We start from the raw sequence: 115343 nt of genomic DNA, 5'->3' as shown, positions 1-115343 counted from the left end.
GTGTTCTTTAACCAAATGCGGTCTTTTTCAAGCTCGGCTCTGGGGTGGGGCGCCACATACTGCTCCAACCCTTTTATGGTCATTAAGTTGGTATAGCCAACAGCAACAACCACTATTTCAGCATTGTACTCATGCTTATTGGTTGCAACACTAAAAACACCTTCATGTTTTGAAAGTTTCAAAACCTTTTCGTTTTCAATCTGTTCAACCTGCGGATATAAGGCTTTTAATTGTTGCTTTCCTTTTTTTAATATCGATGTGCCCGTAGTTCCGGGTTCCAACCCTAGCACATTGTTAAATAGTGCGGTCTGTAAATGCGATGTTTTTTGATGAACAACAATACCTATACGCTTGTTTGCGGCAAACGGCTTATTTCCCGCAGATCCTAAAACCAATGCGCATTGCAAACCCGCTGCTCCACCGCCTATTATTAACGCATCAAACATTAACGACGCTCTTTTACTTTCTGTTCAATTCGCTTTGATATGGTTAAAATCGCCAAAATAAGTACCGCACAAAGCGATGCTAAAATGGTTATCAATGCAACAGCGCTTTCGCCCTTAAAAGGTGCTTCAAAATTTATCTTTGTAAAGTTGAAAATGATGAGTGCCAAAGCGAGCAGGCTCATTATAATGGTTAAAATTTTCATGGATAATTTGGTTTATATAATTTCAAATAAGGCTTTTATATTATGTGCAAACAGCTTAACGGCAATGGCCAATAAAACCACACCAAATACTTTTCTAACTATGCTGATGCCATTTGGCCCCAAAAAACGTTCAATGGTTCGCGATGTTTTTAAAACAATAAAAATAACAATAACGTTTAATATAATGGCTACTATAATGTTTTCCGTTTTAAATTCGGCCCTTAATGAAAGTAAGGTTGTTAAACTTCCGGGGCCTGCAATGAGCGGAAATGCCAATGGGAACACCGAAGCTGTATTTGAGGTGTGTTCTTCATGCTTGTAAAGAGTAATTCCTAAAATCATCTCTAAGGCAATAAAAAACAAAATAAATGCCCCCGCCACCGCAAACGAGTTAACGTCAATACCAATAAGGGTTAAAATGCTTTTGCCCAAAAACAAAAAAGAAATCATGATAACCCCAGAAATAATGGCCGCTTTCCTGCTGTTTATGTTGCCTACTTTTTTCCTTAAATCTATTACAATGGGAATATTGCCAACAATGTCAACCACGGCAAACAATATCATAAAGGCCGTAAATATTTCTCTTAAATTAAGTTGCATAGGTTTGCGTTTTACACTTTCGCTACAAAAGTAGGCATTGTAGTTAATATGTATGGGGTTAAACGCTAAAGTTTCATTATTTTTGTCAACTCCTACACACTTAAAATATGTTTCAATTAGGCAAAACCATCGTTTCAGAAGACATAATAAAAAAGGATTTTCTATGCAACCTCTCCGCTTGCAAGGGCGCTTGTTGTATTGATGGCGATGCGGGTGCGCCTTTGGAAACCGAAGAAGTGGAAATTTTGAAAGCCATTTATCCAAAAGTTAAGCCGTTTTTGCGCAAAAAAGGCATCAAGGCCATAGAAGCACAAGGGGTTTTTGTAACTTCTGAAGAAGGCGAATTGCAAACGCCGCTAATTGATGGTGCCGATTGCGCTTATGTTATTTTCGATAAAAACAACGTGGCGCTTTGTGCCATTGAGGAAGCCTACAACCAAGGTGAGATTTCTTGGAAAAAACCCGTTTCTTGCCATTTGTATCCCATTCGCGTGCAAGATTATAGCGAGTTTTCAGCAGTCAATTACCATAAATGGGAAATTTGCGATGATGCTTGCGCATTGGGCAAAGAACTGCAAGTTCCTATTTATAAGTTTGTAAAGGAAGCCTTAATTAGAAAGTTTGGCGAAGCTTGGTACACCGAATTGGAACAGGTGGCAAACAACTTGTTAATTGAAAAAAAAAGCTCTAAACCTCGTATAAAATAAGGGTTTTATAGTTAAAAACTGTATTTTTTCTGTAAACTTTTTTCTTTTCTTAAAACGTTATATTTCTGTTTTTCAATTATTTAACCTAAACATTTTGTAAACTTCTCATACTGAGTGTTTTTAATAATTGTTAAAAACTTCTCGACAATGTTTATAACTAAACCTTTCATTTCTAACATCATTTTTGAATCTTTGTTGCTTCACTAAGTGATACTTTTTTGTTTAACCTTCATTTTAAAAAACACCTCAATGTCTCAGCAAGTCGAACCCATTTTACAAGAAAACAAAGATCGTTTTGTTATTTTCCCCATCCAACATCATGATATTTGGGAATGGTACAAAAAATCGGAGGCCAGTTTTTGGACTGCTGAAGAAATCGATTTACACCAAGACCTAGCAGACTGGAAAAACAAATTGAATGACGACGAGCGTTATTTCATCAAACATATTTTGGCCTTTTTTGCAGCCAGTGATGGCATCGTGAACGAAAATTTAGCCGAAAATTTTGTAAATGAAGTGCAATATAGCGAAGCCAAGTTTTTTTACGGCTTTCAAATCATGATGGAGAATATCCACAGTGAAACCTATTCCCTTTTAATCGATACTTACGTTAATGACGAAAAGGAAAAAGATTTACTGTTCAACGCCATCGACAATTTTCCTGCTATCAAGAAAAAAGCCGATTGGGCTTTAAAATGGATAAAATCGCCCAGTTTTGCAGAACGCTTAATTGCCTTTGCCGCGGTTGAGGGCATTTTCTTTTCAGGTGCATTTTGTTCGATTTTTTGGTTGAAAAAACGGGGGTTGATGCCCGGATTAACGTTTTCCAACGAGTTAATTTCACGCGATGAAGGCGTACATGCCGATTTTGCAGTGCATTTGCACAACAACCATTTGGTAAACAAAGTACCTAAAGCCAGAATTAGGGAAATTTTGGTCGAGGCCTTAAACATTGAACGTGAGTTTATTACAGAATCGTTACCGGCAAGTTTAATTGGCATGAACGCTAAACTTATGGCGCAGTATTTAGAGTTTGTAACCGATAGATTGCTAACTGAATTAAATTGCGAGAAAGCGTACAATACCACCAATCCGTTCGATTTTATGGACATGATCTCTCTTCAAGGAAAAACCAATTTCTTTGAAAAACGGGTGTCCGAATATCAAAAAGCAGGCGTTCTAAACAAAGAAGAAGAAAAGGACAAATTTACCTTTGATGCCGATTTTTAACAGGGAATTCAACCAGTAAAAAAGAAGTTTTTCGTGAAAAGCACTCAAAAAATGTCCATGGCAGCAAAAAAACCATCAAAATATCAAACTAAGTATCTGTTTAAAAATAAATAAACTACTTAAAATAATTCATTAACCCATTTTCTGAAGGCGTATCAGGAAATAAAAACGCTCAAAAGTATGTATGTAGTAAAAAGAGACGGCAGAAAAGAACAGGTAATGTTCGACAAAATTACCGCAAGGGTACGAAAATTATGTTATGGATTAAACGAATTGGTCGATCCATTACGAGTAACCATGCGCGTTATTGAAGGTTTGTACGATGGCGTAACAACCAGCGAACTTGACAATTTAGCTGCTGAAATTGCTGCAACCATGACCACTACACACCCCGACTATGCCCGTTTGGCCGCACGCATCTCGGTATCTAACCTTCATAAAAATACCAAAAAATCGTTTAGCGAGGTCATGCACGATTTACACACCTATATCAACCCAAGAACAGGCAAAAATGCTCCGCTCCTAGCCGATGATGTGTATGAGGTTATTATGAAAAATAAAGATGTACTAGACTCTACCATTATTTACAACCGCGACTTTAGTTACGATTATTTTGGGTTTAAAACCCTCGAGCGCTCCTACCTTTTAAAACTAAATGGCGCCATTGCCGAACGGCCGCAACACATGCTGATGCGTGTAGCTGTTGGCATCCATTTAAACGATTTGGAATCGGTTATCGAAACCTATGAGCTCATGTCCAAAAAGTACTTCACGCACGCAACGCCTACACTTTTTAATGCGGGCACGCCAAAACCGCAAATGTCATCCTGTTTTTTATTAACCATGAAAGAAGACAGTATTGACGGTATTTACGACACCTTAAAACAAACAGCAAAAATATCGCAATCTGCCGGTGGTATTGGTTTGGCAATACATAATATACGGGCAACGGGCAGCTACATTGGCGGCACCAATGGCACCAGCAACGGTATTGTGCCTATGCTACAAGTGTTTAATGATACCGCTCGCTATGTGGATCAAGGTGGCGGAAAACGTAAAGGTAGCTTCGCCATTTATATTGAAACATGGCACGCCGATATTTTTGAGTTTTTAGATTTGAAGAAAAACCACGGAAAGGAAGAAATGCGTGCACGCGATTTATTTTATGCCATGTGGATTTCCGATTTATTTATGAAACGCGTTGAAACCGATGGCACCTGGACGTTGATGTGCCCTAACGAATGCCCCGGATTGGACGAAGTGCACAGCGAAACCTTTGAAGCCCTATACACTAAATATGAAACCGAAGGCAAGGGCCGAAAAACCATAAAGGCACGCGAACTTTGGGAGAAAATTGTTGAATCGCAAATTGAAACCGGTACGCCTTATATGTTGTACAAAGATGCAGCAAACCGCAAATCGAACCAACAAAATTTAGGCACCATCCGATCGTCAAATTTATGCACCGAAATTTTAGAATACACCTCGCCCGATGAAGTGGCTGTTTGCAATCTGGCTTCCATCGCATTGCCCATGTTCGTGAAAAATGGCGAGTTCGACCATAAAGAGCTTTTCCGCATTACAAAACGCGTGACCAAAAACTTAAACCGTGTTATTGATAGAAATTATTATCCTGTAAAAGAAGCCGAAAACTCCAACCTACGCCATCGCCCCATAGGTTTAGGCGTTCAAGGTTTGGCTGATACGTTTATTCAATTGCGCCTGCCATTTACAAGCGATGAAGCCAAAAAGTTAAATCAAGATATATTTGAAACGCTTTATTTTGCGGCGGTTACTGCCAGTATGGAAGAAGCAAAGGCCGATGGACCCTACCAAAGTTATAAAGGCTCGCCTATAAGCAAAGGCGAATTTCAATACAACCTTTGGGGCTTAAACGATGACGACCTAAGTGGCATGTGGGAATGGGACAAACTGCGCAAACAAGTTTTAATGCACGGGGTTCGCAACTCGCTTTTGGTAGCCCCTATGCCAACCGCTTCAACCTCTCAAATTTTAGGTAACAACGAATGTTTTGAACCTTACACCTCCAATATTTATACGCGCAGGGTTTTATCAGGCGAGTTTATTATCGTGAACAAGCACTTGCTGGAAGATTTGGTTGAACTAGGTTTATGGAACGATGGTTTAAAACAGGAAATTATGCGCGCCAATGGATCTGTACAGGGTATCGATGCCATTCCGCAACATATCAAAGAACTTTATAAAACCGTTTGGGAACTAAGCATGAAAGATATTATTGATATGTCGCGCCAACGTGGTTATTTTATAGACCAGTCGCAATCTTTAAATCTGTTCTTGGAAGGTGCCACCATGGCAAAACTAACCTCTATGCATTTTTATGCATGGAAAAGTGGCCTGAAAACGGGCATGTACTACCTGCGAACCAAAAGTGCGGTTGATGCCATTAAGTTTACCCTACAAACCACCAAAAAGGAAGAACCAGTGGCCGAAGCCTTAGAAACGACCAATCAAAATGTGGTTCGGGAACAAAAAAAACAGATTGCGGAAGCAAACGCCGCTAAATTTGCAAACAAACAACCTACACAAGAAATAGAGCCCATGACTGCCGATGAAATGAAAGCGTTAATAGCCCAGGCAAAAGCTACTGAAGGCGACGATTGCATCATGTGCGGTTCATAATACATTTGAAAAATAAAAAAAACGCTCTCCTTCTTTTAAAAAATGGAGAGCGTTTTTGCTATAACATTCCGTTATTGGCCTACTATTTTCCGTTAAAGGCATTCATGGTCATGCTGATGCCTGCCAGACCAAACGATTTAATAAGTTCCACAGATTTATCTAAACGTTCTTTAAGTTTTTCGTTTTCTTCGGCAGTCCATTTACCCAACACGTAATCAACCTGTTGCCCTTTACTAAACACATCGCTTATACCAAACCGGAAACGGTTATATAAGGTGGTGTTTAATTTTTCCTGTATGTCTTTTAGTCCATTGTGCCCGCCATCGCTTCCTTTGGTCTTTACGCGGATATTCCCAAATGGCAGATTCAAATCGTCGGTAATTACGAGCATATTTTCTAAAGGGATGTTTTCTTTTGTTAACCAATAAACAACGGCCTTTCCGCTTAAATTCATGTAGGTACTTGGTTTTAAGAATACAAAGGTTCTTCCTTTAAGTTTAAACGTAGCCACATCACCCAATTTTTGGGTTTCAAATGTAAGATGTTCTTGTGCCGCAAAATAGTCCAATATTTTAAACCCTATATTGTGGCGCGTTTGTGCATATTGTTCGCCAATATTGCCCAACCCAACTATTAAGTACTTTTTCATGGTGGTATTTGGTACGGCAGTTTTCCTTTTAAACAAAAATTCTAAAAACCTTACCATTTGTATGTCTTTTTTTGGTAAAAATAAAAAAGCATCCTGAATTAATCAGAATGCTTCCTATATTTAATTTAAAAGCGTTTTATTCTTGAGCGGCTGCTTCCTCGGCTGCTGCTGCTTCTGCTGCTGCCTCTTCTTCTTCTTCATCAAATGCATCCACCGAAGCTCTTGAACGTCTTACGAGACACACAACCGTGTTGTCTGGGTGCATGAATCTGTAGGCATCGTTCTGCAATGCCGTGATATAAAGTTTGCTACCAATTTTAAGTGGCGTGATATCGGCTTCAATAAAATCGGGCAGGTTTGCAGGTAATGCCTTAACACGCAAACTACGACGGTTTTTACGCAATACACCACCGTTTTTAACACCACGGGAGTTTCCAATAAAACTGATTGGGATTTCCATGGTAATTTCTTTATCATCGAACAGTTGGTAAAAATCTACGTGTAAAATTTTATCGGTTACCGGATGAAACTGGATGTCTTGCAAAATGGCACTGTACTTTTCACCCGTGTTTAACGCAATTACAACTGTGTGCGCATTTGGTGTATATACTAGGTTTGAGAAGCTAAGTTCTTCTGCATAAAAATGAACTGGCTTATCTCCTCCGTATAATACGCAAGGAACCTGACCAGCATTACGCAAGGCTTTTGTTGCTTTTTTGCCCACGCTTTCTCTTTGAGATCCGTTGATTGTAATTGATTTCATTTAAAATTTATTTATTGATTATTAATAATATTCCTTTTTTTTCTACCCTTTTGGCGATGCTGGAAGGGGGCTTTTACATCACAAATTGCGAACTGATTGATTTGTTATTATGAACCTTTTCCATAACCTCGGCAAATAAATTGGCGCAGGTTAACACCTTTATTTTATCGCTTAATGGTTTAACGGGTATGGAATCGGTTACGATAAGTTCTTCTAATTTCGATTTTTTTAAATTTTCATACGCATTGCCAGACAAAATGGGGTGGGTACAAATGGCCCTAACGCTTAGTGCTCCGCGCTCCATCATTAAGTCGGCTGCTTTTGTTAAAGTACCGGCAGTATCAACCATGTCGTCAACCAAAACCACATTTTTTCCGGTAACATCGCCAATCAATTCCATGTGCGAAATGATGTTGGCCTTTGCGCGTTGCTTATAGCATATTACCACATCACATTCCAAAGCTTTAGAATAAGCATAAGCCCTTTTTGAACCTCCCATATCCGGCGATGCAATGGTTAAGTTATCCAAGTTCAGGTTTTGCAAGTAAGGCAAGAAAATGGTAGATGCAAATAAATGATCTACTGGTTTTTCAAAAAACCCTTGAATTTGGTCTGCGTGCAAATCCATGGTAATAATGCGGGTTGCCCCTGCGGCTTCCAACATTTTTGCTACCAGTTTTGCGGCAATAGGTACGCGTGGTTTATCTTTTCTGTCTTGTCTTGCCCACCCAAAATAAGGTAAAACGGCGGTAATATGTCTTGCCGAGGCGCGTTTTGCAGCATCAATCATCAACAGCATTTCCATTAAGTTTTCTGGCCCAGGATTTGTGGAGCCGATAATAAAAATACGTGTTCCCCTAATCGATTCTTCATACGAAGGCTGAAATTCGCCATCGCTATAAGTAGAGGTAATAACGTTGCCCAATTCGGCACCAAAAGCTTTGGCTATTCTTTCACCAAGTGCCTTGCTTTGCGTGCATGCAAAAATTTTAGCTTCGGTAATAACAATTGGCATAGTTAACGTGTTGTTTTAGAGTACAAAAGGATACGCTTCGTTTTAACGAGGTGCAAATTTATACATTTATTTCAACCTAAAAAGTATATTACTGAGTATTTTTATTGAAAATATAGAAAAAATATATATTTTTGCTGTCCGAAACAAGCTCAAGTGGCGGAATTGGTAGACGCGCCGGATTCAAAATCCGGTTCTTCGGAGTGTGGGTTCGATTCCCACCTTGAGTACTTTTAGCCCTTAAACAATTAAAACCAATTGTTTAAGGGTTTTTTTATCGATAAAAAATAGTAAAGTTAGTTAAGCTACACTTGTAATATATTCTGAAAGAAGTTGTGAAAACAGCAGCTGTTTTGGCGGTCAAACGATGTGTTTTTTATAGTAGGCCGTTAAACTACTGGGGGAAGCGCCCAAACTTTTCTTGATATGGATGACCATGAAATGATATTGCAATTTCCAAACACCATTTATTTGGTAACGACGGGCCGAAGTGGTAAGCCATCTTTGAATGACCGTAAATTGCTTGATTTTATATAATTTGGCTATTAAGTCGTTATCTTCGTAAATAGTAAAACTCTCGTTGTAACCCCCTATTTTGTTGAACAATGCTTTGGTAATGAACAAACTTTGGTCGCCACCCCTGCACGCTTTCCAGTTTAATTTGGTTAAAAACCCAGCCAATGTTAACCACCAATGTTGGCTATCAAATTTCATGATAAAACAACCTGCTTCTCTGCCTTTTTCGACTACTTCCAAAATGTACTTATCAAAATTTTTAGGCGGAAAAGAATCGGCGTGCAAAAAATAAAGAATGGTTCCATGAGCATGTTGGGCACCAAAATTCATTTGTTTGGCCCTTCCCTTTTCAGAAAGGATGCACCTTATCTGAATCGCTTTTAGTGTATCCGAAGGTGTTTCGATACGCTGCAACTTGTTATACCGCGATGCAAAGGTTTTAACGCTTTTTATCGAACCATCAGTGCTTCCGCCGTCCACTACAATAATTTCCAGAATGTTGTCGTTTGAAGCAGTTTCCAAAATATGGTTGAGCAAAGTCCCTATTGTTTGCGCTTCATTAAGAATGGGTATGATAACGGAAATATTACTCATTCAAATCCCAATTATAGTCTTTATAACTTTTTTTGGCGTTTTTAAAAATCTTAACTTCAGTATATTGGTTTATAAAATCAATGATACCGCCGTTTTGTTTAAAATCTTTGGCAAACCATTGAAATATTTTTGATATCTGAATGGCGTTGGGCGTAATTATATTCCTTTCCTTCTCACTTAAAAAATCTTTAGTGGCTTTTGTAAGTTGGAACTCTAAGTTTTTGGCGGTATATGCCTCATTTAATAATTTAGGACAAGAAACCGAAGCGCAAACAATGGCAAAATGAATACGTGGTTCATCCATTTTACGAAGAATTTGGTGTTCGATTTCATTCAAATCATACCAAGTTTCGCCTAATTTCCATAAACGTTGGCCCCAAGGCTCTTTAATATCCTTAATACTTTTTAAGGGATAATTTCGTAAAATCAAGTCGATGGTCAAGGCATTGTAGGCGTTTATCCAAAAGGCCAATGTTTCTTCTCTTGAAATAGATTGAAACCCTTCGTTCGATTTAAACAAACTTAAAGCATACATGTAATCGCGCAATTTTTTGTGCTCCGTTTTAAACGACCTGTAATTAACAATCCCGTTGTTGGAAACATGGTTTTGCAGCAATTCGTTCCAAAGTTGGTGCGTTTCAACAACCCGTTTCGTTGTTTGATTAAACCCTTCGGTTGGAATGTTATCTTCCAAAATACTTATTTTAAAAGTGCTTTTTTCTCCAAAAGCTTCAACGTTATCAATAGTTATTGTAACGGTATCTTTTTCGGCTTTATCATCGCATTTTACAAAAGCAGTTGCAATAACACCTTCAGTGCACAAACACGCTGCAATTACTAAGAAGATAGCACTATGCTTGAAGTTTTTCATGCTTTTTTATTGAAGCCATGCTTGTTCCATGGATATAATTCTTGAGCTATAAAATCGCTTGGAAAGGTTTCATCGCCTTCAAATCCCAGTTCAATATCCCTTCCGTTGTACGGAACATGGTTTGTTTTAAAAATATAATCCCAGATACTCAAGGTCAATCCGTAGTTTATCCCAAACTTCTTGTTTTTGGGAAGTTCTTTTACATGATGCCAAATATGCATTTTTGGGTTATTGAACACGTATTTTAAAATGCCATAATCCCAACCTAGGTTGGCATGGTTTAAATGGCCCACGGTTAAGGCGAAAAAGTGCACCATGGCCACATCTTGCGCATCAAAACCGCCAATAACGGCTATGGGTATGTACAAAAGCGATTTATAGACTATGGGTTCCATCCAATGGTAGCGCAGGTGGGCCGCAAAACCCATTTCTTTTACAGAATGGTGTACCTTATGGAAATTCCATAAAAAAGGGATGCGGTGCAATAAGCGGTGGGTGTTCCATTGTATAAAATCTGTTACGATGAAGAAAACGAACAGCCCCAGCCATTTTGGTAAATCGTCCACATCAAATAATTGGAGGCTTGAAAAGGATATTCCAATAGTTTTTAAAGCATCTTTAAATAGTTCCGAAGCCGTATTGGATAGGGCGATCAACACAATTAAATTCAATATAAAGAAATTAAAAAACATATAGAACGTATCGAGCCAAAAATCTTTCCTGAAAATGGATTGTTGCTTACGCCACGGAAAAATAATTTCCAAAAACCAAACAATGAAGGATATAACGATTAGGCCATAAAAGAAATTATCCCAATGGTTGATTGAGATTAGCTCGTGCTTTAGGTAGTTCCAATAGCCAGAATAGGATTTTTTTATAACTTCAATGTATTTTTCCAAGTTTTACAACAGTTTTATTAATTCTTTAAAGAGCGTAATCATATCGGGTTCTGCTTTTTTTGCCATGGCAATAATTTCATTGATATCAACGGGCTTTAAATGGTTGGGGTCGCACTCATCAGTTAAAACAGACACAGCGGCCACACATAGTTTTAGGTGGTTTGCCACAATAATTTCCGGTACGGTACTCATGCCCACTGCATCGGCACCCATGGTTTTTAGCATGCGGTATTCTGCACGGGTTTCCAATTGTGGGCCTACTACGCTGGCATAAACGCCCTGGTGCAAGGTAATGTGGTGGTTTTTTGCAATGGCTTTGAATTTTGAATTTATTTCGGCATCATAAGGCGCACTCATATCGGTAAAACGTTCGCCCAAAAACTCAACGCCTTTAAATGCCAGAGGCGAACTTCCTTGCAAATTGATGTGATCGTCAATAAGCATGAGTTCCCCTTTTTTAAAGTTGAGGTTTATGGCACCGGCAGCATTGGATACCAGTAATGTTTTGATGCCCAATTTTTCCATGATTCGAACGGGGTAGGTAACGTCTTGCAACGAGTACCCTTCGTATAGGTGAAAGCGCCCTTGCATTACAACAACCTTTTTCCCTTCTAAAATGCCGTAGATCAATTTTCCCTTGTGGAACTCAACCGTGGCCGTTGGGAAATTTGGGATGTGGTTATAACTTACTTCGTGCTGTATGGTTATTTCTTCAACAAGTTGTTCGAGGCCTGTACCTAAAATGATGCCAATTTTGGGGTTTTCAAATCCTTTATGTTGCAGGTAGCTTACAGTTTCTTCAATTTCTTTAATCATGTTGAGTGTAGAATTTTTTAAGTTGGGGATAGTGTTTTATATCTTCAAAAGTATCAAGGTCGTTTAATACCTCAAGCAGGCTGAAAGATACGTTTTTTTGGCTTAATTCCTTCAATGTTACTTCCAATAAACGGGGTTCGCTCCAGGGCTTGTTTTGAAACAAACAGGCCGTTGGTTTTGATAGGCCCAAAAGGTAATAACCTCCATCTTTTGCGGGCCCGATAACCACATCGTACTCATTTAATTTATCGAAAGCCTGATTTAAGTGATTGGGTTCAAGATCCAGTAAATCGCTGCCTATGATAACGACTTTCTGGTATCCCAACTGAAAAAGATCGATGAAAGCATTTTCCATTCGAACGCCCAAATTGGCACCGGTTTGAAGTTTTTTTATAAACACCGCATCATCCCAAAGGTCGTTTTTTTTTATTTTTTCCGAATAAAACACATATTTATCGGCACTTAATGATGCCGTAACCGTGGCCGTGTGCTGAAGCAGGAATTTATAAATATGTAAGGCTGCCTCATTGCCTATGGTTTTAGCCAAACGGGTTTTGCAGGTGCCCAATTCGGGGTTTCGCACAAAAATAATTATGGCTTTTTTGGAAGTTGGAAAATGAAAATCGAAAACGGCCTCGTTATCATCATTGGTGTCCTTGGTATTAAAAAGTCCCATACATACCTCGTTTTGTTGTGTTAATTATAAACCTTTGTGCCCTTTAAAAGCCATTTGCTCCAGCTTTTAGAGTAAGCGTGGATGTTTTCCGTTTCCTTTTCGGAAGCATCATAGACCTTAAAGTTTTGGTTTTTCCATTCAAAAATTCCGCCGTATAGGTTTTGTATATTGGTATATCCGGCTGCTTTTAGTTTCATGCCAACAACTTCCGAGCGAACACCCAATGAACAATACACGATTATTTTTTGCTTTTTATTGGGAACTTGTTTTTTTACCAAAGCGATATCAAAATCATCATACCCTACGTGCAGCGCGTTTTTTAAATGGCTCACTTTATATTCCTTGGGTTCTCTGGCATCTAAAAGAACAACGTTGTTTTCGAGCCGTGATAAATCTTCAGCCGAAATATAGGGAACGGCCCCGGTGTTGTACTTTTTTAAAAGCTGCGATAACGACTGTTGTGAAAACCCAACGGTTGTTATTAAAAGTGCGATGTAAAGTGCTGTTTTTTTCATGGAACCATTCCTTTTAAGCAAGCGTGCCTTGGCAACTACTGCCTGCACCTGCGGTACACCCATAGCAATGTTGCGAGGTTACTATGGTGCGGCCTTCCAGTAAGTGTTCGTTATATTCAGAAATGTGCTTTACCTTGCTATTAACGGGCAGCTGCAACATTTGGTTGAAATCGCAATCGTACAGAAAACCGTCCCAACTTACCGAAAGGGTATTGGTGCACATCACGTTTTTTACTGCGGAAGGATTGTAGGCTTCTACCAAGGCACACATATAATCTTCATAGTTTTCGGAAGCAATCAAATAATCCAAAAACCTGCTAATGGGTAAATTTGTAATGGCGAATAAATGGTGGAAATGAATGTTAAAATCGTCAAATAATGCTTTTTTAAAGTCTTTTTCCAATGATTTTTGATTGCTGGGTAAAAACGCCCCCGAAGGATTGTAAACCAAATCCAAGCGCAATGGGCTATCTGGCATGCCGTATCCTATGGCGTTAAGTTCTTTTAATGCTTTTATGGATTTGTCGAAAACGCCATCACCACGCTGCTTATCGGTTTTTCCACGGGTCCAATGGGGCATCGAGCTTACCACATGGATATTGTGTTTTTTAAAAAACCCTGGTAAATCATGGTACTTTTTATTGGTCTGCAAAATGGTTAAATTGGAACGTACAATAAAATCTTTGATGCCTGCTTTATAAGCTTCATCTACAAACCAACGAAAATTTGGGTTCATTTCGGGGGCGCCACCCGTTAAATCGAGCGTATGTGCCCCCGTACTTTTTATAACCTCCAAACATTGCAGCATGGTTTCTGGGGTCATAATCTCTTTACGGTCGGGACCTGCATCTACATGGCAATGTTCGCAAACCTGATTGCACATGTAACCTAGATTTATTTGTAAAATCTCTAATTTTTTTGCCCTTAAAGGAAATTGGCCCGTTTCGGATATTTTCTGTTTAAAGGTGGGCAATTCGCCTTGTTTGAAGATGCCGTTTGATAAAATTTCTAATTGTCGTTTGCTATTTGCTAATTCGCTTTCGCGTTTATGTAGGGATGTAATCATGCTTTTATTTTAGATTTATGAGGTACGATTTACGAGGCACGAAGTACGACTTTAACCATCGCAATTCGTAATTCAAAAACCATAAATCAAATTCACATGTCCAATTTATTTACCTTGTTCATCATTTGCACACCATGAACCAACGATGCGCCACCACGAATAGCCGCGGCCACATGCAGTGCCTCCATCATTTCTTCTTTGGTAATGCCACGTTGCAAACCATCGCCGGTATAGGCATCAATGCAATACGGACATTGAATGGTGTGTGCCACCGCCAAAGCTATTAACGATTTTTCTCTTTCGGTAAGCGCGCCTGCTTCAAAAACCTTTCCGTAGTAATCGAAAAATTTAGCACCTAATGCTTCGTTCCAGTCGGATATTTTTCCAAATTTCTTTAAATCGGCGGGGTCGTAATACGTTTTTTGCATAAAATGTGTTTTTCAGTAAATATAAATCTATTTTGAATAAAGTCGGAAACTTTGCCGTTTCATAACAAAACCGAGGTGCTATTTACTTAGAAACACCACCTCAGTTTTATGTATTGGGAAGTTAAGGTACTTTTTTATGAATTTAGGGATACATTACCCTCTTATCAAATTCCTGGAAATCACAATTTTTTGAATTTCGGAAGTGCCTTCATAAATTTGTGTGATTTTGGCGTCGCGCATCAAGCGTTCTACATGGTAATCTTTTACAAAACCGTTGCCACCATGAATCTGAACCGCTTCAACGGTATGTTCCATCGCTACTTTTGATGCGTACAATTTTGCCATGGCACTAGAAACATCATAATTGTTTCCTTGGTCTTTATCCCAGGCAGCCTTCATAACCAAATGGCGCGCCGCTTCAATATTGGTGTACATATCGGCCAATTTAAAGGCGATGGCTTGGTGGTTGCAAATTTCGGTACCAAAAGCTTTGCGTTCTTTCGCGTATTTTAAAGCCAGTTCATACGCTCCAGAGGCGATACCCAAAGCTTGAGAAGCTATGCCTATACGCCCACCAGAAAGGGTTCTCATGGCAAACCGAAACCCCGAACCATCTTCACCTATACGGTTTTCCTTGGGCACTTTTACATCATTAAACTGCAAGGTGTGGGTATCGCTTCCGCGGATGCCCAATTTATTTTCTTTCGGCCCAATGTGGAATCCTTCCGTGCCTTTTTCAACAATAAAAGCGTTGATGCCATGTGAGCCTTTGTGCCTATCGGTTTGGGCAATTACTAAATATACATCGGCACGACCACCGTTGGTAATCCAGTTTTTGGTGCCATTAATTAAGTAATGGTCGCCTTTATCAATGGCCGAGGTTTTTTGGGAGGTTGCATCGCTACCGGCTTCGGGTTCGCTTAAACAAAAAGCGCCCAGAAACTCACCAGTTGCCAATTTGCTTAAATATTTTTGTTTTTGGGCTTCCGAACCAAATGCTTCCAGACCATAACAAACCAACGAGTTGTTTACAGAAACGATTACCGAAGCGGAAGCATCAATTTTTGATAATTCTTCCATAACCAGCACATACGAAATGGTATCCATACCACTGCCTCCGTATTCTGGGGCCACCATAAGCCCAAGAAAACCCAGGTCGCCCATCTTTTTAACTAAACTATCGGGAAAATGCTGTTTTTCATCACGTTCTATAACACCCGGTAGTAACTCGGTTTGGGCAAATTCGCGTGCGGCATCGCGTATCATCACATGCTCCTCGGTAAGATTAAAATCCATATTATTTAAATTAATTGTTGATTTGATAAGAATTATACAAAAATATAGCTTTTAAATGATATATTTTCAATAGCACGGTGTTTTTGTGTGCAATAAAATAAAGAAACCTATAACCATGTAATGTTTGTATATATAACAAAACAGTTAAAAAGATGGCGGTTTGTTAGCCTAAACAAATAACAGGTACCGACTTTGAATATAAAACCGAGTATTTTTTGGGCGTTCTAAATCTTAAAACGAAGGTATTTCCCTAAAAAAGCGTTTCCTTCAAATTAAGAACCATCGTTCTTGAAAATTCGACCGTCTTAAAAAATAACATAAAATCAACTTTGGCAGTTTTTAGTTTTTTATATTTGTTGCTTTATTAGTAAAAACCAATTCAAATCAATAAAAGCGAAACATCCTTAAAAATCGCATGAAACCTACCTAATTATAATTTATGGAAGCAGCAGTAATTTTAGTATTTGTAATGGGCTATTTGGCCATAACGCTCGAACACAATCTAAAAGTTGACAAACTTATACCCGCACTGATAATGATGGCCATTTGTTGGGCCTTAATTGCCTTGGGCATAGAAAGCTTCCCAAATTGGTTCGACTCCTCAAAACATGCCCTAATTGAAGGTTTTGGAGATTTCCAACCCGAGCAAAAACTACACTTAATGGAAGAAACCTTGCTGCACCATTTGGGTAAAACGGCCGAAATATTGGTGTTTCTTTTGGGAGCTATGACCATTGTAGAGATTATTGATTATTTTGATGGGTTTTCAACCATAAAAGACTTTGTAAAAACAAAAAACAAAGTAAAAATATTATGGATTTTCTCCATTTTGGCATTCTCTTTATCGGCCATTATAGACAACCTTACTGCCACCATCGTTTTGATTTCCATCCTTCAAAAAATTGTAAAAGACAGGGATGTTCGTTTATATTATGCAGGTTTGATCATTATTGCAGCCAACGCCGGTGGTGCATTTTCACCCATTGGCGATGTTACAACAACCATGTTGTGGATTGGAAATAAAGTAACCACAGGCCACTTAATGGGCTACTTGTTCTTGCCTTCGTTCTTGTGTATGGCAGTGCCTGCTTTCATCGCTTCCTTTTTGCCCATTTTTAAAGGAGATCTGGAAATTGAGGTTATAGAGGAAAAAAAGAAATCAAAATTTAGCGGCACCATGCTTTATCTCGGTCTTGGCGCTATCGTGTTTGTGCCTATTTTTAAAATGGTAACACACTTACCGCCGTATGTTGGCATGATGCTTTCGCTTGGCGTTGTTGCCATTTTTGCCGAAATGTACAGTTCCTCAAAATTTAGTATGACCGATTATAATGAATCTGAACAAAGCCATACAAGTTCACATCATAGCCCCGTGCACCATTCCCTATCAAAAATTGAATTGCCAAGTATCTTGTTCTTTTTAGGTATTTTAATGGCCGTAGCTGCTTTAGAATCGTTGGGGACCTTGTTCGGTTTTGCAGAATCGCTTCAAACCACTATGCCCATGTTAGGTACAGAAATACATGCGGGCGAAGGTGTATCCGATTTAGTGGTGCTGCTATTAGGCCTAGGTTCTGCAGTTATTGATAATGTGCCCTTGGTAGCCGCCAGTTTAGGAATGTTTCACGAAGCAACCGATAATGAACTTTGGCATTTTATAGCTTTTTCTGCAGGAACAGGTGGTAGTATGTTAATTATTGGTTCGGCAGCGGGCGTTGTGGCGATGGGTATGGAAAAAATCGATTTTTTCTGGTACCTAAAAAAGATTTCATGGTTGGCAACCATAGGTTTCTTGGTTGGGTCGGCAGCCTTTATGGTAACAAGAACCCTATTTTAATATACTTTAATAAAAAAAGAAACGTTATACAGTTCAAGAAATATATATTTTATGTTAAATATCTTATTATTACAAACAACACAAGAAGCCACAGAGGTGCTTACTGAGGCGCAACCCGTTGAAAAAACACTATCTATCATTGAATTAATTAGCAGTGGTGGCGTTGCAGGCCAAGTTATTATTGCCGTACTGTTTTTAATGCTGGTAGGCGCCATTTATATTTACTTTGAACGATTGTTTGCCATTAAGGCCGCTTCAAAAGTAGATTCAAATTTCATGAATCAAATTAAAGACCATGTATCGCATGGTAAAACCGATGCTGCCCAAATACTTTGTGCCCAGGTTAATACGCCTGTATCGCGGTTAATAGGCAAAGGAATTTCAAGAATTGGAAAACCGTTGGCAGATATTAATACCGCTATTGAAAACGCCGGCAGGTTGGAAGTGTATGGTCTGGAAAAAAATGTAAGCATTTTGGCAACCATCTCTGGAGCGGCTCCCATGATTGGGTTTCTTGGTACGGTTATCGGGATGATTTTGTCCATATTCGAAATAGCAAATTCTGGTGGGCAAATTGATATAAAACTTTTGGCCGATGGTTTATATACCGCCATGACCACTACCGTTGCAGGTTTAATAGTTGGTATTGTGGCCTATATGGCATACAACCACTTGGTGGTAAAAACCGATAAGGTCGTATATCAAATGGAAGCCAACTCGTTGGAGTTTTTAGATCATTTAAATGAACCTATCTAAAAATGAACTTAAAAGGAAGAAATAAAATAACGCCAGAATTCAGTATGGCTTCCATGACAGATATTGTGTTCCTGTTGCTCATTTTTTTCATGTTGGCATCAACCTTGGTCACCACAAACGCCATAGATATTTTGCTCCCAAAAGCCAGCGGCAAAACCGAGAACAAGAAATCGATTGCTGTTAGCATTAAAGCCGATTTAACATATTATATCGACCAAAAGCGCGTGGGCGAAAGTGTTCTGGAAAATGAATTATTAGCAGCTCTAGCCACCCAAGACAAACCAACCATTGTGTTAAGGGCCGAAAAATCGGTGCCTGTTGAAAACGTCGTAAAGGTAATGGATATTGCCAACCGAAATAAGTTTAAAGTCATTTTAGCAGTAAAGCCCAATTAGCTCGCTTTCGCGGAAACCAGCTCGATTTTATTCGGTTTTAAATAAAAACCCTCAACTTGCCATGAAGTATTTGGAAACCAAACATGAAAGAGATTCGGCCAAACTAACAGCCTTAATAACTGTTATTTTGGTTATGTTGCTTTTTGTTATGGGCAAGACCTATATGGATCCGCCAGAAGAATTTGGCGTGGCGGTAAATTTTGGCACCACTGAATTTGGCCAAGGCGATGTACAACCCTTAAAACCCATAAAATCGGAACCTGTAAACATCAACAAACCTGCTGAAGTACAACCCACAAAAGCAGAACCAGCCAAGGCAGCCGAAAGTAAAGAAGACGTATTAACGACCGAAAATGCAGAAGAAATAGCCATAAAAAAACAAAAAGCCGCCGAAACCAAAGCAAAAGCCATTGCCGATGCCAAAGCCAAGGCAGAAGCCGATAGGCTCGCCAAGGAACAGCGAGAACTGGCTGAGAAAAAGAAAAAACTGGATGCCTTAATTGGCGGCGTTAGCAAATCGGATGGTACGGCAAAAGGCGGTGAAGGCAACGATAACAAAGCGGGCGACAAAGGGCAACTGGATGGCGACCCGTATGCACCCAGTTATTTTGGTTCTGGTGGCTCTGGAAATGGTGGGGTTGGTTACGGACTTAACGGCAGAGGAAAAGCAACTTACAGCACTCTTAAACAAGACTGTAACGAATCTGGTTTGGTTATCGTACGCATTGTAGTAAACAGAAACGGGAACGTTATTGAGGCTGAGCCTGGAGCAAAAGGTACCACCAATACCGCAGCATGTTTATTAGAACCCGCAAAGAAAATTGCATTATCGCACAAATGGGCTCCAGACCCAAATGCACCTACAAAACAAATAGGATTTGTAAAAGTGAATTTCCAATTAGGGCAATAAAAATGACGTACCAAGATACCCTCAATTGGATGTTTTCACAACTGCCCATGTATCAACGCCAAGGGGCATCGGCGTTTCGGAAAGATTTATCAAATACTTTAAAATTAGCCGAACATCTAAACCATCCCGAAAAAAAATTCAAATCCATTCATGTCGCTGGCACGAATGGAAAGGGCTCCACAAGCCACATGATCGCCTCTATTTTACAGGAAGCTGGCTACAAAGTGGGCTTATATACGTCGCCGCATTTAAAAGATTTTAGAGAGCGGATAAAAATTAATGGCAAGGTGGTTGGCAAACCATTCGTAACAGGTTTTATAAAGCGAAATAAGCCTTTTTTTGAAAATAATTCCTTGTCTTTTTTTGAAATGACCGTTGGCATGGCATTCGATTATTTCTCGAAGCAACAAGTTGATATCGCTGTTATAGAGGTTGGCATGGGCGGACGGTTTGACTCAACCAATATTATAACGCCCGAAGTTTCTGTGATAACGAATATAGGATTGGACCATACACAGTTTTTGGGAGATACCTTAGAGCTAATTGCTTTTGAAAAAGGAGGCATTATAAAACCGAATATTCCCGTGGTTATTGGTGAAACCCAAAAAGAAACCACGGCTGTTTTTAAAGGTTTAGCAAAAAAAAACAAGTCTAAAATTGTGTTTGCAGACCAACAAAAAACAGAAAACCATATATCCGATTTAGTAGGAATATACCAATCAAAAAACATCGTTACGGTGCAGCAAGCTGTTAAGGAATTACAAAAAAAAGGTTTTAATATATCAAAGCACAACCTTAAAGAAGGTTTATTACATGTTGTAAAAAACACAGGCCTCATGGGGCGTTGGCAAACCTTGCAGCTAAACCCCAAAGTAGTTTGCGACACGGGCCATAATAAAGAAGGGTTAAACTATGTAATAAAGCAACTTTCAAGCGAAGTGTTCGAAGTGCTCCATATTGTTTTTGGGGTTGTAAATGATAAGGATTTAACGGCAATAATAGATATATTGCCCAAAAAAGCAACCTATTATTTTTGCAAACCTAATATCCCACGCGGCATGGATGCACAGGAACTGAAACAGGTTTTAAACGGTTATGGATTGAACGGAAAGGCCTATGCATCTGTTAATGAAGCTTATAAAAGTGCTTTAAAGAACGCTTCGGTTAACGATTTTGTTTTCATTGGTGGCAGCACCTTTGTAGTTGCCGAAATAATTTGATTTTTTATTGAAAAAGTTTTTGCAGATTAAAAATCTAACCTATATTTGCATCCCGATAGTGATCAGCACTATTAAAGGGCAATTAGCTCAGCTGGTTCAGAGCATCTCGTTTACACCGAGAGGGTCGGGGGTTCGAATCCCTCATTGCCCACCAAAAAAATCCTAAAGTGAACGCTTTAGGATTTTTTGTTTTATTCTTTCCGCACCTACATTCTAATTAAAATTTTCATAAATTTGTTTTATGATTACTCAACAACAAATAGACATCATTATCAACACCTTAAAGCCATTTAAACCAAGTAAAATTGGCGTTTTTGGCTCATTTTCTCGTGGTGATAATACAGATGAAAGTGATATTGATATTTTGTATTCTTTTGAGGAGGCTATTGGCTTGTTTAAATTAATTAAAATTAAGAATGATTTGGAGCAAAACTTAAAAATAAAAGTTGATTTAGTTTCGGAAAAATATGTGCACCCTAAACTTAAACCTCATATTTTTAATGATTTAAAAATAATTTATGGCCATTAACCAAGATTTGTTTAGATTAAACCATATTCAGGATTGCATAGATAAAATTATCAAATTAACCGTAATACTTCAAAGATTATCCAATTTTGAAAGTAAATGGATTGAGCAAGATGCCATGATTAGAAATTTTGAAATTATTGGTGAAGCTTCAAATCATATTTCAAATGCTTTAAAATCTAAATATCCTGATATACAATGGAATGAAATGAGGGGCATGCGTAATTTTATTTCGCACGAATACTTTGGGGTAGATCTAGGGAATGTATGGGATACTGCCATTAATGATATTCCAAGATTAAAAGTCCAAATAGCTCAAGTTATTTTAGATTTAGAAAAAATAGAATAAGCCCACATTAAAGCTCCTATCTATTTTAAAATACCGAAAGAAAATTTTATAGGATCCTATGGCTGTGTTTTGTCTTATAAGGCTAACTAAAGTGCAAAAAAATATTGTTTTCACACGCTTTTAATCCATAAAATCCGCTTAAGCCAAAATATAAGCCGTTTGGCTAAAATATTTTTCACAAGCTTTCAATCAACATATATTTGTTCCACCATAACATAAGTAGGTTAAGTTTATGGTAGATTTGGGGCAAAAAGGTGAACGAGAGTTCACCTTTTTCATTTAAAAAACTTTTCGGATTTGCCAAAAAAAAATCGCCCAGGGAAAACCGGACGATTTGTTATTAAAAAGCTAAACCGTATTATTTCGCTTCAGCATAGCGTTTTTCAACTTCGTTCCAGTTTATCACATTAAAAAATGCGCTGATATAATCCGGACGACGGTTTTGGTAGTGCAAGTAATATGCATGTTCCCATACATCAAGACCCAAAATGGGCGTGCCACCGCAACCAACTCCCGGCATTAACGGGTTATCTTGGTTTGGCGACGAGCAAACTTCTACCTTTCCGCCTTTGTGCACGCACAACCAAGCCCAACCAGAGCCAAAACGTGTGGCGGCTGCTTTACTAAACGCCTCTTTAAAAGCATCAACCGAGCCAAAAGCCGCTTCAATAGCATCTTTTAAATCGCCCGAAAGCCGTCCTTTCCCTTCAGGGTTCATTACGTTCCAAAATAAGGAATGGTTGTAAAATCCTCCACCATTATTTCTAACAGCGGCGTTGTTCATGTCCAGGTTTTTAAGAATCGCTTCAATGGATTTTCCGTCTAAATCGGTTCCTTCTATAGCTGTATTCAAATTATTGGTATAACCTTGGTGGTGTTTTGTATGATGTATTTCCATGGTGCGCGCGTCGATATGAGGCTCTAAGGCATCATAAGCATATCCTAATTTCGGTAATTCAAAAGCCATAATTCTTTGTTTTTTATATATTAGTATTTATTTGTTTTTCAAATTTACGCATAAATGCCCTCAATTAAAAATAATTAATAGTTATCAAGCCATCAATAGTTTTTATCTTGTATGCGAAATTTTTAATTATATGCTTAAATCGCCCTCTTTTACAATCTATAATGCTTCTGCTGGTAGCGGAAAAACCTTTACGCTGGTAAAGGCCTACCTTAAAATTCTGCTTCAATCCAACAATACGGAACAGTTTAAGCGCATTCTGGCCATAACCTTTACCAATAAGGCAGTGGCCGAAATGAAAGAGCGCATAATCAAGATGCTCAAAAGTTTTTCCGATAAGGCTATTTTGGTACAACAAGACCCGATGTTTGAAACCATTTGTGCCGAATTAAACATAACTCCTGAGGAAGCACATAAGAAATCGGGCATTTTATTGAACACCATTTTACATAATTATGCTGCCTTTGATATTTCTACCATTGATGGTTTTACACATAAAATAATACGAACCTTTGCCCACGATTTGCGCTTGCCTTTAAATTTTGAAGTGGAATTGGACCAAGACGCCTTATTAACCGAAGCCGTGGACAGCCTAATAGCCAAAGCAGGAACCGATGCTGCCTTAACAAAAGTATTGGTAGATTTTGCTATTGAAAAAGCCGACGACGATAAGAGTTGGGATGTTGCTTTCGATTTTAACAAAATCGCGAAACTGCTTACCAATGAAAACGATATTCCATACATTAACACCTTAAAGGATAAGACCTTAAACGATTTTAAAGCACTAAAAACCCAACTAAAAAAAGAGATGGCGGCGCTGGAAAACCATATTGTTGAAACCGCGCAAAACATATTGAACTTATTTAAAGAAGCCCAATTGGAGTTCAACGATTTTTCTTCAGGCTATTTACCAAAACACTTCAATAAATTAGCCGAGAAAAATTTTGAGGTCACTTTTGGCAACAAATGGCAAGAAGACCTAGAAAACAGCACATTGTACCCAAAACGCGTATCGCCTCAAATTGCTGCAACAATCGAACAGTTGCAACCACAAATAGCATCGGCTTTCAACTTAACCATGCAGGCCGTTTTCCATCTTAAACTTTTAAAAGCTATTTACAAAAATACCACGCCACTTTCGGTTTTAAACGCCATTAACAACGAATTGCAAAGCCTGAAAATGGAGCAAAACAAAATGCTTATTTCAGAATTCAACAGCATTATTAGCAACCAAATAAAAAATCAGCCCACGCCTTTTATATACGAACGCCTAGGCGAAAAATTCAAGCATTATTTTATTGATGAGTTTCAAGACACATCACAGATGCAATGGGAAAATTTAATACCCTTGTTGGATAATTCCCTTGCTTCTGAAAACGGGAGCAGCATGCTAGTAGGCGATGCAAAACAAGCTATTTACCGGTGGCGCGGTGGTAAGGCCGAACAGTTTATCGATTTGTTTAACAAAAAATCGAGCCCTTTCCCCGCTTTGGAAGCCACTGTTGAAAATTTAGAAGCTAACTTTAGAAGCTTTCAAGAAGTTGTAACTTTTAACAATGGCTTCTTTCACTTTATCGCCTCCCAAGTTTTTGGAAAAGATGCCTACAAAAACCTTTATGAAAATGCGCCTCAAACCATTAGCAAAACCGAAAAGGGCTACGTTGAAATATCCTTTTTGAATATAGAAAAAGAGGACGATAGGGATGCCGCGTTCTGCAAGTCGGTTCTCGATACCATTCATCAATGTAAAGAAAATGGTATTTCGCTTCAAGAAATATGCGTGTTGGTTCGCAAAAAAAAGGAAGGCGTTGCCATTGCCAATTACTTAAACCAGAACAACATTCCTATTATTTCTTCTGAAACCCTGCTTCTTTGCAACGCACCCGAAGTGGTGTTTGTAACCCAGGTTTTAGCGTTGTTAATTCAGCCAAAAAACAATGAAATTAAAATAGCGGTTTTAAGTTTTTTGGCCTCAAAATTTAATGTTGAAAACAAGCACGATTTTTTCAGCAGCCATATAAACCTAACAGCACCGCAACTATTTAAAAGTTTTGAAGCGTTTGGAATCCAGGTAAATATGCATCAATTATTACAATTGCCCTTATTTGATTTGTCCGAAACCATTGTAAGAAGTTTTTGTTTGGTTGAAAAATCGAATGCCTACGTGCAATTTTATTTAGATGTTGTTTTAGATTTTTCGCAAAAAAAAGGCTCGGACATTGCCGGTTTTTTAGATTATTTTGATAAGAAAAAAGACAGTTTAAGCATTGTATCGCCCATTGGGCAAGATGCCGTTCAAATAATGACCATCCACAAATCGAAAGGCTTGGAGTTTCCGGTGGTTATTTTCCCGTATGCCGATTTGGACATCTACAAAAAAATGGAGGCCAAGGAATGGTTTCCTATAAATAAAGAGGTATATAATGGGTTTTCGCATACTTTATTGGATTTTAATAAGGATTTTGAACATTTTGGCGCTGCGGGCCTTGAAATTTTCAACACGCACAAATCGGAACAAGAACTGGACAATATCAACCTATTATATGTAGTGCTCACACGTGCCGTTGAACAGCTTTACATCATTTCATCAACCGAAACGGCTTCAAATGGCACCGTAACCTTCAAAAAATATTCAGGTTTATTAATAAATTATCTTAAACACTTAGGGATGTGGAACGATTTGCAAACCACCTACACCTTCGGAAGCCAAAAACGACCCAATGCACCAAAAAAAGCTTCCACGGAACCTACGGTTCAAACAGAATTTATTTCCACTTCAAAAGAAAGCCATAATATAAAGGTGGTTACCAAATCGGCGATGCTATGGGATACCAGTAAAGAAGAAGCGCTTGAAAAAGGAAATCTCATCCATAATATCATGGCAAAAATAATCACCAAAAACGATGTTGAACTTGCAATAACCGATTATCTGGCCAACGCCATCATTACTACCGATCAAGCCAAAAAGCTAACGGAAATAGTTACACAAATTGTTACCCACCCAGCGCTTTGCATGTATTACCACGAAAACCTAACGGTTTATAATGAACGGGACATCATTTCAAAAGAAGGCCTTATTTTAAGACCCGACAGAGTGGTTTTTGTAACCAACAATGAAGCGGTTATTATTGACTATAAAACGGGTATGCAAGACAGGAACCATGAACAACAGCTTCAATCGTACCAAGATGTGCTTTTGGATATGAACATTCGCGTTACAAAAAAAATGCTTGTGTATATAAATGAAGCTGTTTTGGTAAAAGAACGGTGACCAAACGGCAATTGCCCAACAACCCCAATCCCCATCGCGTAGTTTTTGAAAGAAGGTTTTTATGTTTTTTGGCTTCCTAATTCGTATAAAGCCCGAAAAAAAATACGAGAATACGTGTAAAAAAGTGCGCTAACACAATAGAATATGTGAGAATGATGCGTTTCTAGCATCGACGTAAGTTGATAAATTGATGGATATTATATAAAATTTTACTGAAATTATGTAAAATCATTCTGAAATACTGATGAAACAACGAAATATTCAATTTTTTTATATATTTGTCTTTGTTAATAAAATTTAACAACTTACTTTTGTTTACAATTAACACTTAAAAATTAAACTTTTGAATATGAAAAATCTTAGCAGATTATTGTTCGCTATGTTGCTTGTACTTGGTTATAGCAACGCTAATGCGCAAGACAAGAACAACCCATGGCAAATTACTATTGCCACAAACGCGGTTGACAATTACCCAACAGATGAAGTAGGTGGTATTTTTTCTGATTTCTTTAACGTGAGCGATCACTGGAACATCTTACCTTCATTATCATCTATTTCCGTGTCTAAATATTTGAATAGCGGTTTCTCTTTTGGAGTAGCAGGTTCTTTAAATAAAATTGATAACTGGAACGGAACAACAGGCGTTGGTGATTTATCTTACTACGGTGTTGATGGAACCATTAAATACAACTTTTTAGAAGGAACAACTATCGACCCTTATTTAGGTGTAGGTGGTGGTTACACTTGGATTGATGAAATTGGTGCTGGTACTTTAAACGGTACAGTAGGTTTAAACATTTGGTTTAACGACAACATTGGTTTAACATTACAAACTTCTTACAAACATGCGTTTGAAGATTATTTAGATACACATTTCCAACATACTGCTGGTATCTCTATCAAATTTGGTGGTACTGATACAGATGGTGATGGCATTTTCGACAAAGATGATGCTTGTCCAGACGTGAAAGGTATCGCTGCATTCAACGGATGCCCTGACACAGATGGCGATGGTATTGAAGATAGCAAAGACTCTTGTCCAAACGAAGCTGGTTTAGCTGAACTAAACGGATGTCCTGATACAGACGGCGACGGTGTTGCTGATAAAGATGACAAATGTCCAACCGTTGCTGGTTTAAAAGCTTTAGCTGGTTGTCCAGATGCTGACGGCGATGGTGTAACTGATGCTGATGATAAATGTCCTAACACTGCTGGTCCTGCTGCAAACAAAGGTTGTCCTTGGCCAGATACCGATGGTGACGGTGTATTAGACAAAGACGATAAATGTCCTTCTGTAAAAGGTACTGTTGCAAACAATGGTTGCCCAGAAGTATCTGATGAGGTTCAAAAATCTTTAAATGCTTATGCTAAAACCATTTTATTTGATACTGGTAAATCAACTATCAAAAAGCAATCTGCAACTGTTTTAGGTGATATCATTAAAATTCTTAATGAGTATCCTAACTCTAAATTCACAGTTGAAGGCCATACTGATAGTGTAGGTAGCGATAAATTAAATCAAGAATTATCGTCTGCTAGAGCTGATGCTGTTAAAAAATACTTAATTGATAATGGTATTGATGCTTTCAGATTATCTTCAATGGGTTACGGTGAGTCTAAACCAATAGACACCAACAACACTAGCAAAGGTAGAGCTAACAACAGACGTGTTGAAATTAACTTAGCTAAATAATTAAGCTGGTTAATTTTAAATAAATAAGTTTAAAACGCTTCGGAAATCCGAAGCGTTTTTTATTTTTATACCATGGCTACATTTATTTTTGATGTTCTAAAAGACTTGCAAAACAACCATGCAAATCTATCCGAACTTACCTTTGTATTACCCAGCAAACGTGCGGGCCTTTTTTTAAAACACCAACTTAGTAACGTAAGCGGTGTAACCATGTTTTCGCCCCAAATTATCAGTATTGAAGAGTTTGTTGAAGATTTATCGGAGCTCAAAACCGTTTCAAACACCGAACTGCTTTTTCAATTTTACAACACTTACACCTTCGTAACCAAAAACAGCGAGCCAGATAGCTTTGATGTATTTTCAAAATGGGCACAGATATTACTTCAAGATTTTAATGAAATTGACAGGTACCGCATCCCCCAAATAAATATATTTAATTATTTAAGCGACATTCAGGACTTAAAACATTGGGCCGCCGAAATTAATCAAACCGAATTTGTTAAAAAATACCTCGCTTTTTGGAAAACCTTACCGCAATACTACACCCATTTTACCAAATTGCTAAAAAGCAAAAAACTAGGATACCAAGGCTTGATTTATAGAGAAGCTGTTGAAAATTTAGAAGCATATATTCAAAATAACCCCCATAAACAGCATGTTTTTTTAGGCTTTAACGCTTTAAATACCTGTGAGGAAATTATCATCCAAAAACTGCTTCAAAGCAATTTAGCGAACATTTACTGGGATATTGATGCCATTTTTTTTAATAACGAAAACCACGGTGCCGCACTATTTGCCAAACACCATAAGTTTACATGGCCCTATTTTAAAAATCACCCGTTTCAATGGACAACTAACCACTATTCAGCAGAAAAAAAACAAATAAATATTTACGGAATCCCTAAAAATATTGGGCAAGCAAAATACATAGGTTCCTTATTGAAAAAATTACAAGAACAAAACCAAACATTACAGAATACGGCCATTGTTTTGGGCGATGAAAACCTATTGATACCCATACTTAATTCGCTTCCAGAAAAATGCGATGCCTTAAATATTACCATGGGGTTTCCCTTAAAGTCCATTCCGCTTGCGTCGCTGTTTGAAGCCTTGTTCCATTTGCACAAAACCCCTACAAATACGTTTTATTATAAAGATGTGGTAAACATTGTATCGCATCAATTTATCAGGCCTCTTTTGGTTGTTGATGGGGTTGATTATGCTTCAAAAATTATTGAAACCATAGAAAACAACAACATCATATTTGTTTCGGTGGCGCGTTTGAACCAAATAGCTGAAAGGCCTCAGCATTCCATTTCCTTGTTATTTTCAAATTGGGATACATCCATTGCATCGGCATTAAAAAATTGTACCAACTTAATCATCGCCATAAAAAATAGTTTAATAGAACACAAAACAAGCCATTTACTTTCTTTAGAATATCTTTTTAGGTTCAACGAATTGTTCAATGAGCTATCGTGTTTAAATTCCGAGTATGGCCATATTAAGGATATTTCAACCCTATATAGTATTTACAAAGAATTGTTAAGCAGCGAAACACTCGACTTTCAGGGCGAACCGTTGCAAGGTCTGCAAATTATGGGCATGTTGGAATCGCGGGTTTTAGACTTTGAAACCGTTATCATTGCTTCGGTCAATGAAGGGATTTTGCCATCAGGGAAAAGCAACAATTCATTCATCCCTTTTGATGTGAAACTAGAAAACAATTTACCAACCTACAAAGAAAAAGATGCTGTTTACACTTACCACTTTTACCATTTGCTACAACGTGCAAAACAAGTGCATATTTTATACAATACCGAGGCCGATGTGCTAACGGGTGGCGAAAAAAGCAGGTTTATCACCCAACTTGAAATTGAAAATTTTCATCATATAAACCATCAAATCGTAGTTCCTGTAGTACCCGGCATAGTGGCAACGCCCCTTAGTATTGAAAAAACAGAAAACCTTCAAAACGAACTTATTAAACTTGCGGAAAAAGGATTTTCACCATCATCGCTCACAGCCTACATTCGAAACCCTATCGATTTTTATTACCAAAAAGTATTAAAAATCCAGGAACATGACATTATTGAGGAAACCGTTGCTGCCAATACCTTAGGAACCGTGGTGCACAACACCCTAGAAGATTTTTACAAACCCCTAAAAAATACTTATTTAACCATTGACACCATTAAAAAACTAAAAACTGAAATTGACACCAAAGTTACCGCCCATTTTAAAAATGAATATAAAGAAGGCGATATTACCAAAGGCAAAAACCTCATCATTTTTGAAATCGCCAAAAGGTATGTATCCAATTTTTTAGATTTGGAAATAGCCGATTTAAAAGCCGGAAACCAAATAAAAATAATGGATATTGAGGCAGAATTGAAAGTACATATTCAAATTCCAGAATTAAACTTTCCGGTAACCTTGGTTGGAAAGGTCGATAGGGTTGACACATACAATGGCATAACCCGCATTATCGATTACAAAACCGGGCGCGTGGACCAAAACCTAGTGGAAATTGTAAATTGGGAAGACATTACAACCAACTACAACAAGTACAGCAAGAGTTTTCAAGTGCTTACCTATGCCTACATGATGCACGCTTCGGGCCAAATAAAACTGCCTGTTGAAGCGGGTATTGTTTCTTTTAAAAATTTAAGTGCCGGCTTTTTAAAGTTTACGAAAAAAGACAAATCGGGCAACGGCGCAAAAAAAGAGAGTCTTATTACCACAGAAACCCTAAACAGTTTTTCCATAGAATTAAAACAGCTAATTTTAGAAATTTGCAATCCCAATATGCCATTTACCGAAAAGGAGGTTTAGCTTTTTTTTAGTGGAATAGAACATCGAAAAAACTGGTTTTATAGTGCTGGTTTCTTTTGCCGAATCGCGCCTAATTCCATAACTTTTTTCATTTTATGGGGCAAACGTGACAAAAGTCATGTTTAATTTCCAAAATGGAAATTACTTTTACTTCACTAAATAAAAAATAAAGATTATGGCCATTATTATAACAGACGAATGTATTAACTGTGATGCCTGCATTTCAGAGTGTCCAAATAACGCAATTTACGAACCAGCACAAGAGTGGGCTTATGCCGATGAAACTGCATTAAGCGGCACCGTGAAACTCCCTAGCGGTGGCGAAGTGGATGCCGATGCGCAAAACGACCCCATTTCAGATGAATTTTATTTTATTGTTCCCGATAAATGTACGGAATGTAAAGGGTTCCACGACGAGCCACAATGCGCTTCGGTTTGTCCAGTAGATTGTTGTATTATCGATGAAAACCATATTGAAACCGAGGCTGCTTTACTTGAAAAGAAAGCGTGGTTGCATGGTGAATAAAAAATACTAACCAACTTTTTTAAAAGGAACTATTTGAGAACTATTCGGATAGTTCCTTTTTTTATCCGCATCAATAAACAAAAAGGGAAGCTTCGTTTTTGAAACACTGTTTTTATTAGGCATCTGCCACGTTTCAACAAAACAAATTAACAAGTGCCACCGTAGGCTTGCCCTTAGCTTCATTTTAGGGCGTCTGCCCAATTATTAACCTGCATCTGCGCTACCACTTCATTTCAAAAAAATACCGAGTGTTAAAACGCTTTATTTAATTTCATTAACTAACAAAAGTCATAGAATAAGCGCGGGATTGTTTATAATTTCACATTCACTAATTATTAATACGTGAATTATAATTTAACATATTTATTATGGAAAAAGAATTTGAGAAACTAATTTGCGACGCCAATGAGGCCGTGGCCCGAATAGCACACAAAACCAACGAGGTTTGTGCTATTTACCCCATTACGCCTTCTTCGCCAATGGGGGAGCATGCAGAACTTTTTAGTTCAAAAGGGAAAAAAAATATTTGGGAAAACATTCCCCGAATTGTTGAAATGCAAAGTGAAGGTGGTGCTGCAGGTGCTGTTCATGGTTCTTTACAGGCCGGGGCGCTAACTACTACTTTTACGGCATCACAGGGGTTGTTGTTAATGATTCCTAATATGTATAAAATAGCTGGCGAATTATTGCCCTGCGTTATACACGTGGCCGCAAGAACGGTTGCAACGCACGCCCTGTCTATTTTTGGGGATCACTCCGATGTGATGGCCTGCCGCCAAACAGGGTTCTCCATGTTATTTGGTGGCTCGGTACAAGAAGCACATGATTTTGCATTGATTTCGCAAGTAGCAACTTTAAAAACAAGAGTACCATTTTTAAATATTTTCGATGGGTTTAGAACCTCGCACGAAATTTCTAAAATCGATGGTATTCCAGACCGTGTCATTAAAGCAATGATGCCAGAGGATAAAGTGATGGCACACAGAAAAAGGGCCTTAGACCCTGATAATCCTGTGGTAAGAGGAACTACCCAAAACCCAGATGTATTCTTTCAAGCCAGAGAAGCCTGTAATCCGTTTTATCAAAAAGTACCGGCTATGGTTCAAGAAACCATGGACGAGTTCTATAAACAAACTGGCCGCAGATATAATTTGTTTGATTATATAGGCCACCCAGAAGCAGAACGCGTTATCATTATTATGGGTTCTGCCGAAGGCCCCGTAAAAGAAGCGTTGGATGTTATGTTGGCCGATGGCGAAAAAGTAGGCGCTATTTTTGTTCGCTTGTTCAAACCATTTTCAATCGCTGCCTTTGTTGATGCACTACCAAAAACCGTTACCAAAATAGCGGTTATGGACAGAACAAAAGAACCCGGAAGTATTGGCGACCCACTCTACCTGGATATTGTAAGCGCACTTGTTGAAAGCAACAGGGAAATGCCAACCGTGGTTGGAGGTCGTTACGGTTTATCTTCAAAAGAATTTACACCCGCCATGGTTAAAGGTATTTATGACGAATTATTGAACAAAAAACCTAAAAACCATTTCACTATCGGCATTAATGATGATGTCACTTTTACAAGTTTATACTACGATCCTTCGTTCGAAACCAAAACCACTACCATTAACTGTATGTTTTATGGTTTGGGATCAGACGGAACTGTGGGCGCAAACAAAAATTCCATCAAAATTATTGGTGAAACCACCGATAATTACGTGCAAGGATACTTTGTTTACGATTCAAAAAAAGCGGGCGCACAAACCATCTCGCATTTGCGTTTTGGTCCAAACCCAATCCATTCAACCTATTTGGTTGATAAAGCAGATTTTATCGCCAGTCATAAATTTAATTTTATTGAAAAATTCGATATGATTGCCGATTTAAAACGCGGCGGCACCTTCTTATTGAACTCGCCTTATTCCAAGGATGAAATTTGGGACAAACTGCCCATTCAAATCCAAAAAGGCATCATTAAAAAGGAAATCAAGTTTTATGTAATCGATGCAACCCAAGTGGCCCACGACGCAAAACTAGGTAAGCGCGCCAACACCGTACTGCAAACCTGTTTCTTCGCCATTTCTGGAATTTTACCACGCGAAGAGGCCATCCAAAAAATTAAGGATGCCATTGTAAAATCGTATTCACACAAAGGGGAACGCGTGGTGAAAATGAACTTCAATGCGGTTGATAAGGCCTTAGAAAATTTGTTCCAAGTTGATTATCCAAAAGTAATCTCAAGCGAAAAACAATTAGCATCGGCCATGAGAAATGCCCCAGATGGCTTTGTTACCGATGTGTTGGAGAAAATTTTAGCTGGCTTTGGCGATGAGCTTCCTGTAAGTGCGTTTTCTGTTGATGGCACCTTCCCCACCGGAACCTCACAATACGAAAAAAGCGGTATTGCCGATTTTATACCGGTTTGGGACGACGAAAATTTATGTACCCAATGCAACAAATGTGTCGCTATTTGTCCGCATGCAGCCATTCGCTCGAAAGTTGTCAATAACGAAGATTTAGCTAGTTTCCCAACATCGTTAAAAAGCGTACCAGCAATTGGCAGGCCTTTTTCAAAAGAAAACGAATCGTATGTTTTACAAGTGTCGCCCGAAGATTGTACAGGATGCGATTTGTGCGTGGTAGTTTGTCCAGCGGTTTCTAAAGAAAAAGACAACTTCAAAGCTATTAACATGCACAAAAAAATTGAGGTTGATGCTCAAGAAAATGTAAATTGGGACCACTTCCTTTCCTTACCGTATTACGATAGAACAGCATTGCAAACCACCAACTTAAAAGGCTCGCAATTCCTTGAACCGTTGTTTGAGTTCTCTGGCGCTTGTTCAGGATGTGGCGAAACACCTTATATAAAAATGATTTCCCAATTGTACGGCGACAGTATCTTAATTGCCAATGCCACAGGATGTTCCTCAATTTATGGTGGAAACTTGCCAACAACGCCTTACAAAACCAACGAATTTGGTAGAGGGCCAGCTTGGGCAAATTCACTGTTTGAAGATAATGCCGAATTTGGTCTGGGCATGAAATTGGCACTTACCAAGAAACAAGAAATCGCGGTAGATTTGTTAAAATCGTTAGAGTTGTTGGTAGGCAGTGAAATTGTAGAGGCCATTTTAAACAATCCGGAAGAAACGGAAGCTGAAAAAGCAAAAAAACATGCCGATATTTTGGAACTTAAAAAAACCCTGGAAATCATCAATAGTGAAGATGCCCTTAAATTAAACCAATTAACCGAATATCTGCGCAAAAAAGCGGTTTGGATATTTGGGGGCGACGGTTGGGCCTATGATATTGGCTACGGTGGTGTGGACCACGTTTTATCGACCGGTGAAGACATTAATATTTTGGTAATGGATACCGAAGTTTATTCAAACACAGGTGGACAAGCCTCCAAATCGACACCTCTTGGGGCCAGTGCTAAATTTACCATTGGCGGTAAAAAAACCAGCAAGAAAAGCATGGCATTACAGGCAATTTCTTATGGAAATGTATATGTTGCCCAAATTGCCATGGGTGCCAAAGACATGCAATCCTTAAAGGCCATTCAAGAAGCAGCAGCCTACCCAGGGCCTTCATTAATTATTGCGTATGCCCATTGTGGGGAACACGGTTATGAATTGAAACACGCCGTTTCCCAACAAGAAAAAGCCATCGATTCTGGCTATTGGCCACTGTTTAGGTTCGATCCTTCTAAACCAAAAGGGAAACGATTTAGTTTAGATTCTAAAGCACCAAGTATTCCTTTAAGCGACTTTATGTACAACGAAGCACGTTTTACCAGAGTTGTTAAGGAAAATGCCGAATTGGGTACCGAACTACTAAATCAAGCTCAAGACGAAGTACATTCTAAATGGGAACGTTTAGAACTTTACAGAGATATGTAAAATCTTCTTTTAAAACCATTAAAACAAATTGGGGATTCCAAATTAGTTTTGGAATCCTCAATTTAAAACTTAAAAATCAAATAAAAATGAAGCTGTCATGGAAGATAGAGCCAATAAATTATTAGTAAAAGCAGCACAGAAACTAAATCAGGCAAACCAGGAACTGTACAAGCCTGAAGAGGATATTGTATCTTTTTTGGTATGCAAGAACTCGCAATTTGCCATCGAGAATTATCTGAAGGGATATTTGTTGAAAAACGGTATAGAACCAAGCGAATTAAAGACCATAGAAAGCCTTTATAAGGAATGTGTAAGAATAAATAAGGCCTTTAAAAAAGTGGACTTAACACAATTTGACTGTAAAATACACCGAACCGAGTTAAGATATTGCAATGAAGTATCGAAAGTAAGCCACTGTTTTGATGTTGCCAATAGTTTGGACACCCTTTTGCGGGAACAAAAGGTTATTTGATTATTGTAAAATCCATTACCAACAAAAAATAAATCAAATCGTTAGCCATACCATTTAGCTAATAATTTAAAGTTTTAGTTCTGGATATTAAGTACCTGCTCTATTTGGGGCGCATACTTTTTTATGGTCATTTCCACGCCCGATTTTAGCGTCATTTGGTTCACGCTGCACCCTACGCAAGCACCTTGCAACTGCACTTTTACCAAGGTATCATTTTCTTCAATGGACAATAATGAAATATCGCCACCATCACTTTGCAGAAAGGGGCGAATTTCATCCAGCGCTTTTTCAACATTTAATCTAACTTCCTCTGAGGTCATTTATTTCTTTTTTACGGCGGCACATCCAGCCATGGTTGTAATTTTAATCGCTTCGGTGGGCGGTAAATCTTCATTTCGCCTTACCACTTCCTGCACTACGTTTTGTGCTAAGGTTTCAAAGGCTTTTTCTAAAGGGGTGGCGATTTGTAATGCTGCCGGACGCCCTAAATCGCCTGCTTCCCGAATGCTTTGTACCAAAGGCAATTCGCCTAGAAAAGGCACTTGTAAATCGGTTGCTAAATTTTTAGCGCCTTCTTTACCAAAAATGTAATATTTATTGTTTGGCAGTTCGGCAGGTGTAAAGTATGCCATATTTTCTATAATACCTAGCACAGGCACATCAATACTTTCTTGTTGAAACATGGCAACGCCCTTTTTAGCATCGGCCAGTGCCACATTTTGAGGTGTGCTAACAATAACGGCTCCTGTAATAGGTAAGGATTGCATGATGCTTAAATGGATATCGCCCGTGCCCGGAGGTAGATCAATCAACATAAAATCGAGTTCGCCCCAATGCGCATCAAATATCATTTGGTTCAGTGCTTTTGCCGCCATAGGCCCACGCCAAACAACCGCTTGGTCGGGTTGTGTAAAAAATCCGATGGACAAAACCTTTACCCCGTAATTTTCAACCGGTTTCATTTTCGATTTTCCATCCATGTTAATTGCTAATGGCCGTTCGTTTTCAACATCAAACATAATAGGGATGGAAGGCCCATAAATATCGGCATCCAAAACACCTACTTTAAAGCCCATTTTTGCCAAGGTTACCGCCAAATTTGATGTTACGGTCGATTTCCCTACGCCTCCTTTGCCCGAAGCTACGGCCACAATATTTTGTATCCCCGGGATGGGGCTGCCCTTTATAACGTTCGCTTTTGGTTTTACAGGCGCATCAACTTTTACATTTACCGTAATTTTCGCTTTTTCGTAAACCAACTCATGGATGGTTTTTAAAATATCGACTTCGGTACGTTTTTTTGCCTGTAAACTGGGGTTGGTAATGGTAATATCGACAATAACCTCATCGCCAAAAGTGATCACGTTGGTTACGGCGCCGCTTTCAACCATGTTTTTGCCTTCACCAGCAACCGTAATGGTTTCAAGTGCTTTTAGTATATCTTGCTTGTTAAGTTTCATGCTTTAAGAGATAAAAGAAAATAGAAAAAAGAGATTAGATAATCAAGACACATTCTTGTTTCTGTTTCCTGTAAAATATTAATTATTAAGAATCATTCTTCCTTACAAATATACGTTGAATTGTTTAGATTTTAAAGTGCTTTTGTTGAAATGATTTCAGTTAATTTAGTGTTCTTTTAATCGTTTGACATTTGTAAGCATTTGTAGATTTTTGATGAATTAGGAACTAGATACGATAAAATTACAGGGTTACTATTTTGTACTTTCTAATTCCTTAGAAGGTTCCCAAAACACTTTTTCAAAATCCTGAATTTGGTTGTTGATAACCGTAATGCCTTCACTTTCCAAAAGTTGCTGCATCAAATTAGTGCCATCAAAATGATGCTTTCCGGTAAGCAAGCCTTTTCTGTTTACCACACGATGCGCGGGCACATCTTTATTATGCGAACCGTTCATGGCGTAACCAACCATACGGGCGCTTCGTACAGCACCCAAATAATTTGCAATAGCCCCGTAACTGGTTACCCTTCCGTAAGGGATTTTTTTTGCAACTTCATACACTTTATCAAAAAAACTGTGCGCTTCTGGTTTCATAAACTACATTTCCTTAATGATGTTTATAAGTGTGATTATCGAAATAATGCCCGTGATGCCACCAATTAAGTAGTTCATGCTTTTTTGCGAACTAATCGATTTATCCTTTATCTTATCAAAAAAGAATATATACACGTACAGCATGACAAAGGTGCCCATAGCGGCTCCCGCAACATAGGATATGATATTTATCTGTCCGAAATCCAACCACCCAAAAGAAGCCAAGGTAATGGTCATGTATGCTTGGTAAGGAATGGGGAACACGTTTAAAGATGATAAAAACATCCCTTGGAAAAACCTGCTTTTTTTGCTTCGCACAGAAGGTTCTTTAACGTTTTTCGTTACTTTTTTTGCAATGAACAAAAAATAGATGGTAATAAGCACAAAAATAACGAAGGCTACCCGCTGAAGCACATCTACCACCTCGACATGCTTGGTTAAATACCTAGCAAATATGGCCGCTAGGTAGGTTTGGGCTATAACGATCACACAAACGCCTATGGAAAACATAACCCCGCGAACATGGCCTTCTTTTAAGCTTATTTTGGCCGCCGTCATATTTAACAGCCCTGGCGGTACAACCCCAATTAAAGCTACAACTAAACCTAAAAAAAAGATTACGGTTATGTTCAAAGTTTATTTAATTTTAAATCTAATATAAGTAATTGGTTTGTTTTTTTCTAAATATTGCGACTCATAAAACGTTTGGATGCTTGTTACCTCCTCAGGACTGCCCTCTTGCTTATATACATTATGGTTGGCGTACAGTACTTCGTGCCCTTCACCATGCAGTAGCCCAAGTGTGTAACCGTGCATAAATTCGCTATCGGTTTTTAGGTTTACAATGCCATCGGGTTTTAGAATGGCTTTGTAGCGCTTTAAAAATTCCGAATTCGTCATTCGGTGTTTGGTGCGCTTGTATTTTATTTGCGGGTCGGGGAAGGTTATCCAAATTTCATCTACTTCATTTTGGGTAAATGCGTGGTCGATAAGTTCAATTTGGGTACGCAAAAAGGCAACATTGGGTATCTGCTCTTCTACGGCCGTTTTTGCACCACGCCAAAACCGCGCGCCCTTAATATCGATGCCTATAAAGTTTTTATCGGGATATTTTTTTGCCAATGCCACCGAATATTCGCCTTTGCCACAGCCCAATTCCAGCACCAACGGATGATTGTTCTTAAAAACCGATGCGTTCCAGTTTCCCTTTAATGGATAGTTGGCAAAAACCAAATCATCGCGTGTTGGCTGAAATACATTTGAAAAGGTTTCGTTTTCCTTAAATCTTCTAAGTTTGTTCTTACTTCCCACTTACTTTTAACTATTTTTTATTTTATTTGGTAAAATTAAGGAAATAAAAAATGAGCGTTTATATTCTTATCTTTGAATTTGCTTAAAATTTGCGTGAGGGGTTGAAGTGGCATCCTTTTTTGTTTTTTCACAAAAAAGATACAACGTAAAACCCGACCCTTGTGGGCACGCCCAAAGTACATGAAGAAAAAAAGAATTCTAGTTGCACCATTAAATTGGGGTTTGGGGCATGCAACCCGCTGCATCCCCATTATAAACGCTTTGCTTGCGCACGGGTTTTTGCCTGTTATTGCCAGCGATGGTGATGCGCTTTTGCTTTTAAAAAAAGAGTTCCCTAATTTATCGACCATAGAGTTGCCTTCGTACAACGTTACTTATGCAAAAAATGGCCGGTTTTTTAAATGGAAATTACTAAAAGACTCGCCACGAATTTTAAAAATTATAAAAGCAGAAAGAAAAGCCATTAAAGCCATTATAGAAAACAATGCTATTTCGGGTATTATCTCTGACAACCGATTGGGCGTTTATAATAAAAAAGTGCCATCGGTAATTATTACCCACCAATTGAATGTTTTAAGCGGAAGCACCACCTGGTTTAGCACTAAAATTAACGATGAATTTATAAAGAAATTTAATGTTTGCTGGATACCCGATTGTGAAGGCGACATGAATTTAAGCGGCAAATTGGGGCATGCCGATACCTTTGATATTCCAACAAAATACATGGGGCCATTAAGCCGGTTTGAAAGCAAGCCTTTAAGCATTGTGCACGATGTTTTGGTGTTGCTTTCCGGCCCTGAACCACAGCGTACTTTACTTGAAGAAAAGTTACTGGCCACCTTTAAGGATTATAACGGAAAAGTAGTAGTGGTAAAAGGCATTGTTGAAAAAGAGCAGGTTATTCAGGTTATGGGCACCATGACAGTTTATAATTTTATGACTTCTGCCCTTTTGGAAAAAACCATCAATGAAAGTGCCTTAATAATTTCGCGCTCTGGCTATACTACCTTGATGGATTTGGCCAAACTAAACAAAAAAGCCTTTTTTATTCCCACGCCCGGGCAATTTGAACAAGAATATTTGGCAAAACGATTTACAGAACTGGAACTGATACCCAGTTGCCAACAAGACGAATTTACCTTGGATAAATTGGCCGCAGTAAACGATTTTAAAGGCTTAAAATGCACCGGCATTAAAACAGATTTCAAGGACTTATTTAGCCTTTTCGAGGGTGAATGAAAACTCGCTGCCCACACCAAACTCACTTTCAACGTATATTTTTTCGTTGTGGGCCTCAATAATATGCTTCACAATGGCCAGTCCTAAACCCGAACCGCCCTCTTTTCGGGAACCGCTTTTATCAACCCTGTAAAAACGTTCAAATATACGTGCCAAGTATTTTTTTTCTATACCTTCACCGTTATCGGTAACGCGAACGATTACTTTGTTTTTTACAAGGTTTTCTATGCTTATTTCAGTAGTGCCCTTTTCCCTTCCATACTTTATGGAGTTCACCATAAGGTTTATGAGCACCTGTTGCACACGTTCTTTATCAGCCTTAACAAGTATGGGGGTTTTATATTTGGTATCAAAAGCAAGCGTTATGTTTTTTTTTGAAGCTTTCATCTCCAACATGTCGAACACGTTTTTTACCAATTCTATAATATCGAACACTTCGGTATTTAAGCTCAAGTCGCCCATTTCCAATTTGGTAATCATATCCAAATCCTTAACTATATAGCCAAGGCGTTCTACGGCCTTGTTGGCACGTTCCAGGTATTTTTCCAGTAGGGGCTTGTCGTTCATGGCACCGTCCAAGAGCGTTAAAATATAACCCTGTACCGTAAAGAGTGGCGTTTTTAATTCGTGCGATACGTTGCCTAAAAACTCCTTTCTGTACTCTTCCCTGACTTTAAGCGTTTCAATTTCAATTTTTTTGTCTCGGGCAAATTTATCTATCTCTTCGGTAAGGGTACGCATATCGGTAGTAATGGCGCCTTTGGTATAGTTGGCCGATTCCATAATGGTTAAATCGTCGTATATTTTTTTAACCCGTTTGTAGATAAAGCGTTCTGCACGATGTTGGATAACAAAAAAGGAAATGGCATAGGAAACCATAAAAAAAACCAGCGCAAACCAGTAAGAAATAGCATTGGAAGCATATAGAAACACACTTGTTATAAGCGTTAACAATATGGCGATGTACAATGCTGTTTTGGCAGCAAACTTATACGATTTTCTAAATTGCAACTGCATTAATCTACAAACTTATAGCCAACGCCCTTGATGGTTTTGAAGCTTTCATCCCCAATTTTTTCGCGCAATTTCCTAATGTGCACATCTATGGTTCGGCCGCCTACAACAACCTCGTTGCCCCACACGGTATCGAGAATTTCTTCGCGCTTAAACACTTTTCCGGGTTTTGAAGCTAATAAAGATAATAATTCAAATTCTTTACGGGGCAAAACAAGTTCTTTTCCTTTTGAGGTTATTTTGTAGGCTTCCCTGTTTATTTCCAAACTTCCTATTTTAAGGGTATCGGCCACATCGTCTTCCTTAAAACGCCTTAGCAGCGCCTTCACCTTGCTTACCAGTATTTTTGGTTTAATGGGTTTCGTAATATAATCGTCGGCACCCGCATCAAAACCAGCCATTTGCGAATAATCTTCACCGCGTGCGGTTAAAAAAACGATGAGTGTGTTTTGCAAATCGGGATTTTTCCTAAGGAGCTCGCAGGCTTCAATGCCGTCCATTTCGGGCATCATCACATCAAGGATAATAAGATGCGGCAATTCTTTTTTTGCTTTTTTAACGGCTTTGTTTCCGTTTTCGGCAGTCATTACTTGGTAGCCTTCGTTTGATAAATTGTAGCCAACTATTTCTAAAATATCGGGCTCATCATCAACCAATAATATTTTTATATCCTTATTTTTCATTACAAAAACAATTCATCTATTTTTATTAAGTAAAGATAAAATTAATAACACAAATTCACCCTAATTAAGCCATTAATAATGTTAAGATAACATTCGCGTTACGTTGGTTTAAACTTTCGTTGAAATGCAGCATCTTTAACAGTTTTTTGGCATCAAATTTGTAGTATTTATTTACCTTTGCATTAATAGTAATTTTTATATGAACAAAAACTACTTTCTTATTTTATTGGTTGCCTTGGCATTTTTTACTACCCAACATGGGGTTGGTCAAAATAACGCCAACGGCAATGTTATGGAACAGAATATAGATGCCTTGTCTATATACCCAAACCCTGTTACTAACGGAAAAGTTTTTGTTTATATTTCATCTAAAGATAATTTAACCAAGAAGATTGCGGTTTTTGATGTTTTAGGAAAGCAGCTTTATACAACCGTATTGACCGGCAAGGAACTCAATATTTCCAACTTAGGGAAAGGGGTTTATATTTTAAAGGTTACCGAAAACAATGTGAGCGAAACCCGAAAATTAGTGGTTAAGTAAACAACATGTTATATTACAGTAAAAAACAGCCATTCGAGCTGTTTTTTTAGTTTTATTTTAAAAATATCAGTATTTTTAGGGTTATAAAATTAATTAATCTCACTTATTATGAAAAAACTTTACTTTTTGTTATTTACTTTTTTGATTTCGGCTGTTTCTATTGGGCAGACGTTTTCAGACGATTTTAATTATCCAGACAGTCAATTATTAAATGCGAATGGTTGGAACGCTTTTAGTGGTGCGGGCACAAACGCCATTGATGTGGGTGTTTCAAGCGGGTTAACATACACAGGATATTCTGGAACAACAGGATTTACCGCTGCTGTTGAAGGTAATGCTGCTATATTAGACAATACAGGTGAAGATGTTAATAGAACGTTTGCAGCACCAGTAACAAGTGGAACCCTATATTCTACTTTTCTAGTAAAGGTAGTTGCCGCAGCTACAGGTTATTTTACTGGATTTACTACAACTGGCACAACCTTTGGCAATAGAATCTTTTACAAACCATCAACTACTGCTGGTAAGATTAACTTTGGTATTTCCAATACTTCTACTGCCGTTTATGGAACAACCGACTATGATTTAAACACTACCTATTTAATAATAGTGAAATACGATGTATCGGCAACAGGAAGCACAAGTATGTGGATTAAATCTTCCGGAATTCCCGCCACTGAATTAGCTGCCGGTACTCCTGAAGTTACAAATTCGGGCTCTGGTTCTGCAACAATTTCGGGCATTTTTTTAAGACAATTTGATCCTTCACAGAATATTATTATTGATGCATACAGAGTATATCCTACTTGGTTTAACGCAACTGCTTGCCCCCTTGCTTTAGATTCTGGCTCTACTGCTTGCGATGCAGTAACAAGTGCCATAGATACTTATACCGCTACAATACCTTTCACTGGTGGTGGTACGCAAACATATAATTTATCATCTAACTTTGGAACAATTTCTGGAGACAACCCTTCAACAAATGCAACAGGCAACATAATAATTAGTGGCATTTCAGAAGGCACAGATATTGAATTAACTGTTTCTGGAGGCTGTAATTTGAGCAAAATTTTAATAGCTCCAGAGTGTAAAGCTATAAATTCATTACCCTATTATGAAGGATTTGATTACGCTAATGGCAGTGCTTTAGGCAGCCAGCAAAAATGGACCAATGTAAATTCGGGAGATGATATATTGGCAGCAACAGGAAATTTAACATACACCGGATTAACTTCTAGTGGTAACTCGGTTAAATTTGACGGTGCTGGAATGGATGTTTTTTCACCCATTACCGATACTTCTACTGGAACGCTATACTATTCATTTTTGTTGAATATCAGTTCCATGGCCGGTGTTACCGATACAAATGGCGGTTATTTTGCTGGGTTTAGCGCAGGTACCACCAACTTAGGAGCAACCCTATGGGGGGTTAGAGTTGATGATACCAGCTATAATTTAGGTATAGAGGTAAGAACTGCAACAGGCACTGCTACCACACTTACCTCGAGTCCTTTTGCAACCGGACAAACACATTTAATCGTTGTTGCATACAGATTTAATGAAACCACTACATCCGACGATATTGTAGATTTATGGATTGACCCAGTTATTGGAGCTGCTGAACCCACTGCTACTATTTCAGATTCCCATACTGGTACCGACTTAACAAATATTAATAATTTCTTTTTAAGACAGGACAGTGCTGCTGAAACCGGATTCGTTCAAATAGATGAATTAAGAATTGGTACATCTTGGGCACAGGTTACTACAAATACACTATCAACCAATCCATTAGAAACAAACAACTTTAAAATATACCCTAACCCAACCAATTTAGGTTATGTAAACATTTCCAGCAAAAACAATGCGAAAATGGATGTTTCTGTTTTTGATATCTTAGGAAAACAAGTGATTAAAGAAACCATAAAAAATAACAGATTAAATACCTCAAAATTAAATGCGGGTGTTTATATCCTTAAAGTTGCGCAGGACAATGCCAGCATCACCAAAAAACTAGTCATTAAATAAGCTTTTTTTACTTTATAAATTTTAAAGCGTTGCCTTTTTGGTAACGCTTTTTTATTTTATTTACTTTTGCCAGATGATGGATACCAACGCTATTTTTAACATTCAAACCGAAACCGAATTTGAAAATTTGGCTATACAAATTTTTAAGTTTCAGTTTGAAAACAACCGGGTGTATCGATCGTTTTGCGATTTGTTGTACATCCACCCAAGCGATGTGAAATCACTAAAAGACATTCCGTTTTTGCCCATTCAATTTTTTAAAAGCCATTCGGTTTTAAGTTCCAAGGAATCTGTACAAACTACCTTTACAAGCTCGGGAACAACGGGTAGCAACACGAGTAAACATTTAGTTACTAATTTGGAAATTTACGAAGAGAGCTTCAAAAAAGGATTTGAACATTTTTATGGAGCCATTGAAGATTATGTGGTTTTAGCCTTGTTGCCCTCGTATTTAGAGCGTTCCGGATCATCCTTAATTTATATGGTTGATGCTTTTATAAAACAATCGAACCACATAGAAAGCGGTTTTTATTTGAATAACCTTTCGGAATTAAAGGACAGATTAACTACTGTAGATTCCCAAGGAAAAAAAGTACTGCTTATAGGTGTTTCATTCGCCTTGTTGGATTTGGTTGAAGCACATCAATTTCAACTAAAAAACACCATCATTATGGAAACTGGCGGTATGAAAGGCCGCAGAAAAGAACTGGTTCGCGATGAACTACACGCCATTTTAAAACAAGGGTTTGGCGTAGATGCCATTCATAGCGAATACGGCATGACCGAATTGTTAAGTCAAGCCTACTCCCAAGGCAAAGGTATTTTTAATTGCCCTAATTGGATGCGTATTGTAACTCGTGATACCGAAGATGCATTAACTTTGCAGCCAACAGGAAAAGCGGGCGGTATCAATGTGATTGATTTAGCCAACATAAATTCCTGTTCGTTTATTGCTACGCAAGATCTGGGGCGTGTTTACCAAAACAACTCGTTCGAGATTATAGGAAGGTTTGATACTTCCGATATTCGCGGTTGCAACTTAATGGTGCTTTAGTTTATAAACCTAATTTTTAGGCTGTGCTGCTTGCGCCTGCATGACCTGTTTTTGCCTTAACAATTCGTTTTTGGTCAAATTTATTAGGTTAAAGTTGGGCGATGCTTTTAAGGCTGCATCCAAAATATCGACAGCCGCATCAATATTCGCTTTTTTGTCCTTGTTGTAAACCGAAAGGGCATTTAGGTACATAAAAGCCGTTTTTAACGAAACCTCATAAGGTGTTTGCGTTTCGTAATAGGCCTTTTTCATATCGTCTTTGGCATTTGCCAACCCATAGGCAATGTTCTTATCGGCCTCAGCAAGCTTTTGCGTTTGCAAGTTAAGTTCGGCAAGCTCATAAGCTATCAGGGCATTGGGGTTTCTTTTAAACATTTCCTCAAATTGCGGTATGGCCAATTCAGGCTCTTTAAGCGATTTTAACGACAAGGCTTTCACTTGTATGGCAATATCCGAATCATCAACCAACCGCTCGTAGCCTATAGTGTTTAGTGCCTGTGTGTATTTGCCATCGCTCATGTAAATGTAGGCCAACGTATCTTTTCTGGCTACCGATGGCGACAAAACGTTTAAATGGGTCATGGCGTTTATAATGCCCTCGATATCGCCCTGGGTTTTCATTTCTTTATAAAAAGCTTCATAATGTTTTAGCAAGTCTGGGTTGCTCTGTGCCTGCAACATGTAACTACTAATCAACAATCCTAGTACAACTAATTTTTTCATTGGTAAATTTATTTTAATGCGTTAAAACTATAAAAAAAAGGCATTTAATTTCTTAAAAGAATGCTAATTATTTATACAGCGCACCAATAATACTTAAATCAACACTGTTTAATATGAATAATTACATATTTTAGGAATAATTAAAATTTTTAAGTACATTTAAAATTATTAAAATTTAAAATTATGGGAATTAAAAGTTTTTTGGCCTCAAGAAAGAAGCAACAAAAGTTTACAGATGACGTGCCTATTAAGGTAAGCGATTACATGTCGAGAAAACTGATAACCTTCAAATCTGAAGACCTTATTGAGAAAGTAATAGATTCCTTAATAAAACACAGAATTTCTGGAGGCCCCGTTGTTAACGACAAACACGAATTGATAGGTATTATATCTGAAGGTGATTGCATCAAACAAATTAGTGAAAGCCGGTACCACAACCTACCTATGGAAAACAATACCGTTGGAAAATGCATGATCACCACCGTTGATACCATTGATGGCAACCTGAACATTTTTGATGCAGCAAATAAATTTTTGGAATCCAGACACCGCCGATTTCCTATTGTTGAAAACGGTAAATTGGTTGGTCAAATAAGCCAAAAAGATATTTTAAAAGCGGCGCGCGCCCTTAAAGGGCATACCTGGAAATAAGTTTAGCTTTCACGCTTTACCAGCGCATAATATTCGTCTTCCAAGGGTAAATAACCTTGATCGTACACAAAATAATACACAGTACCTGCCTTGGTGGTATAGGTACTGGTGAAAAAATTAAAATCAAAACCATGTTGAACCAGCTTTGTTCTCGTGGTTTTTGTTTTTTGGTCGGGGTTTAAGGTTTCTAAAATACGCCAATTTTTCCGCAACCTATTATTTATGTTCCTAATCAGGTTTTTAGTGTCTTTATTTATGGTGTTGTTGTAGGCATTTCGGCAATAATCGCTACAAAATTTTTTATCGCTTCTTCCAACAATTTTTTCATTACATTCTAAACAAACTTTGGCCATAAGTTATACTTTTTTTATAAAGATACATTTTTTTTAAAAAATAATTAAAAATAAAATTCAGTTATATTGTGTGTTTAAAGCGGTTTAAACGACTACAAATATTTACAAACGAACACAAACATTTACTAACCGATTATAGGTATTTCGCCGTCGCATCTTTGCCTTGTCGAAACATAAGAACTCGATAGTATTAACTGTTTAACATTAAAAATTTAAAATTATGAACACACTTAGAAACAAAGTACAGTTGATTGGTAACCTAGGAAACGATCCTGAAATCATTAATTTAGAATCTGGAAAAACGTTGGCAAAATTCAATATTGCCACCAACGAAAGCTACACCAACGCGAAAGGCGAAAAAATTACAGACACCCAATGGCACAGCGTAGTGGCTTGGGGGAAAACAGCCCAAATAATTGAAAAATATGTAACCAAAGGCAAAGAGGTGGCAATTGAAGGGAAATTAACATCGCGCAGTTATGACGATAAAGACGGCAACAAACGCTACATCACCGAAGTGGTTTGCAGTGAACTGTTGCTGTTAGGGAAATAAGATAAAAGTTTTCTAAACATTTAAACGAGGTTCTTAAAATTAAGGACCTCGTTTTTTGTTCTATACATTATCAATATTAAAGTATCCGCCTTTATTTTCAGTACGTTCCAAAGATTGCTTGATGATTAAATGCGCCACATTAATCATATTTCGCAGTTCGCAAAGCGAAGTTGTTATTTTAGATTCCTTATATAAATCTTCAACTTCATTATAAATTAAATCCAAATGGTTAATGGCTCGTTTTAAGCGTTTATTGCTTCGTACAATGCCCACATAATCGCGCATAAGAGCTTGCAATTGCTTTAAATTGTGCTGGATTAATATATGTTCTTTGGCAATAGTTGTTCCTTCATCGTTCCAGTCTGGAATTATCACATTTGCTGCTTTATAATGGTGCGCGCTATGGAATTTATAAATATTATGGGCATACACCAAAGCTTCCAATAACGAATTTGAGGCTAACCTGTTGGCTCCGTGCAACCCAGTTCTGGTACATTCACCACAGGCAAATAAATTGGCGATGGTGGTCTCGCCATTTTTATCGACCACTATGCCACCACATAGATAATGCGACGCTGGAACCACCGGAATCCAGTCGGTTTCTATGTTAATATGGTGCTCTAAACATTTATTGTAAATATTCGGGAAATGGTGTTTAAAGGCACTCATGTCTAGATGTGTGCAATCAAGGTACACATGCGAATCGCCCGATTTTTTCAATTCATTATCAATGCTTTGCGACACAATATCGCGGGAAGCCAATTCGGCACGTTCATCGTAATCGAGCATAAAACGATGACCAGTTTTATTGCGAAGATAGGCACCGAAACCCCTAACGGCCTCGGAAATCAAGAACGACGATTCTCCTTTTGCTTCATACAAAGCTGTTGGGTGAAACTGCACGAACTCCATATCTTTTATGGCAGCTTTGGCCCTGTAAGCCATCGCAATACCGTCGCCCGTGGCAATAACAGGGTTAGTGGTATGCCCGTAAACACAGCCAATACCGCCCGACGCCAACAACGTAGCATTTGCTTTAATGGTGAAAATATTGCCTGTTTTTTGGTTAAAAATATACGCGCCAAAACAGGATATTTTATCCGATTTAATTTCTTTAATATGATGGTTTGTTACCAAATCGATGGCGAAATGGTGTGGTAAAATTGAAATATTCTTTAATTGGTGCACCCGTTTTAATAAAGCGTGCTCAATTTCGTAACCTGTAATGTCCTTATGGTGCACCACCCGATACTCCGAGTGGCCTCCTTCTTTTCCTAAGTCGAATTCCCCAGTGGCATTCACATCAAAATTGGCGCCCCAAATTAATAGTTCCTCAAGTCGGTCGGGGCCTTCTTCAACCACCATTTTTACCACCTCTTCATCGCACAGGCCATCGCCCGCAATTAGGGTGTCCTTTATATGTTTTTTAAAGGAGTCCTTTTCTTTGTTCAAAACAACCGCTACGCCACCTTGTGCATATTTGGTGTTCGATTCGTCTTCACTGGCTTTTGTAACGATAACAACTTTTCTATCGGGAAACTTTTCTGCTATTTTAACCGAAAAGGTTAAGCCGGCAATTCCGGAGCCAATGACTAGATAATGTGTTTCAATCATTTTTATTTAGAAAGTTCTAACATGCGTTCAATAGGCACCAAGGCGCGTTTGCGTATATGTTCTGGCACTTCAATTTGAGGGGATTCGTTCAATAAACAATCGTATAATTTTTGAAGCGTGTTCATTTTCATGAAATGACATTCGCTACAAGCGCAGGTATTATCCTCAACAGCTGGTGCAGGAAGCAGCTCGGTATCGGGCATTTCCTGTTGCATTTTATGAAGGATGCCCGCTTCGGTTGCAACAATAAATTTTTCGTTTGGATGTGCTTTCACAAAATTGATCATCCCAGAGGTAGAACCAATATATGAAGCGGTATTCAGGATATGTTCTTCCGATTCGGGGTGTGCAATAATTTTATGGTCGGGATATTTTTTGTGTAAGGCGATGAGTTTATCTATTGAAAACGCTTCGTGCACAATGCAACTTCCGTCCCATAGCAATAGATCCCTACCCGTTTGCTTGCTCACGTAGCGACCTAGGTTTTTATCGGGTGCAAAAATAATTGGGACATCCTTTGGTACCGAATTAACAATTTTTACGGCGTTTGAAGAGGTGCAAACAATATCGGTCAAGGCTTTTACTTCTGCCGAACAGTTTACATAGGTAATAACGATATGGTCTGGATGCGCTTTTGTGAATTTTTCGAAGGCTTCTGGCGGACAAGAATCGGCCAACGAGCAACCCGCCTTTAAATCGGGCAACACCACTATTTTATCTGGATTTAAAATTTTGGCAGTTTCGGCCATAAAATGAACGCCTGCAAATACAATAATATCGGCATCGGTTTCGGCGGCCTTCTGCGATAATTGCAAACTATCGCCTACAAAATCGGCAATATCCTGTATTTCTGGTACTTGATAGTAGTGCGCCAAAATTACGGCGTTCTTTTTCTTTTTTAAGCGTTTTATTTCTTTTACTAAGTCCATTTTTGAATTAAATCTAATTTGTTTTAATTATGAAAAACAATAGTTGTACCAAAATGGTACTTTTTACAAATATCTTAATTAAATTGTTATTGAAATGGGAATATTTATAAAAATCGATTGCAATCGGGTATAATTAGCTTAATCTTTTGGAATACAAGTTGAAAAATAATTTTCAACAATCAACTAAAACCCGTTTAAATAACAAAAAAGACCCCACAGGTTTTTAAAAATCTGTGGGGTCTATATTTTAACTTCAACTACGTTTTTAGGCTACTATGCTCTCATCATTTTCGACTAAAAAACAACAAAAAGTCATTTCAAAAAAAAAACGCCCCAAAAATTATACCGCAATAGACTGTTTTAAATTTTTTAAAGCTACATTTTTAATTTCCAATCTTATTAGATTTAGTGTTTTTTCACCGTTATCCAACGCCATTATTACCTCATCCTTAATTTCTTGAAAATTATTTTTCAGGTTTTGGAACAAGGCCCTGTAATATGAAATGCCTTCGTTCAAGTTGGCGGTAAAGGTTTGCAGGTATTTCTCTTCCTTGGTCGTCATTGCCGCTTTAACTTCTTCCAATTTATTTTTCAAATAATCGATATAAATGGTAAGTTCCTTAATGAATATATTGGGGCGATCGGTTCGTGTTATCATGTTATCCCTTCCGTAAATATGATCGGTCATATTCTTTAAGCTCATTATTTTTGAGTAATAGGCCATGTTAGGGCCTGGGCAAATGGAAACGCCCTCGCCTTCCGTTTTGGTATCTAAATTATAGGCCAATAATGCCGATGTGCCCAAACCAACGCAGGTACATGATTTTTCGGTTATTTTATTGAATTGCGCCTCATAGTCTTTTGTTGAAAGTTCTTGCGCATCGAGTTCCTTTATTTTCAAATGTTGGTATTCCCGTGATGCGGTACACAATCCCTTCTCTTTAAACTCTTTATTTAATGCCACAAACTTTTTAGGACACGAGCTACCGGGCCTGCCTTTATCAATATTTCGTACTTTTTCTAGATCCTTGGTATTGTCTTTTAGGTTGTTAAACGGCACTCCCAATGGTGAAATATCACTTAAATACAAATCTTTTTCTTCTGCCAAAATCAATTTTTCCATCGTTTTTTCATCAACGGTGGTAGCTTCGGGCACCAATAAAAACGGGGTGCCCCAACCAATGGAATCCAGCGCGTATTCGTTAATTAAAAATTCGTGCTCTTCGTATGTGCCCACCCCACCTTGTGCGGAAATTTTTATTTGTAATGGTTCTTTTGAAACGGTTCGCCCTTGATTTTGTAATTCTTGGTTCACCATTGCTTCAATGCTGCTTCTTAGCTCTTCGCGCTTTTCTTTAAATTCTGCCAGCACCGGGCCTAATAAATACCCATCGGTCGCAAAGGCATGACCACCACAGTTTAATCCAGATTCGATACGGTATTCAGAAACCCAAAGGCCTTTTTTCGCTAAAAATTTACCTTGTATCAGCGCCGATCTATAATCGCTCACTTTTAAAATGATTTTCTTTTTAAAGGTGCCTGTTTCATTAGGGTAAAAATCGTCGAACTGACTCATATAAGCATACAAACGCGGATTCATTCCTGCCGATAACACCACCGACGATTGCAGTTTACTGTTTGCAAAACCGCGTAAAGCAGCGTGGGCATCGTTATATTCCACAGGTAATTTTTCGTTTTTAATATAGTTGTCTTTATCAACTTTCGTCATGATGTTTACATCTATACTGCCTTTGGTTAGGTTTTGGGCAATCCAGTTTTTAATTTCGGCAATGGTAAATCCTTTTTCAGAAAGTTTGCTAAACTCTTCTTTGATGGCCGAACTTGAAGGCAGCATATTGATATAAGCTTTTAGCTCTTCGCCTTTTTCGGCAGCCCCATGTTTTAAGGCTTCAAATTTTTTATCGACCAAATCGCTTATCAAGTTAAGGTACGATGTGATGCGTTTTGCCCTAAAATCTTCAATTTTATCGGTAATTTCAGTATAGGGCATCTCGAATTTTTCGCTGTACATCTTTCTTAATTTTTCCAGCAAAATATCATCTACCAAAGAAATCACAGAATCTATACCATATTGAGCCACTTTTAGGGGCGAATCGATTGTAAAACCAATGCCCATAACAGGAATATGAAATGAATGTATTTTTTTCATCTTTTAAATTTTTATATAAGTTGAGAACAGTGCTTTACAAGTACTTTACCATGAGCAGTGCAACTTAACGGTTTTTGTTTTTAGCAAGTGTTTTTTTATAAAAACAAAAACGCAAAATTATCTTTAAAACACTGCGCGAAATATGATAAATATCATATTTTAAACCTGTTTTGTTCGTAAACCACTTACGCTGGAATCGAATTTATGCCAATTTTAAAAGTTTTGTGCCATAAAAATTCCTATCAAGCGATGGTTTTTATTTAATTTTTCTCAATTTGGGTTGATGAATTAAAAAAAAACGATAAAATTTCAACAAGAAGGCCTTCGTTTATCAAAGCTTGCTTACTTTTATGGTTCATTTCAATAGAACTATCTGTATGTCTGTAGAGCCAAAACTAACACGATTTAAGCAAAACGTACTGTCAAAATACCAAATATACAACAGTATATTTATGACCTTGCCTTTTGACGCCATTACAAAAACTGGGGCATTGTTGCCATTATTCCATGAAACCTGTCAAACAGGATTTGCCAATGGCGACGATCCTACAACCATCGTTGATACTTTTTTTAACAAATACCAAGCCCGTCGCACCAAGGAAAGCCAAATAAATTTGCTGTTTCGCTTTATTCAATATATTGAAAGACAAGTAGTACTTTTTGACGCTGTTGAAGATGCCGCTTTCCCCATAGTAAACAATATGGAAGGCATTGGAACCCTGAGGAACTTAAAAGAATCGGCCGTTTCAAACAACAACCTAAAAGAACTGCAAAGCTATCTTGAAGAATTTAAGGTGCGTATTGTGCTAACCGCGCACCCTACGCAATTTTACCCCGGCTCGGTGTTGGGCATTATTACCGATTTAACCGAGGCCATCAAGAAAAATAACCTTTCGGAAATTAACAACCTGTTCGCCCAATTGGGAAAAACCCCGTTTTTCAAACATGAAAAACCAACGCCTTACGACGAAGCCAAAAGTTTGATTTGGTACTTAGAAAACGTTTTTTACCACTCGTTTGGCGAAATTTACAATTACATCCAACAAAATATTTACGATGATGGCAAAAAACACAACGAAATAATAAATGTTGGCTTTTGGCCCGGTGGCGACCGCGATGGCAACCCCTTTGTAAAACCCGATACCACCCTAAAAGTGGCACGCAAACTAAAACAGGCCATCTTAAAAAAATATTACGCCGATTTAAAAAACCTGCGCCGTAAACTTACCTTTAGGGGCGTTGAAGAGCGCGTGGTCCGACTTGAAACTATCTTGTACAACTACAGTATTAATTTGGATTATCCCGAAGCTATTACGGCAAAAGAGCTGCTCACCGAACTATTGAGCATTCGCAACCTTATTATTGAAGAATTCCAATCGTTGTACGTTACAGAAATAAATAGCTTAATTAACCGAATCCATATTTTTGGATACAGTTTCGCTACCTTGGACATTAGGCAAGATAGCCGCATACACAACGCGGTTTTTTCAACCGTTATAAATTATTTAATTGATAAAGGCCACGGTTCCTTCCCAAAAAATTACAACGATTTAACTGAAGAGGAACAAATTAAAATTTTATCGGAAGCAAAAAACGAAACCATTGACATCAATGCATTTGAGGATGAAATGGTTTACAATACCCTAAAATCCATCGAGGTTATAAAGGAAATCCAACAATCAAACGGCGAGCGTGGTGCCAACAGGTACATTATAAGCAACAACCAAACCGCTTTAAACGTAATGCAATTGTTTGCAATGCTGAAAATGGTAGCGTTTAAAGACCATTTAACCGTTGATGTAGTGCCGCTTTTTGAAACCATTGACGATTTGGAAAACGCGCCCAAAGTAATGGAGCAACTTTATACAAACCCAGCGTACATGGCCCATTTAAAAAACCGAGGCAAAAAACAAACCATCATGCTCGGTTTTTCCGATGGCACCAAAGATGGCGGTTATTTAATGGCAAACTGGGGTATCTATAAAGCCAAGGAACTGCTTACAGAAATGTCGCGCAAATACGATATTACGGCTATCTTTTTTGATGGTCGTGGTGGCCCACCAGCACGTGGTGGCGGAAAAACGCATCAATTTTATGCATCCTTAGGCCCAAAAATTGAAGATAAAGAAGTGCAATTAACCATTCAAGGACAAACCATAAGCTCCAATTTTGGAACTTTGGACTCATCGCAATACAACCTCGAACAATTAATAAGTTCGGGCATGTTCAACCGTTTGGCAAGTAAAAAACATGAACTATTGGGTGAAGACCGCAAGGTTATGATCGATTTGGCCGAAACAAGTTACACCGCATATAAAAATTTTAAAAGCCACCCCATGTTCATTCCGTATTTAGAGCGTATGAGCACCTTAAAATATTATGCCAAAACCAATATAGGCAGTAGGCCATCAAAACGAGGATCTTCAGATAAATTGGTTTTTTCAGATTTACGTGCCATTCCTTTTGTAGGTTCCTGGAGCCAATTAAAGCAAAACGTTCCCGGGTTTTTTGGCGTTGGTACGGCATTAAAAAAATATGAGGAAAACGGCGAGTTCCATAAAGTTGAGGCGCTTTACAAAAATTCAAAATTCTTTAAAACGCTATTGGAAAACAGCATGATGAGTTTAACGAAATCGTTTTTCGACTTAACCAAATACATGTCGAAAGATGCCGAGTTTGGCGAGTTTTGGAACATTATTTACAGCGAGTACATTACAACCAAAACTTTATTGCTAAAACTTACGGGATACAAGGAATTAATGGAAAACGAACCTTCGGGAAAAGCATCAATTGATGTAAGGGAATCCATTGTGCTACCATTACTTACCATACAGCAATACGCCCTTAAAAAAATTCAAGAATTAGAAAAAGACCCCGTTTCAAACGAAGAGGAAATCAAGATTTTTGAAAAAATTGTAACGCGTTCATTGTTTGGGAATATTAATGCCAGCAGGAATTCGGCGTAATTTTAAGCACCAATTCGCCCTGTAAAATAATAGATTCAGTGAACATTGAATTTAAAGAAACCCAAACATTCACCCAATGGTGGCTTTGGCTCCTTTTGGCTGGCCTAAGCGTTATTCCCGTTATGGGCATCTACAAACAATTGATTTTGGGCGAACCCTTTGGTAATAACCCCATGAGCGATCTTGGACTTATCCTGTTTTCCGCATTTGTTTTTTCCTTAATCGTTTTGTTTTGGGTGATGAATTTAAAAACCGAAATCGACCAACATGAAATTAGAATCCAATTCTTTCCATTATTTGTAAAAAAACAAGTGAAATGGCAGGACGTAAAATATGCTGAAATTCTGAATTATGGCTTTGTTGGTGGTTGGGGCATAAGGTTTTGGACAAAATATGGTACTGTTTATAACACAAAAGGCAATAAAGGGTTGGCCATTGAACTGAATGATGGTAAGAAATTTTTAATAGGCACACAAAAAGAAACCGAACTCCAACGTGTTTTAGAAAAGATTTTAAACAACCGAAAACTATCTTTCGTGCCGAACAATAAAAACTAAAAGGAGCCTCGATAAAGAAGCTCCTTTTTAATATTTTTAAATGAATGAAACGTGATTAGGTATTCTCATTCAATCTAAAATCCGGATAGGCGTCCATACCGTGCTCATGGCCATCCAAACCTTCCAATTCCTCTATTTCTGAAACGCGTAGGCCCATGGTTTTCTTCAATATAATAAGAATGATAAAAGAAGACCCCAAACACATCACCGCGTAACAGATGATACCTATCAACTGACTTATAATTTGATCGAAACCTGCCAATTTTCCAAAGAAACCAACCGCCAAGGTACCCCATAAACCGCAAACCAAATGTACCGCAATGGCTCCAACGGGGTCGTCCAGTTTTATTTTATCAACACAAGCCACCGCCAAAACAATAATGGCACCGGCAATAGAACCTATTAAAATGGCATCGGTAGGACTCATTTGGTCGGCACCGGCGGTAATTGCTACCAAGCCACCAAGAATACCGTTTAAAAACATGGTTAAATCTAAGTTTTTATAAACCGCCGTTGAAACCAACATGGCCACAACCCCACCAGATGCAGCAGCCAAACAGGTAGTAACAAGCGTTAAAGAAGTTAATCCGGGATCAGCTGAAAGCACCGAACCACCATTAAACCCAAACCATCCCAACCATAAAATAAGTACGCCCGCTGTGGCTAAAGGCAAATTATGCCCAGGGATTGCTTGGGGCTTGCCATCAACAAACTTCCCGATACGCGGACCCAACAACCAAACGGCTACCACCGCTGCCCAACCCCCTACGGAATGTACCAAGGTAGAACCTGCAAAATCGTAAAACGGGGTTTCCATGGTTTGTAAAAACCCGCCGCCCCATTTCCAAGAGCCTGCAATGGGGTACACCAAACCAACATAAAATATGGTAAATATCATGAAGGGTACAATTTTAACACGTTCGGCTACGGCGCCCGATACAATGGTAGCGGCCGTAGCGGCAAACATCCCTTGAAACAAGAAGTCGGTCCAATAGGTATAACCTTGATTATAGGTTAAATCCAATAACCCTTCTGGGGTTACGGGTGAAGTAAGCCCAAATCCTGAAAATCCTAAAACACCATTAAAGGCTCCGGGATACATTAAGTTAAACCCAATTAAACAATATAGTAAAAGCCCGATACAGACTATAAATACATTTTTAAATAAGATGTTAATCGTGTTTTTTTGTCTTGTTAAGCCAATTTCTAAGAGCGAAAACCCTAAGTGCATAAAAAAGACGAGTGCTGTACAGATCATCATCCATACGTTATTGGTTGTTAATATTTCCATGTGTATAAGTTTTAAAATTTATCTTAAGGTTTCCCCGCCTTTTTCTTTTGTTCGTATTCTGTAACATTCCTGAATGTCCGACACGAATATTTTGCCATCCCCAACTTCGCCGGTTGCGGCAGCATCTAATAGAGTTTTAATGGTGATTTCCTCAAAATCGTCATTCACCACTATGGACAAGTACCTTCGCTGAATATCGCTAGTGCTGTACGAGATACCACGATATACATGACCTTCTTTTTCATTTCCAATGCCCGTAACATCCCAATAGGAGAAAAAGGTTACTCCCACGCTGTGCAGTGCATTTTTCACAACACCAAACTTGGATTTTCTAATAATTGCTTCAATTTTTTTCATCGTTGTTTGCTTTAAGGTTTAAAATGAATAAATGGCTGCCAAGGTAAATGCTGCCAAACTTTTTGTTGGTGCCAAATCGTTATCGAAATACACATCTTCGCTATTTGAATCTAACCTAATCTCTGGTTTGATGATTAAATTTTCTATGGAATAGCTGCCTGTTAAAGTGAGGGCGAATACATTTGGATCGTCTGAAACGCCATCAATCATCTGGCTGAAATACTCACCTCTCAAACCTACTGAGAACGAATCGGAAGCAGCAAGTTGCGGATAGAGAGCAACACCATAAAACCCATTGCCTTCGTTATCGGCATAAGCGCCATTGATGCCTAGGAAGAATGAATCGGTGAGGTCGAAGCCGCCGGTATAATCGATTTCAAAACCTAATTTGGCCTTGTCGTCATAATATAAGTTCAAAAACTGTCCGGCATAACCTAATTGAGCGCCCAACGCATATTTTCCGGTAAGGTTGCTGTTTTCATCGGTTACGTTCATGGCCGCTACCATCAGGCTGAAATCTTCAGACAGCGAGAAATCGGCCTTCAAACCAACATGCGAAAAAGGGCCACTTGAGAACAAGTACGAAGTACTATAGTTAAAGTTAACAGCAGGTGAGATGACCTCATAGCCTAAATAAGTATTAAAACGCCCCATGGTTAACTTGGTACTTTCGGATACGTTCCAATAGGCATACAATTGGTTTAAATTAAAACCTCCAGTGGCGGCATCGGCCCTGGGGCCAAAGGCAACATCGGCTACAACGCCCGTTTTCTCGCCTTCGTATTTTGCAATTAGGTTTGCCATGCCCAAAGCAAAACCTGTTTCGTTGGCAAACGAAGTTCCAAACGATTGGAAAGCATCGCCATCGTCGCCAAAAATGGCTTTATCGGTTGATGTGATATTGGTTTGGTAATAAGCATCAACCGTTCCGCTTATAGAAACTTTTTTTGCAGGGGCTTCTTCTTGGGCCAATGCAACCGTAGCTATAAAAAGCATTGAAAGTGTCATTAATCTTTTCATAATGTTTAAATTTTAAGTTATTAATTATTGGTTACGTTCTTTAAGAATGTTGTAAAACTATATTAAAAAATATTTATACCCATAAAAAATAGGGGTTATTGAATAACTTTTATTATATATATATTTTTATACCCTATTTTTTTAAGGGTATAAATTTAATTTTTACATTTTTTAAGTATTTAACAAATTGCATTTGCTTCATTAATCGTTTTTTTTCCAATACAGCCTCTATTTCTGCCTCATATAATTTTTGATGATTCTTATTCAGCAATCCTTATTTATTCTCAATTAAAAGCGATTAAGTATTTATTAAAAAATGAGTTTATTATTGATATATCATTATTTTAAGCGCGACTTCGCTCCTAAAATCGAAATAATGAATTGTGCCCTATTGTTATTCAAAAACTAGGTTATACCTTAGCGTTCCAACTCAAATTTTTAAACCAATATTTGTTGATTATGCTGAAGAAACAAGGAATGTATTCGCCTGAATTTGAACACGAAAATTGTGGTGCCGGTTTTATTTGTAATCTTAAAGGAGAGAAAACAAATCAAATCATTCACGATGCGCTTGAAATCCTGGTGAAATTAGAGCACCGTGGCGGTGTAAGTGCCGATGGAAAAACGGGCGATGGCGCTGGTTTGTTAATTGATATCCCCCACGATTATTTTAAACGCGTATGCAATTTTACACTTCCAGCCCAACGGGAATATGCTGTTGGTATGGTATTCTTGCCCAAAACACCCAATCAATACCAATATTGTAAGGACACTTTTGAAAAAGAAATAAAAGCACAGGGACTTGCTGTTTTAGGATGGCGAAAAGTACCCGTAGATTCCTCTCAATTGGGGGAAATTGCCTTAGCCTCGGAACCAACCATCGAACAGCTTTTCATTGGCAAGACCGAAAGCATTACCGAAGCTGTATTTAAGTCAAAACTCTACATGGCCCGAAAAATAACCGAACATACCATCCGGTTATCGAAGGTTTCCGAAAGCAATTATTTTTATGTGCCCAGTTTATCCACAACTACCTTAATTTACAAAGGCATCATCATGCCCGAGGACATTGGCCCCTACTACACCGATTTACAACAACCCGACCTTGTAACGCGTTTGGCCTTGGTGCACCAGCGTTTCTCTACCAACACCATGCCTACCTGGGAACTGGCACAACCGTTTCGATACATGTGCCAAAACGGCGAAATAAACACCCTGCGCGGTAACGTAAGCAGAATGCGCGTACGCGAGGAAATTATGAAAAGTGAGGTTTTTGGCCCACAAATAGAAAAACTGTTCCCCATTATTTTACCCGGAAAATCAGATTCTGCATCCATGGATATGGTGGTAGAGCTCTTAACGCATACCGATCGATCGCTTCCAGAAATTATGATGATGATGATTCCAGAAGCGTGGGAAAAGCACAAAACCATGTCCGAGGAACGTAAAGCCTTTTACGAATACAACGGGTGCATCATGGAACCATGGGATGGGCCTGCATCGGTGCCCTTTACCGATGGCGATTATATTGGTGCCTTACTAGACAGAAATGGCTTAAGACCTTCCAGATATACCATCACAAAAAGCGGCAAATTAATCATGGCTTCTGAAATTGGCGTGGTAGATTTTGCGCCAGAAGACGTTGAAAGACATGGCAGATTGGAACCCGGAAAAATGTTCTTGGTGGACATGAATGAAGGGCGCATTATTGAAGATGAAGAAATTAAAAACAAAATTGTTCGCGAACGCCCTTACAAAAAATGGCTTGACCAAACACGTTTGCATTTAAAGGACGTGCCTTACACCAACGAAACCTGCCCTATAGAAACCATCGACATCAAAACACGACAACGTTTATTTAATTATACGTTTGAAGATATTCAAGAAGTTATCACGCCCATGGCGGTTTCTGGAAAAGAAGCCTTGGGCTCTATGGGAACCGATACGCCCCTAGCGGTTTTATCGGATAGGCCCCAATTAATTTCAAATTACTTTAAACAATTGTTCGCCCAAGTTACCAACCCGCCCTTGGATGGTATTCGCGAGGAAATTGTTACCGATATCAGCCTAAATCTTGGAAAAGACCGTAATATTTTCAGCATCACTGAACGACAGTGTAGAAAACTGCGAATACAAAACCCCGTTATTTCCAATGCCGATTTAGAAAAAATTAGAACCATTACCATTGAAAGCTTTAAAGCGGAAACCTTTCAAATGCTATACCCAAAAGCACAAGGGCTCAACGGTTTGGAAGATGCCTTGGAAGATTTGATCGTACAAGTCTCAAAAGCGATTGATAACGGTGTGAACATCATCATCTTGTCCGATAGGGGCGTTAATAAAGAGTTTGCGCCCATGCCAGCACTTTTAGCCTGCTCGTACGTTAACCATCAAATGAACCGCTTGCGCAAACGCTCCTATTTCGATATCATCATCGAATCGGCAGAACCACGCGAACCGCATCATTTTGCTACTTTATTTGGTTATGGCGCAAGTGCCATCAACCCCTATATGGTTACCGAAATTATCAGAATGCAAGTGAAGGAAGGCTTCATTACCGGTATTGATGAAGATAAGGCCGTGAACAACTTCAACAAAGCCATAGGTTCTGGTATCTTAAAAATTATGAACAAAATAGGCATCTCAACGCTTCATTCGTACCGAGGTTCCCAAATTTTTGAAATAGTAGGTTTCAATTCTCAATTCGTTGAAAAATACTTCCCTTACACCACATCACGTATTGAAGGTATCGGTTTGTATGAAATAGAAAAAGAAATCAACGAGCGTTACAAATACGCGTATCCTGACAATTTAATAGACAAACGTTTAGGCCTTAATATTGGTGGCGATTACCGATGGAGACGCAATGGCGAACGCCACATGTTTAACCCAACAACGGTTGCCAAATTACAACAAGCGGTTAGGTTAAGCGACCAAGCTAGCTATGATGTGTATGCAAAAGCCGTCAACGAACAGGCCGAAAATTTAATGACCATCCGTGGGTTGTTTGAATTTGATAAATTAAACCCCATTCCGTTGGATGAAGTAGAACCTTGGACGGAAATTGTAAAACGTTTCAAAACAGGGGCCATGTCGTATGGTTCCATTTCTAGGGAAGCGCACGAAAACCTAGCCATAGCCATGAACCGTATTGGCGGAAAATCGAATTCCGGTGAAGGTGGCGAAGACCGAAAACGTTTCCACCCCGACTTAAATGGCGATAGTCGTAATTCGGCCATCAAGCAGGTAGCATCCGGCAGGTTTGGTGTTACTTCACATTATTTAACCAATGCGAAGGAAATTCAAATTAAAATGGCACAGGGCGCAAAACCCGGTGAAGGCGGGCAATTACCGGGCGAAAAAGTATTGCCATGGATTGCAGCGGCACGTAATTCAACCCCTTTTGTTGGATTGATTTCACCGCCACCGCATCACGATATCTATTCTATTGAAGATTTGGCACAATTAATTTTCGACCTTAAAAATGCCAATCGCGACGCCAGAATCAATGTAAAACTGGTTTCTGAAGTGGGCGTAGGCACTATTGCCGCTGGTGTAGCCAAAGCCAAAGCCGATGTCGTGTTAATTGCAGGCTATGATGGCGGTACGGGAGCATCCCCGCTAACCTCCTTAAAACATGCAGGTTTGCCTTGGGAACTTGGTTTAGCCGAAGCACAGCAAACCTTGGTTTTAAACAATTTAAGAAGCAGAATTATAGTTGAATGTGATGGGCAATTAAAAACAGGGCGCGACGTAGCCATTGCTGCCTTATTAGGTGCCGAAGAATTTGGTTTTGCCACCGCTCCATTGGTTGCTTCGGGCTGTATTATGATGCGTAAATGCCACTTAAATACCTGTCCGGTTGGTATCGCTACCCAAGACAAGGAATTGCGTAAAAACTTTAAGGGAACACCAGAGCACGTTATAAATTTCTTCTACTATATTGCGGAAGAATTAAGAGGTATCATGGCGCAATTGGGCTTTAGAACCTTAGCGGAGATGGTAGGACAAACGCATAAAATAAACGCCAACAAAGCCATATCGCACTACAAAGCAAAAGGGTTGGATTTATCGGCTATCCTACACCGCCCCGAAGCCTACAAAACCATGCCCCTTAGAAATACCGAAGCCCAAGACCATCACTTGAACGATGTGCTTGATTTTCACATATTAAAGGATTCGCACAGGGCGTTGTACAGAAAAGAAAAGATGACGTTAAGCTACCCAATACACAATACCGATAGAACCGTTGGTGCCATTGTAAGTAACGAAATATCTAAAATATATGGTCATCTTGGGTTGCCTGAAGACACTTTAAACATCAACTTTACAGGGTCTGCGGGCCAAAGTTTTGGTGCTTTTGGAGCCAATGGCTTAACCTTTACGCTTGAAGGCAATACGAATGATTACTTAGGAAAAGGCTTATCGGGAGCAAAATTAATAGTAAAAAAGCCCGCCAAAGCCACTTTTGTTGCCGAAGAGAACATAATTGTAGGCAACGTTTGTTTGTTCGGCGCCATTGAAGGTCAAGCCTACATAAACGGTATTGCTGGCGAACGCTTTGCGGTTCGTAACTCGGGTGCCATTGCCGTTGTTGAAGGTGTTGGCGACCATGGTTGTGAATACATGACAGGCGGAAAAGTAGTCGTTCTTGGTAAAACAGGCAGAAACTTCGCCGCAGGCATGAGTGGCGGCATCGCGTATGTTTACGACCCCGAAAATAAATTCACAAACGGATTATGCAATACGGAATCCATTGAATTTGAGCCCGTTTTAAATGAAGATGCCAACGATTTAAAGACCCTAATTGAAAACCATGTACGTTACACCCATAGTAACAGAGGCAAGGTATTATTAACCAATTGGGAATCTAGCTTGAAAAACTTCGTAAAAGTAATGCCTACGGAATACAAACGTGCCTTAAAACGTTTAGAGACCGAAGAACAAATGGTAGAAGAATTAACAATAGCATAAGGTCATGGGAAAGATAACAGGATTTAAAGAAATTGAAAGACACGATGAAAACAACATGCCCGTAAAAGAGCGTGTTAAACATTATAATGAATTTACAATAGAACTTAGCGAGAAAGAAAAAACCGAACAAGGTTCCCGCTGTATGGATTGCGGTATTCCGTTTTGCCATAGCGGTTGCCCCCTTGGCAACCTCATCCCCGATTTTAACCACATGGTACACCAAGGCGAATGGCAAAAGGCTTCTTGGTTATTACATGCCACAAATAATTTTCCTGAATTTACAGGCCGTTTATGCCCTGCACCCTGTGAAAAATCGTGTGTATTGGGTATAATTTCCGACCCCGTTTCAATAGAAAATATTGAAAAAAATATCGTAGAACGCGCGTTTAAAGAAGGTTGGATAAAACCGCAACCGCCAAAAACGCGCACCGGAAAAACCATAGCCATTGTTGGTTCTGGGCCCGCAGGTTTAGCGGCAGCCCAACAATTAAACAGGGCAGGACATACCGTTACCGTTTTTGAACGCGATGATAAAGTTGGCGGCTTACTGCGATATGGCATTCCGAATTTTAAAATGGAAAAAGGGATTATAGACCGAAGAGTTGCCATTTTAGAAGCTGAAGGCATCGTATTTAAAACCAATGTGAATGTGGGCGTTAACTTTGATGCCAACCAACTAAAAGATTTTGATGCCGTGGTATTATGCGGCGGCGCTACCCTAAAAAGAGGGTTACCAACACCAGGTGCCGATGCCGATGGTGTGGTACAAGCTATGGATTTCTTAACCCAACAAACCAAAGTATTGTTTGGGCAAAAAGTGGAAAATCAGGTTTTGGCAACCAATAAACACGTGATAGTTATTGGTGGTGGCGATACCGGTTCCGATTGTGTGGGTACATCAAACCGCCAAGGTGCAAAATCGGTCGTTAATTTTGAAATTATGCCAAAACCCCCAGGATACCGTTCGCCAACAACACCTTGGCCTTTTTGGCCTTTACAGTTAAAAACATCCTCATCGCACGAGGAAGGTGTTGAAAGAAACTGGTTAATCAATACCAAAGAGTTTATAAAAGACGCCAACGGCAAATTAATAGCCTTAAAAACGGTTAATGTGGAGTGGAAAATGGAACTGGGTGAACGTCCGCAATTAATAGAAATTGAAGGCACCGAGAAAACATGGCCGTGTGATTTGGCTTTACTAGCTTTAGGATTTACAGGGCCGGAAAGCACCATTGCAGACCAATTGGGCATTGAAACAGACGCACGTTCCAACTATAAGGCAGCATACGGTAAATATCAAACCAACATCCCTAATATTTTTACGGCAGGTGATATGCGCAGGGGCCAATCGTTAATTGTTTGGGCCATTTCTGAAGGTCGGGAGGCCGCACGCCAAGTGGATATTTTCTTAATGGGAAAATCTGATTTACCTACTAAAAATGAAACGGGTGATTTAGTGGCTTTATAAAATACCAAAAACCGAAAAACTCCTTTTTATGCGCCTAAAAAGGAGTTTTCATTTTAAATTAATTTAAACTTTATTTAACACTTTTAAGAGCCCTTAATTTTTATATTTGGCTTTTTTAAAAAAAATAGATGCATAAAAAGGCAATAGCAATATTTTTTACAACACTATTTATGGCGCTTATTATCGCGCCTTCAGTAATTGTTGCACTAGATGATTCTATTGATACTTCTATATTTTATTCAATAACAGAAGAAGAGGAAAATGGCAAAGTGAAAAATTTAGTTTCTCCTTTTTCTTTAATTAATAACGATAATATTTCACATTTTAACTTAAAGGGTTCTCAGTTTTTTAATTATAGATTTAAAACCTATCCTAAACCGCATCTCAATTTAATATCCCCGCCCCCAGAACACTTCATATTATAATTTTCGGCTTTATAGATTTTTCGAAAAATATAAATTTCACGTTTAACCCCTTTTGATTATACTCAAGAGGTAAAAAATTATTATAATATGTTTAAAACTATTAAAAACGACTTGCCTGCAAGTATCGTAGTATTTTTTGTTGCCTTGCCATTATGTTTAGGAATCGCTCTTGCCAGTGGAGCACCACTGTTTTCAGGAGTAATAGCTGGAATTGTTGGAGGAATTGTTGTTGGAGGATTAAGTGGCTCTAAAGTGGGCGTAAGCGGGCCAGCAGCAGGTTTAGCCGCCATTGTACTAACCGCCATTGGCGCTTTAGGCGGTTATCAAAATTTTCTAGTAGCGGTAGTAATAGCTGGTATCATTCAAATTATATTTGGAATACTTAAGGCTGGAGTTATTGGTTATTATTTTCCATCGTCGGTTATTAAAGGCATGCTTACCGGTATTGGAATCATCATTATTTTAAAACAAATTCCACATTTTTTTGGCTATGATGCCGAACCAACGGGAGCGGATAGCTTTATGGCAGCATCAGGTGAAAACACTTTTAGTGCCATATTAAACATTACTAACAACATTACTTTAGGACCACTATTAATTGGCACTATTGGATTAACTATCATTCTGTTTTGGGATGTAGTGCTTTCTAAAAAAGCGAAAATTTTTCAAGTAATACAAGGCCCTTTAGTAGCTGTTGTAATAGGAATTATTTATGTATTTGTAACAAATGGCAATACTGGTTTGTCTATTTTACCAAAACACTTGGTGAGTGTACCGATTCCTGAAGACGCGACCACCTTTTTTAATCAATTCAGTTTTCCAAATTTTGCTGCCATTACCAATACTGAGGTTTGGGTTGTTGCTTTTACCCTCGCGTTAGTGGCAAGTTTAGAAACTTTATTGTGCGTGGAGGCCTCAGATAAACTGGATCCAGAAAAAAACGTTACTCCTACCAATAGAGAGCTATTTGCACAAGGTGCCGGAAACATCGTTTCTGGCTTAATTGGCGGTTTACCAATAACACAAGTAATAGTAAGAAGTTCTGCAAATGTACAATCTGGAGGGAAAAGCAAATTATCAACTATCGTTCATGGCTTCCTCTTATTGGTTTCTGTGATATTAATTCCACGTTTGCTTAACATGATTCCATTATCGGTATTAGCGGCTATTTTGTTGGTGGTAGGGTATAAGCTAGCTAAACCGTCTTTATTCAAAAAAATGTACAATTTAGGCTGGAAACAGTGGGTCCCATTTTTCGCAACCGTAGCTGGTATCATCTTTACAGATTTATTAGTAGGCATCAGTTTAGGGCTTTTGGTAGGCATAGTCGTTATTTTATTAAAAAGCTACCAAAACTCTCACTTTCTTCATATTGAAGATAAAAGTAATGGGAAGCATAAAATAAAAATGACCCTTGCTGAAGAAGTTACCTTTTTTAATAAAGGAGCCATTCTTAAAGAATTGGATAGTTTACCACGAGATACTTATTTAGAAATCAATCTGATAAAAACCAGGTATTTAGACAACGATGTTATCGAAATCTTAGAAGATTTTCTATATAAAGCAAACGAAAGAAACATCGATATCAAGCTAGTTTCAAAACGAGGCATTATTGAAAATCCGGCAAGTTTTATAAGATTCTTTAATGAAAGACCAAAATCAGAATTAAGCTTAAGTTAAAATTAAATATCATGAAAAAAAATAAATATAAAATTTTAGTGCTTTCTGATATGAAAAAATCAACGAGCACGGTTTTAAAAAGTGCCGTTAGTTTGGCAAAAATGATCAATGGTGATATTCAAATGTTTTATGTTCGAAAACCTACCGACATCGTAGCAAAAGAAAATCAACTTTCAGCAATGAGAACCATCAACAAAGAGTATCATAAAACAGAAAAGCAAATACAGGACATTATCGAACCTATTTCGAATGAATATGGCTTGAACATTCAGTCTTCTTTTTCATTCGGAAATGTAAAAGATGAAATTCTATTGTACATTAAAGAGCACAAACCAGATATTATTGTTTTAGGAAAAAGAAAATCCAAAACCTTAAATATCATTGGAGATCGTGTTACCGATGTAATTTTAAAAACATTTGAAGGAGTTATAATGATAGCTGATAGCAAAAATGCCTTAGAACCGAATGACGCATTATCATTAGGCGTTTTAAATAACGTTAAAAATGCTTTTAACGTAGATTTTGCCGAAAATTTAATCGTAAACGCTCAAAAACCACTTAAATCGTTCAAAATAATTAAAAATTCAACCGATTTAAAAGAAACAAAAAGTAGTTTGTCAGAAATAGATACTTTAGAATATGTGTTTGAATCAAACGATAATGCCTTAAATAACATCTCTAAATACCTGGTAAAAAGTCGTGTTAATTTGTTATGTTTAAATAGAGATAAACAGCAAACAAGAAAAACAGAACCTTTAAATTCTAGTATTAAAGATTTGGTAAATAAACTTAATGTCTCTGTTTTATTAACAGGAACGCAGCATCAAATAATACGATAACCTCATTACAGATTTATAAAAAAATTAATTAAATTTTAAAAGTAAAAATATTATGAAAGCACACACAAGAGAAACACAGGCTACTATGACGCCGCAAAAGTCGTTACAATTTTTAAAAGAAGGAAATCAAAGATTTCAAAATAATTTAAAAGCAAACCGTAATTTATTAGAACAGGTTAATGATACCAGCGATGGCCAATTTCCATTTGCTACCATATTAAGCTGTATAGATTCCAGAGTATCGGCAGAATTGGTTTTCGATCAAGGCTTGGGTGATATTTTTAGTGTACGCATCGCTGGAAACTTTGTTAACGAAGATATATTAGGCAGTATGGAGTTTGCCTGCAAACTGGCTGGCACAAAACTTATTGTTGTTTTAGGCCATACCAGTTGCGGAGCGGTAAAAGGCGCTTGCGACGGTGCTAAAATGGGTAATTTAACAAAACTTATTGAAAAAATAACGCCGGCCGTAAACGCTGTTACAGAACCTAAAGATGCCAGTTTAAGAAACTCCAAAAATCTGGACTTTGTAGATAACGTAGCAGAAAAAAACGTACTGTTAACTATCGACCGCATTCACGCTGAAAGTCCTATCCTTACAGAGATGGAAAAAAATGGCGAGATCTTGATTGTAGGGGCCATGTACGACATCAATACAGGTGAAGTTAATTTTTTTGAACACTAGGTTTTGAAATTAACCAAAACAAAAAATACCATTAAAAACGTAGTGTTACTTGCATTAGTAACACTACCTTTTATTGCTTTTAGTCAAAAAAGTGATTTTGGCAACTGGTTAATTTATATTGGAAATAAACAAATAAACTCCAAATGGAATCTACATAACGAAGTTCAATATAGAAATTATAACGCCATTGGAGATTTAGAACAATTGCTTTTAAGAACTGGCTTAGGCTATACTTTTAACGAAGGAAAAAACAATGTTTTACTGGGTTATGGCTATATTTTATCTAAAAATTATATAGATGAAACCGATGATAAGATAAGTGTTAACGAGCATAGAATATTTCAGCAATTTACGGCGTCTCAATTTATAGGAAGCGTAAAACTAAACCATCGCTATCGGTTTGAACAACGTTTTGTGGAAGACGATTTTAAAATGCGCTTTCGGTATTTTTTGGGCTTAAATGTTCCCATTTCCAAAAGTAGCAACTATTATTTTTCAGCTTACAATGAAATATTTTTAAATACAAAAACCGCGATTTTTGATAGAAATAGACTCTATGGTGGCATTGGTTATCTATTAAACAAAAGCATAAAACTAGAAGCTGGTTACATGAACCAATTTTTTGAAACTTCTGGCAGAGATCAATTTAACATCATAACATTTATAAACTTTTAGTTAATAGCCTACTACAATTAAGAAACCAATCCTTTTTTGTGTTGGATTTGTATCTGACTTAAAATAACTAAATTAGAGAGTTTTAATAACTAATATCAAACTGTATGAAGCACTTATTTACAAATATTAAAGGAGATGCATTTGGTGGCATTACCGCCGGAATTGTAGCATTACCATTAGCTCTTGCATTTGGAGTTTCTTCTGGATTAGGACCAAGTGCCGGATTATATGGCGCCATATTTTTAAGCTTTTTTGCAGCGTTATTTGGCGGAACCAACACTCAAATCTCTGGCCCAACGGCCCCAATGACGGCTGTAAGTATGGTGGTAATAGCTGGTATACTGGCTGCAAACGACGGCGATTTAAATAAAGCACTGCCAATTATTTTAACTGTTTTTTTACTTGGTGGTTTACTACAAATTGGTTTGGGACTTGTTGGTTTTGGAAAATATATTAAGTACATACCCTACCCCGTGGTTTCTGGTTTCATGACCGCCATTGGTGTCATTATTTTAATAACACAAATACTTCCTGCTATTGGTTATTATCCTAAAGAAGACAAAGCTTATGTTGAAACTTTTAAACCTGAGGCCGAAGCCATTATACTAAAAAACATTTTAAAAGAAGAAGCTGGAGAAGATATTTTAGTGTTAGAAGATTTTACCGAAACGGTTGACAGAGCAAGTAAAATAACCCAAGAAGACATCCTTAAAGAGTCTAAAACACTTGCTTCAAATAATGCATCAGGAGTTTTAGGAACTTTAAAAGTATTACCGCAAGCCCTTCAACAAATAAGTTGGTTGGAATTAATTTTGGCACTTGCAACCATTTTCATAATCTATGGGTTTAAACGCATCACTACCGCTATACCAAGTACGCTGGTGGCCTTATTAATTGTTTCTGGAGTTGCCGTTGGTTTTGGTTTAGACTACAGGCCTATTGAAGAAATACCTTCTGGGTTACCGATACCCAACCTAGAAATTATAACCGGCTTTAGTTTCGCTGCTTTATCCCCCTATATATTTACGTCACTAACCTTAGCACTTTTGGGGGCGATAGATTCCTTACTAACGAGTGTTGTTGCCGATAATATGACTAAAACCAAACACCAGCCAAATAAAGAACTTATCGGGCAAGGTATTGGTAATAGTATTGGAGCCATTTTTGGCGGATTACCAGGAGCAGGAGCAACTATTAGAACGGTTGTTAATATAAAATCGGGTGGTAAAACCAAGCTTTCGGGAATGATAGCTGGAATTATACTACTATTTATTTTATTGGCATTAGGGCCAGTAGCATCAAGAATTCCTGCTGCCGTATTAGCTGGAATATTAATAACAGTTGGAATTGGTGTTATGGATTATAAAGGACTTAAAGCCATACCAAGTTTACCACGAGATGCCAAAATTGGACCATTTAGAGTGAGTTCGGAGGTTATTATTATGATGGTAGTTTTACTGCTCTCCAGTTTATGGAATTTGGTTTATGCCGTAGGAATAGGATTGATTATTGCGTCGCTTATGTTTATGAAAAAAATTGGCGATTTAACGGCGCTTAGTTCTGATGTTAAACCTTTAAAGGAAGAAGCCTGGAAGGATGAAATTGGTTTCCCTGAAAAATTAAAAGAAGAAGTTTTTATAAAACATATTAAAGGCCCGTTGTTTTTTGGTTCTACCAGCGATTTTCAAGTTCTGGCAAAACAAATCCCTAAAACAGCCTCTACCGTGGTTATTCGTTTAGAAAAAATGCCTTATATAGACCAGTCTGGGTTGTATGCTATGGAAGATGTTCTGGTAGATTTAAGAAAGGACAACATTACGGTACTGTTTGTAGGCTTACTCAACCAACCAAAATTAATGATGGAACGTATTGATATTATTCCAGATTTAATTCCGAAGGAAAATTTGTTTGAATCGTTCAATGAATGCCTTAGTTGGATTAAGGACAACGTTGAAGATATTGACTAAAATAAACGCGAACTTAACAGTTCGCATTTATTTCTAATTCATTTATTGTGCATCACGCATAAATTCCTCGGCTTTTTCAACCATATTTTTGCTGCCACAAATAAACGGTACGCGTTGGTGCAGTTCGGTAGGTTGAATATCCATAATGCGGGTAAACCCGTCGCTTGCCTTTCCGGCAGCTTGTTCAGCCAAAAAGGCCATGGGGTTACATTCGTAAAGCAAGCGTAGTTTTCCGTTAGGGTTTTTGGAACTTTGCGGATAAATGTAGATACCGCCCTTAATCATATTTCTATGAAAATCAGATACTAACGAACCAATATACCTAGAGGTGTAGGGTCGGTCGCCTTCTTCTTTCTGGCAATATTTTATATAATTTTTGATGCCCTGTGGAAATTGAAGATAGTTGCCCTCGTTTACCGAATAAATAGTGCCATCATCAGGAAACCGCATATCGGGGTGGGATAAGTAAAACGACCCAATGGCAGGGTTTAACGTAAACCCATTAACACCAGCGCCCGTGGTATAAACCAACATGGTAGAGGTGCCGTAAACAATATAACCTGCTGCTACCTGCTTGCTGCCTTTTTGAAGAAAATCTTCCAATTTAACGGGTGTTCCTACAGGTGTAACACGTCTGTAAATCGAAAAAATGGTGCCTACCGATACGTTTACATCAATATTTGAGGAACCATCAAGCGGGTCGATAAGTACAACATATTTATTGCCGTGGCTTTCATCGTTGCTGTTAATAGTTATAAAATCATCTTCTTCTTCACTGGCAATACCGCAAACAATATTTCGCTTGGTAAGTGTTTGTATAAATTTTTCATTTGCGTAAACATCAAGCTTCTGTTGGTCTTCACCCTGGATATTCGTATCGCCCGCAGCACCAATAATATCGACCAATCCCGCTTTATTAACTTCGTGGTTTACTATTTTGGCTGCCAATCGAATAGAGTTTAAAAGACTCGACAATTCACCCGAAGAATACTTGAAAGCCGTTTGATTATCGATGATAAACTCGCCAAGTGTTTGGTTTTTATGAGACATGGAATGGTTTTTATGGCACAAATATCTATTATTTTTTGATGAACTACAACGTTTTCGGTACAGAATACGTTTTGAAATAAACAACTTTAAGCTATCTTTGAAAGATTTTAAAAACGAGTATGGAATTCACAATTAGAAGGGCAAAAAAAGAAGATATGGCACAAGTGCTGGCGTTAATACACCAATTGGCACATTTTGAAAAGGAACCCGATGCCGTTATTGTAACCCTTGAAGATTTAGAAAAGGACGGTTTTGGCGAACATCCGGCATTTTTTTGTTATGTTGCCGAAATAAATTCGAAAATTGAGGGTATTGCCTTAGGTTTTAACCGCTATTCAACATGGAAAGGGAAAATACTGCACTTAGAAGATTTAATCGTTAACGAAACCGCCAGGGGCACAGGCATAGGCACCGCCCTTTTGGATGAAGTTGTTAAATACGGCCATGAATTGGGTGTAAAACGCATTAACTGGGAAGTACTCGATTGGAACAAACCGGCCATTGATTTTTATAAACAAAAAGGGGCCAACATCATGGAAGATTGGCGCGTTGTTCACTTAACTGAAAAAGGCATTGAAAATTATGTTTCTAAATTAAATGGTTTAGAAGTGATTTAGCTATTGAGCTATAAAAGGAATGAAGTCTTTACCCAACAAACAACCCAAAAAACCAAAAACTAAACAACTGAATAACCAAAAACATGCAAGTATTCAAATTTGGTGGCGCCTCGGTTAAAGATGCCAAAGCTGTAAAAAATATGGCCTTGGTTTTACAAAAAGTAGGCTATAAAAACACACTTGTAGTAGTTTCGGCCATGGGAAAAACCACCAATGCGCTCGAACTTGTTATCAACAACTATTTTGAGAACAAGACCGAATTGCAAAGTGCCATCCAAGACGTAAAAAAATACCATAACGAGATTCTGCTCGATTTATTTGAGGAAGAAACCCACCCCGTTTACAAAAAAGTAAGCACCTTGTTTGATGAGTTAAGCCTTTTTTTAAAAACCAATAAATCGCCCGATTACAACTTTGTTTACGATCAGGTAATTGGCTATGGCGAACTCGTTTCAACTGTAATAATAAGTCATTATTTGAATTTTATTGAAATAAAAAACCACTGGTTGGATGTTCGCGAACACATAAAAACCGATAATTATTACCGTCGTGCCAACGTAAATTGGGAAGCGACACAACATTTAATTACAGCAAACTTCAATAAATCCATCTTAAATATTACCCAAGGCTTTTTGGGCAGCGACCCCAACAATTTTACCACCACGTTGGGAAGGGAAGGAAGCGATTACACGGCCGCTATTTATGCTTATTGCCTAAATGCCGAAAGTGTTACCATTTGGAAAGACGTGCCCGGTATTTTAAATGCCGACCCCCGTTATTTTGAAAACGCCCAATTACTAAACCAAATAAGCTACCGCGAAGCCATCGAATTGGCATTTTACGGCGCATCGGTTATTCATCCAAAAACCTTGCAGCCACTTCAAGGAAAAGAAATCCCGTTGTATGTCAAATCATTTTTAAACCCCGAAGCCGCCGGTACGCGCATAGGCAAAAACTTGACCCTGGACCCCATGGTGCCCTGCTTCATCGTTAAAAAAAACCAAGTGCTCATTTCAATATCTTCTCTCGATTTTTCATACATTGTTGAAGAAAACATCAGCGCTATTTTCAACTTATTGCACTTGTATAAAATGAAGGTGGACGTTATTCAAAATTCGGCCATTAGCTTTTCGGTTTGTGTCGATAATATTTATAACAATCTCGAAAAGTTAGTGCACCACCTAAAAGCAAAATTTAAGGTAACCTGCCATGAAAACGTTTCGCTTTATACCGTAAGGCACTACAACCAAGCTGCCATAGACCAAATTGAGGAAGGTAAAACCGTGTTATTAAAACAATTAACACAAGAAACTGTTCAAGTAGTAAGTAAATAAACAATTTAGTACATTTACAGGCATGACAAAACAACAAGATACCGGCTTAGTCTCGGCTAAAGAAGTGGCCAAGGCAATAAAAGTAGATAAATACGGCTTTTTAGGCACGTTTATAGGTTGGTTGCTTATGAAAGTGCTTAAAATATCGACCCTAAACAAAATATACAACCGCAACAAGCACCTAAAAAACCTTCATTTTTTAGATGCTATTTTAGATGATTTTCAAATTAAGTTTGAAATTCCTGAAGAAGACTTAAAACGTTTGCCAAAGGAAGGTGCCTACATTACGGTTTCAAACCATCCGCTGGGTGGTATTGATGGTATTTTACTGCTCAAATTGATGCTGGAACAACGCGACGATTTTAAAATAATAGCCAATTTTCTTTTGAACCGAATTGAGCCCCTAAAACCGTACATTATGCCCGTAAATCCTTTTGAAGACCGAAAAGATGTAAAATCGAGCATTTCCGGTTTTAAAAACGCCATTCTGCATTTAAGGGATGGGCATCCGCTGGGTATTTTTCCAGCAGGCGAAGTTTCCACCTACCGCGATGGCAAACTGGTGGTGGACAGGCCATGGGAAGAAGCCGCCATAAAGCTTATCAAAAAAGCCGAAGTTCCTATTGTGCCCATTTATTTCCACGCAAAAAACAGTCGGTTGTTTTATAAGCTTTCAAAAATTAGCGACACCTTTAGAACCGCCAAATTACCTTCAGAGCTTTTAACCCAAAAACGGCGCACCATTAAAGTGCGCATTGGCAGGCCCATTTCCGTGGAAGACCAAAAGGAATATACAGCACTCGATGAGTTTTCAGAATTTATACGCCGAAAAACCTACATGCTATCGAACGCTTTTGAAGACAAGCCAAAGATTTTGGATAACATCCAATCTACCTTAAAAACGCCAAAACCACCCAAAAATATTGTAACGCCCGTAGCTACCGAGTTAATGACCAAAGAAATTGAGGCCTTACGAAAGGACGATTCACGGTTGCTGCAAAGTAAAAATTATGAAGTTTTTTTGGCACAAGCCTCAAAAATACCCCATGTTTTGCGCGAAATTGGGCGTTTGCGCGAAATAACCTTTCGGGAAGTGGGCGAAGGCACCAACGAAGCCATTGATTTGGATGCCTTTGATAATTACTACCACCACATGTTTCTATGGGACAACGAAAACAATCTCATCGCAGGAGCGTACCGTATGGGCCTGGGCTCAAAAATATTTGAACGCTACGGCATCAATGGCTTTTATCTGCAAGATTTGTTTCGGTTTGAACCCGAACTCTATAAAATGATGAGCCAATCCATCGAAATGGGGCGTGCTTTCATCATTAAAGAATACCAACAAAAACCCATGCCCCTGTTTTTACTATGGAAAGGCATTGTACACACCACGCTGCGTTACCCCGAACATAAATTTTTAATTGGCGGCGTGAGCATTAGCAACCAATTTTCAAATTTCTCAAAATCGTTGATGATCGAGTTTATGAAATCGCATTATTACGACCCCTACATAGCGCAATATGTGCACCCCAAAAAAGAATTTAAGGTGAAATTGAAGGATGCCGATAAAGATTTTCTGTTTGATGAAACCGAGGCCGATTTGAATAAATTCGACAAGATTATCGACGAAATAGAGCCCGGGGCATTACGCCTTCCCGTGCTCCTTAAAAAATATGTAAAACAAAATGCGCGCTTGGTGGCTTTTAATGTGGACCCCTTATTCAATAACTCGGTTGATGGCTTGATGTACATTAGAATTGCCGATTTGCCCGAAAGCACCGTACGCCCCGTAATGGAAGAGTTTCAAGCAGAACTAGAGCGTAAGTTTTTGGAGAATAACGAGGGGTAGTAAGCTTTTTCTTTACGATTATTTGATGGCTACTTTTTCTTATGGTTGAATCTAAAAAAACGAGACAAATACCACCTTTCAGATATTGGTATCCAATCTCTGTTTAATCGCAATATGCCAATCAACAAGTGCCATAAAAAAGCTAGAAACAATGTCTAGCTTTCAAACTTTTAAAACCAAGGTTTTTTTCCTACTTGATACGTTTGGTAAAACTCGACATCCGACTTTGTTAAATAAATAATACCTTCTATTAGCCCGATAATACCCGGAATCCATAAAATAAACACCCCAATTACTAAGCAGGTGGTTAAAATGCCTATTAAGGTAATGGACAGCAAAATAATGCCTTCCTTGTTATAGCCCAATATAAATTTATGCACTCCCAATGCACCAAGCAAAATGGCCAATATACCCGCAAGCACTTTTTTGTTTTCGCCGGGGCCAGCGGCAAAAGTTTGTTTGGCACTTTGTGCAAAATCCGATGCCGTTTCGTTGGCTTCATCTGTAAACCCTTTTGTTTTATCTTTTAGGTCGTCCTGTAAATTGTTTTCTTCTGTCATAAATATCTAATTTAATTTTGGTTAGAAATATAAAGGTAGCAAAAAAATGTATTGGTTTACAAAAACTTCATTTATCTAAACAACATAATAACCCCTCCAAGGGCCGTCACTATTAGCACAAAACGTCTGTAATTCACATTTGAAATAAGCCTTACCAAATAAGCGCCCAAGAAAAACGCAAGCGTTACAACGGGTATTAATACCGAATTTAAAAGCAATGTTTCATAACTTATGGTTTTCCAAATAAAGATGTGAAATGGCAGTTTAAATACATTTATAATGAAAAACAACCAAGCCGCAGTTCCTATAAATTCATTTTTTGGCAATCGCATGGCCAAGAAATAAATATCGGAAACAGGACCTGCCAAATTACCTATCATGGTGGTAAACCCCGCAAGAAACCCTGTGCCATTTGAAAACACTTTATTGGTTGGTACGCTTGCAGTACGGCGGTTTTCCATATAAAACATAATAACTACCGAACCAATAATTATGATTGCCATGATACGTTTAAAAAGTGTTTCGGAAATATCGTTGCCTACCCAAACACCCACCAAAACGCCAACAACCATGGCGGGCAATAGTTTTTTAATAAAATGCCATTGTACATGTTTGTTATAATAAACCACTGCAAAAATATCGGCAAAAATAAGCATGGGCAACAAAATACCCGTTGAGGTTTTTTCGCCAAAAACAAAAGCCAATATCACCACTATGATGATGCCAATGCCTTTAATGCCCGATTTGGACAATCCTAACAAAAACGCCGCAAAACAAAATGCGACCCATTGTAAAATATTAAGTTGAAAGAATTGAAGGATGAAGAAATAGCCCAATGTATATTAATTGTGTATTTGCAATGGCGAAATTACAAAAAACAATTTGGGCTGATTACTTATTTTTAATCAAAATAGAATGGAAATACATTAAACCCCGACTTCCTTTGTATAGCCAGAAATTCCACTAATTAGCACGAATAAAATTTATTGTAAATCAATTTTAACTTCTAATAAAGACATTATTTTCTATGAAACAACAAAATTCTCAAAATTTTAGTATCTTAGAATTGCATACTTTTGAGTGTTATATCCGTTTTTAAAAAAATCAACTTAAAAGTTTCACAGAACACCTTATGATAACTGATTACTTAATTAAGCAAGTACCATTTACGCACGACGAGCTAAACGATATCCTCGACCATTTTGAAAAAGAACACATTCAAAAAAATCGCATATTAATAAAGGAAGGTCAAATTTGTAATAAATTGTATTTTTTAGAAGCAGGCATTGGAAGAAGTTTTTATCTTAAAAAAAACGGCAAAGAAGTAACCCAATGGTTTTTTGAAGATGATAATTTTATGGTTAGTGTAGATAGTTTTTTTAGCCAAACCCCAAGCGTTTATTATTTAGAAATTTTGGAAAACGCCATTATTTATAGCATTACCAAAGAAAAACTAGATTTACTTTTAGTTAAATACCACAAAATGGAAAAGCTTTCTAGGTTATTAGCTATTGAAATGCTTGCAAAAGTTGTTCACAAACTAAATGCCATTCAATTTCAAACGGCAAAACAACGATACGATTATATGCTTAAGGAATTTCCAGATATTGCCTACCGCGTTTCCTTAGGCCATATTGCTTCTTACTTGGGCATGACGCAAGAAACATTAAGCCGAATTAGAAAAAATGAATAAGTTAAATAGCTTAGAAAGCTATTTTTTGATTTAGGTCAAAAGAGAAATCGCATATAGTATAGAACTTTGCATTGTAATTAAAACCTATTGTAATGCAACGCTATAAATCGCTATTTTTTACTTTATTGATACCCTTAACGGGTTTGCTTCCTTTTAAAACTTCGGCACAAGAATTGGATCCTGTTCTTAAAGACCTTATCCAAAAAGGATTGAATAAAAGCCACAGCATCAATATAAATAATGATGATGCTGAACAGGCAAAAATTGATCAAAAATTAGCCAAATCCGTTTTCTTGCCTAAACTTACTTTCAACGGCAGTTTCACAAGATTGAATGACGACATTACTTTTGATAATGATACACAAAACCTACTTACAGCAACCCAAAAATTGCTTGTTAAAGAAGCCGTAGGGTTGCCTTTTAATGCGATATTTCCTGAGAATATGCTACTAACTGATATTAAAAATTTACAGGATAAAAACATATTAAAATCGTCGGTTGATGTGGATTGGGTATTGTTTAGCGGATTTGAAGCCAACAACGCCATAAAAGCCAGTAAACATAAAGAAGTGTCTTTAAACTATTTAGGCATGGCAGAAAAAGACAAAGTTGCTTTAAAAATTATTGAAACTTACAATAATCTTGCATTGGTTTATGCTTCTAAAAAAGTTCTAACAACTTCAGAAACTTATTTAAACGAACAAGAGCATTATGTAAAAAAAGCTATTGAAAATGGGTTAACAACACCTATAAGTCGAAAAAAAATTGAATTAGCGCAACAACAATTAGCAAGTAAAAAACTAGAATTTGAACATAACAAAACCTTGCTAATTGAAGTATTACACAAACTTACTGGAGAAAGCCGCGAGCAATTAAGCATATTAATGCCTAAGTTAGAATCTTTCGAGCTTAATTCGTTATCGGAAACCGAAAAAAGAAATGAAATAAAAGCCTTAGAAGAAGCTAAAAACGCAAGCTTATTTAAAGCGAAAATGGAAAAAAATCATGTCATTCCAAAAATTGCTTTAAAAGGACATTATGAATTTGTGGAAGATGATCTTTCATTACTAGATCCACAATGGTATGTTGGCGTAGGCATCAAGTGGCATATATTCGATGGTAACGAATCGCGCTTAAAAAGTAAAAAATCGCTTTTGGAAAGTGAAAAATACAACGAACAACTAAAAGAAGCCGAAGACATGATTTCCCTAAGCATTGTTAAGGCCAAACTTACTTACGAAGCCTCGCTTCAAAACATCAAAATAGTTTTAAAAGAAATAGAAATTGCTGATGACACCTATAATATAGTCAGCAAGCAATACAAAAACAATTTAGCTTCCATTACAGATGTGCTCGATGCCATAACCGATGTGGAAAAAGCGCATTTTAAGTTACAGGAATCCTTCTTCAAACAACGTAATGCTTATACAGAGTTACTTCATGCAAACGGCACGCTTTCTAATCAATACAACTAAAAAAAATCAACAAAAATGAAATCATTCAAAACCATATTTATACTATCCCTTGCACTTATCACATTGAATTCTTGCAAAAAAAGTGAACCTATTACACCTTACAGAGGAAAAGTGAAATTTGAAACTATTTCGGTAAGCAGCAAACTTGCAGGAAGAATTTCCAAAATTTATGTTGAAGAAGGTGCAACCGTAAAAAGAGGAGACACTTTAGCATTGCTCGACCTTCCGGAAGTTACAGCTAAAATGATACAAGCCGAAGGCGCCATTACTTCGGCTCAAGGCCAACTTAACATGGCATTTAATGGTGCTACCATCGAACAACTTGGTCAAATAAATAGTCAATTAGAATCGGGTGAAGCACAGTTAGAATTTGCACAAGAATCGTACATGAGGTTGCAAGCCATGTATCAAGATTCTTTAATTAGTCAACAACAATTTGATGAGGTTAAAATGAAATTCCAAATGGCAAAAGCACAAGTAGCGGCTTTAAAAGCAAAACGCGACGAAGTTAAAAAAGGCACGCGAACAGAACAAATAGTACAAGCGAAAGGGCAATTAGACAGAGCTGTTGGTGCCAAAGAAGAAGTAATTTCCGCAAGTAACGAACAATATGTTATCGCTCCCGCCGCTATGACTATTGAAACTATTAGCCTTGAAGAAGGCGAACTGCTTACACCCGGTTACAGTTTATTTAATGGGTATAAAAAAGGCAGTTTGTATTTTCGCTTTACAATTCCAGAATCTAAAATATATGATTTTGAAATAGGCAAATCTATCATTCTTATTAATCCTTATACGAACCAAGAAACAAAGGCTAAAATAAGCACTGTTAAACAGTTAGCACGCTATGCTGATATTACAAGCACCGCACCGCTGTACAATTTAACAGAAGCTGTTTACGAATTAAAAGTAGTTCCTACGGCAACTGTTTCAGAAAGAGCTTTTTACATGAACGCCACAGTGCTTATTAAATAAAAACCATGAAAGTATTTTTAAAACTACTTAAATTTGAGTTTAAACGTATTTTTTCAAATACTGTTTTGCTCGCCATTTTTTTTGGAGCTCCTATTGGCTATGGTATTCTATTTGGCTATGTTTACCAACAGGCAAAGGTTTTAGATTTGCCAATTGTAATTATCGATCAGGATCACAGTCCTACCTCCGATAAAATTATCGATGCTTTTGAAGATAATGAAGTACTCCTTATAACCGATGTGCGCTACACCGCAGGCAATATCATCAAAGAAATGCCTGTAAAACAATATGTTGCGGTCGTTACGTTGCCTACTAATTTCGAAGCAGATATTCTTCAGAAGAAACATCCCGAAATTCAAATCGATTTAAATATGGCTAACATCGTAAATGCCAATAGCGCCAGCAACCAAATACAAGCTGTTTTAATGACGCTGAATGCGGGAATAGAAACTGAAGGTTTAAAAAAACAAGGACTAAGCGATTCGCAAGCCTTGGCTATGTTTGAAAGTTTTAAAATAAACTTCAATAAACTTTACAATTCCACAGGGAATTATGTCACATTTATGTTACCTGGGCTTCTTGCTGCCATCATGCAACAGGTTATTTTTTTAGCAATGGCTTTGGTATTCGCTAGAGATTTTGAAGACGGTTACTTTAAAGAACTTATAAAAGAAAGTAAATCTTCATTATATCATATAGCACTTAAAGCAACACCTTTTTTATTAATGCTTCCGTTTATGTGGCTTATTGTAGGCTATTTAATTCCTTATTTTAAAATAGATGCTGCTATATTCAATGTTCCCATGCTTATTCTAGTAACTTTATTAACAGCAGCTTCCATGTGTATTGGCATGTTGTTTTCTATAGTTATTCCTAGTCAATTAAAAGCCACCGAATTTTTAATGGTAATATCTACACCTGCTTTTATCCTTAGTGGTTTTACATGGCCTACGCTTGCAATGCCATCGGTTATTACAAGTTTTGCACAGTATATTCCGTTAACCCAATTTTTAAGTGGATTTAGAAAAATAGCTTTTTACGATGGAGGTATTTCTTCCGTTAAAACTGAAATTGGTATGCTCCTTCTTATAATAGCTGTCGCTTTTATACTGATGGTTTTATTGCTTCAATTTAAAATAGTAAAGTTTAATAAAGAGGAAATAGCACTTTTGAATACAACAGAAAATGAGATGCCATGAAAACAGAAAAAAGCACAAATACAAGCCATACTGATTATTTTGCTGATGTTTTAGGTGATGGGTTTAATCGGTTAACACGCGTTCATGCTCCCGATTATGAAGGAGCAGTTATTTCCACTTTAATACGACGTCATTCTGAAATGCCTTCAAAAAAAGCCATGCTTTATATACATGGCTTTAACGATTACTTTTTTCAAGACGAAATGGCTAAAAAATTTAATGCTGAAGGCTATCATTTCTATGCGTTGGATTTACGAAAATATGGACGCTCCCACTTAAGTCATCAAAAATTAAACAATGTGCGTTCGTTATTAGAATACGATGAAGAAATAACGCTTGCATTGCAAATAATGCGTTCAGAAAACAACAACCAAACTATTTTAATGGGGCATTCTACTGGCGGACTTATTGTAACTAACTATGCTAAAAACCACGAAAACAGCCCTTTATTTAATGGTGTTATTTGCAACAGTCCGTTTTATGAATTCAATCTATCGTTACTAAAACGAAACATAGGAATTCCAGTACTATCTATATTGGGTAAGTACTTTCCAAACAAACCAATAGCAAGTGGGCTATCAAAATTTTATGGCTATAGCTTACACAAAGATAAATTTGGAGAATGGAATTATTCACTTATATGGAAACCAAACAACATCACACATGTAAATTTTGGTTTTATTAGAGCCATACATAAAGCACAAAAAATTATAAAAAAAGGAATCACTTTAAAAGTACCCCTACTGGTAATGCATAGTAGCCAATCCGTTTATGGAAATCAGTGGTCTGAAAAATTCAAAGAAGGTGATGCTGTACTAAATCATCATCATATTCATAAATACACGCATCATATTAAAGGAGATGTAACGAATATTAAAATAGAAAATGGGATGCACGATCTATTTTTATCAAAAAAAACCGTTCGTGATGAAGCCTACCAAAAAACATTCGAATGGATGAGACTTCATTTTAAATAATCGTCAAAGAACTAACTTTTAATAGCAAAGGCATAAATTACTTTAAAATATGAAAGCTCTAATTTTCAGTAAAGTAATTAACAAATAAAATATATTCCTTACCGTTTGGTAATCAAACAGATTATCGTACATTTGCAAACTCTTTTTGAGAGAGGAATGTTTAATAAAAATAATTAATAACGTGGACACATTAAGCTACAAAACCATTTCAGCCAATAAAGCTACCGCAGATAAGCAGTGGGTTTTAGTGGACGCTGAAGGACAGTCTTTGGGTCGTTTGGCTTCAAAAGTTGCAAAACTTTTAAGGGGCAAACACAAACCTAGCTTCACACCACACGTTGATTGCGGTGATAACGTGATTGTTATCAACTCAGAAAAAATCAACTTAACCGGAAACAAGTGGAACGACAAAACGTACATTCGTCACACAGGGTATCCAGGTGGTCAAAGAAGTTTAACTGCTACCGAATTGTTTGGAAAAGATCCGGCACGCGTAGTAGAAAAATCAGTAAAAGGAATGTTGCCTAAAAACAAATTAGGCGCCGATTTATTCCGTAATTTAAACGTTGTTGTGGGTTCAGAGCACACGCATGCTGCACAAAAACCAAAAACAATTAACTTAAACGAATTCAAGTAATGGAAGTAATTCACAAAATTGGCCGCAGAAAAACGGCGGTTGCTCGTGTATTTGTTGGCCCAGGAAGCGGCAACATCACAGTAAACAAAAAGGAATTAAACGCTTACTTTACTACATCTACTTTACAATATAAAGTAAACCAACCATTAGCTATGACTAATAATGAAGGTAACTTTGACATTAAGGTAACTGTACTAGGTGGCGGTATTACTGGGCAAGCAGAAGCTGTTCGTTTGGCAATCTCTCGTGCTATGTGCGAAGTAGATGCAGAAAACAGATTGACACTTAAACCAGAAGGCTTATTAACCAGAGACCCAAGAATGGTAGAGCGCAAAAAATTCGGTCAGAAAAAAGCGCGCAAGAAATTCCAGTTCTCTAAACGTTAATACGGAACTTGTTTCGGTATCTGTATATCAGATGCTTCAAACAAATTCAAAAACGAAAACAAAAGAAGCTGGAAAAATTTCAGCTTAAAAAAATTTAACTCAGTTATTGTTGTCCTAGTTGTAAAAAACAGGATTTAGTTTAGCATCTAAATGAAGCCAACAGCCTAAAGCCCATAGCTTAAAGCCCAATGGAACATTGCTAATTCAACAGAACGTAAACTATTACAAAATGGCAGTAGAAGTAAAAGAATTACTTGAAGCAGGTGTACACTTCGGACACCTTACACGTAAGTGGGACCCCAACATGGCACCTTACGTTTATATGGAGCGCAACGGCATCCATATTATAAACCTTTATAAAACAGCGGTAAAAATTGATGAAGCGGGTGCTGCATTGGCTAAAATAGCAGCTTCTGGTCGCAAAATTTTATTCGTTGCAACAAAAAAACAAGCTAAAGATATCGTTGCTGAAAAAGCAGGCGTTATCAACATGCCTTACATTACAGAAAGATGGCCAGGTGGTATGTTAACCAACTTCATCACTATTAGAAAAGCCGTTAAAAAAATGGCCTCCATTGATAGAATGAAGAAAGATGGCACATTTCAAACCTTATCTAAAAAAGAGCGTTTGCAAGTGGACCGTTTAAGAGCCAAGTTAGAAAAAAACCTAGGCTCCATTGTTGACATGACCCGTTTACCGGGCGCCTTATTTGTAGTGGACATTAAACGTGAGCACATTGCGATTAAAGAAGCACAAAAATTAAACATTCCCATTTTTGCAATGGTTGATACCAACTCCGATCCACGTCAAGTTGATTATGTAATACCAGCAAATGATGATGCTTCCAAATCAATCGACAAAGTGCTATCGTATGTTACCGAAGCTATCGCTGCGGGTCTAGCCGATAGAAAAGCCGATAAAGACACCGACCTAGAAGAAGACGATGACGTAGTAGCACCAACAAAAAAACGTGCCTCTAAATTAGTTGTTACCGACGAGGAAGAATAATTAACAATTTCACAATACAAATAAAGTCGTTTAATTATTTTCTTTTAAGGAATAGTGAACGACTTTTTTAAATTAAATAATATATGGATTCTACAGTAAAAATTACAGCCGCAGAGGTTAACAAGTTAAGACAAACAACCGGTGCTGGCATGATGGATTGTAAAAAAGCTTTGGTTGAGGCTGAAGGCGATTTTGATAAAGCAATTGACATACTTCGAAAAAAAGGACAAAAAGTAGCAGCCAATAGGGCCGATCGCGAATCGTCTGAAGGTGCCGCCATCGCAAAAGTGAACGCAAACAATACCGTAGGTGTTGCCATCGTTTTAGGTTGCGAAACCGATTTTGTTGGCAAAAACGAAAACTTTATTGCCTTAGCAAACCAATTTGCCGATTTAGCGTTTAACTGCAATACAAAGGAAGAACTTTTGGCTGCCGATTTTGGCGGAATGACCGTTGCCGAAAAACTAATTGAACAAACCGGTGTTATTGGTGAAAAACTGGACATCACTGCTTTTGAAAAATTAGAAGCAGCCTATGTAGGAAGCTATGTTCACATTAATAAAATTGCCGCTTTGGTAGGGCTTACAGCACCTGTAAAAAACGCCGAAACATTGGCTAAAGATGTTGCCATGCAAGTGGCCTCAATGGGCGCCACCACTTTGTCGTACAAAGATTTTGATGCCGCTTTTATAGCCTCTGAACTGGAAGCTAGAATTGCAGTAATTGAAAAAGACAACGAAGAATTTGCCCGTTTAGGTAAAACCCTAAAAAATGTTCCACAATACATTTCAATGGCACAATTAACACCAGAAGTATTGGCTAAAGCGGAAGAAGAAGCCAAGGCGCAATTAATAGCTGAAGGGAAACCAGAACAAATCTGGGACAAAATTTTACCCGGTAAAATAGAGCGTTTCATTTCCGATAACACAACTTTAGACCAAGAACAATGCCTATTAGACCAAAATTTTATTAAAGATGATAAAATAAGCGTTGCTAAATATGTGAAATCTTATGGCGATGTTGCCATTTCAGGATTTAAACGTGTTGCTTTAGGATAACCAATTCCTGCTAAAAAACCATCTTATAGGATGCGAAAAAGGACAGTTTAAAAGCTGTCCTTTTTTTTTATTTTATGTTTCTTAAAAATTTATCTCGCTTAAAAAACCTGTTTTTCGTTGTAATAATAAATAGGTGCCACTCGATAAGGTTTATAATATTTAGCCTTGGTGAGCATCAAAATGGTTTTTCAAATAAACTAAAAACCCTTCCACACCGTTGGTGCTGCCCAGAATTTTTGGCTACGGAATCTAACATGATAGGCAAAGCTATTTTTTGGCAAAACAAGACCGTCTTACCAGAGTAGGTTTGCGACCGAACCTATCCGTTTTCCACAGTTAGAGCTTTCTGTAAACTATTTGGTGTTGTAAACTTTATTGCTCAGAAAACGTTTCAACCGTTTTCATGTCGCTTACTTTGTAGGCATCGCCCACTTTGGCAACGGTTTCAACCAAATTGGTTGGCGATACTTTAGCGATATCGTACTCAACCATGGCCAATTTTTTATCAAAATCAACTTTAGCCCATTTTACGCCATCCATTTTCGCCATTTTTTTCTCAATGGTAGCGGCACATCCAACGGCACAGGTCATTCCGTCAATCTTAAATTCAGCTTTCGCATAAGTAGCGTTAGGGTCTGTGGTTGCAGATGCTTCGGTAGCAGTTTCAACCGTTTTAACTTCTGGCTGTTTCGCGTCATTTTTGCAATTCATTACAAAAAGAGCCATTAAGGAAACAATTAAAATGTTTTTTGGTACATTCATGGTGCTGTGTCATTTATTTAATGTCAAAAATAAGCAAAATAAGCGATGTTTATATAGAAAAACCTGTATGCTTTTTGTTAAATTCTTGAAGCTGTTTGTAATCAATCTTCTTAAAAAAAGCTTCAAAATTATTTTTATACCAAAAATTTTACGAAATTTAAGAACACGAATCAACCCAAACCAAAATACAATCAGATGAAAAAAGTATCACTCCCTATTAGGTTCGGACTTGTAATAAGTGCGGTTTTAATCGCTTATTTTTTAACTTTAGCTTTATTCCACAAGCACATCAACCCTGTTTTCAGTTTTTTCAATGCCGTTATTACTGCTTTTGGAATATTTGAAACCGTGCGTTTAAGCAAGCTTGAAAACCCAGATACCTTTTCGTATGGCGAAGGTTTTAAAACAGGCGTTATCACTGGGTTTGTGGCCTCCTTGGTTTTTACGGTTTTTTTCTTGCTGTATGCCACCGAGTTCAATACCGCTTTTTTACCGGAATTGCTTGCAACAATTAAAGGTGGTTTTGATGCCAACGCTGGCATGGTAGCCTTTGTGGTTTTTATTATGGGGCTGGCCACAACGGTTATTGCAACCTTGGTTACCATGCAATATTTTAAAAACAGTAAAAATATTGCCCAAAACAAATAAAACGTTTGCAGATTAATTAATTAGCGGTATATTTGCACCCGCTTTCCTTATACAGGTAAGCTATTTTTAACAAAAAAATTAATTAATAAACGTTACGCTATGTACGCAATTGTAGAGATAGCAGGGCAACAATTTAAAGTTGTAAAAGACCAAAAGGTTTTTGTACACCGTTTACAAACAGAAGAAGGAAAGCAAGTGGCTTTCGATAATGTGCTTCTAATTGGTGATGGAGATACAATAACCGTAGGCGCCCCCGCTATAGACGGTGCTCAAGTAGGAGCAAAAGTCTTAAAGCACCTTAAAGGTGATAAAGTGATCGTTTTCAAAAAGAAAAGACGTAAAGGATACCGCAAGAAAAACGGCCACCGTCAATTTTTAACTGAAATCGTTATTGAAAGCATTGCTGCTTCGGGAGCAAAAAAAGCTGCCAAAGTTGAGAAAGAGGAAGCTAAAAAAGCGGCTCCAGCAAAAGCAGAGAAAAAAGAAGCCCCAAAAGCTGAAGCACCAAAAGCGGCTGCAAAAGCAACAGGAAAAGCAGATGATTTGAAAAAAGTTGAAGGCATAGGGCCTAAAATTGCTGAAACCCTTGCGGCTGCAGGCATTACAACTTTTGCTGAATTGGCAAAATCAACTCCAGAAAAAATTGCTGAAATTATTGCCGATGTTCGTGGAAACCACGTAACCGATACCTGGCCAGCACAAGCTAAATTGGCTGCTGAAGGCAAATGGGATGAGTTGGCAAAATGGCAAGACGAATTAAATGGCGGGAAAGCTGAATAAGCTACCGTTTAAGTTTAACAATATAAAACCTTAAGACAATGGCTCATAAAAAAGGAGTAGGTAGTTCTAAGAATGGTAGAGAATCGGAATCAAAACGCTTAGGCGTTAAGATTTTTGGCGGTCAAGCTGCTATTGCTGGAAACATTATCGTAAGACAAAGAGGAAATACACACCACCCAGGTGAAAATGTATATTCTTCTAAAGATCATACATTACACGCTTATGTAGATGGCGTTGTAAAATTTACCAAGAAAAAAGATAATAAATCGTATGTTTCTGTTGTGCCTTTTGAAGGTTAGTAAACATAAATATTATTAAAATAGAACCCTTTCTGGAAACAGGAAGGGTTTTTTATTGCCATTGTTGGAATATTTTGCTAACTTAGGGTATTGCATTTAATATTCGCGTATTGTTTCACTTAAATTTGTTGTTATGCTACCTCCTTTTAGATCTGAAATTAGAAATTCCCCAAACCAGCAAACCATTAAGATTTATTTAAGTGATGAATCTTTGGATGACCAAATTAAAATTCACCTACAAAACTTTACTGAAATCGATTCTATTGAAATTAACGAAACCATTGAACAAAACAGGGCCGATGAAAGCCTTACCGTTTTTATTAAAGACAGTGTTGATATTAATAGGATAAAAGCCTCCATAGACTCCAGTTTATGGTGGTATTTTGAAAGGGATATGGTTGATTGAAGCTTCTTAAAGGTTTTCAAAAACCCATGCCACTACAAAAGCGCAAAATACATCCATTTTTTGCAAAGAAATTTTAATATATACGTTAAAAAATTCTGCACTTACAATTAAGGTTTTTATCTTTGGGATTCACGAACCCAATGATCAATCTTTTATGAAATTTCTTAAAATTTTAGTGTTTTTTATAGCCATTCAAATGTCGGCCCAACAAGGCGGCATGTGGATTCCTTCGCTATTACAGGGCATGAACGAAAACGACATGCAAAGTTTGGGCAGTAAACTAACCGCCGCAGATATTTATAGCGTAAACGCCTCTAGTTTAAAGGACGCCGTTGTGCATTTTAATGGCGGCTGTACTGCCGAAGTTATTTCACCCGAAGGTTTGTTGCTTACCAATCACCATTGCGGATTTGGACAAATCCAATCACATTCCTCATTGGAAAACGATTATTTAAAAGATGGTTTTTGGGCCTCGACATTGGCCGATGAGTTGCCAAATAATGGATTATACGTTGAATTTATTGTAAGGATTGAAGATGTAACCCAACAGGTTTTAGAAGGTGTTACCGAAACGATGACCGACAGGGAAAAGCAATCCAAAATAGGAAGCAACAGTGCCAAAATCGAAAGAGAGACCAAAAAAGAAGACTGGCAAGGCACAAAAATAAAGGCGTTCTACAAAGGCAACCAGTACTTTCTTTTTGTAACCGAACGCTACGACGACATTCGGTTGGTAGGTGCGCCACCAAGTAGCATTGGAAAATTTGGCAGCGACACCGATAACTGGGTGTGGCCAAGACATACAGGCGATTTTTCGTTATTCAGAATTTATGCCAACAAACAAAACCAACCTGCAAAATACTCAAAGGATAATGTGCCCTTTAAACCAAAGCACTTTTTGCCAATTGGCATAGACGGTATCAGTGAAGACGATTTTACCATGGTATTTGGTTTTCCCGGAACCACCGATGAATACTTACCTGCCATTGCCATTGCCCAAACGGTAGAAAAAATAAACCCTAAAACCATCGCCATTCGGGAAGCTGCATTAAAAGTTATTGATGCCAATATGAAGGCAGACGATCAAATTCGTATCCAATATGCTTCGAAACAAGCTAGAATTGCCAATGCTTGGAAAAAATGGATTGGGGAAAACCTTGGCATTAAAAAAAGTGGCGCCATTGCTAAACGAAAAGACCTTGAGTCTGAATTCACCAAAGCCCTAGAAACAAAAAAATTACTGGAAACCTACGGGCATATTTTACCCGAACTGGAGCGGTTATACAATGCTATTGAAGAAACCGCCGTAAAACGCCGCATGTTTATAGAAGCCTTTACGGGCACTAGCGAGCTCATGCAATTAATGTTCCGATTAACACAGGTTGAAAACGCCGCCATGAGTAGCGACGCAGATTTTGAAAGGCTTAGAACCAATGTGTTAAGCGCGATGGATGGCCTATATAAAAACATGAATTTGGAGGTTGATAAGGGTATTTATTTAGCGGTCATGCCCTTTTACACCACCAATATAGATGCTTCCATTTATGAAAAAACAGCCTTTAAAACCCTAGAAACAGGCAAGAAACTTTTGGAAGGCACTTCCAAGGAAGTGCTTGAAAAATTAAATAACGATGCAGCCTATCAATACGCCAAGGTTTTTGTAAACGATTTTTACAATAACATTGAACCAGTTTTTAGGGACATCAATCCGAAGATAAATGCGCTAGAGCAACAATACATGAAGGCCTTAATGATGGTATTGCCCAACCAGCGTTATTTTCCTGACGCCAATGGTACCTTGCGCGTAACCTATGGCAAAGTGAAGGGCTACGAACCAAGAGATGCCGTTTATTATGAGCCCATAACGTATTTGGATGGTGTTATGGAAAAATATGTACCGGGCGATTATGAGTTTGATGTACCACAGAAATTACAGGAATTGTATGCCAAAAAAGATTACGGCCCCTATGCCGATGCCACAGGAAAACTGCCCGTTTGCTTTATAGGTACCAACCATACAACGGGCGGGAACTCTGGAAGCCCTGCCATTGATGCGTACGGAAACTTGGTAGGCCTAAACTTCGATAGAGTGTGGGAAGGCACGATGAGCGATATGTACTATGATCCGGAAATTTGCCGAAACATTATGGTTGATGTGCGCTATGTATTGTTTATTATTGATAAATATGCAGGTGCCAAACATTTGATAAATGAAATGAAATTGGTGCGCAACAAAGGGAAGAAATAGGAATTTGAAATTTAATAATTCGTATCCTGCATATCGATATAAACCAAAACATCATTGATGCAGCGGTTTAAATCGGTTTTAATTTCTTGTGTCCAGAACCTGAAAACGGTAAAATCTAAATTTGATAATTCGGAATTCACCTCTTTGTCGCGTTGCATGTTGCGCTCTATTTTAGGTATCCAAAAGTCGCGGTTGGCTTTAAGCGTTTCTTTTTTTTCGTCCCAATTGTAACCGTGCCAAAATTCGCCATCGATAAAAATGGCGAGTTTGTATTTTTGAATGGATACATCGGGTTTTCCGGGAAGTTTGCTGTTGTTTATTCTGTACCGAACGCCCTTTTTCCAAAGGGCTTTTCTAAAGAGAATTTCGGGTTTGGTATTTGTACCACGTATTTTGCTCATTATTTTCGAGCGTTTTTTTGTGGTATAAAAACCAGAGGCTTCGTTGAAACGGGGGACTTTTATTTTTTCTTCGTTATAATCCATAAACTGGTATGAATATAATGAAAATTGGCGTGGAAACAAACCTTCGCTGGTGGTTGCAATAGCGATTGCAGTGGATAGCTTTTGCAAAACTGCCATTTATGGTTTTGCAAAACTAGGAATGTAAAGCGCGGTGCTTTAGCAATTGCCCAAAAGAAAAAAAATCCCAAACAACTTATTGCTTGGGATTTGTGTATTTGTTTCATTGGAAAAGATTGCTTCGTCGCAAACTCCTTGCCATGACGGTTAATATCTGTAATATTCTGGTTTAAAGGGGCCTTGAACTTCTACGCCAATATAATTTGCTTGGTCTTTACGAAGTTCGGTAAGTTCTACGCCCAGTTTTTCTAAATGTAGTTTGGCTACTTTTTCGTCGAGGTGTTTTGGCAACATATACACCTTGTTTTCGTAAGCGTCGCTATTGGTCCATAGTTCAATTTGTGCCAAGGTTTGGTTTGTAAACGAGTTGCTCATTACAAAGCTGGGGTGCCCGGTGGCGCAACCTAAGTTTACCAAACGGCCTTCGGCTAGAATAATAATATCTTTGCCTTTTATGGTGTATTTATCGACTTGAGGTTTGATGGTGTTTTTGGTGTGCCCGTAGTTTTTGTTTAACCAAGCCATATCAATTTCGTTGTCAAAATGCCCAATATTGCAAATAATGGTTTTGTCTTTTACGGCTTCAAAATGTTCGGCGCGCACAATATCCTTGTTTCCTGTGGTGGTAATAATAATATCGGCAGTGGCTGCTACGGTTTCCAGTTTTTTTACTTCAAAACCGTCCATGGCCGCTTGTAGTGCACAAATAGGGTCTATTTCGGTAACGGTTACGATGCTGCCCGCCCCTTTAAATGAGGCTGCTGTACCTTTGCCCACATCGCCATAACCACAAACAACTACGCGTTTTCCTGCTAGCATAATATCGGTTGCACGACGTATGGCATCAACGGCACTTTCTTTACAGCCGTATTTGTTATCGAATTTGCTTTTGGTTACCGAGTCGTTTACATTGATGGCGGGCATGGGCAAGGTGCCGTTTTTTACGCGCTCGTACAACCTGTGGACACCGGTGGTGGTTTCCTCACTTAATCCTTTAATGCCGGGGATTAATTCGGGGTAACGGTCTAATACCATGTTGGTTAAATCGCCCCCATCATCAAGGATCATGTTTAGGGGTTTGCGCTCTTCGCCAAAAAACAAGGTTTGTTCAATACACCAATCGAAGGCTTCTTCGGTCATGTCTTTCCATGCATACACCGAGGTTCCTGCGGCGGCAATGGCAGCGGCAGCTTGATCTTGTGTAGAGAAAATGTTGCAAGAGCTCCACGTTACTTCAGCACCTAAAGCTTGCAAAGTCTCAATTAAAACGGCAGTTTGAATCGTCATGTGCAAACAACCTGCAATTCTAGCACCTTTTAAGGGTTGCGAATTACCGTATTCTTCACGTAAGCTCATAAGTCCGGGCATTTCTGCTTCCGCCAATTCTATTTCTTTTCTTCCCCACTCGGCAAGCGACATATCTTTCACTTTATTGGCCACGTAAGGAATTGTTTTTGTGCTCATATCAATTTTATTTTTAGGTTTTTAAAATCATATACCCTTGTGATTAGAACTTAAATAGTTAAATTCGCTTATCAAAAAAAACGATAATCAGTTTAGGCTGCGCAAAGATAACTAATAACTTTTAGAATATTAAATGCCTCTTTATAAAACCATTATTCCCAATTCACAAACTACTGTTAAAATCTGGAAGATTACAGAGTCTTTTGATGAGTTATTTGCCATGGTAAAGCTAAAAACAGCCTGTTTGGAACGTGTTTTAAACATGAAAAGCGAACAGCACCAACGCGGTTTTTTAAGTGTACGCTGCTTATTGGAGTCATTTGGATATGAAGATGCCGATTTGTTTTATGACGCAAACGGCAAGCCCCATTTAAGCGACGGCAAGCAGATTTCAATTACCCATTCCTTTGGTTTTTCAGCGGTGATAATAAGCGATTTAATAGTGGGCATCGATATTGAGAAGCAACGCGCTAAAATTAGCGTTATCGCTCATAAATTCATCGATTATGAGTACCATTACTTAAATGAAAATGCCCCAGATTTTATTAAAAAACTAACCATTGTTTGGTGCGTAAAAGAATCGTTATATAAGCTTTTTGCAACACCGGGGTTAAGCTTTAAGCAGCATTGTTTGGTAATACCCATGTCTGATAATACCCATGAAACCATAGCTTGGATAGATTACGAAACCAAAAAGTACCGCTATCGGGCCCATTTTTTAGAGTTTGAAGGGTTTACCTGTGCGTATGTAATAAATTAAACCTAAGACGGAGGACGGTTTTTTCGGGATATTGAATTTTAAAATAAAAACGTGACAGAAAATAAATTTATATACCAAGCACTATTAAAATCCATTTCTGCGAAAGAAAAAATGTTGGCTATTTTAATAGACCCCGATAAATTTTCCATTGAAAAGGTAACCGATTTTATTGCAAAAGTAGAAACCTCCATTGCAACCCATATTTTTGTAGGCGGTAGTACTGTTGAAGCCAATGTAACGGGTTATTTGGTTTCAGAAATAAAGAAACATACCAAACTCCCTATCATTTTGTTCCCGGGCGATGTTACCCAAATCACTAACGAAGCCGATGGCATGCTGTTTTTGAGTTTAATTTCAGGAAGAAACCCAGATTATTTAATTAGCAAGCACGTAAAAGCGGTTTCAAAAATAAACAACACCCGTTTAGAGGTCATTTCAACAGGTTATATTTTAATTGAAAATGGCACAGAAACCTCGGTAGAAAGAGTAACGAAAACACAGCCAATGTGCAGAACAAACATTCAAAAAATTGTGGATACTGCAAAAGCAGGCGAATTATTAGGGATGAAACTCATGTATTTGGAAGCGGGAAGCGGTGCAAAGGAAGCTGTTTCAAGCGCTATTATTTCGTCGGTAAAGCAAGTGCTTCAAATTCCGTTAATAGTGGGTGGTGGCATTAAAAACATAAAACAGTTGGAGGATGCTTACAAGGCGGGCGCAGATTTGGTTGTTATAGGCACTGCTTTTGAAAAAGATGAAGCTTTTTTTGAAGAATTAAGAAAATTGCCACGAGTACACGAATAATTTATAAAGTAAAAATGAAAGTATCCATAGACCTCACATTATCGCCATTGCAAAACGATTACGAAAAACACGTTATCGATTTTATTAAGGCATTACGAAACTCGGAATTTACCGTTTTGGAAAACCCGTTAAGCACCCAAATTTTTGGCGATTATGATGCTTTAATGCCATTTTTAACCAAACAAATAAAAACATCGTTTGAAAATCAGGAAATTTGTGTGTTAACCATGAAACTCGTTAAAACCGACAGAAGCAGCTATGAACCCCATTTTTGAGTTCTTTTTAAAAGCTTACCACAACGCGCCCACCTCTCAAATTGTTTTGGAGGCCATCGCGTTTGTGTTTGGTATTTTAAGTGTTTGGTATGCCAAAAAGGAGGATATTTTAGTGTATCCCACAGGTATTATCTGTACGGTAATAACGGTTTATTTGCTGTATGTCAATCAGTATTTTGGCGATATGATGATGAATTTGTACTATTCCATTATGAGTGTGTATGGTTGGTGGAACTGGTCGCGGAAAAAAGAAAACAAACCCGTTGTGCCCATTACTAGAACCACCTTAAAGGAAAAACAAATAGGTGTTTTTTTGTTCATAGTAACCCTAATAATTACCTATTTGGTGTATAAAGGCTTTGGTTACGCCATGGAAATACCCAATTATATTGATGTGGTAACCTCCGGGATATTCTTTACCGCTATGTGGTACATGGCAACTAAAAAGCTGGAAAACTGGACGCTCTGGATCATTGGCGACCTCATCACCATTCCTTTGTATGCTTACCGGGGCTTGGGTATTTTGTCGCTCCAGTATGTAATCTTTACTATATTAGCCATTCAAGGATACAGGTCATGGAAGAAAAGTTTAAACAACAACCGGCAAACTGCATAAAAGTAGTATTGTTCGGTCCGGAATCAACAGGAAAAACAACCCTTTCCAAGCAATTGGCGCGTTATTACAGTTCGGTTTGGGTGCCCGAATATGCACGGGAATATCTTCAAAATAAATGGAACAACGAACGCAAAACCTGCGAACCGCACGATTTATTGCCCATAGCAAAAGGGCAAATGAAGCTTGAAAATAAACTGGCGCAAAAAACCGATACGGTTTTGATATGCGATACCGATTTATTGGAAACCAAAGTGTATTCTGAAGCATACTATTTGGGCACTTGCGACCCCATTCTTGAAAAATATGCACTTGAAAACACCTACGATCTGTATTTTTTAACATATATTGACACCCCCTGGGAAGCTGATGATTTGCGCGATAAGCCAGAGGAACGAGAAGCCATGTTTAATGCTTTTGAACAAGCGCTCATCGTCAATAATCGGCCGTATGTGTTGCTAAAAGGCAATATAAAGGAGCGTTTGCAAACAGCGGTAAAGCATATTGATAATTTATTAAAAACCCCAAAGTAATGTTTACTGAAAAAGATATTCAGCAAATACAAGCTCATGGCGTATCGGTTAAAACGGTTCAAGCTCAAATTGAAACCATCCAATCGGGTATGGTTTATTCTCATCTCGTTGAAGCGGCCCACATAGGCAATGGCATTTTAAGATGTGATGAAAAACAGCAAGTTGATTTAATGCAGTTATTTGATAATGAACGTAATACGCTGAAAATCATTAAGTTTGTGCCTGCATCGGGCGCCGCTACAAGAATGTTCCAATTTTTGTTCCAGTTTTTAAATGATTATGATGGCAGTAAACCTATCGCAGCCTATTCAGAAAGCAATACAGAACTTTCAGTATTTTTAAATGGGTTGGAAAAATTTCCTTTTTATGAAATCGTTAGAACTAAAACGGCCCAATCAAATCCCAATTTCTACAAGCTGCCCAAAGACCAACAACTGGTTGGATTAGTAGAAACCATGTTAGGCTCGAACCAAATGAATTACGGTTTTTACCCAAAAGGGCTGCTACCGTTCCATAAATACAAAACCCATGTGGCGACCGCTTTTGAGGAACATTTAATGGAAGCCACCTTATACGCCACCTCCAACAACATGGCGCACTTACATTTTACGGTTTCGGAAATGCATAAGGAACTTTTTAGGCAGGAATACGAGCGCGTTAAACAGTATCTTGAAAAGGCAACACAAACAACGTTCAACGTGTCTTTTTCGTGCCAAAATAAAGCAACCGATAACATTGCCATAACATCCAACAACGCGTTGTATCGCGATGAAGATGGCCTTTTGGTATTTCGTCCATCGGGCCACGGTGCATTAATTGACAACCTAAATGCGCTCCACGCCGATATTATTTTCATAAAAAACATAGACAATATAGTCGTGTTTGAACAAAATAAACTCGCGTGCAATTACAAAAAAATGCTTGCGGGTGTACTCATAAAATTGCAAACACAGGCTTTTAAGTATTTGCATCGACTGGATGATGCTGCTATTTTGGAAGATGAAATCCATAACATCGCATTATTTGTTATCAACAGGCTGCATGCTAATTTGGAAGATGCCTATGAAAACTTCACCATAAAACAAAAAAGAAGGTATTTGCACGCGAAACTAAACCGACCCATTCGCGTTTGTGGCATGGTAAAAAATGAAGGAGAACCCGGTGGCGGGCCATTTTGGGTACAAGATACCAACGGAAACTGTTCGCTTCAAATTGTGGAATTTGCCCAAATTGATTTTGAAAATGAAGAACAAAACGCTATTGCGAAAAACGCCCATTATTTTAATCCAACCGATTTGGTTTGTGGCGTTAAAAATTATAAGGGTGAAAAATTTGATTTAACGCAATATGTAGATCCTAAAGCGGCTTTTATAACGATAAAATCTCAAAATGGTGTCGAAATAAAGGCGTTAGAGCTTCCGGGGCTATGGAATGGCAGTATGGCGCATTGGAATTCTATTTTTGTTGAAATTCCTGTTTCAACCTTCAACCCCGTTAAAACGGTAAACGATTTGTTAAAAGCAGCACACCAAGCATAATGATGTTCGATAAAGAAACCTTATTGCAAGAGTTAACCTTTAAAGCCGTTAGAAGTTCGGGGGCTGGTGGCCAACATGTTAATAAAGTGTCCTCGAAAGTGGAGCTGCTTTTCAATGTAAATGAAACGCTGGTTTTTAATGAGGAATTAAAAGAACGCCTTCTGGACAAACTTCAAAACAGATTGACTAAAGACGGCGTGTTAATCTTGCAATGCGACGAAAGCAGAAGTCAGCATAAAAATAAAGAACTAGTAACCGAGCGTTTTTTCGAGCTTATTGAAACTGCGCTAAAAGTGCCAAAAAAACGTATTCCAACCAAAATACCCAGAGCGATTATAAAAAAACGCCTGAAAAGCAAACGCACCCAATCTGATAAAAAAGCCGCTAGAAAAAAACCGGATATAGAATAAAAGTGCTGCTTTCAAACTTCATGATACCTAAAACACCCTATTTCATGGTCATTAACCATTCCCGTAGCTTGCATGTGCGCATAGATAACCGTGGAGCCAACAAATTTAAAGCCACGTTTTTTTAAATCTTTGCTTATGGCATCGCTAATGGCCGAATTTGCAGGGGCTTGCTTATAATTTTCAACCCTGTTTTTTATAGGTTTACCACTAACAAAAGCCCAAATATAGTTGCTAAAACTACCAAATTCCTGTTGGATGTCCATAAACAATTGGGCGTTGGTAACGGCAGCCTTAATTTTTAGTTTATTTCGTATAATGCCAGCATTTTGCATAAGAGCTTCTACGGTGTCTTGCTGGTATTTAGAAATTTTCACATAATCAAATTCATCAAAAGCGGCTCTAAAATTTTCGCGTTTGCGCAAAATGGTAATCCAGCTTAATCCTGCTTGAAATGTTTCCAAGAGTAAAAACTCAAAAAGTGTAGCATCGTTATAAACGGGTACGCCCCATTCTTGGTCGTGGTAGGCTTCATACAAAGCATCGCCTTGGCACCAACCGCATCGTTGTTTTTTATCCATAACTTATTTTTTCAAATTTAAAAGTATGACAATTATCATCATAATTAAAACACTAAGAAGTTAATTTTGTACCTGAATATTATTTTTTTTAAAAAGCATCATGGAATCTATTATAACCAATAGTTTAGGGAAAAGTATGACTTACCAAGCATATAGGGAATTGGTAAAACAATTGGCTGAACAGAACACCACCACGGGCGATGAAAAAACCCAGGAATTGGCTGATTACACGAAACTGAACGACCAACGTATGAAGCGTTGGGACAAAACCTTGAAAATTTCAAAGGCAGCGCAAAAAAAAATTATTGGTTTTAGCCAAAATGTTATTTGGTTGGTCATTACTGAAAGTTGGTGTGGCGATGCAGCCCATGTTTTGCCCGTATTGAATAAAATAGCAGAATTAAACAACCAGATTGACTTAAAAATTGTGCTTCGCGATGAAAACCCAGAGTTAATGGATAGGTTTTTAACTTCAGAAAGCCGTTCGGTGCCCAAATTGATCATGCTAGAAAGCGAAACAAAGGCAGTTCTTGCTACGTTTGGCCCACGGCCTAGTGAAGCCACCCAATTTGTGAACCGCTACAAAACCTTGTATGGCTCGTTAACGCCCGAATTTAAGGAAGATTTGCAACATTGGTATAACAATGATAAGGGACAAAATATAATTGACAACCTTACCGAAATGCTTTGCGAATATGAAGCTAGTGCTTGCCAATAAAGTGGAAGGTAATAGACCCTAATTGTGTTTTTTTAGTTGCATCGGCACTAAACTGCGAACTTTTGGCATACTCTAAAGCGTGCGCTATTAAACAATCATTGGTGGTGGTCGATGAGTTGTTTACATAAGTATCAATTACGTTTCCGTTGGCATTAACCGTAATATTTATAACTACTTTTCCATCTACCTCGCAAAGGTAAACCGGTATTGGAATAAACACTTTTTTTCTATCAACTAACGAAAAACTTACGGTACTCTTGGTATTCGCGCCTTCACTTTGTTGCTTTTTTAACACATCATTTACCTTACTAAAGGCCGATAATTCGTCTTTATCAATAGCGGGTTTCAATGGTTTTTTTTCCGAAAAGGTCGAGGAGCTTTCATCGTCACCCTCATTTTCCTCATTCGCCTTTGGAACATAGTCTTCAGGGGGTGCTATTTTTTGATAGGCTTCAGAAAACCGGTTGTTTTTTTCGGTTTCATTGTAAGCCTTATTGGTTTCGGCTTTGCTCGCGTTTATTTTTTCCAAGGCTTGCAATAATTTTACTTCTTCTTCAGTAAGTTCCTTTTCGGGTTCCAATTCATAATAACTTTCGGCAATGGCATCTTCACGATTTTTAATGCTAAGATTAAAAACGGAAAGCACCACCGTTCCAGATATCAAAAAGGTGATTAACAAGGCTTTATGTTGGTTTGTGAAGTGCAAAATAAAATTTAACGTCAATAAGTACAGTTATATACGACAAAATAAGCTAAAAAGATTAAAAAAACATAAATTCCAGAAAAATGGAAACGCTCGATAGGCCCTCAAGGGTTTTGTAGCCAAAACGTTTTCTGCTGAAATCGATACCAAATAACAGTGAATTATTGTTTTCAAATATTTCTTGAATGCCAATACCTAGTTTATACATGGTACCCTTCTCAAACGATTTTCCCATTCCTAAAAGCGTTCCATAGCCTGCTCGGGCAAACAAATTGGTGTCGTCAACTATCATATTATGCTGCAAAGTTGCATAGGCAGGTGCAAAATGAAGCCCTTGTTGTGAATGGTAATCATATTCAAAATTAAAACCTACCGATGTACGCTTGTCAAATTGGTAGCCAAGGGTATTATTTACAAACAGTGCGCTAGGATTAATTAGTGGGCCAGTATCATCATCTTGGTCCAGCGTGTATTCTTTATTGATGGTCAAGGTTGAAGCTAACGATATTTTATAAAAAAGGCCCCGGGTTTTTTCTTGTTCTTTTTGGGAATACGAATAAAGTGATACTAGAAAAAGAATGCTGAAAAAGAAAAAAATGTGCTTCATTTAGAAAGTTTTTATTTGGTTTATTACTGAAAATCACATTAGTTTATATACTGCCACATTTTGAATTGATAAATTTTTCGTATATTTGCACTAAGTCTGCAAAACACGAAAGTCGACTCCAGGTCGTTATTTTAAATTAATTTTAAAATTAGTGTTTTAGTGGGCTTATTTTATTATCAGCAGTTAGGGGATTTTTTTTGTTGTCGTAGTAGTTTTTCCAATTTCCATACTTTTCACTATCATAAAGGTCTATAACTAATTTTATCTGTTCTTTAATAAAATTGTAATACCTGATTTCACCTTTTTCAAACACCCTTTGGATTGTCCAACAGAAATAATCTGCTAAATTTAATAGTGGGTCTTTAGTAGGATAATTGACGTTAAAAACCACATTCGTTTTCATTTCTTTGTTTCCATTTATATTAGCAAACCTTTGTTTAGCTTTTAAAAATGCTAACTCCAGATTATGGTTTTTAGTACTTTTCCCTCTTTCTGAAATGTGCAGCACTAACTTTTTATGTTTAGAAAGTTTATTTTTAAGTAAATGTGATAGTAAATCGGCATAAAAATATTCCTCTTTCCCTTTGTGTTTGGTTTCATAACGCTCAATACTTTTTCTTCCTACAACTGCCTCAAAACTACAATTAATGGTTTTAATTATGTCAAACATTTCTTTTCTTACTTCAGGTAAATCATCGGTTGCGTGTAAATAATAGCCTGTATTGTTAATTTTTTTTAGCACACTAGGAACATGATAAAACTCGTCTTTAATAATTTTCTCTTGAAGGGCATTTATTTTATTCCTAACTTCATCCAATGGATCCTTTATTTTTATCATACCAATAATGAAAACATTTGACACACCATTTGTTCCAATACTGTTTTTCTTTCCTTTACCATAAAAAGTAGTGTCTCCAGCTTCATCTAAAAAACGATGAAAATCCATAAGTTTATGCTTACCCATTTTTATTCCTATTAAAATTTCATCAAATTTCCTCTGTTTTAATCCATTTACTATGCTAAGAAATTATACTGTTAACAGTCTCTTTAATTAAATTAACTTTTTTAATAAATAATGTATTTTTTTGCAACAATTATTCCGAAGAAATATTTTCAATAAAGGTTTCAATTGAAACGGCATCTTTTACATCAAAATCGCCAATTTTGGTACGCCTTAACGCCGATAAATGCGCGCCCGATTGCAGTGCTTTGCCAAAATCGTTGGCCAACGACCGGATGTAGGTGCCTTTGCTGCATACCACCCGAAAATCGATTTTCATGTTATCAATATGCGTTATTTCAAAGGTTTCAATGGTAACCGTTCTTGCCGAAATTTCAACTGCTTCACCAGCTCTTGCAAATTCGTAAAGCCGTTTCCCATCTTTTTTTATCGCTGAAAACACGGGTGGAAATTGCATAATCTCACCCGTAAACTGGTTGGCTGTTTCTTTTATCAACGCTTCAGTAATGTGGCCTGTTGGAAAGCTTTCGTTAATTTCAGTTTCCAAATCGAATGAAGGCGTGGTGCTTCCTAAAACAATGGTGCCTGTGTATTCTTTAATTTGTGCTTGAAACGTATCAATTTCCTTGGTCATTTTTCCCGTACAAATAATCAGTAAACCGGTTGCAAGCGGGTCTAAGGTACCGGCATGGCCCACTTTAATTTTTTTTAGGTTGAAGGCTTGCCTGATTTCCCAACGCATTTTATTGACTACCTGAAAAGAGGTCCAATGCAGTGGTTTGTCAATTAAAAGGACCTGCCCCGATTGATAATCTTGAACAGTCATTAAATAATGGTTAGTTTTTGTATGAAGAAATGGATGCATAAAATAACCGCTCCGGCAATAATGCGGTAATAACCAAATAGCTTGAAACCGTGTTTGCTAAGATAATTTATGAAGGATTTGATAGCAATTAGCGCCACAATAAAGCCCACAACATTGCCAATAATAAGAAGGTTTACTTGGTCGTGCGACAATTCAAAACCTGCTTTGTAATAATCGTAACTCTTTTTTACGGTGGCGCCCAACATGGTTGGAATGGCCAGAAAAAAGGAAAATTCGGCCGCTACGGTGCGCGACAATTTTTGCGTCATGCCGCCAACAATACTGGCGCCACTTCTTGAAACGCCCGGAATCATGGCCAAACACTGAAAAAAACCAATTTTTAAAGCGGTTAAATAGGATATTTCGGTGCCTTCTTCGTTACCAAACCAGTCGTCCACCTTCAACAATAAAAAACCGCCTAAAATTAAAGAAATGGCAACGGTAATGGGGTTTTCCAACAAACCATCTATGGCATCGCTAAACAATAAGCCTAAAATTACCGCCGGAATAAAAGCAACCAATAATTTGAAGTAGAAATCGAGACTTTGAAAAAATCGCTTGAAATACAGCACAATAACCGACATGATGGTGCCTAATTGAATGACAATGGTGAAAAGTTTTGTGAAATCGTCGTGGGCAATCCCGAAAAAGGAGGATGCCACAATCATGTGCCCTGTTGAAGAAACCGGTAAAAACTCGGTGATGCCTTCAATAATCGCTAAAACAATAGCCTGTAATGTATCCATGGGGCAAAAATATCAAATTACAACTAAGAAAAGCCAAAAACGCTTTGTAATTTAGTTTTCGGAATTTGATTGTTTTGGGTTTAATAAAATGGCATAAATTTGAAGTGCGAAGCCAATCAATACCAAGGTAGGTGCCAACCTAATGCGTCTCCAGCTAAATATTTCGGGGTTAAAAACGTTGGGGTTGTCGCTGCCACCGCCCGACATTAAAATAAAACCCAAGGCTATGCATGCCAATCCTATAAACATGAATTTATAGTTTTTCTTCCCAAAAATAAAAACACTTTTTGAGGCTTCTTTTTGTTTTTTTTCTCCCATGATGTATTTCCGTAGAATAGTTTAGTGCAAATTAACAGATTTATTTAGAACTGGTGTGTTAATGGAACTGTAATTTGTTTTTAAGAATTACTAGAAAAGACGAATTACAAACTTAAACCCTAATACCTAAACAGCGCATTAATAATACAAATCATCCGTTTTCAAATTCAAGAAACGTTGGGTTGCAATGTGCGTGCTTATCCAAGTGATGATGATGCCCAAAGTAAATACCACGGCAAAAAGCAGCACAACTAAAAAGGGTTTGCTTAACAGTTCCAACTCTGGGAAGGTTTTGTTGAGATTGTAAAGTACAATGCCCATGCCTATTAACGCCAATGCCGCACCAATAATGCCCAACCGAACACTTTTCCAAACAAAGGGCCGACGGATAAATTGCTTGGTTGCGCCCACCATTTGCATGGTTTTTATGGTAAAACGCTTGGAATAAACCGCCAAACGGATGGAACTATTGATTAGTAAAACCGCAATTAAGGTAAAAATACCACTGATGACCAATACCCAAAAACTTATTTTCTTTACGTTTTCGTTCATCAGGTTTACCAAATCGTTATCGTAGGTTACCTCATCAACAAAATCTTTTGAGGTTGCTTCTTCCGCGATTTTTTCAAGATGTTCCGAAGTTACAAAATCGGCTTTTAAATGCACGTCGATAGAGTTTTGCAAAGGGTTATAACCTACAAAATCCATAAAATCCTCACCGTTTTCTTCTTTTAAAAATTCGGCAGCTTGTTCTTTTGAAACGTATTCGATCGATTTTACATAATCGGCCATTGCCAAACTTTTTTCAAGTTGCTTTATCTCGACTTCCTTGGCCGTTTCTTTCAAATAAATGGTAACAACCACCTGTTCTTTAAAATGATCGGACACTTTTTTGGCATTTAATACCAACATGCCCAACAAGCCTAATAAAAACAATACCAATGCAATACTTAAAACAACCGAAAAATAGGAGGAAATTAATCGGCGTTTTTGGACTTTTTCAAAATAAGAGCTCATAATAGTGGATTAACGCTGTAAAAATAATAAAGTATTCGGTTATAGTGTTTAAACTTTTAAGATTGTTTTTTATTGTATCGGCTTTAAGACTGTGTTTGTTGTTTACTTATAATGTAAACACCTGCTGCCACAAGAAAACAACTTGCTATTTTTACTGCATTAATATCTTGTGCGTAAGCTTCTTGCATAAACACGTGCGCTAAAATACTAACAATAATAAAACTAACTACAGGCTGCAAATACACATAACTACTTGTTACCGAAGGTGCTAAATGGTTAAGCGCGTAAATATTAAACAAATAGGCGAAAAAGGTGGTAAATAACACCACGTAACCAATGGTTAAGTAGGTATTTAATGTAAATGCTTCAAAATTGGTGTTTAAAAACTCTGAAATCCCAAACGGAAACACGTATAAAAACCCAAATAAAAACACCCAACTGGCAACCGTTATGGCATGGTATTTTTTCATTAAGGTTTTTGCCAAAACAAGGTAAAGCCCATAGCTACATGCATTTAAAAGTACAAATAAATTGCCTAAAAAAGAGCTGGTCCCTACGGCTTTGTTGCCATAAAGTATTAAAAATATAGCGCCAACACCTCCCAAAGTAATGCCCAATAATTTGTTTAGCGTAATACGTTCTTGTAAAATAAGATAACTAAAAACCAAAACAATTAAAGGAGCTGTGGTATTTATTATGGAAGCATCAATAGGCGATGTTAAATTAATCCCATGAAAAAACAGCAGTTGGTTAATGGCACCCCCAAACAAGCCGCAAAGTGCAAGCATTAAAAAGTCTTTTTTGGCAACTTTTTCTTTAACGAACAACCATTTAATCATCCAAAAAAGAAATGCACAACCTGTAAGCCTAAAAAAAACAAAGGCCGTTGGCCCTATTTTATGGGGCATAATGCCTTTGGCAATAATATAATTGGCACCGTAAATAATGTTGGCACCTAATAGTGCCAAATGGGCCTTGGTTGTGTCTTTTATCAAACCGAAGTTGTGTTTTAAGTGGCGAAATTACAAAACAAAATTGTAATGGGTTGCTATTTGGTATTCATATCAAATCAATTCAATTTTATTAGAAGTAAACGTTTTACAGTTCTCTATTTAAAGTGTAAATTTGCGCTTTAATTTTGGTCATTGCTAACAACCTGAAGCAATCTGCTTATAACAAAAAGATTCCTTCCACCTGCGTCTTCGTAATGACAAAACTGATTTGAATATAGATGACATACAATTTCAACGAAATCGAAGCCAAATGGCAAAAATATTGGGCTGAAAACCAAACATTTAAAGCTGAAAACATATCAGATAAACCTAAATTTTATGTGTTGGATATGTTTCCCTACCCAAGTGGTGCGGGCCTGCACGTGGGGCATCCACTAGGGTACATCGCATCCGATATTTATGCACGCTACAAGCGCCACAAAGGGTTTAACGTATTGCATCCGCAGGGGTACGATAGTTTTGGTTTGCCGGCTGAACAGTATGCCATCCAAACGGGGCAACATCCAGCGTTAACCACCGAAGAGAACATTAAAACCTACCGGCGCCAGTTGGACCAAATTGGGTTTTCATTCGATTGGTCGCGGGAAGTGCGTACTTCAGACCCAAGTTATTACAAATGGACCCAGTGGATCTTCATTCAACTGTTCAATTCGTGGTACAACAAGGATGTTGATAAAGCGGAAGATATTTCAGGATTGATAAAAATATTTGCTTCGGAAGGAAATTCAAACGTAAATGCGGTGTGCGATGATAACATCGAATCGTTTTCTTCGGAAGAATGGAAGGCGTTTGATACCGTAAAACAACAACAAATTTTATTGCAATATAGATTAACGTATTTAGCCGAAACGGAAGTAAACTGGTGCCCTGCATTGGGAACGGTATTGGCAAATGATGAAATTGTAAATGGTGTTTCCGAACGTGGTGGGCATCCCGTAATAAGAAAAAAAATGACCCAATGGAGCATGCGCATTTCGGCGTATGCAGAACGTTTGCTTCAAGGGTTGGAAAAAATCGATTGGACCGATTCCCTAAAGGAAAGCCAACGCAACTGGATTGGAAAATCGGTTGGTGCATCGGTATTTTTCCCCATCCTATCCTTCCCCAAAGGGGAAGAGAAAGCAGGTTCGCTTACTCGTGCGGGGTATATGACTGGTGGAAATAATTCGCATTTGTTATTGGAACGCGCTAAGGAAATGCGTGCAAATCCAACTCAGGCAGAAGCAGTACTGTGGGAACAGCTAAGGAATAAAAACTTAGAAGCAAAATTTAGACAACAGCATTTAATTGGTGATTATATTGTTGATTTTGTTTGTTTAGATAAAAAATTGATTGTTGAAGTAGATGGCAAAATCCATGAAAATCAATTGGATGAAGATGCAAAGCGAACTGAAATTCTTGAAAATGATGATTATAAAGTCATTCGTTTTTCAAATGAAGAGGTTTTAGGAAATATAGATAGTGTTTTAAAAACCATTCAAGAAGCATTATCACAAAGAGAATCTGTCAAGGATGTGCTCCGAATGAGTGAGCAAATTCCCCCTTCGGGGGTTAGGGGGATTGAGGTGTTCACAACAAGACCCGATACCATCTTCGGCGTTTCATTTATGACGCTTGCCCCCGAGCACGAACTAATTCCACAAATAACCACCCCAGCACAAAAAGCCGAGGTTGATGCTTACATTTTAGCAACCGCCAAACGTAGCGAACGCGATAGAATGGCCGATGTAAAAACCATTTCGGGCGCGTTTACAGGGGCGTATGCCGAACATCCGTTTACAAAACAGCCCATTCCGGTTTGGATTGGCGATTATGTTTTGGCGGGCTACGGAACCGGTGCGGTAATGAGCGTTCCTTGTGGCGACCAACGCGATTACGATTTTGCAAAGCATTTTAATATCCCAATCCCCAATATTTTTGAAGGGGTTGATATTTCAAAAGAAGCCTACGCTTCAAAAGACAATGTTGTGATTGCCAATAGCGATTTCCTTAACGGATTAAACTATAAAGAAGCGACCAAAAAAGTCATTAACGAACTTGAAAAATTAGGCCAAGGCCAAGGCAAAACCAATTACCGTTTGCGCGATGCCGTTTTTAGTCGCCAGCGTTATTGGGGCGAGCCATTTCCGGTGTATTATGTTGATGGTATGCCGCAGATGATTGATGCGAAACATTTACCCATTCGTTTACCGGAAGTTGAAAAATATTTACCAACCCAAACGGGCGAACCACCATTGGGCAATGCCACCGTTTGGGCTTGGGACACCAATAAAAATGAAGTCGTTTCCAACGACTTGATTGACAATAAAACCATTCACCCATTAGAATTGAACACCATGCCAGGGTGGGCAGGAAGTTCGTGGTATTTTAACCGCTACATGGACCCCGATAATACCGAAGCATTTGCGAGCAAAGAAGCCTTAAATTACTGGAAAGATGTCGATTTATACATTGGCGGCAGCGAGCATGCCACAGGGCATTTGCTATACTCGCGTTTTTGGCAAAAATTCTTGTTCGATAAAGGCTTGGTGCCTGTGGATGAATATGCTAAAAAACTGATTAACCAAGGCATGATTTTGGGGACTAGTGCTTTTGTAACGAAAGTTGTCCCTGGTTTACTAAAAAATAATGAAAAAGAATTTTTGGCAAAAGGAAGTAAAATAAATCCAATATTTATTTCAAGTGACCGACTAAAATTTATAAAACAAAATGAAAATAAGTGTGGTTTACGGTTTTTTATTAGAGATGAAAATACAGAGGATATATTTAAGTTGATAGAAAAGTTAGCGGATAAAACGGAAGATTTTTATTCCTCAAAAGAAGAAACTATTGGATATGATATTTCGTTTAATCTTGGTCATGGTTTTCATACAGACGTCTCTTTCATAAACGCCTCCGATGAATTAGATATTGAAGCGTTCAAAAATTGGAGAGAAGAGTATAAAAATGCTGAATTTATTACTGAAGAAGACGGAACTTTTAAAGTAAAACGCGAAGTCGAAAAAATGTCCAAATCCAAATACAACGTGGTCAATCCCGACCAAATTTGTGTTGATTATGGTGCAGATAGTTTACGCCTTTACGAAATGTTTTTAGGCCCGTTAGAGCAATACAAACCTTGGAATACGGCGGGTATTACAGGCGTGCATGGGTTCCTTAAAAAATTATGGAAACTGCATGTTAGCGAAGATGGATTAAATGTAACTAATGAAGCACCTTCAAAAGAAGCCTTAAAAACACTTCATAAAACCATTAAAAAGGTAGAGGAAGATATTGAAAATTTCTCGTTCAATACTTCGGTTTCAACCTTTATGATTGCCGTTAACGAGTTAACCGCCCAAAAATGTACTTCAAAAGAAATTTTAGAGCCTTTACTGGTTTTATTATCGCCCTACGCGCCCCATATTGCCGAGGAATTATGGGAAATGTTGGGTCATCAAACATCCATTTCAACGGCAGCATTCCCAAAATTTGATGCCAGTTATTTGGTTGAGAGTAGCAAGGTTTACCCCATTTCCTTCAACGGAAAAACGCGTTTTACTTTAGAGTTGCCCATGGACTTGAATGTGCAGCAAATTGAAAAGGCAGTAATGGCACACGAAAAAACCCAAGAACAATTGGCCGGCAAATTGCCAAAAAAAGTGATTGTTGTTCCCGGAAAAATCGTGAATATTGTTGGCTGATTTATAGCAGGCGCAAACCTTTAAAACCAAACTAGGGTACTGCCCTACTTAAGCAAAAAAACCCCGTAGTGTTTTAAACGTACGGGGTTTTTGTTAAAATTTGAATACTGGTATTTGTTTTAATTACCTAACCAAGCGCTCCATGGTATTCTGGATAAAAATAGTACCAAAGCGAGTGTATAGAAAATAGCAATGGGCTTTAGTTTTGCTTTCGATGTTAATTTCTTTTTATGTTTTGAATAGCCAATGGTAATAAAGGCAATGGCAATAATGTTTACCAACGGATGCTCCACCAAATACAGGCGTGCTACGGCGTTTTTCATAACTTCACCGCCCATTTCGCCCCACAGCTCAAATCTGGGCGACACAAAATAAAGCAATAACCCTATAAGCAATTGTATGTGCGAAACAATTAGGGTAAATAATGATATCCTAAAATCTTTAGCTTCATACGCTTTATCGCCAAACACTTTTAACAAGGCATTTACAACAGCGATAATTAAAATTAAAAGCACCAAATAGGCCCAATAAGAGTGCAGGTTTTTTACAGTTTCATACATGATTTATAGGTTTTAAAATTTAAAAAGCAAATTTAATAATTAAAAACATAAAAAAACCGCTTCTTTTTTAGAAGCGGTTTTAAAATTATTTAAAATTGGGTAGAATTAGAAGTTGTAACGCATACTTAAGTTCCAAGTCCTGCCATAACCAAACCAAACCCCATTATTGACATTCACGCCTTTCCAGGCCACATCGTCTGCATCAACGTGGATATTATCTCTTGAGTTTTCAATATAAACTTCGTCAAAAACGTTGTTTACATTTAGGCGAATCTGTAATGAATTTTGGTCGTTTTCACCTAATAACATTTTATATGAAATTCCAGTATCTACAGTATCGTATGATGGCAATTTAATTGAACCTCGATTGTTTTCTGTTTTAAATTCATTAGAACCAAAAGCAGCGGCACCGTACAAGTTATCGTATTGATTCCAGTTTGCCCCAATTTTTAATCGGGGGAGAATTTCGTAATCAGCACTAATGCCAGCTGTAAACTGTGCTGCTTCACCCACTTTAACACCGTCTATGTATGATGTGGCTCCTTCGGAAATTACAGCACCAGCATCATCGGTAGTTCTAGTCGTGATATTCCCTTTATACTGCCAATCTCCTACTGACACAAAGCCGTTAAAAGTAAATCCATCAAAAGGACGTGTAAACACTTCTAATTCAGCACCCATATGGACTTGTTTCAAAGGACTTGTTTTAGTAAATTGATCTGCTAAACCATCTTTATCTGTATCTTTGGAGCTATAATCTACTTTATTGTCCCACGTAGTATGATATACGTTAAGGTTGGCCGATATTATGTCGCCTAAAAATTTATATCCTGCCTCAAAACCGGTTATTTTTTGGTTGCCTTCAACAAATGGATTTAATTGGTTGGAAGAACGGTCATTAATAAATAAATCGCTATGGTAAGGTTGACGAGAATAATAACCCGCATTTGCAAATACAACATTGTTGTCGTTTAAATTATACGCTGCACCTGCTTTTACGTTAAAGCCAGTATTGTTTATTTTATCAGAATCTTCAGATTTCCCTTTAACTTTAGCCTCTCCATATTCTGTTCTGAAATGAGACTGTGTTGAAGCAGACCCTTGAAAAAATGCAGAGAATTGGTCTTGAGTATATTCCAGTTGACCAAAAGCTCCTACGTAATTAATTTTTTCCTCATAGTCATAATAAGTATGAAGGCGTTGTGCGTGATCATTATTCGGATTGAACAATAAACCCCAAGGGTTAAGTCCGCCATAAGTTTTAGTTACAGTATAAGCGCCTCCATTGTAAGCACTCGTAGCATTTACTGATTCAACCGACAAAAATTCATTAACACTTCTAAAATGAATACCGTTGTACAAACGCACATCTGCTCCAGCATTAAAACTTAAATTTTCGTTTAATTGATTGTTGTAATTTGTTACTAAACCGTACCAATTATGGTTGTTATTTGAACCTCTTACATAAGTTGGCACACCTTTAGAAGCTAATGTTGAACCAAAACCACCCCTTCCTAAAGAAGCATATGCTACTGTGGATAACGAAGAATTATCATTTATTGTCAAATCCCAGCTTAGGTTGACTACAGGTTTATGGTAAACATTTCTTCCAGCTGGATAATAACCTTCGCTAATAGTATTAGGACTATCTACTCCTGTATATGCAAAGTTATATTTTCTACCTTTTTCTAAATAGGTTTTCAAGGTATTATATCCTGAGGCGGCATGCCATTGTGGAGCGCCAGTTACCATGAAGTTAAAGATATTTTTTTCGTTGGATTTATATCCAAAAGACAAAAAATAGGTTTGCCCTTGTCCGTCTGTATGGTCGGCATAACCTTCACCTTGCCAATGTCCTAATAATGCGGTAAATGCAAAACCATTGGACATTAAACCAGTTGAGTAAGAAGCTGTTGTTTTTATGTAATTATCATTCGCTATCATTTGTTGCACAAAACCGCCTTCTTTTCTATCAATTGTTTTTGTTACAATGTTCACGGTGCCACCCACTGAAGAAATGGCGAGTTTTGAGGATCCTAAGCCACGTTGCACCTGTACCGCTTTAGCTACATCTAAAACACCCGACCAATTGGACCAGTACATTTTACCATCTTCTACGCCATTAATTGGTTGTCCATTTAATAAGAATGCAGTATTAGTTTGATCAAAACCACGTAAAAACATTTGACCTTCGCCAAAACCACCTTTTTGTACAGATTGTACCGAAGGAGTCGATTTTAAAATTTCAGGTAAATCAGAATTACCCCCTTTTTCTTGAATTTGATTTGCTTTAATTGTAGAAACCGCGATAGGTGTTTTTCTGTCTTCAGCTAAGTCGATTACCCCAGTTCCAGTAACCACAATTTCATCTAATGAATTGTCAGAAGCTAAGGATATTTTTCCTAAATCCTTACTACTTGAAAACGTTATTGTTACAGTCCCATAACCCACATAGGATATAACTATTTGTCCAGATGACGTTTGGGTAGTTAAGATAAAGTTTCCATCAAAATCTGAAGAAACACCATTGGTTGTACCTTTTTCAACAATATTTGCTCCAGGTAACGGTGCGTTAATTTCGGCATCTATAACTTTACCTTTAATGGTAGTTTGTGCCAACACAACTGTAGTAAATAATATCGCTACAGACATCAATAATAATCGTGTAAATTTTTTCATAAACTTTAGATTAATTAAATTAATTGAATTAGTCGTGGCAAAAATACGGAGAATAAAACAATAAGCATTAAGAAAATGTTAACAAATAACCAATTTGTTAATAAATATAAAAGGTACGAATATTTTAATTATTCGCACCCTTAATATTAAATCTATAAGAATAATGAATGTTTTTATTAAAAACGCTTATAATAATTTAATAAGTTTAAGGTAGAGCTGTCATGCAATTGAGAGGCACCTTCGCTAAATTCCTTTAAAATTTTGTTGGCTAATTGCTTGCCCAATTCAACCCCAAACTGGTCGTAACTAAAAATGTTCCAAACAATACCCTGTACAAAAATCTTATGTTCGTACATGGCAATTAGTTTTCCTAAACTTTCGGGTGTGAGCTGATTGATAAAAATGGTGTTTGTTGGCTTGTTGCCCTGAAATATTTTAAAGGGCAGGAGTTCTGCGGAAGCACCTTCGGCCTTTACCTCTGCTTCGGTTTTACCGTTCATTAAAGCTTCGGTTTGAGCCATAAAATTCGACATCAATTTATCTTGATGGTCTTGGTTTCCATGTAGTGAAGTAGCAAAACCTATAAAATCGGCAGGAATAAGCTTGGTGCCTTGGTGTATTAATTGAAAAAAGGCGTGTTGGGCATTGGTACCCGGTTCGCCCCAAATAATGGTACCAGTTTGATAATCAATGGATTTACCGTTTCTATCAACACTTTTACCATTGCTTTCCATAATGCCCTGTTGCAAATAGGTTGCAAACTGGTTTAGGTATTGGGAATATGGAATGATGGCTTCACTTTCAGCCCCAAAAAAATTGTTGTACCAAACGGTAAGCAACGCTAAAACTACGGGGATGTTGGTTTTAAAATCTTCATTTTTAAAATGCTCGTCCATTTTGTTGGCACCTTGCAGTAAACTGTCAAAATTTTTGTAACCAATGGCTAAACTGATGGTTAAACCAACGGCGCTCCATAGTGAAAATCGACCACCAACCCAATCCCACATGGGAAAAATGTTGTTTTCGTCAATACCAAATGCTTTTACGTTTTTTATATTGGTTGAAACCGCCACAAAATGTTTTGCAATGGCAGCGTCGTTGCCCGTTTTTAAAAACCATGCTTTTAAGGTGTTGGCATTGGAAAGGGTTTCTTGTGTGGTAAATGTTTTTGAAACAATAACAAAAAGTGTTGTTTCTGGATTTAGTTTTTTAATAACTTCGTTTACATGGTCGCCGTCCACATTGCTAACAAAATGGGTGGTTAACTGGTTTTTGTAGTATTGAAGTGCATCTACCACCATGGCAGGGCCCAAATCGGAGCCACCAATGCCAATATTGACCACATCGGTAAAGGTTTTTCCGGTAAAGCCTTTTAGGTTTCCATTTACAACATCGTTTGTAAAAGCCTCTATTTTTTGCTTAACCGCATATATTTCGGGCATCACGTTAACGCCATCTACTTTAAAGTTGGCCGTTTTTGGTGCTCGCAACGCGGTATGCAAAACGGCACGTGCTTCGGTTTGGTTTATTTGCTCGCCCGAAAACTGACTTGTAATGGCCTCTTTCAACTTAACTTCTTTGGCCAGCTCCAATAAATAGGATATGGTGTCTTCAGTGATTCTATTTTTTGAGAAATCTACATAAAAATCGTCCCATTTTATGGTGAATTTATTTGCACGTTCTTTATCCTTGGCAAACCAATCTTTCATGTGTACGGTATTGATTTTGCTGTAATGGTCTTGAAGTTTCTTCCAAGCGGAAGTTGTAGTTGGGTTGATGGTTGGTAACGCCATGATTTATTTTTTTTGTTTTATTGTATTTTTTACTTCTTTTTCCTTTGATTCATCAAAAATGGGCAGACCGTCCAATTGCAATTTAAGGGGTTTAATAAACGCTAAATAAGCTGGTTTTAGGGCTTCTGCAATAGGTTCGGAATTTGATAATTTTTCTTTTAACGGGTCAATTTGTTTGCCGTTTTTCCAGAAACGGTAGCATACGTGGGGGCCGCCTGTGTTGCCCGTCATTCCTATCCAACCAATAACGTCGCCTTGTTTCACGTGATCGCCAACGTTTACTTTGCGGCGTTGCATGTGCAAATACTGTGTTTCGTAGGTGGCATTGTGCCTTATTTTTACATAATTGCCGTTACCGCCCTTGTATCGCGATTCGGTAACCGTACCGTTTGCAGTTGCTAAAATGGGGGTGCCTATGGGAGCGGCAAAATCGGTGCCTTTGTGCGGGCGAAGGGCGAAGCCATAATAGGCAATACGCCTATTCAGGTTGTATCGCGATGAAATCCTACTGAACTGAACGGGTGCTTTTAGGAACGCCCGACGTAAATCTTTAGCGGCCTCATTATAATATTCGTAAGTATTTTTTATGGAATCTGTTTTAAACCTAAAGGCATAATAGGGCGTGTTTTTATGGTTAAATATAGCCGCTTTTACATGTTGGATGCCGCCATAAATGGTATCGTCAATATATTTTTCAGTATAAATAACCTTAAATGAATCCCCTTTTTGAAATCGTG

108 protein-coding genes and 2 tRNA genes (2 of these 110 cut by a window edge) are annotated in these 115343 nt (G+C 37.9%); 60 read left to right on the top strand and 50 right to left on the bottom strand.

Annotated features, from left to right (window positions below; translation table 11 throughout):
* The 3 genes in view from GQO80_RS03595 to GQO80_RS03585 are tightly spaced (at most 12 nt apart) and all read right to left on the bottom strand, a layout consistent with a single transcriptional unit that may run on beyond the window.
* A protein-coding gene (locus GQO80_RS03595) for an FAD-dependent oxidoreductase (RefSeq protein ID WP_157206964.1) crosses the window boundary here: on the bottom strand, positions 1–446 show its 5' portion. 157 nt of this gene lie to the left of the window's left edge; only the first 446 of its 603 coding nucleotides appear in the window; the start codon lies at positions 444–446; its stop codon lies beyond the left edge, outside the window.
* Positions 446–649 carry a magnesium transporter CorA family protein gene (locus GQO80_RS03590; RefSeq protein WP_157206963.1) on the bottom strand — a complete coding sequence of 68 codons (204 nt, stop codon included), beginning with the start codon at positions 647–649 and terminating at the stop codon, positions 446–448. Before GQO80_RS03590 ends, GQO80_RS03595 begins: the two co-directional genes overlap by 1 nt.
* A gap of 12 nt (positions 650–661) precedes the next feature.
* Positions 662–1249, bottom strand: a complete 588-nt coding sequence (locus tag GQO80_RS03585; RefSeq protein ID WP_157206962.1) for a MarC family protein — start codon at positions 1247–1249, stop codon at positions 662–664.
* A 107-nt stretch (positions 1250–1356) separates the two neighbouring features.
* Between GQO80_RS03585 and GQO80_RS03580 the strand changes: the two genes are divergently transcribed.
* From GQO80_RS03580 to GQO80_RS03570, 3 genes are all read left to right on the top strand, one after another.
* Positions 1357–1956 carry a DUF3109 family protein gene (locus GQO80_RS03580; RefSeq protein ID WP_157206961.1) on the top strand — a complete coding sequence of 200 codons (600 nt, stop codon included), beginning with the start codon at positions 1357–1359 and terminating at the stop codon, positions 1954–1956.
* A gap of 249 nt (positions 1957–2205) precedes the next feature.
* Positions 2206–3186: a ribonucleotide-diphosphate reductase subunit beta gene (locus GQO80_RS03575; protein ID WP_157206960.1), complete on the top strand. Its 981-nt coding sequence runs from the start codon at positions 2206–2208 to the stop codon at positions 3184–3186.
* A 180-nt stretch (positions 3187–3366) separates the two neighbouring features.
* The gene (locus tag GQO80_RS03570; protein ID WP_157206959.1) at positions 3367–5847 is read left to right on the top strand and encodes a ribonucleoside-diphosphate reductase subunit alpha; all 2481 of its coding nucleotides are present in this window, start codon (positions 3367–3369) and stop codon (positions 5845–5847) included.
* Positions 5848–5929: 82 nt separating this feature from the next.
* Here the strand turns inward: GQO80_RS03570 and pth are convergent, their stop codons facing one another.
* The 3 genes from pth to GQO80_RS03555 form a co-directional block, all read right to left on the bottom strand.
* Positions 5930–6496, bottom strand: coding sequence for an aminoacyl-tRNA hydrolase (gene pth / locus GQO80_RS03565; protein WP_394350990.1), 567 nt, complete (start codon positions 6494–6496; stop codon positions 5930–5932).
* 136 nt (positions 6497–6632) lie between these two features.
* Positions 6633–7259 (bottom strand): 50S ribosomal protein L25/general stress protein Ctc, encoded by a 627-nt coding sequence (locus GQO80_RS03560; protein WP_157206957.1) that lies wholly within the window; start codon positions 7257–7259, stop codon positions 6633–6635.
* Between the two features lie 73 nt (positions 7260–7332).
* Entirely contained in the window at positions 7333–8274 is a 942-nt protein-coding gene (locus GQO80_RS03555; protein WP_157206956.1) for a ribose-phosphate pyrophosphokinase, read from the bottom strand.
* Positions 8275–8421: 147 nt separating this feature from the next.
* Here GQO80_RS03555 and GQO80_RS03550 point away from each other — a divergent pair.
* Positions 8422–8501: transfer RNA gene (locus tag GQO80_RS03550), tRNA-Leu, on the top strand.
* 130 nt (positions 8502–8631) lie between these two features.
* Here the strand turns inward: GQO80_RS03550 and GQO80_RS03545 are convergent.
* From GQO80_RS03545 to GQO80_RS03505, 9 genes are all read right to left on the bottom strand, one after another.
* Positions 8632–9381: a TIGR04283 family arsenosugar biosynthesis glycosyltransferase gene (locus GQO80_RS03545; protein ID WP_157206955.1), complete on the bottom strand. Its 750-nt coding sequence runs from the start codon at positions 9379–9381 to the stop codon at positions 8632–8634.
* On the bottom strand, positions 9374–10252 hold the full coding sequence (locus tag GQO80_RS03540) for a DUF547 domain-containing protein (protein ID WP_157206954.1): 879 nt from the start codon (positions 10250–10252) through the stop codon (positions 9374–9376). The genes GQO80_RS03545 and GQO80_RS03540 overlap by 8 nt, the downstream gene beginning before the upstream one ends.
* Entirely contained in the window at positions 10249–11151 is a 903-nt protein-coding gene (locus tag GQO80_RS03535) for a sterol desaturase family protein (protein WP_157206953.1), read from the bottom strand. The genes GQO80_RS03540 and GQO80_RS03535 overlap by 4 nt, the downstream gene beginning before the upstream one ends.
* A gap of 3 nt (positions 11152–11154) precedes the next feature.
* A complete protein-coding gene (locus GQO80_RS03530; protein ID WP_157206952.1) occupies positions 11155–11967 on the bottom strand; it encodes a purine-nucleoside phosphorylase in 813 nt (270 codons plus the stop codon).
* Positions 11960–12643, bottom strand: a complete 684-nt coding sequence (locus GQO80_RS03525; RefSeq protein ID WP_157206951.1) for a TIGR04282 family arsenosugar biosynthesis glycosyltransferase — start codon at positions 12641–12643, stop codon at positions 11960–11962. Before GQO80_RS03525 ends, GQO80_RS03530 begins: the two co-directional genes overlap by 8 nt.
* 20 nt (positions 12644–12663) lie before the next feature.
* A complete protein-coding gene (locus tag GQO80_RS03520; protein WP_157206950.1) occupies positions 12664–13158 on the bottom strand; it encodes a rhodanese-like domain-containing protein in 495 nt (164 codons plus the stop codon).
* Between the two features lie 13 nt (positions 13159–13171).
* Positions 13172–14224 (bottom strand): arsenosugar biosynthesis radical SAM (seleno)protein ArsS, encoded by a 1053-nt coding sequence (gene arsS, locus GQO80_RS03515; protein WP_157206949.1) that lies wholly within the window; start codon positions 14222–14224, stop codon positions 13172–13174.
* A gap of 92 nt (positions 14225–14316) precedes the next feature.
* Positions 14317–14652: an arsenosugar biosynthesis-associated peroxidase-like protein gene (locus tag GQO80_RS03510; RefSeq protein WP_157206948.1), complete on the bottom strand. Its 336-nt coding sequence runs from the start codon at positions 14650–14652 to the stop codon at positions 14317–14319.
* A 153-nt stretch (positions 14653–14805) separates the two neighbouring features.
* Positions 14806–15948: an acyl-CoA dehydrogenase gene (locus GQO80_RS03505; protein WP_157206947.1), complete on the bottom strand. Its 1143-nt coding sequence runs from the start codon at positions 15946–15948 to the stop codon at positions 14806–14808.
* A 439-nt stretch (positions 15949–16387) separates the two neighbouring features.
* On the opposite strand from GQO80_RS03505, the gene nhaD reads away from it, so the two are divergent.
* The 8 genes from nhaD (at position 16388) to GQO80_RS03465 (ending at position 21941) form a co-directional block, all read left to right on the top strand.
* A complete protein-coding gene (gene nhaD, locus GQO80_RS03500) occupies positions 16388–17785 on the top strand; it encodes a sodium:proton antiporter NhaD (protein WP_157206946.1) in 1398 nt (465 codons plus the stop codon).
* Positions 17786–17836: 51 nt separating this feature from the next.
* Positions 17837–18541 carry a MotA/TolQ/ExbB proton channel family protein gene (locus GQO80_RS03495; protein WP_157206945.1) on the top strand — a complete coding sequence of 235 codons (705 nt, stop codon included), beginning with the start codon at positions 17837–17839 and terminating at the stop codon, positions 18539–18541.
* A gap of 2 nt (positions 18542–18543) precedes the next feature.
* Positions 18544–18936, top strand: coding sequence for an ExbD/TolR family protein (locus GQO80_RS03490; protein WP_157206944.1), 393 nt, complete (start codon positions 18544–18546; stop codon positions 18934–18936).
* Positions 18937–18997: 61 nt separating this feature from the next.
* Positions 18998–19846, top strand: coding sequence for an energy transducer TonB (locus GQO80_RS03485; protein WP_157206943.1), 849 nt, complete (start codon positions 18998–19000; stop codon positions 19844–19846).
* Positions 19847–19848: 2 nt separating this feature from the next.
* Positions 19849–21066, top strand: a complete 1218-nt coding sequence (locus tag GQO80_RS03480; RefSeq protein WP_157206942.1) for a bifunctional folylpolyglutamate synthase/dihydrofolate synthase — start codon at positions 19849–19851, stop codon at positions 21064–21066.
* A gap of 76 nt (positions 21067–21142) precedes the next feature.
* A tRNA-Val gene (locus GQO80_RS03475) sits at positions 21143–21220 on the top strand.
* A gap of 87 nt (positions 21221–21307) precedes the next feature.
* Positions 21308–21595: a nucleotidyltransferase family protein gene (locus GQO80_RS03470; protein WP_157206941.1), complete on the top strand. Its 288-nt coding sequence runs from the start codon at positions 21308–21310 to the stop codon at positions 21593–21595.
* Positions 21585–21941: a HepT-like ribonuclease domain-containing protein gene (locus GQO80_RS03465; protein ID WP_157206940.1), complete on the top strand. Its 357-nt coding sequence runs from the start codon at positions 21585–21587 to the stop codon at positions 21939–21941. Before GQO80_RS03470 ends, GQO80_RS03465 begins: the two co-directional genes overlap by 11 nt.
* 358 nt (positions 21942–22299) lie before the next feature.
* On the opposite strand, the gene GQO80_RS03460 is transcribed toward GQO80_RS03465, so the two are convergent.
* Positions 22300–22908, bottom strand: a complete 609-nt coding sequence (locus GQO80_RS03460; RefSeq protein WP_157206939.1) for a superoxide dismutase — start codon at positions 22906–22908, stop codon at positions 22300–22302.
* Positions 22909–23038: 130 nt separating this feature from the next.
* On the opposite strand from GQO80_RS03460, the gene GQO80_RS03455 reads away from it, so the two are divergent.
* From GQO80_RS03455 to GQO80_RS03430, 6 genes are all read left to right on the top strand, one after another.
* Positions 23039–26176, top strand: a complete 3138-nt coding sequence (locus GQO80_RS03455; RefSeq protein WP_157206938.1) for a UvrD-helicase domain-containing protein — start codon at positions 23039–23041, stop codon at positions 26174–26176.
* Positions 26177–26525: 349 nt separating this feature from the next.
* Positions 26526–27869, top strand: coding sequence for an OmpA family protein (locus GQO80_RS03450; RefSeq protein ID WP_157206937.1), 1344 nt, complete (start codon positions 26526–26528; stop codon positions 27867–27869).
* A 72-nt stretch (positions 27870–27941) separates the two neighbouring features.
* Positions 27942–30704, top strand: coding sequence for a PD-(D/E)XK nuclease family protein (locus GQO80_RS03445; protein ID WP_157206936.1), 2763 nt, complete (start codon positions 27942–27944; stop codon positions 30702–30704).
* Positions 30705–30879: 175 nt separating this feature from the next.
* A complete protein-coding gene (locus tag GQO80_RS03440; RefSeq protein WP_157206935.1) occupies positions 30880–31230 on the top strand; it encodes a 4Fe-4S dicluster domain-containing protein in 351 nt (116 codons plus the stop codon).
* Between the two features lie 368 nt (positions 31231–31598).
* Positions 31599–35129, top strand: a complete 3531-nt coding sequence (gene nifJ, locus GQO80_RS03435; RefSeq protein WP_157206934.1) for a pyruvate:ferredoxin (flavodoxin) oxidoreductase — start codon at positions 31599–31601, stop codon at positions 35127–35129.
* A 97-nt stretch (positions 35130–35226) separates the two neighbouring features.
* Positions 35227–35601, top strand: a complete 375-nt coding sequence (locus GQO80_RS03430; RefSeq protein WP_157206933.1) for a HEPN domain-containing protein — start codon at positions 35227–35229, stop codon at positions 35599–35601.
* Positions 35602–35675: 74 nt separating this feature from the next.
* Here GQO80_RS03430 and GQO80_RS03425 read toward each other — a convergent pair whose 3' ends face one another.
* The 5 genes from GQO80_RS03425 to trmB all read right to left on the bottom strand — a co-directional run bounded on the left by GQO80_RS03425 (position 35676) and on the right by trmB (position 38966).
* On the bottom strand, positions 35676–35921 hold the full coding sequence (locus tag GQO80_RS03425) for a NifU family protein (RefSeq protein ID WP_157206932.1): 246 nt from the start codon (positions 35919–35921) through the stop codon (positions 35676–35678).
* Positions 35922–37061 (bottom strand): Mrp/NBP35 family ATP-binding protein, encoded by a 1140-nt coding sequence (locus tag GQO80_RS03420; protein ID WP_157206931.1) that lies wholly within the window; start codon positions 37059–37061, stop codon positions 35922–35924. It abuts the gene before it with no gap.
* A gap of 252 nt (positions 37062–37313) precedes the next feature.
* A complete protein-coding gene (locus GQO80_RS03415) occupies positions 37314–37655 on the bottom strand; it encodes an MGMT family protein (RefSeq protein WP_157206930.1) in 342 nt (113 codons plus the stop codon).
* A 3-nt stretch (positions 37656–37658) separates the two neighbouring features.
* Positions 37659–38288 (bottom strand): LysE family transporter, encoded by a 630-nt coding sequence (locus GQO80_RS03410; RefSeq protein ID WP_157206929.1) that lies wholly within the window; start codon positions 38286–38288, stop codon positions 37659–37661.
* 3 nt (positions 38289–38291) lie between these two features.
* A complete protein-coding gene (gene trmB / locus GQO80_RS03405; RefSeq protein ID WP_157206928.1) occupies positions 38292–38966 on the bottom strand; it encodes a tRNA (guanosine(46)-N7)-methyltransferase TrmB in 675 nt (224 codons plus the stop codon).
* A gap of 180 nt (positions 38967–39146) precedes the next feature.
* On the opposite strand from trmB, the gene GQO80_RS03400 reads away from it, so the two are divergent.
* A complete protein-coding gene (locus GQO80_RS03400) occupies positions 39147–40205 on the top strand; it encodes a glycosyltransferase (RefSeq protein ID WP_157206927.1) in 1059 nt (352 codons plus the stop codon).
* Here GQO80_RS03400 and GQO80_RS03395 read toward each other — a convergent pair.
* The gene (locus tag GQO80_RS03395; protein ID WP_157206926.1) at positions 40179–41222 is read right to left on the bottom strand and encodes a sensor histidine kinase; all 1044 of its coding nucleotides are present in this window, start codon (positions 41220–41222) and stop codon (positions 40179–40181) included. The genes GQO80_RS03400 and GQO80_RS03395 overlap by 27 nt on opposite strands.
* The gene (locus GQO80_RS03390; protein WP_157206925.1) at positions 41222–41902 is read right to left on the bottom strand and encodes a response regulator; all 681 of its coding nucleotides are present in this window, start codon (positions 41900–41902) and stop codon (positions 41222–41224) included. Before GQO80_RS03390 ends, GQO80_RS03395 begins: the two co-directional genes overlap by 1 nt.
* Positions 41903–42101: 199 nt before the next feature.
* Between GQO80_RS03390 and GQO80_RS03385 the strand changes: the two genes are divergently transcribed.
* From GQO80_RS03385 to GQO80_RS03375, 3 genes are all read left to right on the top strand, one after another.
* A complete protein-coding gene (locus GQO80_RS03385) occupies positions 42102–42443 on the top strand; it encodes a T9SS type A sorting domain-containing protein (protein WP_157206924.1) in 342 nt (113 codons plus the stop codon).
* Positions 42444–42551: 108 nt separating this feature from the next.
* Positions 42552–44471 (top strand): T9SS type A sorting domain-containing protein, encoded by a 1920-nt coding sequence (locus GQO80_RS03380; protein WP_157206923.1) that lies wholly within the window; start codon positions 42552–42554, stop codon positions 44469–44471.
* Positions 44472–44544: 73 nt separating this feature from the next.
* Positions 44545–45525, top strand: coding sequence for a LuxE/PaaK family acyltransferase (locus tag GQO80_RS03375; protein WP_157206922.1), 981 nt, complete (start codon positions 44545–44547; stop codon positions 45523–45525).
* A 9-nt stretch (positions 45526–45534) separates the two neighbouring features.
* Here GQO80_RS03375 and GQO80_RS03370 read toward each other — a convergent pair whose 3' ends face one another.
* Positions 45535–46248, bottom strand: coding sequence for a tetratricopeptide repeat protein (locus GQO80_RS03370; protein ID WP_157206921.1), 714 nt, complete (start codon positions 46246–46248; stop codon positions 45535–45537).
* A 183-nt stretch (positions 46249–46431) separates the two neighbouring features.
* Here GQO80_RS03370 and GQO80_RS03365 point away from each other — a divergent pair, with 183 nt between their 5' ends.
* Positions 46432–46899, top strand: a complete 468-nt coding sequence (locus tag GQO80_RS03365) for a CBS domain-containing protein (protein ID WP_157206920.1) — start codon at positions 46432–46434, stop codon at positions 46897–46899.
* Between the two features lie 2 nt (positions 46900–46901).
* Here GQO80_RS03365 and GQO80_RS03360 read toward each other — a convergent pair whose 3' ends face one another.
* Positions 46902–47252, bottom strand: a complete 351-nt coding sequence (locus GQO80_RS03360) for a hypothetical protein (protein ID WP_157206919.1) — start codon at positions 47250–47252, stop codon at positions 46902–46904.
* A gap of 220 nt (positions 47253–47472) precedes the next feature.
* Here GQO80_RS03360 and GQO80_RS03355 point away from each other — a divergent pair, with 220 nt between their 5' ends.
* Complete coding sequence (locus GQO80_RS03355; protein ID WP_157206918.1) at positions 47473–47805, top strand: single-stranded DNA-binding protein; 333 nt, start codon at positions 47473–47475, stop codon at positions 47803–47805.
* 60 nt (positions 47806–47865) lie between these two features.
* On the opposite strand, the gene nadB is transcribed toward GQO80_RS03355, so the two are convergent.
* The 3 genes from nadB to GQO80_RS03340 form a co-directional block, all read right to left on the bottom strand.
* The gene (gene nadB / locus GQO80_RS03350; protein WP_198037720.1) at positions 47866–49419 is read right to left on the bottom strand and encodes an L-aspartate oxidase; all 1554 of its coding nucleotides are present in this window, start codon (positions 49417–49419) and stop codon (positions 47866–47868) included.
* Between the two features lie 2 nt (positions 49420–49421).
* Positions 49422–50366, bottom strand: coding sequence for a quinolinate synthase NadA (nadA, locus tag GQO80_RS03345; RefSeq protein WP_262885556.1), 945 nt, complete (start codon positions 50364–50366; stop codon positions 49422–49424).
* A 322-nt stretch (positions 50367–50688) separates the two neighbouring features.
* Positions 50689–52518, bottom strand: coding sequence for a hypothetical protein (locus tag GQO80_RS03340; protein WP_157206916.1), 1830 nt, complete (start codon positions 52516–52518; stop codon positions 50689–50691).
* A 377-nt stretch (positions 52519–52895) separates the two neighbouring features.
* Here GQO80_RS03340 and GQO80_RS03335 point away from each other — a divergent pair, with 377 nt between their 5' ends.
* Together GQO80_RS03335 and GQO80_RS03330 are read left to right on the top strand one after the other, a co-directional pair.
* Complete coding sequence (locus GQO80_RS03335; protein ID WP_157206915.1) at positions 52896–55484, top strand: phosphoenolpyruvate carboxylase; 2589 nt, start codon at positions 52896–52898, stop codon at positions 55482–55484.
* Between the two features lie 38 nt (positions 55485–55522).
* Complete coding sequence (locus tag GQO80_RS03330) at positions 55523–56041, top strand: hypothetical protein (protein ID WP_232333107.1); 519 nt, start codon at positions 55523–55525, stop codon at positions 56039–56041.
* Positions 56042–56096: 55 nt separating this feature from the next.
* On the opposite strand, the gene GQO80_RS03325 is transcribed toward GQO80_RS03330, so the two are convergent.
* Genes GQO80_RS03325 through GQO80_RS03315 form a run of 3 tightly spaced genes read right to left on the bottom strand, consistent with a single transcriptional unit; the run spans position 56097 to position 58709 of the window.
* Positions 56097–57332, bottom strand: a complete 1236-nt coding sequence (locus tag GQO80_RS03325; RefSeq protein WP_157206914.1) for an ammonium transporter — start codon at positions 57330–57332, stop codon at positions 56097–56099.
* A gap of 18 nt (positions 57333–57350) precedes the next feature.
* Positions 57351–57689 (bottom strand): P-II family nitrogen regulator, encoded by a 339-nt coding sequence (locus GQO80_RS03320; RefSeq protein ID WP_157206913.1) that lies wholly within the window; start codon positions 57687–57689, stop codon positions 57351–57353.
* Positions 57690–57707: 18 nt separating this feature from the next.
* On the bottom strand, positions 57708–58709 hold the full coding sequence (locus GQO80_RS03315) for an outer membrane beta-barrel protein (protein WP_157206912.1): 1002 nt from the start codon (positions 58707–58709) through the stop codon (positions 57708–57710).
* Positions 58710–59168: 459 nt separating this feature from the next.
* On the opposite strand from GQO80_RS03315, the gene gltB reads away from it, so the two are divergent.
* From gltB to GQO80_RS03275, 8 genes are all read left to right on the top strand, one after another.
* Positions 59169–63683: a glutamate synthase large subunit gene (gltB, locus tag GQO80_RS03310; RefSeq protein ID WP_232333106.1), complete on the top strand. Its 4515-nt coding sequence runs from the start codon at positions 59169–59171 to the stop codon at positions 63681–63683.
* 4 nt (positions 63684–63687) lie between these two features.
* Positions 63688–65151: a glutamate synthase subunit beta gene (locus tag GQO80_RS03305; RefSeq protein WP_157206911.1), complete on the top strand. Its 1464-nt coding sequence runs from the start codon at positions 63688–63690 to the stop codon at positions 65149–65151.
* A 128-nt stretch (positions 65152–65279) separates the two neighbouring features.
* The gene (locus GQO80_RS03300) at positions 65280–65576 is read left to right on the top strand and encodes a hypothetical protein (protein ID WP_157206910.1); all 297 of its coding nucleotides are present in this window, start codon (positions 65280–65282) and stop codon (positions 65574–65576) included.
* Between the two features lie 87 nt (positions 65577–65663).
* Entirely contained in the window at positions 65664–67256 is a 1593-nt protein-coding gene (locus GQO80_RS03295) for a SulP family inorganic anion transporter (protein WP_157206909.1), read from the top strand.
* A gap of 11 nt (positions 67257–67267) precedes the next feature.
* A complete protein-coding gene (locus tag GQO80_RS03290) occupies positions 67268–68095 on the top strand; it encodes a universal stress protein (protein WP_157206908.1) in 828 nt (275 codons plus the stop codon).
* A gap of 52 nt (positions 68096–68147) precedes the next feature.
* Positions 68148–68780, top strand: coding sequence for a carbonic anhydrase family protein (locus GQO80_RS03285; RefSeq protein ID WP_157206907.1), 633 nt, complete (start codon positions 68148–68150; stop codon positions 68778–68780).
* A gap of 3 nt (positions 68781–68783) precedes the next feature.
* Positions 68784–69455, top strand: a complete 672-nt coding sequence (locus tag GQO80_RS03280; RefSeq protein ID WP_232333105.1) for a DUF2490 domain-containing protein — start codon at positions 68784–68786, stop codon at positions 69453–69455.
* A gap of 104 nt (positions 69456–69559) precedes the next feature.
* A complete protein-coding gene (locus tag GQO80_RS03275; RefSeq protein ID WP_157206906.1) occupies positions 69560–71422 on the top strand; it encodes a SulP family inorganic anion transporter in 1863 nt (620 codons plus the stop codon).
* Positions 71423–71464: 42 nt separating this feature from the next.
* Here the strand turns inward: GQO80_RS03275 and fbp are convergent, their stop codons facing one another.
* Positions 71465–72472 carry a class 1 fructose-bisphosphatase gene (fbp, locus tag GQO80_RS03270; RefSeq protein ID WP_157206905.1) on the bottom strand — a complete coding sequence of 336 codons (1008 nt, stop codon included), beginning with the start codon at positions 72470–72472 and terminating at the stop codon, positions 71465–71467.
* A gap of 119 nt (positions 72473–72591) precedes the next feature.
* Between fbp and GQO80_RS03265 the strand changes: the two genes are divergently transcribed.
* The 3 genes from GQO80_RS03265 (at position 72592) to GQO80_RS03255 (ending at position 76275) form a co-directional block, all read left to right on the top strand.
* Positions 72592–73089: a GNAT family N-acetyltransferase gene (locus tag GQO80_RS03265; RefSeq protein WP_157206904.1), complete on the top strand. Its 498-nt coding sequence runs from the start codon at positions 72592–72594 to the stop codon at positions 73087–73089.
* A gap of 83 nt (positions 73090–73172) precedes the next feature.
* On the top strand, positions 73173–74423 hold the full coding sequence (locus GQO80_RS03260) for an aspartate kinase (protein WP_157206903.1): 1251 nt from the start codon (positions 73173–73175) through the stop codon (positions 74421–74423).
* Between the two features lie 22 nt (positions 74424–74445).
* The gene (locus GQO80_RS03255) at positions 74446–76275 is read left to right on the top strand and encodes a GNAT family N-acyltransferase (RefSeq protein ID WP_157206902.1); all 1830 of its coding nucleotides are present in this window, start codon (positions 74446–74448) and stop codon (positions 76273–76275) included.
* Positions 76276–76445: 170 nt separating this feature from the next.
* Here the strand turns inward: GQO80_RS03255 and GQO80_RS03250 are convergent, their stop codons facing one another.
* Entirely contained in the window at positions 76446–76835 is a 390-nt protein-coding gene (locus GQO80_RS03250; RefSeq protein WP_157206901.1) for a TM2 domain-containing protein, read from the bottom strand.
* 71 nt (positions 76836–76906) lie between these two features.
* Positions 76907–77671, bottom strand: a complete 765-nt coding sequence (locus GQO80_RS03245) for a sulfite exporter TauE/SafE family protein (protein ID WP_157206900.1) — start codon at positions 77669–77671, stop codon at positions 76907–76909.
* A 296-nt stretch (positions 77672–77967) separates the two neighbouring features.
* Here GQO80_RS03245 and GQO80_RS03240 point away from each other — a divergent pair, with 296 nt between their 5' ends.
* The 9 genes from GQO80_RS03240 to tsf all read left to right on the top strand — a co-directional run bounded on the left by GQO80_RS03240 (position 77968) and on the right by tsf (position 86244).
* The gene (locus tag GQO80_RS03240; RefSeq protein ID WP_157206899.1) at positions 77968–78528 is read left to right on the top strand and encodes a Crp/Fnr family transcriptional regulator; all 561 of its coding nucleotides are present in this window, start codon (positions 77968–77970) and stop codon (positions 78526–78528) included.
* 92 nt (positions 78529–78620) lie between these two features.
* On the top strand, positions 78621–80003 hold the full coding sequence (locus GQO80_RS03235) for a TolC family protein (protein ID WP_157206898.1): 1383 nt from the start codon (positions 78621–78623) through the stop codon (positions 80001–80003).
* A gap of 15 nt (positions 80004–80018) precedes the next feature.
* Positions 80019–80978, top strand: coding sequence for an HlyD family secretion protein (locus GQO80_RS03230; RefSeq protein WP_157206897.1), 960 nt, complete (start codon positions 80019–80021; stop codon positions 80976–80978).
* A gap of 5 nt (positions 80979–80983) precedes the next feature.
* On the top strand, positions 80984–82177 hold the full coding sequence (locus GQO80_RS03225) for an ABC transporter permease (RefSeq protein WP_157206896.1): 1194 nt from the start codon (positions 80984–80986) through the stop codon (positions 82175–82177).
* Positions 82174–83154 carry an alpha/beta hydrolase gene (locus GQO80_RS03220; protein WP_157206895.1) on the top strand — a complete coding sequence of 327 codons (981 nt, stop codon included), beginning with the start codon at positions 82174–82176 and terminating at the stop codon, positions 83152–83154. Before GQO80_RS03225 ends, GQO80_RS03220 begins: the two co-directional genes overlap by 4 nt.
* Positions 83155–83335: 181 nt before the next feature.
* The gene (gene rplM, locus GQO80_RS03215) at positions 83336–83791 is read left to right on the top strand and encodes a 50S ribosomal protein L13 (protein ID WP_157206894.1); all 456 of its coding nucleotides are present in this window, start codon (positions 83336–83338) and stop codon (positions 83789–83791) included.
* Positions 83791–84177 (top strand): 30S ribosomal protein S9, encoded by a 387-nt coding sequence (rpsI, locus tag GQO80_RS03210; RefSeq protein ID WP_157206893.1) that lies wholly within the window; start codon positions 83791–83793, stop codon positions 84175–84177. The genes rplM and rpsI overlap by 1 nt, the downstream gene beginning before the upstream one ends.
* 229 nt (positions 84178–84406) lie before the next feature.
* The gene (rpsB, locus tag GQO80_RS03205; protein WP_157206892.1) at positions 84407–85186 is read left to right on the top strand and encodes a 30S ribosomal protein S2; all 780 of its coding nucleotides are present in this window, start codon (positions 84407–84409) and stop codon (positions 85184–85186) included.
* Between the two features lie 83 nt (positions 85187–85269).
* Positions 85270–86244, top strand: coding sequence for a translation elongation factor Ts (tsf, locus tag GQO80_RS03200; RefSeq protein WP_157206891.1), 975 nt, complete (start codon positions 85270–85272; stop codon positions 86242–86244).
* A 372-nt stretch (positions 86245–86616) separates the two neighbouring features.
* Here tsf and GQO80_RS03195 read toward each other — a convergent pair whose 3' ends face one another.
* Positions 86617–87006 (bottom strand): heavy-metal-associated domain-containing protein, encoded by a 390-nt coding sequence (locus GQO80_RS03195; RefSeq protein ID WP_157206890.1) that lies wholly within the window; start codon positions 87004–87006, stop codon positions 86617–86619.
* A gap of 195 nt (positions 87007–87201) precedes the next feature.
* On the opposite strand from GQO80_RS03195, the gene GQO80_RS03190 reads away from it, so the two are divergent.
* The 5 genes from GQO80_RS03190 to GQO80_RS03170 all read left to right on the top strand — a co-directional run bounded on the left by GQO80_RS03190 (position 87202) and on the right by GQO80_RS03170 (position 91387).
* A complete protein-coding gene (locus GQO80_RS03190; RefSeq protein WP_157206889.1) occupies positions 87202–87654 on the top strand; it encodes a DUF4199 domain-containing protein in 453 nt (150 codons plus the stop codon).
* A 99-nt stretch (positions 87655–87753) separates the two neighbouring features.
* On the top strand, positions 87754–88434 hold the full coding sequence (gene rplU, locus GQO80_RS03185) for a 50S ribosomal protein L21 (protein ID WP_157206888.1): 681 nt from the start codon (positions 87754–87756) through the stop codon (positions 88432–88434).
* A 38-nt stretch (positions 88435–88472) separates the two neighbouring features.
* Entirely contained in the window at positions 88473–88733 is a 261-nt protein-coding gene (gene rpmA, locus GQO80_RS03180; protein WP_157206887.1) for a 50S ribosomal protein L27, read from the top strand.
* 133 nt (positions 88734–88866) lie between these two features.
* Positions 88867–89139 (top strand): hypothetical protein, encoded by a 273-nt coding sequence (locus tag GQO80_RS03175; protein WP_157206886.1) that lies wholly within the window; start codon positions 88867–88869, stop codon positions 89137–89139.
* 154 nt (positions 89140–89293) lie between these two features.
* Complete coding sequence (locus GQO80_RS03170; RefSeq protein WP_157206885.1) at positions 89294–91387, top strand: S46 family peptidase; 2094 nt, start codon at positions 89294–89296, stop codon at positions 91385–91387.
* Between the two features lie 11 nt (positions 91388–91398).
* On the opposite strand, the gene GQO80_RS03165 is transcribed toward GQO80_RS03170, so the two are convergent.
* Both GQO80_RS03165 and ahcY read right to left on the bottom strand, forming a co-directional pair.
* Positions 91399–91968: a very short patch repair endonuclease gene (locus GQO80_RS03165; RefSeq protein ID WP_232333104.1), complete on the bottom strand. Its 570-nt coding sequence runs from the start codon at positions 91966–91968 to the stop codon at positions 91399–91401.
* Between the two features lie 147 nt (positions 91969–92115).
* A complete protein-coding gene (gene ahcY / locus GQO80_RS03160; RefSeq protein WP_157206884.1) occupies positions 92116–93432 on the bottom strand; it encodes an adenosylhomocysteinase in 1317 nt (438 codons plus the stop codon).
* A gap of 133 nt (positions 93433–93565) precedes the next feature.
* Here ahcY and GQO80_RS03155 point away from each other — a divergent pair, with 133 nt between their 5' ends.
* Genes GQO80_RS03155 through arfB form a run of 7 tightly spaced genes read left to right on the top strand, consistent with a single transcriptional unit; the run spans position 93566 to position 98365 of the window.
* Positions 93566–94192, top strand: coding sequence for a 4'-phosphopantetheinyl transferase family protein (locus GQO80_RS03155; RefSeq protein ID WP_157206883.1), 627 nt, complete (start codon positions 93566–93568; stop codon positions 94190–94192).
* Positions 94193–94243: 51 nt separating this feature from the next.
* Positions 94244–94996 carry a geranylgeranylglyceryl/heptaprenylglyceryl phosphate synthase gene (locus GQO80_RS03150; protein WP_262885554.1) on the top strand — a complete coding sequence of 251 codons (753 nt, stop codon included), beginning with the start codon at positions 94244–94246 and terminating at the stop codon, positions 94994–94996.
* A 14-nt stretch (positions 94997–95010) separates the two neighbouring features.
* Complete coding sequence (locus GQO80_RS03145) at positions 95011–95271, top strand: hypothetical protein (protein WP_157206882.1); 261 nt, start codon at positions 95011–95013, stop codon at positions 95269–95271.
* The gene (gene pnuC, locus GQO80_RS03140; protein ID WP_198037719.1) at positions 95255–95887 is read left to right on the top strand and encodes a nicotinamide riboside transporter PnuC; all 633 of its coding nucleotides are present in this window, start codon (positions 95255–95257) and stop codon (positions 95885–95887) included. The genes GQO80_RS03145 and pnuC overlap by 17 nt, the downstream gene beginning before the upstream one ends.
* Positions 95848–96417: an AAA family ATPase gene (locus GQO80_RS03135; protein WP_157206881.1), complete on the top strand. Its 570-nt coding sequence runs from the start codon at positions 95848–95850 to the stop codon at positions 96415–96417. The genes pnuC and GQO80_RS03135 overlap by 40 nt, the downstream gene beginning before the upstream one ends.
* Complete coding sequence (locus GQO80_RS03130; protein ID WP_157206880.1) at positions 96417–97955, top strand: DUF4301 family protein; 1539 nt, start codon at positions 96417–96419, stop codon at positions 97953–97955. Before GQO80_RS03135 ends, GQO80_RS03130 begins: the two co-directional genes overlap by 1 nt.
* A gap of 2 nt (positions 97956–97957) precedes the next feature.
* On the top strand, positions 97958–98365 hold the full coding sequence (arfB, locus tag GQO80_RS03125; RefSeq protein WP_157207282.1) for an alternative ribosome rescue aminoacyl-tRNA hydrolase ArfB: 408 nt from the start codon (positions 97958–97960) through the stop codon (positions 98363–98365).
* Between the two features lie 11 nt (positions 98366–98376).
* Here arfB and GQO80_RS03120 read toward each other — a convergent pair whose 3' ends face one another.
* Positions 98377–98943, bottom strand: coding sequence for a DNA-3-methyladenine glycosylase I (locus tag GQO80_RS03120; protein WP_157206879.1), 567 nt, complete (start codon positions 98941–98943; stop codon positions 98377–98379).
* A 100-nt stretch (positions 98944–99043) separates the two neighbouring features.
* Between GQO80_RS03120 and GQO80_RS03115 the strand changes: the two genes are divergently transcribed.
* Positions 99044–99661: a thioredoxin family protein gene (locus tag GQO80_RS03115; protein WP_157206878.1), complete on the top strand. Its 618-nt coding sequence runs from the start codon at positions 99044–99046 to the stop codon at positions 99659–99661.
* Here GQO80_RS03115 and GQO80_RS03110 read toward each other — a convergent pair.
* From GQO80_RS03110 to GQO80_RS03075, 8 genes are all read right to left on the bottom strand, one after another.
* Complete coding sequence (locus GQO80_RS03110) at positions 99645–100385, bottom strand: energy transducer TonB family protein (RefSeq protein WP_232333103.1); 741 nt, start codon at positions 100383–100385, stop codon at positions 99645–99647. The two genes, GQO80_RS03115 and GQO80_RS03110, sit on opposite strands and share 17 nt — an antisense overlap.
* Positions 100386–100422: 37 nt before the next feature.
* A complete protein-coding gene (locus GQO80_RS03105; protein ID WP_157206877.1) occupies positions 100423–100971 on the bottom strand; it encodes a hypothetical protein in 549 nt (182 codons plus the stop codon).
* A gap of 148 nt (positions 100972–101119) precedes the next feature.
* Complete coding sequence (locus GQO80_RS03100; RefSeq protein WP_157206876.1) at positions 101120–101935, bottom strand: DUF3800 domain-containing protein; 816 nt, start codon at positions 101933–101935, stop codon at positions 101120–101122.
* Between the two features lie 130 nt (positions 101936–102065).
* Positions 102066–102758 carry a tRNA pseudouridine(55) synthase TruB gene (gene truB, locus GQO80_RS03095; RefSeq protein ID WP_157206875.1) on the bottom strand — a complete coding sequence of 231 codons (693 nt, stop codon included), beginning with the start codon at positions 102756–102758 and terminating at the stop codon, positions 102066–102068.
* The gene (locus GQO80_RS03090; protein WP_157206874.1) at positions 102758–103543 is read right to left on the bottom strand and encodes an undecaprenyl-diphosphate phosphatase; all 786 of its coding nucleotides are present in this window, start codon (positions 103541–103543) and stop codon (positions 102758–102760) included. The genes truB and GQO80_RS03090 overlap by 1 nt, the downstream gene beginning before the upstream one ends.
* 51 nt (positions 103544–103594) lie before the next feature.
* A complete protein-coding gene (locus GQO80_RS03085; RefSeq protein WP_157206873.1) occupies positions 103595–103861 on the bottom strand; it encodes a DUF3098 domain-containing protein in 267 nt (88 codons plus the stop codon).
* Between the two features lie 138 nt (positions 103862–103999).
* Complete coding sequence (locus GQO80_RS03080; protein ID WP_157206872.1) at positions 104000–104878, bottom strand: cell division protein FtsX; 879 nt, start codon at positions 104876–104878, stop codon at positions 104000–104002.
* Positions 104879–104961: 83 nt separating this feature from the next.
* On the bottom strand, positions 104962–105873 hold the full coding sequence (locus tag GQO80_RS03075; protein ID WP_157206871.1) for a DMT family transporter: 912 nt from the start codon (positions 105871–105873) through the stop codon (positions 104962–104964).
* Between the two features lie 236 nt (positions 105874–106109).
* On the opposite strand from GQO80_RS03075, the gene GQO80_RS03070 reads away from it, so the two are divergent.
* A complete protein-coding gene (locus GQO80_RS03070) occupies positions 106110–109574 on the top strand; it encodes a leucine--tRNA ligase (RefSeq protein WP_157206870.1) in 3465 nt (1154 codons plus the stop codon).
* A gap of 119 nt (positions 109575–109693) precedes the next feature.
* Here GQO80_RS03070 and GQO80_RS03065 read toward each other — a convergent pair whose 3' ends face one another.
* The 4 genes from GQO80_RS03065 to GQO80_RS03050 all read right to left on the bottom strand — a co-directional run.
* Positions 109694–110134 carry a hypothetical protein gene (locus GQO80_RS03065; protein WP_157206869.1) on the bottom strand — a complete coding sequence of 147 codons (441 nt, stop codon included), beginning with the start codon at positions 110132–110134 and terminating at the stop codon, positions 109694–109696.
* A gap of 105 nt (positions 110135–110239) precedes the next feature.
* Positions 110240–112813, bottom strand: a complete 2574-nt coding sequence (locus GQO80_RS03060; RefSeq protein ID WP_157206868.1) for a TonB-dependent receptor — start codon at positions 112811–112813, stop codon at positions 110240–110242.
* 176 nt (positions 112814–112989) lie between these two features.
* Positions 112990–114606 (bottom strand): glucose-6-phosphate isomerase, encoded by a 1617-nt coding sequence (gene pgi / locus GQO80_RS03055; protein WP_157206867.1) that lies wholly within the window; start codon positions 114604–114606, stop codon positions 112990–112992.
* Positions 114607–114609: 3 nt separating this feature from the next.
* On the bottom strand, positions 114610–115343 hold the 3' portion of the coding sequence (locus tag GQO80_RS03050; RefSeq protein WP_157206866.1) for a peptidoglycan DD-metalloendopeptidase family protein. The gene runs 607 nt beyond the window's last position; 734 of the gene's 1341 nt are visible here — the last part of the coding sequence; its start codon lies beyond the right edge, outside the window — the gene reads right to left on this strand; it ends in the stop codon at positions 114610–114612.

Origin of the sequence: Mariniflexile maritimum (genome assembly GCF_009746565.1) — a bacterium.
Taxonomy (GTDB): domain Bacteria; phylum Bacteroidota; class Bacteroidia; order Flavobacteriales; family Flavobacteriaceae; genus Mariniflexile; species Mariniflexile maritimum.
Note: the sequence above shows the minus strand (reverse complement) of the source record. Positions and strands in the feature narration are given on the sequence as shown.

Excerpts from the sequence above, each read along its gene's own strand:
- nhaD (WP_157206946.1), top strand. The coding sequence starts at position 16,388 with ATGGAAGCAGCAGTAATTTTAGTATTTGTAATGGGCTATTTGGCCATA.
- GQO80_RS03170 (WP_157206885.1), top strand. The coding sequence starts at position 89,294 with ATGAAATTTCTTAAAATTTTAGTGTTTTTTATAGCCATTCAAATGTCG.
- GQO80_RS03315 (WP_157206912.1), bottom strand. The coding sequence starts at position 58,709 with ATGAAAAGATTAATGACACTTTCAATGCTTTTTATAGCTACGGTTGCA.
- GQO80_RS03070 (WP_157206870.1), top strand. The coding sequence starts at position 106,110 with ATGACATACAATTTCAACGAAATCGAAGCCAAATGGCAAAAATATTGG.
- GQO80_RS03300 (WP_157206910.1), top strand. The coding sequence starts at position 65,280 with ATGCATAAAAAGGCAATAGCAATATTTTTTACAACACTATTTATGGCG.
- GQO80_RS03385 (WP_157206924.1), top strand. The coding sequence starts at position 42,102 with ATGAACAAAAACTACTTTCTTATTTTATTGGTTGCCTTGGCATTTTTT.
- GQO80_RS03480 (WP_157206942.1), top strand. The coding sequence starts at position 19,849 with ATGACGTACCAAGATACCCTCAATTGGATGTTTTCACAACTGCCCATG.
- GQO80_RS03240 (WP_157206899.1), top strand. The coding sequence starts at position 77,968 with ATGATAACTGATTACTTAATTAAGCAAGTACCATTTACGCACGACGAG.
- GQO80_RS03235 (WP_157206898.1), top strand. The coding sequence starts at position 78,621 with ATGCAACGCTATAAATCGCTATTTTTTACTTTATTGATACCCTTAACG.
- GQO80_RS03445 (WP_157206936.1), top strand. The coding sequence starts at position 27,942 with ATGGCTACATTTATTTTTGATGTTCTAAAAGACTTGCAAAACAACCAT.
- GQO80_RS03340 (WP_157206916.1), bottom strand. The coding sequence starts at position 52,518 with ATGAAAAAAATACATTCATTTCATATTCCTGTTATGGGCATTGGTTTT.
- GQO80_RS03370 (WP_157206921.1), bottom strand. The coding sequence starts at position 46,248 with ATGAAAAAATTAGTTGTACTAGGATTGTTGATTAGTAGTTACATGTTG.
- GQO80_RS03375 (WP_157206922.1), top strand. The coding sequence starts at position 44,545 with ATGATGGATACCAACGCTATTTTTAACATTCAAACCGAAACCGAATTT.
- GQO80_RS03130 (WP_157206880.1), top strand. The coding sequence starts at position 96,417 with ATGTTTACTGAAAAAGATATTCAGCAAATACAAGCTCATGGCGTATCG.
- GQO80_RS03360 (WP_157206919.1), bottom strand. The coding sequence starts at position 47,252 with ATGGCCAAAGTTTGTTTAGAATGTAATGAAAAAATTGTTGGAAGAAGC.
- GQO80_RS03465 (WP_157206940.1), top strand. The coding sequence starts at position 21,585 with ATGGCCATTAACCAAGATTTGTTTAGATTAAACCATATTCAGGATTGC.
- GQO80_RS03325 (WP_157206914.1), bottom strand. The coding sequence starts at position 57,332 with ATGGAAATATTAACAACCAATAACGTATGGATGATGATCTGTACAGCA.
- arsS (WP_157206949.1), bottom strand. The coding sequence starts at position 14,224 with ATGATTACATCCCTACATAAACGCGAAAGCGAATTAGCAAATAGCAAA.
- pnuC (WP_198037719.1), top strand. The coding sequence starts at position 95,255 with ATGAACCCCATTTTTGAGTTCTTTTTAAAAGCTTACCACAACGCGCCC.
- GQO80_RS03555 (WP_157206956.1), bottom strand. The coding sequence starts at position 8,274 with ATGCCAATTGTTATTACCGAAGCTAAAATTTTTGCATGCACGCAAAGC.
- GQO80_RS03285 (WP_157206907.1), top strand. The coding sequence starts at position 68,148 with ATGAAAGCACACACAAGAGAAACACAGGCTACTATGACGCCGCAAAAG.
- GQO80_RS03120 (WP_157206879.1), bottom strand. The coding sequence starts at position 98,943 with ATGGATAAAAAACAACGATGCGGTTGGTGCCAAGGCGATGCTTTGTAT.
- nifJ (WP_157206934.1), top strand. The coding sequence starts at position 31,599 with ATGGAAAAAGAATTTGAGAAACTAATTTGCGACGCCAATGAGGCCGTG.
- GQO80_RS03165 (WP_232333104.1), bottom strand. The coding sequence starts at position 91,968 with ATGGCAGTTTTGCAAAAGCTATCCACTGCAATCGCTATTGCAACCACC.
- gltB (WP_232333106.1), top strand. The coding sequence starts at position 59,169 with ATGCTGAAGAAACAAGGAATGTATTCGCCTGAATTTGAACACGAAAAT.
- GQO80_RS03355 (WP_157206918.1), top strand. The coding sequence starts at position 47,473 with ATGAACACACTTAGAAACAAAGTACAGTTGATTGGTAACCTAGGAAAC.
- GQO80_RS03580 (WP_157206961.1), top strand. The coding sequence starts at position 1,357 with ATGTTTCAATTAGGCAAAACCATCGTTTCAGAAGACATAATAAAAAAG.
- GQO80_RS03545 (WP_157206955.1), bottom strand. The coding sequence starts at position 9,381 with ATGAGTAATATTTCCGTTATCATACCCATTCTTAATGAAGCGCAAACA.
- rpmA (WP_157206887.1), top strand. The coding sequence starts at position 88,473 with ATGGCTCATAAAAAAGGAGTAGGTAGTTCTAAGAATGGTAGAGAATCG.
- GQO80_RS03450 (WP_157206937.1), top strand. The coding sequence starts at position 26,526 with ATGAAAAATCTTAGCAGATTATTGTTCGCTATGTTGCTTGTACTTGGT.
- GQO80_RS03540 (WP_157206954.1), bottom strand. The coding sequence starts at position 10,252 with ATGAAAAACTTCAAGCATAGTGCTATCTTCTTAGTAATTGCAGCGTGT.
- GQO80_RS03590 (WP_157206963.1), bottom strand. The coding sequence starts at position 649 with ATGAAAATTTTAACCATTATAATGAGCCTGCTCGCTTTGGCACTCATC.
- GQO80_RS03495 (WP_157206945.1), top strand. The coding sequence starts at position 17,837 with ATGTTAAATATCTTATTATTACAAACAACACAAGAAGCCACAGAGGTG.
- tsf (WP_157206891.1), top strand. The coding sequence starts at position 85,270 with ATGGATTCTACAGTAAAAATTACAGCCGCAGAGGTTAACAAGTTAAGA.
- GQO80_RS03080 (WP_157206872.1), bottom strand. The coding sequence starts at position 104,878 with ATGAGCTCTTATTTTGAAAAAGTCCAAAAACGCCGATTAATTTCCTCC.
- GQO80_RS03225 (WP_157206896.1), top strand. The coding sequence starts at position 80,984 with ATGAAAGTATTTTTAAAACTACTTAAATTTGAGTTTAAACGTATTTTT.
- GQO80_RS03390 (WP_157206925.1), bottom strand. The coding sequence starts at position 41,902 with ATGAAAAATAAGGATATAAAAATATTATTGGTTGATGATGAGCCCGAT.
- GQO80_RS03060 (WP_157206868.1), bottom strand. The coding sequence starts at position 112,813 with ATGAAAAAATTTACACGATTATTATTGATGTCTGTAGCGATATTATTT.
- GQO80_RS03305 (WP_157206911.1), top strand. The coding sequence starts at position 63,688 with ATGGGAAAGATAACAGGATTTAAAGAAATTGAAAGACACGATGAAAAC.
- GQO80_RS03230 (WP_157206897.1), top strand. The coding sequence starts at position 80,019 with ATGAAATCATTCAAAACCATATTTATACTATCCCTTGCACTTATCACA.
- GQO80_RS03530 (WP_157206952.1), bottom strand. The coding sequence starts at position 11,967 with ATGATTAAAGAAATTGAAGAAACTGTAAGCTACCTGCAACATAAAGGA.
- GQO80_RS03420 (WP_157206931.1), bottom strand. The coding sequence starts at position 37,061 with ATGAAACTTAACAAGCAAGATATACTAAAAGCACTTGAAACCATTACG.
- GQO80_RS03100 (WP_157206876.1), bottom strand. The coding sequence starts at position 101,935 with ATGGGTAAGCATAAACTTATGGATTTTCATCGTTTTTTAGATGAAGCT.
- GQO80_RS03190 (WP_157206889.1), top strand. The coding sequence starts at position 87,202 with ATGAAAAAAGTATCACTCCCTATTAGGTTCGGACTTGTAATAAGTGCG.
- GQO80_RS03265 (WP_157206904.1), top strand. The coding sequence starts at position 72,592 with ATGGAATTCACAATTAGAAGGGCAAAAAAAGAAGATATGGCACAAGTG.
- GQO80_RS03275 (WP_157206906.1), top strand. The coding sequence starts at position 69,560 with ATGAAGCACTTATTTACAAATATTAAAGGAGATGCATTTGGTGGCATT.
- GQO80_RS03585 (WP_157206962.1), bottom strand. The coding sequence starts at position 1,249 with ATGCAACTTAATTTAAGAGAAATATTTACGGCCTTTATGATATTGTTT.
- GQO80_RS03290 (WP_157206908.1), top strand. The coding sequence starts at position 67,268 with ATGAAAAAAAATAAATATAAAATTTTAGTGCTTTCTGATATGAAAAAA.
- GQO80_RS03105 (WP_157206877.1), bottom strand. The coding sequence starts at position 100,971 with ATGAAGCACATTTTTTTCTTTTTCAGCATTCTTTTTCTAGTATCACTT.
- GQO80_RS03415 (WP_157206930.1), bottom strand. The coding sequence starts at position 37,655 with ATGAAACCAGAAGCGCACAGTTTTTTTGATAAAGTGTATGAAGTTGCA.
- GQO80_RS03575 (WP_157206960.1), top strand. The coding sequence starts at position 2,206 with ATGTCTCAGCAAGTCGAACCCATTTTACAAGAAAACAAAGATCGTTTT.
- GQO80_RS03570 (WP_157206959.1), top strand. The coding sequence starts at position 3,367 with ATGTATGTAGTAAAAAGAGACGGCAGAAAAGAACAGGTAATGTTCGAC.
- GQO80_RS03085 (WP_157206873.1), bottom strand. The coding sequence starts at position 103,861 with ATGGGAGAAAAAAAACAAAAAGAAGCCTCAAAAAGTGTTTTTATTTTT.
- pgi (WP_157206867.1), bottom strand. The coding sequence starts at position 114,606 with ATGGCGTTACCAACCATCAACCCAACTACAACTTCCGCTTGGAAGAAA.
- GQO80_RS03460 (WP_157206939.1), bottom strand. The coding sequence starts at position 22,908 with ATGGCTTTTGAATTACCGAAATTAGGATATGCTTATGATGCCTTAGAG.
- GQO80_RS03490 (WP_157206944.1), top strand. The coding sequence starts at position 18,544 with ATGAACTTAAAAGGAAGAAATAAAATAACGCCAGAATTCAGTATGGCT.
- rpsB (WP_157206892.1), top strand. The coding sequence starts at position 84,407 with ATGGCAGTAGAAGTAAAAGAATTACTTGAAGCAGGTGTACACTTCGGA.
- GQO80_RS03260 (WP_157206903.1), top strand. The coding sequence starts at position 73,173 with ATGCAAGTATTCAAATTTGGTGGCGCCTCGGTTAAAGATGCCAAAGCT.
- GQO80_RS03155 (WP_157206883.1), top strand. The coding sequence starts at position 93,566 with ATGCCTCTTTATAAAACCATTATTCCCAATTCACAAACTACTGTTAAA.
- GQO80_RS03395 (WP_157206926.1), bottom strand. The coding sequence starts at position 41,222 with ATGCAGTTGCAATTTAGAAAATCGTATAAGTTTGCTGCCAAAACAGCA.
- pth (WP_394350990.1), bottom strand. The coding sequence starts at position 6,496 with ATGAAAAAGTACTTAATAGTTGGGTTGGGCAATATTGGCGAACAATAT.
- GQO80_RS03440 (WP_157206935.1), top strand. The coding sequence starts at position 30,880 with ATGGCCATTATTATAACAGACGAATGTATTAACTGTGATGCCTGCATT.
- GQO80_RS03520 (WP_157206950.1), bottom strand. The coding sequence starts at position 13,158 with ATGAAAAAAACAGCACTTTACATCGCACTTTTAATAACAACCGTTGGG.
- GQO80_RS03250 (WP_157206901.1), bottom strand. The coding sequence starts at position 76,835 with ATGACAGAAGAAAACAATTTACAGGACGACCTAAAAGATAAAACAAAA.
- rpsI (WP_157206893.1), top strand. The coding sequence starts at position 83,791 with ATGGAAGTAATTCACAAAATTGGCCGCAGAAAAACGGCGGTTGCTCGT.
- fbp (WP_157206905.1), bottom strand. The coding sequence starts at position 72,472 with ATGTCTCATAAAAACCAAACACTTGGCGAGTTTATCATCGATAATCAA.
- GQO80_RS03425 (WP_157206932.1), bottom strand. The coding sequence starts at position 35,921 with ATGACCTCAGAGGAAGTTAGATTAAATGTTGAAAAAGCGCTGGATGAA.
- GQO80_RS03335 (WP_157206915.1), top strand. The coding sequence starts at position 52,896 with ATGTCTGTAGAGCCAAAACTAACACGATTTAAGCAAAACGTACTGTCA.
- GQO80_RS03430 (WP_157206933.1), top strand. The coding sequence starts at position 35,227 with ATGGAAGATAGAGCCAATAAATTATTAGTAAAAGCAGCACAGAAACTA.
- GQO80_RS03090 (WP_157206874.1), bottom strand. The coding sequence starts at position 103,543 with ATGGATACATTACAGGCTATTGTTTTAGCGATTATTGAAGGCATCACC.
- GQO80_RS03255 (WP_157206902.1), top strand. The coding sequence starts at position 74,446 with ATGACAAAACAACAAGATACCGGCTTAGTCTCGGCTAAAGAAGTGGCC.
- GQO80_RS03470 (WP_157206941.1), top strand. The coding sequence starts at position 21,308 with ATGATTACTCAACAACAAATAGACATCATTATCAACACCTTAAAGCCA.
- GQO80_RS03115 (WP_157206878.1), top strand. The coding sequence starts at position 99,044 with ATGGAATCTATTATAACCAATAGTTTAGGGAAAAGTATGACTTACCAA.
- GQO80_RS03485 (WP_157206943.1), top strand. The coding sequence starts at position 18,998 with ATGAAGTATTTGGAAACCAAACATGAAAGAGATTCGGCCAAACTAACA.
- ahcY (WP_157206884.1), bottom strand. The coding sequence starts at position 93,432 with ATGAGCACAAAAACAATTCCTTACGTGGCCAATAAAGTGAAAGATATG.
- GQO80_RS03220 (WP_157206895.1), top strand. The coding sequence starts at position 82,174 with ATGAAAACAGAAAAAAGCACAAATACAAGCCATACTGATTATTTTGCT.
- nadB (WP_198037720.1), bottom strand. The coding sequence starts at position 49,419 with ATGATTGAAACACATTATCTAGTCATTGGCTCCGGAATTGCCGGCTTA.
- GQO80_RS03145 (WP_157206882.1), top strand. The coding sequence starts at position 95,011 with ATGAAAGTATCCATAGACCTCACATTATCGCCATTGCAAAACGATTAC.
- GQO80_RS03505 (WP_157206947.1), bottom strand. The coding sequence starts at position 15,948 with ATGGATTTTAATCTTACCGAGGAGCATGTGATGATACGCGATGCCGCA.
- GQO80_RS03135 (WP_157206881.1), top strand. The coding sequence starts at position 95,848 with ATGGAAGAAAAGTTTAAACAACAACCGGCAAACTGCATAAAAGTAGTA.
- GQO80_RS03560 (WP_157206957.1), bottom strand. The coding sequence starts at position 7,259 with ATGAAATCAATTACAATCAACGGATCTCAAAGAGAAAGCGTGGGCAAA.
- rplU (WP_157206888.1), top strand. The coding sequence starts at position 87,754 with ATGTACGCAATTGTAGAGATAGCAGGGCAACAATTTAAAGTTGTAAAA.
- GQO80_RS03525 (WP_157206951.1), bottom strand. The coding sequence starts at position 12,643 with ATGGGACTTTTTAATACCAAGGACACCAATGATGATAACGAGGCCGTT.
- GQO80_RS03380 (WP_157206923.1), top strand. The coding sequence starts at position 42,552 with ATGAAAAAACTTTACTTTTTGTTATTTACTTTTTTGATTTCGGCTGTT.
- GQO80_RS03065 (WP_157206869.1), bottom strand. The coding sequence starts at position 110,134 with ATGTATGAAACTGTAAAAAACCTGCACTCTTATTGGGCCTATTTGGTG.
- GQO80_RS03175 (WP_157206886.1), top strand. The coding sequence starts at position 88,867 with ATGCTACCTCCTTTTAGATCTGAAATTAGAAATTCCCCAAACCAGCAA.
- GQO80_RS03365 (WP_157206920.1), top strand. The coding sequence starts at position 46,432 with ATGGGAATTAAAAGTTTTTTGGCCTCAAGAAAGAAGCAACAAAAGTTT.
- GQO80_RS03455 (WP_157206938.1), top strand. The coding sequence starts at position 23,039 with ATGCTTAAATCGCCCTCTTTTACAATCTATAATGCTTCTGCTGGTAGC.
- GQO80_RS03295 (WP_157206909.1), top strand. The coding sequence starts at position 65,664 with ATGTTTAAAACTATTAAAAACGACTTGCCTGCAAGTATCGTAGTATTT.
- GQO80_RS03400 (WP_157206927.1), top strand. The coding sequence starts at position 39,147 with ATGAAGAAAAAAAGAATTCTAGTTGCACCATTAAATTGGGGTTTGGGG.
- GQO80_RS03320 (WP_157206913.1), bottom strand. The coding sequence starts at position 57,689 with ATGAAAAAAATTGAAGCAATTATTAGAAAATCCAAGTTTGGTGTTGTG.
- arfB (WP_157207282.1), top strand. The coding sequence starts at position 97,958 with ATGTTCGATAAAGAAACCTTATTGCAAGAGTTAACCTTTAAAGCCGTT.
- GQO80_RS03510 (WP_157206948.1), bottom strand. The coding sequence starts at position 14,652 with ATGCAAAAAACGTATTACGACCCCGCCGATTTAAAGAAATTTGGAAAA.
- truB (WP_157206875.1), bottom strand. The coding sequence starts at position 102,758 with ATGACTGTTCAAGATTATCAATCGGGGCAGGTCCTTTTAATTGACAAA.
- GQO80_RS03195 (WP_157206890.1), bottom strand. The coding sequence starts at position 87,006 with ATGAATGTACCAAAAAACATTTTAATTGTTTCCTTAATGGCTCTTTTT.